Genomic DNA, 115,343 nt, shown 5'->3' with positions numbered 1-115,343 from the left:
TCTGCTCGATAATCGCGGTTTAAAAGTTGAATATCCGTAAACAGTCATACTTTAAAATTTAGACCCTGAACTGGTTTCAGGGTCTAAATTGAATGGTAGGTACTATTCGTGTTAGATGCTGAAACAAGTTCCTGCATGACGATTTTTTCATAAATTCACTTCTATGAGGGAAACCGGATATACATTTGAAAAGTATTATTTCTTTAGCAAACGTCTGTATAATCGAATTTTCCCCTTTTGATATAACTTCCGGGTTTACCCAAAGTTTATTGTTGATTGGGAATAAATTCTCCCTTATATTTAGCCCAAATTTAGTTCACATTGCTCACAGCTCTATCTATAAAAAATTACGCCTTAATTGAAGATATAAATATTAAACTTCAGGAAGGTTTTACGATAATTACCGGGGAAACCGGTGCCGGTAAATCTATTATGCTGGGCGCACTTGGCCTTCTTTTAGGTAACCGTGCCGATTATGGCAGTATTCGCGATACCGAAAAAAAATGCGTGATAGAAGGTTCCTTTAATATAGCTAATTATAAGCTAAAGGATTTTTTTCTTGCTGAAGATCTGGATTATGAAGAAAATACCATTATTAGGCGTGAAATTCTGGCTTCCGGGAAATCCCGGGCTTTTGTAAATGATACGCCGGTAAAACTGACTTCCCTTAATAGGTTGGGAGAGTATTTAATTGATATTCACAGTCAGCATGAAACTTTAAGTTTAGGAAATAACGATTATCAATTCCAGGTAATTGATACTATTGCGAATAGCGATGCTTTATTGTTGGAATATAAATCTGAACTTAAATCTTACAAAAATCTTCAAAAAAAGCTGTTAGCTTTAAAAGAGCAGCAGGCGCTGGCAACCAAGGAATACGATTATAACCTCTTTTTATTGAATGAGCTCGAAGAAGCGCGTCTAGAAAATGGGATGCAGGAAGAGTTGGAAAGCCGGTACGAAGAATTGAGTAATGTAGAAGAACTCACAGAAAATTTGAGTTCAGCGTTAAATTTACTGGAACAGGAAGAAATAGGAAGTTTAGACAGTTTAAAACAGGCTCGTGCTTCTCTGTCTAAAATAGCTGGTTTATCTTCAAATTATGAAAATTTTCATCAGCGTATTGAAAGTGTAATTATAGAACTGGACGACCTTTCTGCCGAAGTAACTGATGCTTTAGACAGGGTAGAGGCTAATCCGGAAGAACTTGAAGCAACCAACCAAAAGCTTCAGTTAATCTACAACTTACAGAAAAAACATTCCGCAGAAACTATCGCCGAATTATTGCAAATAAAAAAGGAGCTGCAGGAAAAAGTTTCGGTAAGTGAAAATGCCGAAAATACACTTTCAGAATTAGAAAATGCCATTGTAAAACAGGAAGCTAAATTAGGTACAGTTTCAAAAAAGCTGCACGAAAAACGAAAAGCAATTATCCCGACTTTTATAAAAGAGGCAGAGCTTTTATTAACCGATTTAGGAATGCCGAATGCTCGTTTAAAAATAGCGCTGAAAAAAGCTGCAAATTTTCTCGCTAACGGTCAGGATGAATTATTCTGGTTTTTGACGGCGAATAAAGGCGGAGATTTTAAAGAAATAAAAAAGGCTGCTTCCGGTGGGGAACTTTCAAGAATTATGCTGGCAGTAAAAAGTATTTTGGCGGCGCAAAGTAAACTTCCTACTATTATTTTTGATGAAATTGATACGGGTGTTTCCGGAGATATTGCACAAAAAATGGCTGGTATTTTACAGCGCATGGGGAATTCTATGCAGGTAATTGCTATTACCCATCTGCCGCAAATTGCCGGTAAAGGAAATAGTCATTTCAAAATATTTAAAGAAGATTCAGCCAATGCCACGACCACGAAAATCGAGGAGTTAAAAGAAGACCAAAGAATTGAAGAACTTGCCATGATGCTTGGTGGTAAAACTATTGGAGAATCGGCATTAGCCCATGCACGTGCACTTTTGGATTAAAACTATGGTCTGAATGTAATTTTGCTATCTTTACCGCAAAATTGAGATTTAAATACACGGGGCTTGCCTCAAAATTAAAATATTTTTCTTTATGAATACCTTGTGAGCTTGCTCTAGGGTAGTTTATACTAACAATCACAAAAAATAGATCACTATGTCATACAACCTGTTAAAAGGAAAAAAAGGAATTATTTTTGGCGCTTTAGATGAGAATTCGATTGCCTGGAAAACCGCCGAACGCGTTAAGGAAGAAGGTGGGGAGTTTGTGCTTACCAATGCTCCTATCGCTTTAAGAATGGGAACTATAGATAAACTGGCTGAAAAGACCGGTTCTAAAGTTATTCCTGCCGATGCTACCAGCATTGAAGACCTGGAAAACCTGGTTGAAAAATCTATGGAGATCCTTGGCGGAAAAATAGATTTCGTACTTCACGCTATCGGGATGTCTGTAAACGTAAGAAAAGGAAATCATTATACAGAGCAGAATTACGAATTCACCCAAAAAGGCTGGGATATTTCTGCGGTTTCTTTTCATAAAACCATGCAGGTGCTTTATAAAAAGGAAGCGATGAACGAGTGGGGAAGTATTGTAGCGCTTAGCTATATGGCCGCACAACGCGTATTCCCAGATTATAATGATATGGCCGATAATAAAGCTTTTTTAGAGTCTATTGCCCGTAGTTTTGGTTATTTTTTCGGAAAAGATCATAAGGTAAGGGTGAACACTATTTCACAATCGCCAACTCCAACTACTGCAGGACAGGGAGTAAAAGGATTTGACGGTTTTATAGCTTATGCCGATAAAATGTCGCCACTTGGTAATGCAACTGCATTGGAATGTGCCGATTATACGGTGAGTTTATTCTCTGATCTTACTAAAAAAGTTACGCTTCAAAACCTTTTCCACGATGGTGGTTTCGCCAATATGGGCGTTAGCCAGGAAGTTATGGAGTCTTTTGTAAAGGGGCAGGAAGAGAAATAAAAAATTAAGTTCAGTGTGACGTTTTGGTTTCACGTCATGCTGAATTTATTTCAGCATCTAAGTTGTTTTTATAACGGTGTTTTAGGGCGAATTGAATTTCATTCAACCTAGATTCTGAAACGAGTTCAGAATGACGAAAACGGCATCAAGGTTAAGCTATCCCGAAGAATCTGGGTATTTTCATTTAGATTCTGAAACAAATTCAGGGTGTCGTTGTTTTCACGTCATGCTGAATTTATTTCAGCATCTAACGTGATTTTAAATTTTACCGACCTTAACCCCAGAAACAAGTTCCTTTAGACTTGCAAAAGTAAAATCTTCAAATTCTAATAAAAGCATGGCCCTGGATTATTCTTTTGTGATTCCTGTGTATAACCGCCCCGGTGAGGTTAGGGAATTGTTGGAAAGTATGCTTCAGCTAAAATTTTCCCGCAATTTTGAGATCGTGATCATAGAAGATGGTTCTACTGATACTTCGCAGCAGATCGTGGAGAAATTTCAGGATAGACTTGATATTAGCTATTATTTTAAATCGAATTCAGGCCCCGGTGATTCCCGGAATTTCGGAATGAAAAAAGCAAAAGGTGACTATTGCCTTATTCTGGACTCTGATGTTTTATTGCCTCAAAACTATCTACAGGAAGTAGATAATTTTCTGCAGGAAAATTACTGCGATTGCTTTGGTGGGCCAGATGCTTCACATCCTTCATTTAGCAACACACAAAAGGCCATAGATTATAGCATGACGTCTTTTCTTACTACCGGCGGGATTCGGGGAAGGAAATCTTCGGTTAACGATTTTCAGCCCAGGAGCTTTAATATGGGAATTTCCCAAAAAGCTTTTGAAGCCTCAGGCGGATTCGGACAAATTCATCCAGGTGAAGATCCCGATCTTTCCCTTCGACTTAAAAAACTAGGTTTTAAACTTTGTTTGATTCCAAATGCAGTGGTTTTTCATAAACGTCGTATAGACTGGTCTAAATTTTATATACAAGTGAAAAAATTTGGATTGGTACGGCCTATTCTAAATAAGTGGCATCGGGGTTCTGCTAAGATCACTTATTGGTTTCCCACGGTTTTTACATTTGGACTTTTATTTGCTATTTTACTTTTAAAATTGGGATTCTGGTGGCTATTTCTAATATATGTCTTATATTTTATGCTTATTGCCACCCATGCCGCAGTTAAAAATAGAAGTTTAAGAATTGGTTTTATGGCTGTTTATGCTACACTGGTACAATTTCTTGGTTATGGTTACGGTTTTATAAAGTCGGTTTGGTATATTCAAATATTAAAACAAGACCCGAAACTTAAATTCCCGAATTTATTCTTTAAAAATGTTTGAAAACATAAAATTTAAACGCATTTCCATAAAAAGATCCAGTTTAAAGACCTTTGGGTTCTTTTTGTTGTTCTCTTCCTTTGTCTGGTTTTCTGTACAGATTTCTAAAGAATATACCCAAATTATAGATATTCCTGTGTCTTACATAAACACCCCCTTAGATAAAAGTATCTCTAAAGAAAGGCCAGAACATTTAAAGTTAAGAATACAGGATAGGGGCTTTACTATTTGGTATTATCAACTTTTTAAGCCCGAGATAGAGTTAGATCTTGGTAAAGCATTTGATCAAAATGGAGCGTTGGTTTATAATTTTGAAGCCAACCGTGAGGGACTGGAAGACCAGGTAAATATCAATTTTGAAAATGCCCGGTTTATTCAAGAAAATCTCGCCATAGAATATCAGCCAAAAAAGATAAAAAAGGTAAAGATTAATCCCCGGATAAATTTAAGTTATGCGGTTGGTTATTCAGCTAGTAATGAGGTGAAACTAAATCCAGATTCCATAAAGATAAGTGGTCCCGAAAATATTATTGATACCCTACAAAGCCTAAACACGGTTTATTTAAAAGTAAATAATATTAAATCTAATATTTCTGGGAGCGTTAAAGTAGATACTTCTAAGCTTGGAATGCTTAGTTTTTATACTACCCAGGTAAATTACAGCCAGGAAGTGGAAAAGTTTACCGAAGGTAGTGTAAAAGTACCGGTAGAGATTTTAAACCTTCCAGAGAATACTAATATTTCTATATTCCCCAAGCAGGTTTTAGTGTATTTCCAGGTGAATTTAAGGCAATATGAAATGGTAAAGGCCGAAGATTTTAACGTGGTTTGTGATTTTAATGATATAGATGAAGGTGATGATTTTATAATTGCCAGTATTGTGAAATCTCCTTCTTTTGTAAGAAACCTTAGACTTAATGAGCGTAAAATTCAATTCGTAATAAAACGATGATGGTAGTGGGTCTAACAGGTGGAATTGGCAGCGGAAAAACCACCGTAGCTGGCTTTTTTAAAGAAAAAGATGTGCCTGTGTATATTGCCGATGATGCAGGAAAACGCCTCCTGGAAACTTCAGCAGAAATAAGGGAAAAGGTAATAGCATTAATTGGAGAAGAAGCCTATACAGGAAAATCACCTAATCGCAAGCATATCGCTTCCGTAGTATTTAAAGAATCAGAAAAGCTGGAGGCTTTAAATAAGATAATTCACCCCGCCGTAGCAAAAGATTTTGAAAATTGGCAGCATAAACAAAATTCGGCTTATGTAATTTATGAAGCTGCTATTCTCTTTGAAGCAGGAGGCTATAAAAAATGCGATTTAAATATTCTTGTGAGTGCGAACAAAGAAGAAAAGCTAAAAAGATTACAAGCACGCGATCAAAGTACAATAGAAGAGATTGAAGCCAGAATGAACAAACAATGGAGTGATGAGCGCAAGAGAAAACTGGCCGATTTTGAAATTGAAAACCACGATTTATCCCTTACCAGAACCCGGGTTGACGAATTACATGACATTATCTTAAAACGAGGTAAAAATTAGCAGAAGTTTTGTTAACATTTGGTTAAACGATTGACGCCCTAAATGTTAAAATATTACTTTTGGGCACATGAATAAAAAGCTTTTTTTACTGCTTGTAATCTTAATGAGCCTGTCCCTTATTGGCATTATTTTCGTGCAGGGATACTGGATTAAGAGTACTGTAGATGATAAAGAAGAGCAGTTTACCTACGATGTTAAACAAGTGCTTTTACGCGTAGCGAATCAAATTCAAAACCAGGAAATTGAAGATTACTGGATGAAATTCAAGGATGCCGATAGTACTAATAGTCGGTTGGAATCTTCTACAGTTACCGAATATTCTTACGTAAATCAAAATAAATTAAGGAATCAGACCCTTTTTCATTCCGATGCCATTTTAGAAGAAGATTATAAGGTTTCTTCCGGCTTTATAGAATCGGCGAGGGATAGCATTCCTTTTACCAAGCTCATTAATAAAAAAGTGACCAGTATTGTAAACAGTCGCAATAATATAGATGGAAGCAAGCTTAGCTCACAACAGCAAATAGAACGTATTATTCGTATGGACGAATATGAGAAAAATTTGTTGAAAGAATATATTGCTGATCATACCAGCAGGTTGCCCTTACACCAAAGAGTAAGTGAAGAAACTATAAAAAGGCTTTTAACCCAGGAACTTAGCAACCGCGAAATTGCATCAGAATTTGAATATGGCGTGTATAGCAGTAGTATTTCTACCAATTTACATAGTGATAACTTTTCGCTAAGTCATCCTGCTACTTATGGGGTGCCACTTTTCGCAGACGATCTTGGAAATAGTAATTATCAGTTGTTGGTTAATTTCACCGAAAAGAAAAAAGTAGTGCTGTCTTCGGTAACCTTAATGGCCTCACTTTCTATAATCTTTACCCTTATTATTGTAATCGCCTATTCCAGTGCCTTATCCCAATTGATAAAGCAACGGCAAATCTCACAGATAAAAACCGACTTTATCAATAATATGACCCACGAATTTAAAACACCTATCGCTACCATAAACCTGGCTTTAGATGCGATAAAAAACCCTAAGATTAGTAGTGATGAAGAAAAGAAGAAGCGCTATCTTAAAATGATTCGTGACGAGAATAAAAGAATGCACGCCCAGGTAGAAAACGTTTTGCGTATTTCTAAGCTGGAAAAGAACGAGTTGGACCTTAAAAAGGAAAGGCTGCAGTTGCACGAAATTGTAGAAGACGCTATTACTCACATAGAACTTATTGTAGAAGATCGTGGCGGGTATTTGCAAACCCATTTTGGAGCGCTACGCTCTTCAATTTTGGCTAATCAGGATCATTTTACCAATGTAATTGTGAATATGCTGGACAATGCCGTAAAATACTCTGAGGACGAACCTAAAATTGATGTTTATACAGAAAATGTAAAGAACTACATCATTCTAAAAATTCGCGATCAGGGAACGGGAATGTCTAAGTTGGTTCAAAAGAAAATATTTGAAAAATTTTATCGCGAACATACCGGCGATATCCATAACGTAAAAGGTCACGGATTAGGTTTGGCTTATGCTAAGCGAATTATAGAAGACCACCACGGGCAGGTTTCGGTAGAAAGCGAAAAAGGAAAAGGAAGCACATTTATAATTAAATTACCTCTAATATCTTAAATATATGGAAACTGAAAACAAGAAAATTTTATTAGTAGAAGACGATCCCAACTTTGGAACGGTCTTAAAAGATTATTTGGCGATGAACGATTACGAAGTAACGCACGCCAAGAATGGAATGGAAGGATTTGAAAAGTTTAAAAAAGACGATTTTGATCTTTGTATCCTGGATGTAATGATGCCTTACAAAGACGGTTTTACCCTGGCTAAGGAGATAAGGGAAAAGAACGAGGATGTTCCAATTATTTTCCTAACCGCTAAAGCGATGAAGGAAGATGTACTTAAAGGCTATAAAGTTGGGGCAGACGATTACCTAAACAAGCCTTTTGATAGTGAAGTATTGCTAATGAAAATCAAAGCCATTATGCAGCGTAAAGCTACAGATAGCGTGGCAGATTCTAAACAATTTGAATTCGAAATTGGTTCGTTTCACTTAAATTCTAAGTTAAGGTTCTTAACTTTTAAAGACGAGGAAGCACAAAAACTGTCTCCAAAAGAAAACGAATTACTGCGTTTACTTGCCCTGCACGAAAACGATTTGATGCCAAGGGAACTGGCGCTTACCAAGATTTGGAGAGACGACAATTACTTTACTTCCAGAAGTATGGATGTATATATTGCCAAACTACGTAAATACCTTAAGAAAGACGAGAATGTAGAGATTCTAAACATTCACGGTGAAGGATTTAGATTGGTAGTTAAAAATCAGGAAAACGCTGACGCATAAAGCGAGGTGATTTTCAGTTTCCGGAAATAATGAGAGTGGCTTAAATGTTTATTTCATTTCATGTACCGTCATGCTGCCCCGATAATTCGGGGTTGTTTCACGAGCCGTCATGCTGAATTTATTTCAGTATCAGACGCATCATTTTAACGTCATCCTGAACTTTTTTCAATGGCTCGTCATGCTGAATTATTTCAGCATCTAAGTTGATGGGAGTTCTAACATGTTAGATCCCCGAAAAAATGCGGGGCAGGCTCTGAAACTAGTTCAGGATGACCTTGAAAAGAGACTTTAACAAAAAGGTCATTCTCATTGTTTTCTTACCGGAAATTCCACAAAACTTACCAGGCCGCTATCGGCCAGGGCTTTCTTATGCCTATTTCTAATTACGGAAAACCGTAAATTAACGTTATTTTTTAAGCTTTCCCACCACAAGTTTTATCTTTACTGCCGGAGGCACTAATACCCGGCTATGAAGCAAAGTTACTTTACATCACCCGGATTTACTTTTCGGCTACTGCCGTTTAGTCTTCCTACAGCGCTTTTTCTCCTCTTTTTTTTACTGAATTTTAGTTTTGGATTTGGGCAGGGAGTTACTATTTCTAGTGGTGAACCTAACCCTACTCAAAATAACCCTATTGGAATTTCTATTGAATTTAATGAGCGGATTAATGGTTTTGAAGAATCAGATATTAATGTAGATGATGGAAGCTTATCTAATTTTAATGTAGAATGGCCTAATTTTGAAAATACTGATGAGGAGCCTATAAGATTAAAAACTTATGAAGTTGATATAGTTTCTCCTCTTGAAGATATTGATTTTTCTCCCTCCAGTAACTCGGTAATCGCCATTGATATAGATGAGTCAGGATTTATATATGCGCTAACTTTGGATGAAGGTGTTTTTAAATATAATCCTAACGGAAATTTAACATCAAATAATCCACTAATTTCAGCTGATAAACTTACAGAACCAAGAGATTTAGCGATTGACAATAACGGGAATATTTTTATTGCTAATTCAGGAGCCGATCAAGTTTTAAAATTTGATAATAATGGTGGGAATATGAAAATTATAAATTCTAATCCTTCACTTTCATCTCCTTCCGGATTGGCAATAAGTTCTGATCAAAGAGTATACGTTGCCGATACAGAAAATAATAGGGTAGCCATTTTTAATAATGATGGAACAGAGGCCGGCAAGATTGATAACGGTACTGGGCCTGTAGGTCTTATTAATCCGATTAGATTAGCTGTAGATAATTTATTTAACGTGTATGTCACTGATGCGGGTAACAATAGAATTCAAGTTTATGATTCCAATGGAAATCATACAGCTTCCATAAATGGTAATACCGGAGATTTAAATAATCCTGGAAGTTTAGTTGTTGATGATTATGGATTTTTATATGTAGCAGATTTCGTTGGAGTTAACTTAAACACTTTCCTGAATTTTGAAAATATTGATGAATCTCAAATATTAGAACTTGTTGCAAATTTAGAAAATCTGAGAATTCAAGTTTTTAGAGTAGATGATTTAAATGAAAGCCCTAAGACAATAAAGAATGCCATAAATATTCCTATAGATTTGGCATTAAAACCTTGCGGATATCTTTCAGTAAATAATGGAGATGCAACAATAGAATTTGAACTAAATTTCCCTCCTCGAACTTATATAGAATTTATTTTTGATCTTAAGACTTATGAAATTCTGCCCACAAAATTTACTGCGGCGTTAGAAATAAATGAGGAATGTATTCCTGCTGAAGTGGGCATTGACGGAGAAGTTGGAGTTGATGCAGATTGTGATTTAATATCTGCCAGTGATGAGTTCTCTAGAATTTGGGACCAAACCAAACCGGAAATTCAAACCTGTTATCAAGAAGATCAAGCTGTGGCAATGGGAGATGAAATCCCAAATTATGTGGAAGAAGGTTTGGTTATTTTTGATGATAATTGTGAGGGAGATTTAGAAATTGAGCAAACTCCAGCGCCTGGAACAGAAATTTCACAACAAACAACTACAGTAAGATTAACCGCTACCGATGAAGCCGGGAATGTATCTGAAGCTTGTTCATTTGAGTTAATAGTTGAAGATAATACACCTGATACACCGCCGGTGTTTACAAATTGCCCACAAAATACTATAGAAATAGCCAACGATCCCGGTGAATGTGGAGCAATTTTAAATTTTGAAACTCCTGAAGCCACAGATGATAATGGCAGTCCAACGATTACACAAATTAGTGGTCCTAAAAACGGTGAATTTGTAAGCGTTGAAGATGGTATTGTTAATTTAGTGTTTCAGGCTGATGATGGCGTAAATGCCCCTGTAACCTGTACTGTCCAGATTCATGTAGTTGATGATGAAAAACCGGTAATTACTTGTCCCCAAAATATCACTCGGGTAATTCCGGAAGGAGATACTTCAATAACTATAAATTACAATTTACCTGAAGTTTCAGATAATTGTAGTGAAAACCTTGTTCCTGAATTGATTGTTGAGCCGGCACCTGGAAGTGAATTTGAAGAAGGTGTTTATACTATAGAATTTGAAGTGACTGATGATGCAAATAATACGGAAATCTGTGATTTTACTATTACGGTAATTCAGGCTGAGGCTCAGCCCGAAGTAACCTGTCCTTCTAATTCTGAACTTGATCCCCTTTCCTTAGACCAAAATTGCGATTATCAATTACCGGAGTTTGAAGCAATTATTGAAACTAAAAATTTTGATGATTTGAACTTTCAAAAGACAGAAAATCGAGTTGATAATATTTTAAATGTTGAAGTTAAGGTTTTAGAGGGAAGTCAACTTATTGAAACTTGTGATCTGGAGTTTGATTTAGTTGATGAAATCGTTCCGGTGATTGCCTGCCCTCAAAATATCACTCGGGAAATTCCGGAAGGGGATACTTCAATAACTATAAATTACGATTTACCTGAAGTTTCAGATAACTGTAGTGAAAACCTAATTCCTGAATTGATTGTTGGACCGGCATCTGGAAGTGAATTTGAAGAAGGGGTTTATACCATAGAATTTGAAGTGACTGATGACGCAAATAATATGGAAACCTGTGATTTTACTATTACGGTAAAACGGGAAAACGATCCCAACGCGCCCAAAATAGAATGTGTTCCTCACGAGCTTTTCCTTGATGAAAACGGACAGGCAATTTTAAATCCCGAGGAGCTTTTTGTTGGTGAGCCCGGTAACTTGACAATAACTGCAGATATAGAAAATTTTGATTGTTCTAATTTAGGTTCAAACAACGTGATTTTAACGGCAACCGATCCTGAAACCGGTTTAAGTAGTACTTGTAATACTACAGTTGAAATATTAGATGATATTGCTCCCACAGCAAATTGTGTGTCAGGTTATGTGGTGTATCTAGACTCCAACGGCAACGGCACATTAGCTCCCGAAGACCTAAATAACAACTCTACCGATAACTGCGGTATTGATTCTATGGCTTTAAGTCAAATTAATTTTACCCGCGCCGATCTTGGAGATGTTTCTATTACGCTAACAGTTAGGGATGAAGCCGGAAAAATGGATTCTTGTGAGACTACAATAGAAGTGGTAGATGAAGCTTCAGGAGATTTTGAATGCCGGGAAAATATAGTCCTCAATCTTGATGAAAACGGAGAGGCCGGCCTAAGCCTGGAGGAGCTTTACACCGGCAATGCCAGCGGAATTAACTTGACTGCAAGTCGGTTAAACTTCAATTGCAGCGATCTTGGTGTGGTGCCAATTCAACTGGATTATTCCGGCTCAGAAAGCGGGAGTTGCACCATTAATATAGAAGTTAGGGATGAAAATCCACCGATGATCATTACAGATATTGTGGAACTTACTTTAGATACTGAAGGTTTTGCTTATTTGAGAGAAAGCGATGTTTTAGTGCAGGATAATTGTAGCCAAATACTTATTTACCGATTTGGTAAATCTGTTTTTTCTTGTGAAGATGTGGGTTCAAATTCAATAAATGTTGAGGTGGAAGATGCTAACGGAAATATAACTGAAAAAAATATTGAAGTGAGGATAAATGGGGAAGCTTGTGAAATCCCCGATGATCTTAAATTCCTATTTATTTACCCAAATCCCAATAACGGAATTTTCACCATAGCCACCCCAAAGGGAATGCTTATCGAACAGGTACGTGTTTTTGATTCCAGGGGACGTTATATTCTTCAGCAAGACTACAACACCAGCGCCCGATTTTACAGAATGACTATTGAGGGCGTAGCGGCATCGGTCTACACCTTACAGATTTTCACCAATGAAGGAGTGGTCGTAAAAAGAGTGATTATTAGTCGGTAGTCGGTAGCCGTTAGTCTGTAGTTTACGAGCGAATGTAAGGAGCGCGGCAATCATTTATGGTGAATGGTGAATGGTTAATGGTGAAGAGTGAAGGGTGAATAGTTAAGAGTGAATAGTTAAGAGTGAAGAGAAAGGATGAAGAGGCAGAAATCAGGAAATTTTTTAAAACCCCAAACCCCGAACCTCAAACTAAAAACACAAAAATTTGAAAATCCATAACCGATAACAGACAACTGAAAACCGGCACTCGCCTTCTCACAATGATGCTAAAGTTATTTCCGTCATTACGAGCGAGGAACGAGCGAAGTAATCTTTTGTGATGAAAAGTGAAAAGTGAAGGGTAAAGGGTGAAGAGTGAAGAAAAAAGACTATAGAGAAAAGATAAAAGAGCACAGAAATAAATCTTGAAAATTAGTTCTAAACAACAAATAGCCATTTAACAGATAACAGACAACTGAGAACTCATAACCGAAAACCGGCACTCGCCTTCTCACAATGATGCTAAAGTTATTTCCGTCATTACGAGCGAGGAACGAGCGAAGTAATCTTTTGTGGTGAAAAGTGAAAAGTGAAAAGTGAAAAGTGAAAAGTGAAAAGTGAAAAGTGAAAAGTGAAAAGTGGAGGGTGAAGAGTGAAAAGTGAAAAGTGAAAAGTGAAGGGTAAAGGGTAAAGGGTGAATAGTGAAGAAAAAAGATTATAGAGAAAAGATAAAAGAGCACAGAAATAAATCTTGAAAATTAGTTCTAAACAACAAACAACCATTTACCGATAACAGACAACTGAGAACTCATAACCGAAAACCGGAAACAATCATTAGGCATTTTGTATTTTAGTAAGAAATTAGATTTATGAAACTTAGATTAAGCTTTTTTAGTTTATTATTCAGTCTTCTATTTAGCTTCGGAAGCTTGACAGCACAGGAAACCACAGTGATGGTAAGAGCTTTGGCAAAAGATGCAAAGTTTATAGGAAGCTCTATTGGCGGCGCTAAAATTATTGTTAGCAATGCTGAAACAGGAGAAATTCTGGACCAGGGCTTTACCTCGGGAAGTACTGGAGATACCAAGCTAATTCTCAAAACGCCCCAAAAGCGTTATGATAACTTAACCGATGAAAAAACAGCTGGTTTTCAGGCAACATTAAATATTGAAGAACCTACCTTTATAAAGGTTGAAGCCCAGGCTCCTTTTAATAAAAAGCAAGCCAGGGTTGTTTCCAGCACCCAACTTTGGGTAATTCCCGGTAAAAATATTACGGGTGATGGCGTGGTACTTGAAGTTCCCGGTTTTGTGGTAGATATTCTTTCTCCTCAAACTCACGAGCGTATAAAATCATCAAGCGAAGTAAGCCTAAAAGCTAATATAGTAATGATGTGCGGTTGCCCTGTAACCGAAGGCGGTATCTGGGATGCTAATCAATATGAAGTAAAAGCAATTCTAGATGCCGAAGGAAAAGAAAGTATGGAGATAGCGCTTAAGCCTACAGAAAAGGCCAGTACCTTTCAGGCAGAGGCGAATTTAGATAAAGGTTATTATACAATTACCGTGTATGCTTTTGATCCCATTACCGGCAATACCGGAGTAGATAAAACCAATATTATTATCAATTAACTCACTAAGTGAGATTTGATAATAGAGGTTAGGCATTACCGTCATCGCGAGCGAGAAACGAGCGTGGCAATCTTTTGTAAAAAATGGTGAATAGTGAAGGGTGAAGAATAAAGAGTGAATACGTTCCGTCACTTCGAGTGTTCCGACGAGAGTCGGGATGTATCGAGAAGTGCTTTGAAGTTCCAACTTCAAAAGGTTCTCGATACTTCGCTATTTTCGTTTTCACTCAAATATCACCACTCGATCTGACGGCTGAACTAATCAAGAACAGATTGCCACGTCGCCACTGGCCTCCTCAATGACGTTGTTGCTTTTCGTCATTGCGAGGGAATGCAATGAGCGTGGCAATCTTTTGTGGTGAAAAGTGAAGAGTAAAGAGTAAATACGTTCCGTCACTTCGAGTGTCCCGACGAGAGGCGGGATGTATCGAGAAGTGCTTTGAAGTTCCAACTTCAAAAGGTTCTCGATACGTCGCTATTTTTGTTTTCACTCAAATATCGCCACTCGAACTGACGGCTTCCATTAGCAACAAACCTGGAATTATAAAAGCACAGATTGCCACGTCGGCTATCGCCTCCTCAATGACGTTGTTGCTTTTCGTCATTGCGAGCGAATGCAATGAGCGTGGCAATCTTTTGTGGAGAATAGTGAAGAGTAAAGAGTGAATACGTTCCGTCACTTCGAGTGTCCCGACGATAGTCGGGATGTATCGAGAAGTGCTTTGAAGTTCCAACTTCAAAAGGTTCTCGATACGTCGCTATTTTCGTTTCCACTCAAATATCACCACTCGAACTGACGGCTGAACTAATCAAGAACAGATTGCCACGTTGGCTATCGCCGCCTCGCAATGACATTGCTCTTCTTTCCGTCATTGCGAGCGAGGAACGAGCGCGGCAATCTTTTGTGGTGAAGAGTGAAAAGTAAATACGCTGCGTCACTTCGAGCGTTCCGACGAGAGTCGGGATGTATCGAGAAGTGCTTTGAAGTTCCAACTTCAAAAGGTTCTCGATACTTCGCTATTTTCGTTTCCAATCAAATATCGCCACTCGAACTGACGGCTGAACTAATCAAGAACAGATTGCCACGTCGGCACTGGCCTCCTCAATGACGTTGTTGCTTTTCGTCATTGCGAGCGAATGCAATGAGCGCGGCAATCTTTTGTGGAAAATAGTGAAAAGTTAATAGTGAAGGGTGAAGAGTTAGAAATCAGGAAATTTTTTAAAACCCGCAACCAGAAACAATAAATCCTTAACCCCAAACTAAAAACACAAAACTCCAAAAACCCATAACCGATAACTCACAACCGAGAACCGGTAATCGCCTTCTCCAATGACGTTGCTAATTGGTACACTCAAAGCATTTCGTTAATTCCGGGCTTATTTTAATGTCTTCAGAGCCTTTAAGAGGTTTGTTGAGTAAATCTTTTTCGCTAATAATACGATGAAACTCCTCTGCATACTTCACTAAATTATCCCGTCGGGATTTTATTTTTTCAGTGATCTCTTTTCTGTTATGTTCTGTAATATTTTTAGGCCAAACTTTAAAAGCATCGGCAATGGCATCATCAGTCAATACATTCTGTAGCTTTTTTGCTTCCGCAGTAAAGATTTCAACCGGAGTATTGGTAAGGAAATAAACATCATTAGGATAGACCAATCCGGGCATATAATTGATCTCTTTTTCAAAAGGTCTTACTTTTGGCTCAATATTTTTATTTGAAATTATCCGGGGAATTACACCGCCCAAATTAAAAAAGGCATTATCGCGATCTCCAGCTACGGGAATGGCGGTAAAAGTATCACCTTCCTTTTGAACTACCCAACCCCATTGTTTGGCGTGCCTGTCCCAATCGCCAATGAGCATATCGAATAAGCGCGCTCTTACAAATGCATTTTTATCTATGGAAACCTGTCCAGGATTTTCTTCTTTTAATTCTTGCAGGTTTTTGGTGTCTAAAATTTTATATACATTTTTATAGTTTGTCCAGTTCTCTTCGCCTTCGGTTTCATACTCTAGCAGAAATAAACGGTTTCCATATTTTTCATTGTATTGCTTTCCTAGAAACTCCTGATTCGGTACAAAAACTACTTTAGGATGTGTATGCAAAACCCCTGCTTTTTCAGAAAGAGAAGCTGCTAGAATTGCGCCATAAGGGTGTGAAGCCGAAATGGCGTCTATTACTATATTTTCAAGCCCCAGGCTTCGAGCGAATTCGGGAACGTGGGTGGAGGGGTTTTTGTTTACACTACGCAGGGAATATAAAAACCCATTTTTATCTTTTAAGCGAAGCGAGTGGGTTTGTGTGCCGCCACCTTCTTTTACAATCTCCATTCCTCCATACAGGCTATCCAGAAAAAGCACCGGAACTTTTACCGGGGTAGTCCAGGCTTCGCGATAATTCTCTCCCTGCATTATATCCTTAAGTTTATTCGCTTTGTATAGGCTACTGGCGGCTAACTCTACTGAATCGTGTCTTCGGAAATCTATGCTTTCCAAGTCATCAAATTCCTGAATAGTGACCGTTTCAAATTCTTTATCTGTGCTGGAAACTGAAAAATATACCAGTCCTATAAAACCGATAAGGAGTATAAAAACTAACCAAAGCAGCTTTTTCATTTTCTGTGATTTTAGATAGGTTTAAAAATACAGATTTATGAATTATTCTGATGAAAAAAAGGATTATACCTGTTGAGGTTTTGCTCGATAATCGAAATCAAATGTTCGTGGGGTTGCCTTAAGATCAAATTATATTTTCTAATAATAATATTTCAAGAGCTTGCTTCGGAATTATTTACTTGAATTTCGTTAAGTAGATCGGTGAGCTGATAAAGGGAATCGGTAGAGATGACGTCTTTGTAAATTTTAATGTTTTGCTTTTTAGATTCTATACGAAAGCTGTTCCTGTATTTTCGTAGCGCTGTAATTTTGGATAGCTCAATACTTTTTGGGAAAAGCGAATTTTTAGTAAGAACGTTATTTTCTATTTGTAAATACTGAAATTTATTTTGATAATACCAGGTGCCAATTTGTAAAATGCCAAGAATAAGCCAGGCATACACAAAGAAAAACTGAAAATCAGATAATATTGATAGAAGGCCCATTATTATAGAAGCTATACCATTAAATAGTCGGGAATTTAGTCGTTTCTTTTTGAAGTAAATGATCACACTTAATTTTTAATCTAAAATAAATAAAAACCTTATTGCTATAGTAATTCCTGAATTTTTTTCTCCAATTCATCTCCGCTAAGATTACGTGCTACGACCTGGCCTTCAGAATTTATAAGATAATTAGAAGGAGTTTTTTTTATCCCGTAATTAGTAAAAATAGGGCCTTCCCAGCCCTGTAGACTGCTAAGTTGTGGCCACTTTAAATTATCTTTTTCAATGGCCTTAATCCATTCTTGCTTTTCTCTATCACGGGAAATAGCTACTATTTCAAGACCCTCAGACTTATATTTTCGGTATAATTTTTTTAGTTCCTGGTTTTGCATTTTGCTGGGATTACAGGTAGATGCCCAAAATTGTAAAAGCGTTACTTTCCCGGTTAATTCAGAAAAATTAAGTATTTCTCCATTTGGTGTGGGTAGTTTAAAATTGGTGTACTTTTCTCCAATTTGTGGAATATTATCGTTATTTAAATAGTCTAGAATTCGCTGCCCAAGGGAACCCTGTTTAATTTCCTCAGGGAATATTTCGAAATATTGTCTGGTAGTTTCCTGCCCCCACTTTCCGGAAACTTCATAAAGCATACGAAGACTTATTAAGGCGTTAGGATTATTTTCAATGAAAGTTTCCTGGCGTTTTCTAAGTTCAGCGTCACTAACTTTATCAAAATCCTTGTAAATAGCTTTTTCTTCCTCAATTAATTGCTGGGAAACAGAGCCGGTAACTTCTGCATCCTTGAAATTTGTATTGCTTGCATCAAAAAGCATAGGTTTGTCCTGCAGCCATAAATCTTTGAATTTAGAACGATCTTTAGTGTGAAGCATCACCCAAAGTCTGGCTTCAGGAAGTTTGGTTTCAAATTTAAAGCTGTTGTTTATTACTTCGGCGGAATCTAAGGTTCCACCATTAACCATGTCGCGAAAATACAACCAGCTACCATCTTTTATATCCTTAGTTTTCCCTGTTAATGAAAAGGTATATTCTTGCGCCTGAAGCGAGGTGAGCATAAATAGAAAATTGAAAAGGATAAAAATTGACCGCATAAACCAACCGATTTTAAGATGAATATCTCCAAGTTAGCGATTATAAGTTTACTCGATAATTGAGTAATTAAATACTTAACCTTTAGGAGATCACTGGAAGATTTACAGGTTCTTCTATTCAAATAAATTATTATTGTTTGGCCTCCGGAAATTCCCATTTCCAAAAGCGAAATTTTCCAGTGAGTAGAAATGGAAATCCTGCACCAACTAACATGCCGGCAAATAAATTTAAATTAAGAGCTTCATAATTAGAGCTCCAAATGAGTCCGGCGGTAATAAGAAAAAGACCAAATAATCTCGCTTTATTCACGGTTAAAAAAGATAAAGGGTGAAACTAACCTAATACAATAGCTTTTAAAGCGAAATCTAAGAAGATAACAAGCATAAGCGCGGTAAAAATAATTCCAACTAATTTTAAGATATTAATTCGATCTTTCATATTTAAATTTTAGGTTACACAAAAAAATGATAAAGGCTTCCGTAGCGAAAATCGGTTTGATTTTGGAAACATCAATCTCTGTTAAAATCAGTTTTTAATAACTAATTTTAACAAAAACAACAGTAAATATAAGGAATTTTATATGTTTTATCCAAATTTAATCTTAAAAACGCGGTTTTTGTTGGTGATTTGGTTAAAAAACAATCAAGTTTTTAAAACGATAAATTAAGCTTATGGTGATAATTTATTAAAGTCAAAATTTGTACAATGATGCCAAACTTTACCATCGTGCTTTAGGAGACTGAAGCTTTCTACCGTAAAAGAAGCAGCAAAGGTACGCGATTTAAAATCTGCCCAGGCTTTAGGGAATTGTTTATGATGAAGATCTCGAGAAGCCAGCGTGATATGTGGATGGATCTTAGAAAAAGTCTCGTGCTTTTTTAAGATGAAATTTTTATGAAGTATTATTTGTAAATCGGCGTGCAGGCTAATTAGTTCTTTGTGATCTTCAATATTTATAAAGATCACTTTCTGACCGAATCTTCCAAAATCTTCTAAATTAAGCTGGAAGCTTTTTTGATTTTCAGCAAAACTCTTTAAACTATCGATTAGTTTTCCTTCTTCGGTTTCTGAAATTTTAAATGGAATTTGCAGTGTAATATGCGCCGGAAGTTTCAAAGCGTGTTTGGCCTCGTATTTTTCGGCAATCTCCAGTTTCAGCGATTTTATTCGCTTACCTATTTCTTCCGGAGGAATTATTGCGAGAAAATATAAGGGCATTTCAGTTTAAATTTGAATAGATACTGCTTTAATTTCCGAAGAAAATTTTACAATCTCCTGGAAAAATGCTTTTAACCACCCGTAAAAACTACCAGGAATCTAAAACTGACTTCTTTCTGCAATAAAAACAGTTTTCTTATTAAAATAGTAGATGATCAAACCAAAGGTGAACAACAGTAAATTTTGCACCAGGCTGTCTACCATAAAATTTAGATCGTCTCCAGTTGCCACTTTTATAAGTTTTCCAAGTATGGAAAGTCCGGGGCCAATCATCATGATAATCGCCCAAAAGTGAATTGCCGTTTTTGCCAGTCTGTGCTTATTAAATAGTAAATATAACAGGGCTAATTCTATAACTACTGCAATTAATCCCAGGAAGTTGCCGATAACCACCATATAGGTGTTCCAGATTAGTAATAGAAAAATATAAACAATAAGCAGTCGGTAAAACCACTTGTTTTTAAAAACCGTTTCCATAAGGAGTTATTTTGCAGCTTTTTTGGCTGGCACCTCTAAATCTACAATTTTTTGATGTCTTAGCAAATCTTCAAAGGTTTCGCGCTCTCTAATTAAATGTGCTTTATTGTTATACCATAAAATTTCAGCGGGACGGTAGCGGGAATTAAAATTACTGGCCATAGAAAAAGAATAAGCACCGGCATTGCTAAACGCCAAAATATCGCCTTCGGTAATTTCGGCAATCCTACGATTGTTTGCAAAAGTATCGGTTTCACAAATATAGCCTACAACAGAGTAGAACCTGAATTTCCCTTCGGGATTAGAAATATTTTTTATATCGTGATGTGAACCGTAAAACATTGGCCGAATTAAATGATTAAAACCTGAATCTACCCCTGCAAAAACGGTAGAAGTGGTTTGTTTTATCACGTTTACTTTAGCAAGGAATTTACCTGCTTCGCTCACCAAAAATTTTCCTGGTTCAAATACAAGGGTAAGTTCGCGACCGTATTCTTTACAGAAATTTTCAAAACGCTCGGTTAACTTTTCTCCCAGTTCCTCTATATCTGTTTCAATATCATTTTCGCGATAAGGCACTTTAAATCCGCTACCAAAATCAAGGAATTCAAGATTTTTAAAGTTTTTAGCCGAATCAAAAAGAATTTCAGAAGCACGAAGAAAAACTTCAATATCCAGGATATCGCTTCCGGTGTGCATATGGATTCCATTTATGGTCATTCCGGTATTTTCAACAATACGCAACAATAGCGGCATTTGATGAATAGAGATCCCGAACTTAGAATCTACGTGACCTACCGAAATTTTAGAATTTCCACCCGCTAAAATATGCGGATTTATACGAATACAAACCGGCACCTCTGGATGTTTTGCCCCAAACTGTTCTAAAATAGAAAGGTTGTCTATATTAATCTGTACCCCTAACCTCACTACCTGCTCAATTTCCTCTAAGGAAACTCCATTGGGGGTATAAATAATATTTTTTGGAGCAACCCCGGCTTCCAGCGCAAGTTTCACCTCTTGTATAGAAACGGTATCCATCCCGCTCCCCAGCGAGTTTAGAAATTTTAGGACAGAAATATTAGAAAGGGCTTTTACCGCATAGTGAATGCGTAAATCTTTAATTCCTGAAAATGCATTTTTTAGACGATTGTACTGAAAAGCAATCTTTTCGGCATCATATACATATATAGGGCTTTCAAATTCCCGGGCAACAGCAAGTAAATCTTGATTGGTCATAACAGCTAAAAAATTAGTTGGCAAAAAAGAGGAGAAATTTCAACTTCCGCAAACACAAGTTCCAAAAATAACGAATTCTCCGAAATTGTTAAGATTAAAGAAAAACACTTTATTGGCATCGCCAAAGGGTGTAATACCCCGAGGCTTGCCTCGAAATTAGAAATTTGTTTACAACGAATGCCTCGTGGGCTTGCCCCGAGGTAGTTTACTTAATTCCTAGCTCGCTGCAGCTATCGCAACTTCTCTTTTTTTTCTAATAAGAATAATGGCCAAAGCAATAAAAACTCCGGTACCTGCCATAACTGCACCTACTAAAGAAGCTGAGGTAAAGCTATAACCAAAAGCAATAGGTAGACCGGCAAAATAGGCTCCAGAAGCATTTCCCATATTAAAAGCACTTTGGTTCATAGAAGATCCCAAACTTTCAGAACCTTTGGCAGAGTTGATCATAACCATTTGTATTGGTGTAGAAAGGCAAAAAGCGATCGTTGCAATTAGAAAGGTCATTATTAAAATTGCGATTTGGTTTTCTGCTACGTAAGCATTAGTGATTAATGCAATAACCATTAAAATCATACTCATAATCACCGCGTAAATGGGCGAAAATCGTTCTGCGAGTTTCGCACCAATAAGATTTCCTATAACCATTCCCAATCCCGCTAAAATCATTACGTAACTTACAATACCTTCAGGATGTCCGGCTACTTTAGTAATTAAGGGAGCAATATAACTATACCAGGCAAAAAAGCCTCCCGTGCCAATTGTAGTAAGTAAAATCACCATCCATAGTTCGCCACGCTTTAAAACCTTTAAGTCTTTTCTTATTCCTTCGGAAGAAGATTTCGGTAATTCTGGCATCCAAAATTTAACACTGGCAATAGCCATTAACCCTACCACACCAACTAGCATAAACGAAAGATTCCAACTGAAATTTTGGCCTAAATAAGTGCCTAATGGCACGCCAATAACATTCGCCAGGGTTAAACCCGTAAACATTGTAGCAATTGCCTGGGCAGCTTTACCGGGTTTTGCTAATTGTCCTGCTACCACTGCACCAATTCCAAAGAATGCTCCATGAGGTAAGCCTGATAAAAAGCGGGAAACCAATAAAAGCTCATAAGAATTCGCAAAAGCCGAGAGTGAATTAAAGACCGTAAACCAAACCATAAGAAGGAGCAGGGTTTTGTGGGCCGGCCACTTGCTGCCAAAAGCAGTTAAGGTAGGCGCGCCAATCACCACACCTAAGGCATAGGCAGAAATAAAATGTCCCGCTTGCGGAATGCTAATATTCAAAGCCGAAGCTACATCTGGTAGGATTCCCATAATTACAAATTCGGTCATTCCAATTCCAAAGCCTCCAATAGCAAGGGCGATAAGTGCTTTATTCATTTTTTAGTTCAGATTTAGACAATCGGCAAAATTAATAGGGATAGTGCTAATAATATAAAAATTCCCTTAAAATCTACTATAAGCTTATAGTGGCGAAATTGCAGTAATGGCGCGCATTATTAAAATTTAGAATCCTTAATAAAAAGCTAAATTTTTCTGCGGAAATAGATTATAACAGGGCTGGCGCTATCCTAAAAAAGATTGGTACAATAGCTATACATTTGTTACTTTTGCTATCCATAAATGAAGAACCTCTATGGAAGCAAATGAGGTTTGAATTGGAAAATGATTTAAAATACGAGGCAAGCCTCGGGGAACTAAACCCTCATAGAGGGATTAATACTGAAGAAATAGCTGATTATGAACATACACGAATATCAAGGAAAAGAGATTTTAAGCAGTTTTGGCGTACGCATTCAGCGTGGTTTAGTTGCACATAATGCAAAAGAGGCTGTAGACGCTGCCAAAGAACTAACCGAACAAACCGGTACTGGATGGCATGTTATAAAAGCCCAGGTACACGCCGGTGGTCGTGGAAAAGGTGGTGGTGTAAAACTTGCCAAGAATTTAAAAGAAGTAGAAGAAGTTGCCGGAAACATTATTGGAATGGACCTGGTGACGCCACAAACTTCTGCTGAAGGTAAAAAAGTACACCAGGTGTTGATTGCCGAGGATGTTTACTATCCTGGAGATAACGAGCCTGAAGAATACTATATGTCTGTATTACTTAACCGTGCAACCGGCCGTAATATGATTATGTATTCTACTGAAGGTGGTGTAGATATTGAAACTGTTGCCGAGGAAACTCCGCATTTAATTTTTACTGAAGAGATAGATCCTGCAACCGGACTTATGCCTTTCCAGGCTAGAAGAATAGCTTTTAACCTTAAGCTTAGTGGTGGTGCTTTTAAGGAGATGACCAAATTTGTGATGTCACTTTATAAAGCTTTTGAGAAATCTGATTCTTCTCTTTTTGAAATTAACCCGGTTTTAAAAACAAGTGATGATAAAATTCTTGCCGTAGATGCAAAGGTAACACTTGACGATAACGCGCTTTTCCGTCATAAAGACTATGCTGAAATGCGTGATATTCGTGAAGAAAATCAAACCGAGGTTGAAGCTAGAGAAGTAGGACTTAACTATGTAGACCTTGACGGAAATGTTGGTTGTATGGTAAATGGTGCCGGACTTGCAATGGCAACAATGGACCTTATTAAGCAAGCTGGTGGGGAGCCTGCAAACTTCCTTGACGTTGGTGGTACTGCTGATGCTAAGCGAGTAGAAGAAGCTTTCCGTTTGATCTTAAAAGATGATAAAGTTGAAGCTATCCTGGTAAATATCTTTGGAGGTATTGTTCGTTGTGACCGTGTGGCACAGGGAATTGTAGATGCCTACAAGAATATGGGAGATGCGGTTAATGTACCAATTATTGTGCGTTTACAGGGAACCAATGCAGATATCGCCAAGAAATTAATTGACGATAGCGGATTTAAAATTCACTCTGCTGTACAATTTCAGGAAGCTGCAGATAAAGTACAGGAAGTACTTAAATAATCCCGAAGTTTCGGGACAGGAATTTATTTCCTGTTGAATTTAAGACTGTCTAAAGTTTGAATTAGACTGTCGGGAAAGTTTTACAATTCGTCATTCTGAATTTATTTCAGAATCTAAGTTGATAAGAATTTTAGAAGCTGAAACAAGTTCAGCTTGACGCAAGAAGGATTTTCCGGATAGTTATAACATACCAACCTTTAGGCAGTTTTTTTATGCCCTAATTTTAAAAAGTTAAAATCTGTTAAAAAAATATAAGTCTGTAACATTTAGAGTTTTAAGTCGGTCTTTAAAGTATATAACCTTTAAATTTTATATTATGAAAACTTTAAAACTCGTATTATTTGCGTTAGCTCTTAGCGCCGGAACTCTACTTCATGCAGCACCTAAAAAATCAACTGAAACTTCTGTAGCCTTTAATAAGGAGATTCAACAATTATTGAAAAATATTGATATTGAGGTTAAAGAAGATGTGACGGCCTACTTAATAGTTAGGTTTAATTGCAAAAACGAAATGGAAGTACTCTACGTGGGCTCAAAAAATGTTGAAGCCGGGGAAAAGATTAAAAAATGTTTAAACAATAAGCAGATTAAAACTGTTTTAGATTCCTCTGAAGAGAGCTATAAACTTCCAATAAGATTAAAAGCTTAATCATTGCTTCAATCAAAAAATGGAAAGAACAAAAAACCCGGCTCATCACCGGGTTCTATTTTTATAAGAGATCCAAATTTATTCTGCTCTATCGGGATACCATTCTAGCATTTCCACTTCAATATCCTGGTTTCCTTCGTTCACCAACGTCTTAAATTTTTCCACATCGGCAAAACCATCTTTACCTCTAAAGTGGTAGGGAATTACCTTCTTTGGAGCAAAAGCTAACACTCCATCAGCTGCATCTTCTACGGTCATGGTATAAGGTAAATTCATAGGGATTAATGCAATATCTATTTCTTCCAGGTTTCTCATTTCAGGAATATCTTCCGTATCACCGGCGATATAAAGTCTTTGGCCGTTTCTCTCAACTACATAGCCATTACCACGGCCTTTGATATGGAAAGCATCAGGGTTTTCCGGCAGATTATACATAGGGATAGCTTCAATATAGAAATCTATTACTTTGGTAGTAGCTCCATTTTCTAAAGTTCTAAGAACGCTGTTTAATTCTTCAGGCAATTGATCTTTTACGGCCTGCGGTACAATTACATGCACGCCTTCAAGATCCATAGCTTGTAAAGTCTCAGCACTCATATGGTCTCCGTGAATATCGGTAATAAGAATAAAATCTGGTTTTTCCATTCCTTCAAATGCCTCCGCACCTCCAACGGGATCCAGGTAAAAAGTTGCCTCTCCCCAATTTATTACTGCGGTAGCATGTGAAATGGGTTGAATGTCTATAGTCGTTGTGCCAGACTCTGTTTCCTTTTGTGCTATTTCAGAAGTATTCTCTGTTTTCGCTTCTTTGTCTTCGTCTATCTTACTTTCATTTTTGCAGCCTGTAAATAGAATTCCGGCTGCTATTAAAGTCAATAAATATTTCATATTTGGTTGTTTTGTATTAAAAATAGGCAACCAAAGCTAAACTAACTTAGGATTTTTAAAATTTTAAGAAAGATTCAACCGCATTTTGATATCTCCACGCGAATAAGGATTATTTTCTCCAATAGGAATTTCCCTAAACCCATATTTTTTATAGATATAGATCGCATTTTCAAGCTTTCGGTTAGAAAAAATAATAAGATGATCCCAAGCTTGCTTTTTAGCGAAATTTATACTGTGCTCCATTAATTTCTGCCCTAGTTTTTTTCCCTGGTGTTCCGGGCTAATCGCCATTTTGGTAAGTTCAAAGACACTTTCTTCCATTTTCATTAGAGCTACACAGCCAATGATCTTTTTGTCATTTCTTACGAAAAAAATATTCCCGCCGGGTTCAATAATGTACTTATTAAGGTTGCCAAGCACTTCTTCATCGTGGGGTTCTACCCAAAAATACTTTTCTAACCAGGCAATGTTTAAGTCTTTAAAATCATCAGCATAAACTGATTCGTATGAAATTATTTCCATTTTCAATTTGATTGAATTTTTTAGAAAGGAAAAGTTTAGTTATTTGTTTTTCCCATAAAATCGGTAACAAAATATGATAAAGCTTTGCCGACTTGTACCGAATTCGTAGAATTAGGGGCAGCTTCACAGATATGTAAATATTTACAATTTTTTTCTTCAGAAGTAAGTTGAAGAAAGTTTCTTACCATATTTAAGGCAAATCCCGAAGGAGATTGTGCGCTACTAGAGAAATTTATTATTGCGTCACAGTCCAATTCCAAACCAAAAGTCTGTTTATTTATAAATTCTAACTGGGAATTAAAAGCAGCCATTTTACCCTGGTGTGTTTGTAAAATAAGATCTTCAAAAAGATGAAATTTAATATTGGAAACCGATTTTATTTCATTAAAGATATATTGTGGGGTATAATTCTTATGCAAACCAAAAATTGCATATTTTCCAAGAAATCCGTCACGCTGGGCAAAGCTGAATCCATTGCCACTATGCCGGTGCTCTAGTTTCCTAAGATCTGTATGCGCATCTATATTTAAAATATTCAGCGGCTTTTTTATTGCTTTTGAAGTACCTTTTATATTGCCAAAAGCATTGTTGTGCCCCCCGCCAATTATTATAGGAGTTTTTCCTGCTGAAACTATTCTCTCCACCAGAAGACTCACTTTTTCATCAACCTTCTCAACCAGGTCGCCGAGTTTTGCATAATAATTAGGATCTTCAACATCTATATTAGCCGCTTTTTGCATTTCGGTTTTACAGTCGATTTCACCGAGTAGCAAAATATTTTCAGCATTGGTAAATTCATTTTCCTGGATATTCAACAAAGAATTTAAACAGGCTTCCCAGGCTGTTGAAGCACCAGCTTTCCCATGATTAGCTCTAATCCCAATATCTTCCGGAATTCCAAAAAGCACAAATTTGGCCTTGTTAGTTGTGATTTCTTCTAAATTTTCAACAAAAGTGATCTTTTCTCCCAGGCGTGTTTCGCCTTCTCTTTTAGAAACCAGCTTTTCTATGGTTTTATGGCTGTATAATCTTAACCCTTTCATTATTCTACCGTTTTTCCGTTTATAAAAACCGACTCAATAGAATTTGTTCCGAAGGCATAGGGCAAAAAGGTGTAAGAAGGAATTTCCCTGGTTACTATAAAATTAGCTTGTTTTCCCCTGGTAATACTACCGTGTGTTTCGCTAAGTTCCATCGCATAAGCGCCATTTATTGTGGCGGCGTTTATGGCTTCTTCGGGGGTCATTTTCATTTTTATACAAGCTAAAGAGACTACCAGGTTCATATTTCCACTAGGTGTACTTCCGGGATTAAAATCTGTAGCTAAGGCCAATGGTAATCCGGCGTCCAGTATTTCCCGTGCCGGGGTATAAGGAATACTTAAAAATAGGGAGCAGGAGGGAAGTGCAACCGGCATTGTGGCTGTTCCCTTTAAGCTTTCAATATCTTCCGGGCGCATCACTTCCAGGTGGTCTACGCTTAAAGCTTCGTGTGCTATTCCCGCCTGAATACCGCCAATAGCGTTAAATTGATTGACGTGTATTTTAGGTTTTAAACCGAATTTTTTTGCTGCGGAAAGCAGTTTATGCGTATCAGCCACGCTGAAATATCCTTTTTCACAAAAAATATCTATGTATTCTGCCAGGTTTTCCTCTGCAACTTTGGGTAAGATTTTTTCAATTACCAAATCCATATAAGCATTTGGTTTTTCTTTGTATTCCTTTGGAATAGCGTGTGCACCCAAAAAGGTTGCCTTAATGGGAATATTATAATTTTGCTGAAGTCTCTTTATAACCCGAAGCATTTTTAGTTCGCCTTCTTCAGTTAAACCGTATCCCGATTTAATCTCAACCGCACCGGTACCAAGCTTCATTACTTCTTCCAGCCTTTTAGCCGATTGTTGGTAGACTACTTCCTCTGGAGTGTCCTGTAGGGTTTTAGCAGAGTTTAAAATTCCACCACCGCGATTGGCAATTTCTTCGTATGAAAGTCCGTTAATGCGGTCGGCAAATTCTAATTCCCTGTTCCCAGCATAAACAATATGCGTATGAGAATCGCACCAGCTAGGCAGGATTATTTTTCCTTCGGCATTAATGGTTTTATCAATATTAATTTTAGGTAAAGAATCCATTTCGCCATAATCGGTAATCTTATCATCTTCAATCAGTAACCAGGCGTTTTTAATAGTTGGTAACTCCTTCATTTCAGCTCCAGATAGCTTGTTAACCGCATTTTCCCTTACCTGAAGAAGTTCTTTTATGTTGGTGAATAGTTGTTTCATTCTGCTTAATTTTTTGTGCTTGTTTTCTGCTGAAAACTTCAGTTAAACAAAGATAAAAACTAAGCCGTGAAAACCTGCTTTTTAGGTGGAAACAAAAAAGGTTGACTTCAAAAGAAATTATAAACGTGATCGCGAGCGGAGGACAAGGAAGCGCGGCGATCTTTTGTTTGACGTGCCGTCACTTCGAGTATCCAGATAGAATCGGGATATATCGAGGAGTGTTTTGAAATTAGAACTTCTATTGGTTCTCGATACGCCGTTATTTTCGCCCCTGGCTCAAGTAACGCTACTCGAACTGACGCGCCGTTTTGAACAAAAACCTACATCTCACAACCGAAAACTGAAGCAGAACAGATCGTCACGTAGATTATCGCCTCCTCGCAATAACGCATTCTTTCTACCTTAACCTTTAGTATATGGCATCAAAAAAATCGTCAACCTAAAATAAGTTCAGGCTGACGATTTATAAAAAGAATTTAATGCTTGATTCACACGTCATCCTGATTGTTTCAGGATCTAACTTAATTAGAATTGATATCATATTAGAAGCTGAAACCAGTTCAGCTTGTCGATACCAAGCTCTTTAGTCGGCTTTTTATGAATTCTAATTCTTCAGCGATTTCATATCGATTACAAAGCGATATTTTACATCAGACTTTACAATACGATCAAAAGCTTCGTTGATATTTTGCATATCGATCATTTCAATATCTGAAACAATATTATGTTCGCCACAAAAATCCAGCATTTCCTGGGTTTCTTTAATACCGCCAATCACCGAACCGGCAATGCGTTTACGGCCGCCAATTAAGCCACCACCGTGAACAGGATCCAGCGGTTCAATTGCGCCAACCAGAACCATCGTTGCATCTCTTTTAAGCAAAGCTATATAGGGATTCATATCGTGACCAACAGGAACCGTATTCAGAAGAAAATCGAAAGAACCGGCTTGTTTTTTCATATCCTCTTCGTTTTTAGAGATCAGTACTTCATCGGCACCAAGTTTTTTTGCGTCTTCAGATTTTGAAGGGGAAGTAGTAATCATCACCACGTGCGCTCCTAGAGCGTGGGCAAATTTAACTCCCATATGCCCAAGTCCGCCAAGCCCAATTACGCCAACTTTATCTCCTTTTTTAACATTCCAATGTCGTAATGGAGAATAAGTGGTTATACCTGCGCAAAGTAATGGGGCAGTTGCTTTAGCATCAATATTTTCTGGAATTTTAAGCACAAATTCTTTATCTACTACAATTTGTTCGGCATAACCTCCAAAAGTATGGCCGCCTAAGTGCTTATCCTTACTATTGTAGGTTAGTGTAGCTCCATTTTCACAAAATTGCTCCAGGTCTTCCTTACAGGAGTCGCACTCCTGGCAGGAATCTACCATACAACCAACACCTACAAGGTCACCTTCTTTAAAGTTGCTTACGTTTTTGCCTACCTGGGTTACACGTCCTATAATTTCGTGGCCAGGGACAACCGGATACTTAGAATTTTTCCAATCGTTTCTAACCTGGTGGATATCGCTATGGCAAACACCGCAGTAATCTATTTCAATCTTTACATCTTCTGCGGTAATTTCCCTACGTTCAATATTTAATTCTTCTAAATTGGCGTCGCTGGATTGCGCGCCAAATGCTTTTACTTTACTCATATCAATTCAATTTTCTTAAAGATAAAGAATTGATAGCGCAATTTTTAATCCAGATATTGCTTTAACTTTATTTAACTATTGTTTGGAATAATAATTTATAGCATATAGGAAACAGCTTGAAAACGCAGGACATTTAGAATATTTCTTTTTACATTAGGGCGAATTTTACAAGCATTAGAAATGACAAAAAAACATCCTGGAATAAATACGATATGCACCCATAGCGGAGAACTGGAAGACAAACAATTTAAAGGCGCGGTTTCGCCATTGTATATGGCTACTTCCTATGCTTTTGAAGATGTAGAGGTAAAGCGTTATCCACGTTATTTTAATACGCCAAACCAGGTCGCTCTGGCTCAAAAAATGGCAGCACTGGAACACGGGGAAGCTGCTTTGATCTTTGGAAGTGGTATGGCAGCGGTAAGCACTGCGCTTATGGCTTTCGCTCAAAAAGGAGATCACGTGGTTTTTCAAAATACCCTTTACGGTGGTACCAGCAATTTGATTACCGAGGAATTTGAGAAATTCGGACTGGAATATTCATTTACTAAAGATTCGAAACCAGAATCTTTTGAAGCTGAAATAAAAGATAATACGAAGGTGATCTATATTGAAACCCCTTCAAACCCATTGCTTACTATAACCGATATAAAAGCGATTGCTGAAATTGCTAAAAAGTATAAGCTGGTAAGCATGATAGATAATACTTTTGCTTCGCCGGTGAACCAGAATCCTATAGATTTTGGAATTGATATTGTCTTGCATTCTGCTACAAAATATATGGGCGGACATAGCGATATTCTTGCCGGAACCGCTATAGCTTCTGAAGAGCATATAGATAAAATCTTTCAACTTGCTAAAAATTTTGGTGGAAGTTTAAGTGATTTTACGGTTTGGATGTTGGAACGAAGCTTAAAAACCATGGGGCTGCGCGTGAGAGCACAAAATGAAAATGCATTAGAATTAGCGAAATTCCTTGAAAAACACGAGGATATTTCCCGGGTTTATTATCCGGGTTTAGCTTCTCACCCAGATCACGACCTGGCCAAATCTCAAATGAAAGGTTTTGGAGGCATGATGTCTTTTGAACTGCGTGAAGGATTGGATTTTGACCTTTTTCAGAAGAAATTAAAATTGATTAAGTCTTCTATGAGCCTGGCAGGTGTAGAATCAACTATACTTTCTCCCTCAAAAACCTCTCATGGTTTACTTTCTCCTGAAGAACGGGAAGCCCAGGGAATTAAAGACGGATTAATGCGATTCTCTGTAGGAATAGAAGAGAAAGAAGATTTAATGGAAGATCTGGATCAGGCCTTAAAAGAAATTAAAGGATAAGAAATACGAGGTGTGAAGTTTGACGGAATAACTTAAAATTAGATTTCCGTCGCAGTTTATCCCGATTTTATATCGGGACGGAAATGACAAAGTAAATATTATGAAACTAGATATATTGGCTATAGGCGCGCATCCAGATGATGTGGAACTAAGTTGCTCTGGCACTATAGCGAAAGAAGTAGACCGGGGTAAAAAGGTAGGGATCTTAGATCTTACCCGTGGAGAATTAGGAACCAGGGGTACCGCAGAAACCAGGGATGAAGAGGCGAAAAATGCAGCTAAAATTTTAGGAGTTTCCGTACGGGAAAACCTTGAATTTAGCGACGCATTTTTTGTGAATAACACTGCGCATCAGTTGGAAATTATAAAGATGCTGCGAAAATATCGTCCGGAAATTGTGTTGTGTAATGCTATAGATGATAGGCATATAGATCACGGAAAAGGAGCGAAATTAACAAGTGATGCCTGCTTTTTAAGCGGACTTCGGAAAATTGAAACTATTTATGATGGCGAAAGCCAGGAATCCTGGCGGCCAAAACACGTATATCATTATATTCAGTGGAAAAATTTAAAACCAGATGTAGTAGTTGATATTTCCGGATATATGGATAAAAAAATGGAATCAGTAAAAGCATATAGAACTCAGTTCTACGATCAGGATTCTAAAGAACCACAAACCCCAATTTCCAGTAGTAACTTTTTAGAAAGTATCACTTATAGAGCACGAGATTTGGGAAGACTAATTGATACCGAACACGCCGAAGGCTATACAGTAGAACGTTATCCCGCGGTAGATTCTATTTTTGATTTAATTTAGGTAGAATTTAGACTTTTCTAATTGTTTAATTTGGAGCTTTTTAGCTTCGTTGACAAAAAATAACACTAAAAATCAATATTAAATTGATTTTTTTTCTTTGGGAAATTGGTAAAATAAACTACATTTGCAACCGCAATTAAAATGGTGGTTGTAGCTCAGCTGGTTAGAGCGCCGGATTGTGGTTCCGGAGGTCGCCGGTTCGAAACCGGTCTTCCACCCTTTATTCAAGCCTTCAGTTTTCTGAAGGCTTTTTTTATGGGGTGATTTTATGAGTAGCTCTAAAGAAAAATGGGGATCAATCGCAATTGTTATGTTTAAGCAAAAATTGTGGTTAATCTGTATAGGAAGAATTCTATATTTTTGACTCCCTAAACTCACTTCTAGAAATCCACGTCATGCTGGAACTTGTTTTAGCATCTAATCTGTTTTATATTCGATAATCTTTGATTCTGAAATGAATTAGAATTAGGCTTTCAAGTATTTATTTTTCTGTCTTAGTTTCTAAAATCCTTACAGCAATCCTTATTTTTGCCAAAATCAAAATTTTTATAAATGAACTCCAGAGAAGCACAGTTAAAAGCATTTGATCGTTTATTGACTATTATGGATGAGCTAAGGGAACAATGTCCCTGGGATAGAAAGCAAACAATGGAATCGCTGCGACATCTTACTATAGAAGAGACCTACGAACTTGGAGATGCTATCCTGGATAAAGACCTTGAGGAAGTAAGAAAAGAATTAGGAGACCTATTACTCCACCTGGTTTTTTATGCTAAAATTGGTAGCGAAAGCAATGATTTTGATATTGCAGATGTGGCCAATGGAATTTGTGATAAACTAATAGATAGGCATCCACATATTTATGGTGATGTTGAGGTTGCCGATGAAGAAGAAGTAAAAAGAAATTGGGAAAATCTTAAACTGAAAGAAGGTAAAAAGAGTGTATTGGAAGGAGTGCCACGCTCATTGCCGGCAGTTGTGAAGGCAAGTAGAATTCAGGAGAAAGTTGCAGGAGTAGGATTTGATTGGGAAAAACCGGAACAGGTATTTGAAAAACTTCAGGAAGAATTGGGTGAATTGCAGCATGAAATAAATACTGGTGATAAGGATAAAATGGAAGCGGAATTTGGCGATGTCATGTTCTCTATGATCAATTATGCCCGTTTCCTTGGTATAAACCCTGAAAACGCCCTGGAGCGCACCAATAAGAAGTTTATTACTCGCTTTCAGTATTTAGAAGCTAAAGCCGCAGAGAAAAATAAAGCTTTAAAAGATATGACTTTAGCTGAAATGGATGTCTTTTGGAATGAAGCGAAGTTATTGTAAAACTACTCGAAAAGCGAGGTGTGAATATTCTGAATTTTTTTGAAATTCAAAAAAATCCATTAATAACATAGTTTAAATTTAGTCTACTTACTAAAAATAATCCTGTTTGGATGTATTTCTAGAGCTGAAAAATCCAGATTGTCTTTTATCCAAATCAGGCTTTTCTCCGTATAAAAAAAGACGTGTGTAACGTCGTTTTTATAATACCAGTTATCGAAGTCAATTTTTTCTGAATAAAGGGAAGTTTTGCAATAGAGTTTTCCTCCTGGTTTTAAAAGTGATGCAAGTGTTCTAAACTCTTGTTGTGGCTTATAGAAATGTTCCATGACCTCGCAGCATATTATAAAATTGTATTTATTTGTTAATACGCTGGTTTGTGGATGAAAATAGGGGTCATATAAGACTGTTTTATAGCCTTCTTTTTCTAATTGAATACTAATTACAGGACCCGTTCCACAACCGTAATCCAGGCCACTGTGTTCAGTAGAGAAATCTTTTAAGATTCGCGAAGTTATCGGCTTAACAAAATCCTGATATTTGGGATCATCTACATCATTATTATGGGTAAGGTAACGCGCCTCTTCTGCTTTTTTAGAAATATAAAATTGAGATAAAAGTTGAATGCCCCCGCAATTGGTGCATTCAACAAACTCCCTGTTTTTACTTTTCCAAAATTTCTTAGTTGCGCCTTTGCAAAGAATGCAGTTCATAGCCGCTCTGCTTAGTAAAGCGACTGGATTTTAAGCAATTTTTCTTTCCAAACTTCAAGCTGCTCTTTATGGTTGGCGATATTTTTGTGAACGTCTTGTACCAAAGGATTATCTTCATCTACGTTAGAGAAGAATTGCAAATTGTTTTCTAACTGTCTAATTTCCGCTTTTGTTTCTTCTATTTTTTTAGTTAAGAAATAATGTTCGTTGCGAAGTTTTTTATCGTCGTCGTCATCATTTAAGGCCTGTACCTTATTTTCGTACTTAAGCATTTCGGCCTTAGTATGATCTACATCCAACTTATTAAAAAGTTGATCAAGAGCTTTATTGAATTTCCCTTCAATAAAACGCTTATTATATGGTACACGACCTAAATTCTTCCAGTCTTCAATAAACTGTTTTATTTTAGGTAGGTCTTCTTTCTTATCGCCACTAAGTTCTACAGATTTTACCTGCTCTAATAATTCTTTTTTCTTGTCAAAAGCCTCAAATTCCTCTTTGTTCTCGTCTTTACGTGTTTCTTGTAGACGTTCAAAATAATGATTACAGGCGGCTTTAAATTTTTTCCAAACCTTGTCACTATCTTTTCTTGGAACGTGGCCAATTTTTTTCCAGTCTGCCTGGATTTTCTTCATTAAAGGGGTAACCGTTTTGAAGTCTTCGCTATCCTTATTGTCTTCCGCAATTTGAATAAGCTCTTTTTTCTTTTCGAGATTATCGTATTGCTGCTTTTTTAGATTCTTATAGAATGCATTTTTATTACGATTGAATCGGCGAACATTTTGTTTGAAATCGGTCCAGGTTTCTTCATTTTTACTACGTGGAACCTTCCCTGCATTAAAGAATGCTTCCCTTAGCGCTTCAATTTCTTTAATTTTCTGTTGCCATTTATTATGGCTTTTATACTCTTCTTCTGCAATTGCTTTTATTTTTTCAATGATAACCTGCTTGGCTTTCCAGTTTTCTTCAAAACGTTCATCTAGCGTATTGAAATACTCCTGGCGTTTATCATGAATTTGTTTGGTAGCACTGCTAAATCGTTTCCAAATATCTTCACGAAATTCCTTGGCAACCGGTCCAAGTTCTTCTTTCCACATTTTGTGAAGCATTTGCAGCTCTCTAAACGCACGGTTTATATCGCTTTCCTGTGCTAATTCTTCAGCACGGTCAATGACTTTTAATTTTTGATCAAGATTATGTTTAAAATCCAGGTCTCTGAATTCACGATTTAAATGCAGAAAATCATAAAAGTTCTCTACGTGATGATGATAGGTATTCCAAACATCATTATATTTTTCTCTGGGAATTGGCCCAGCCACTCGCCAGCGATCCTGAAGTTCTTTAAAATGTTTGTATGTGGTATTTATGTTCTCTTCAACATCAATTAAACCTTTTAATTCTTCAATTATTTCCAGGCGTTTAGATAGGTTCTTATTAAGGTCCTGTTTAAGTTGCTTGTAGTAATTGTTGCGTTTTTCTCTATAATCAAAATAAAGTGAGTTAAAACGCTTTTTAAGTGGAGTAGAGTAGTGGAAGTCTATAATGTTCCCGCCATCGGCAAGAAATTCTTCTTTTTTTTCCTCTTCTTCTTCATTGAATTTGGCATTAAACTCTGCACGAATTTCAATAACATGATCTTTAATGGCCTGTACTTTTTCCTTCTTAAGCAAAGATTCAAATTCATCTACCAATTGCTCTTTGCTCATCGCATGGTAATCTTTTTTCGGAATATCGTGTCGCTCAGCCTTGGTTTCATCTTCGCTGTCTTCAGCAACCGAGTCGTCTATATGTTCCTGGTGATCCTTAGAGGTGCGCCCTTCTTCTTCAGAAGTTTCTTCCTCATCATCATCCTCTGCAGTAGCTTTGTCTTCTGTTTCAGCTTTAATTTCTGCCTTTGCTTTTTCTTCTTCCGGCCGGGTTTGTTTTCGGCTTTCCTCAAGAATAGCATCATTTTCATCGTCTTCCTCGCTGCTGGCTTTATTTTCTTCTGAAGTATTCTTCTTATCGCCAGCTTCTGCAATCATGGCATCTTCTAGCTTATCATCTTCAGTTTTAATTTCAGAAGCAGTTTCTGCCGGTTCAACCGGGGTTTGCTCCTGGGCCGGGGCTATTTTAGTTTCAGGCTTTTCAGAAAATGATTTTTCTTCTACATTTTCGTCGTGGTTTTCTTCGGTTAGCTTTTTTTCATTCTGAGTTTTTTCAGAATTTTTTGTGGCTTCGTTAGAAAACTCTTCTTTACTTTTATCATTTTCTTGCTGAGACATATCTTTCAATGTTAAGGTTCTTGTAAATTAATTAGGCTGAAAGATAGTAACTCCAGCAAAATTGGGCAAACAATTCGCTTTTTTTGTACTATTAAAAAAGAAAAATTAGGCGTTATTTATTCCAAATGTTCCAGGCACTTTCTGCTTGTAATTCAAGCATTTTTAAACCGTTTTTAACTGTGGCTCCCTGTTCTTTTGCCAATGCTAAGAGTTGGGTTGTTTCCGGGTTGTAAATTAGGTCGTAAACCAGGTGTTTGTTGGTTAAATACTGAATGGGGAACTTTGGATATTTTTCTATATCGGGGAAAGTACCTACCGGGGTAGTATTAATAATAACTTTATGGTCTCTAATAATTTCTTCGGAAAGATCCTCGTATTTTAATCTATCATTTCCTGAAGATCTTGAAACAAATTTATATTCAATTTCTAATTTTTTAAGGGCATATGCTATAGCTTTTGAGGCTCCTCCAGTTCCCAGAATAAGTGCTTTATTATGCTGGGTTTTTAGCAATGGCTTGATGGATTCTGAAAATCCTATATAATCTGTATTGTAGCCAATAAGTTTGTTCCCGTTTACTTTCACGGTATTTACAGCGCCAATTTCTTTAGCTTCAGGAGCTAAATCGTCTAAAAAATCAAGAATCTCTTGTTTATAAGGAATCGTGACATTTAGGCCTTGCAGCTCTGGCATCTCTTTAATTACGTCCCGAAATTGATTTATATTTTGCAGGTCGAAATTATAATATTTAGCGTCAATATTTTCTTTCTTAAATTTTTCGGTAAAATAAGTTCGGGAAAATGAGTAACTGATGTTTTTTCCAAGTAAGCCAAAAGTTTTCATCGCTTTGCGGGTTTTTGGTTTTTCTTTTCGTACCAGGCGAGTCCTAATACAATGAGTATGCCTACAAATATAAAGAAAATTGCAAGCCAGGTTTCAGCCGTAGTAAAAGTTGGGAAATAACGATCGTAATAATCTATTACTCCATTGCCCTGGCTATCTAGAATAACTTCTCCGCTTTTATCTAACTTGAAAATTTTTTCTTTCCAGGGCCAAACCACGCCTAACGAACCTGTAATAAAACCAATTATTGAGGCAAAAGTATCTTTTTTATAATGCTTTAATACATAGCCCAAAAAGTGGGAGAGGGTAACTAAGCCGGCCAGAGATCCTGCGCCGAATACTAGTAGTACCTCTAATAAACGGGTTCTGTCAGCATCATTTATAAAGCTAAAATCAAGAACTATCAAATCTGCCATAGTATCGTAAAGCGCATTTACCGAGTCTACGAGCAGGAGTACATAATTTCCGAATAAAATAAGTATAAAAGATCCTGAGAGCCCTGGTAATGTCATCCCGGATACGCCTACTATTCCACAAAAAAACACGAACCAGAGATTGTCATTCTCTTTTGCCGGTTCCAGGAAGCTAATTGCTACCCCCACAATTATTCCCAGGAAAACAAATAAAAGGGAGCGTTTGCTCCATTCATCAAAATCTTTACTAATATAATAGATAGAACCTATAATCATTCCGAAGAAAGAAGCCCAAACATAGAGTTCGTAATGGAGTATTAGGTAATCAAGTATTTTGGAAACACTAAAATAACTTATAAGCATTCCAAGAATAAGTAGGCTTAGGAATCTTCCATTAGTATAATGATACAAACTTCTAAATCGGCCGTTTATAAGTAATATAAAAGCCTTATAATTTATTTTTTGAAGGGAATAAATGAATTCTTCATAAAAGCCTGCTACAAAAGCTACGACACCACCAGACACACCGGGTACTTTGTTAGCTGCACCCATAGCTAAACCTTTAAGTACCAAAAGTACTTTATCTGTAAAGGTTCTAGTTTGTTGCATTGGCTTTATCTGAGCTTTTTGCGGCAAAAATTTCCAGGCTTAGAATTAAGAAAAATCCTGCGAGCATTAAAATAATAGCATATAGTGTATGTGGTTCACCATCAAAATTCCAGGGTAGAACCGAAGCTTCTTTTAGTACTACTTCTTTGTCTCCATACATTTCTGTTTGCAGTACATGTTTCCAGGGCCATATTTTATTTAGGGAACCGGCTATAAATCCGGTTAAGACGGCCAGGGTAAGGCTACTGTAATGTACAAAAAGCCATTTGAGTATCTTAGAAAAACTAAGTAAACCAATTACGGCTCCTATAGCAAAGATGCCCAGGGTTTGAAAATCGAAATCGTGTACGGCATCGGTAAGTCTTTTATATGCTCCTAAAAGCACTAAAATAAATGCTCCGGAAATACCGGGTAGTATCATTGCGCAAATTGCTATAGCTCCAGAGAAAAAGATGTATAAATTACTTTGTTTAGCGGCCATTGGCGGCAGTGAAACGATATAAAAAGCGATCCCTGCACCAATAACTAAAGCCAGGATGATTTTAAAATTCCATTTAGGAATTTGTTTTCCCACATACCAGATACTGGCAAATACAAGACCGAAGAAAAAAGACCATATCATGATTGGATGATTTTCCAATAGGTATTTTGCGGCCCTCATAAGCGAAAAAAAACTGATAAGAATACCGGTGAAAAGTGCTAAAATAAAAGGGCCATTAAGTTGTTGCCACATGGCTTTAAACCCTTTTTCTTTCCAGGTGGTAATCAATGAAAAATTCACACCACTAATGGTAGAAATCAATTCTTCATAGATTCCTGTAATAAAAGCGATGGTGCCTCCAGATACTCCGGGAACAACATCTGCCGCGCCCATCGCCATACCTTTTAGAGTTACAGGAAGATAGTCTTTAAAACTTTTTCGCATGTGAATAAATTAAAATTCCGGCTCAAAGTTAGTAAAATAACTAAGAGAGGTTTATAAAGGAATTTATAATTTGCTTCACGCTCTTTCGGTTAAAGATTTGAGGAAATAATTCTTCGATAACTATATAATATTCAGCGTCTAATTTTAATCCTTTATTTAGGTGAAAATAAGCTTTTTCCCCTTCATTTTGGCTAAAATAAAGTCCGGCCAAACGAAATTCAATCTCGGCGGTATCTGGATAAAACTCCAGTGCCTGGTTTAAATTTTTAATAGCAGTATCAAATTCACCAAGGTCTATTAATATGTCGCAGCGTCTAACCCAGGTTTCCAATTCGTAGTTTCCAAGATCTAAACTCTTCTTGTAACCACGCTCGGCTTCTTCATAAAATTTTAGGCGGTTATTTATCTTAGCGTAGCGCTTCCAGTATAGCACATTCTCTTCATCAATATTAATCGCTTTGTTAATATAGTAAAGTGCTTTTTGGTAATTCTTCTTTTTTATATAAAAATCGGTGATTGCAATCCAGCCTTTATCTAAAAGTGGATCTTCGTGTACGCAATCTTTATAGTGTTTAAGCGCAAGCTCATTTAAACCGAGCTTTTCAAAACATTTTCCAATTCGTAAATAAGTAAAAGAGGTAGGGTCGTCTAACTCTAAAGTTAAACGATAGTTTTCTATGGCTTCATGGTAACGACCAAGTTTCTCAAGTACTTTTCCTTTTTCAAGGTAAGCCCCAATAAAGTAATCATCACTAATTATAGCAAAATCAAAAGCCGATAATGCCTTTTCGTAATCTTTTAAATCAAAATATTGCTTTCCTACCTGGTGCCATGCAACCTCGCAGTATGGGTTTTTATCCAGGTACATATTAAGATATTCTATCGCTTCTGTTTTTTGATCCAGAAAATCGAAACAATACATAATATTATATAGCGCCGAATAATCTTCTTCATCTGCCTCCAGGCATTTCATAAAGCTAAACTTCGCATTCTCAAAATCTTCCAGAAACAGATGTTCCATTCCAATTAGGGCGTAAACTTCTGCAGGATCTAAAGTAATATCCAGCGCCATCTCTAAAACCTGGATAGCTTTGGCGTGACAATCACGTTTAGAAAGAATTTGCGCTTTTTGTATATAGATTTCTTCGTTAGAAGATTCTAGTTGTTGTAATTCGGTAAGCATTGATTCGGCCACATCCAGTTTATCTTCAAAAACCAGGATCTCAATTTTAAAGAGCTTTAGGTTTGTAGAAGTTGGATGTTGCGCCAGGCCTAATTTAACGGCCTTTTTTGCCAATGCAAATTTCCCGTTCTCTAGATAATAATTAATAATGTCTTCAAATTCTACCGAATCAAAGAATAAAACATCATTTGTTTTAAGCATAGATTCAAATCGGGAAAGTGAGAAATTATTTTCGTCGTTATGGCTTAATTGCATACGTAGGTAATTACGGGATTTCTACTTACTCACAAAGTGAGATTTAAAATACTTCAACACTTAGTTGAAATTGCTTGATCTTTTTGAACTTAATGCCTTTCAGGTAAGCCTTAAGGCATTTCTTAAAATTAAAAATGAATATGCTTTAAAAGCTCAAAGATCAATATTGTTGTTAACAAATTAATGAACAGTTTGTTGTTGCTCCATTAATTCATCCAATACGTCAATAATGATGCCACAGCCTTCTTTTATTTCTTCTTCTGAAATGGTAAGTGGAGGAGTAATTCTCACCGCCTTTTTCTCGAATAAAAGCCAAAAAAGTATGAGATTTTTTTCTTTACATTTTAGGATTAACTGATTTGCTATTTCTTCGGAATTGGCAATAATGGCAAGCATTAGGCCTATTCCTCTGATTTCTGAAATTAGCGGATGCATCAGTAATTTTCTAAATAATTTTTCTTTTTCCAGACTTCCTGTCATTAAGTCTGTTTCGGTTATTTCTTTTAAAGTAGCTAGAGCCGAAGCAGCAATTACAGGATTTCCTCCAAAAGTAGTAATATGCCCCATTTTTGGATTGTCTGAAAGGCTATCCATCATTTTAGCTGAAGCAGAAAAAGCGCCAATAGGCATACCGCCACCCATTCCTTTGCCTAAAGCAACGATATCTGGAACCATGTCAAAATTCTGAAATCCAAAGAGTTTTCCTGTTCGCCCAAAACCCGGTTGAATTTCATCTAAAATCAATAAAGCACCCACTTCCTCACAGCGTTGCTTGATCTTTTTTAAATAATTATGCTTCGGGAGAATAAATCCCGCTCCTCCCTGGATACTCTCCAGAATTACAGCTGCGGTTCTTTCGGTAATTTTTTCTAAATCTTTCTCCTCGTTAAACTGTATAAAAGAAATATCTCCCAAAAGTGGCCTAAAGGGTTTTTGGCGTTCTTCATAATCCATTAAGCTAAGCGAGCCCATAGTGTTGCCGTGGTAGGCCTGGTGAGCAGCTATTATTTCAGATCTTCCGGTATAACGTCTGGCAAGTTTTAAAGCGCCTTCTATGGCCTCTGTGCCAGAATTTGTGAGATACGTTTTTTCTAGTGGTTGGGGGAAATATTTTGCCAGCAACTTGGTTAATTCAACGGCCGGTTGTTGAGCGTATTCTCCATAAACCATTACATGCAGGTACTTTTCTGCCTGTTCTTTAATTGCGTTTACAACCTTAGGATGGCAATGACCCAAACTACAGGCTGATACACCCGCTACAAAATCCAGGTGCTTTTTTCCATCGGTAGTGAAAATATAAGAACCTTTTGCAGATTCTACTTCCAGGCCCAGGGGGTGGGGAGTGGTTTGTGCCTGGTATTTTAGAAAATCCTTATTCATTGGGTTGGTCATCTTCATCTTCCTTCTTTTTCACTTCCTGTGTATCTCTTCTGCCTATTAATGGTGGCGGTTCTTTTAGTCCTGGGATACTATCTTTCATCCTGTTCCTCAGTTTTTCAACTTCAGTTTTTGTCTCTTTGTTTTCAGCTTTAATAAGTTGTTGCACTTCTTCTAACTGCGGAATGCTATCTTTTGCCCGGTTTTGCAGATCTTCAGGTTTTAGCCTGGACTTGTCATTTAGGAGCAGGTCATCTCCTTCGTCACGTTCATCAAAGAACTCTTCTTCTTCCTCTGGTAAAGATATTCCTTGAATTTTCACCAAATCAGGTTCAGGTTTTCCTTTAAATAAATCTTCTTTAGTGAGTAATCTTTCTTCGCCACGCCAATTAAAACCTATTAGTTTACGAACATTAACAGGAAAATCTTCTTCCGGAGTTAAATTTCCGTCTACATTTTGGTAATAATAGATATCTTGAATTTGCTGTTCTTCAAACAGGATTTTTATAGAACTGGACAGGGTTTTATTTATTCCTATAAGTTCCTGCTCGCTATTTCGGCTGTAATATAGTGTTTCGGTATTTTTATTAATATCTACCTGGTACAATTCATTATCTTCAAACAAGCCTACCAGGTCCATTCCTTTTACCTGGTTATAGCCTTCTATGGTATCTTTCTGAATTAAAAACGCATTATTAAATACCCGCATAGAATCCAGTTGTTCTGTTTTGCTATTACTCTGTAAATGAATGGTGTCTCCCGTCATTTGGCTAAGTCCACTCCAAAGTACAGGACTACGGCGTTTAGTTACAGAAGTTACAGGCCCGCTGGTAAGATTGATCATTTTGGTTAAGCCTGTTTGTTGGTTAATATGAACCGAATCACTTTTTCCACTCATATCACTTTTAAATAATCTTACATCGTAAAATCCGCGAATAATTCGTTTATCTGGTTTCCCGGTAATCATTATAGTGTCACCGTGAATAAAAAGTGAATCATTATCCTGAACACTGGCAGCAACGGCTCTTTTGGTAATAAAAACAGAATCTCTATCCCGGAACACTTCGGCATAGTGGCCGGTAACAACACTCTTATTGGTGGTATCAATAACCCTGATATTATTTGTTGCGGAAGCAAAATTAGTGTTTCGGTTAAAGTAAAGGCTATCTCCTTTCACCGTTCTATTATCATAATCTATCCTGGAATTCTTTACAAAATAGCCTGTGTCACCACGAGTATCATAAAATCCGCGTTCACAATAAACGGTGCTGGCTTCACTTTCTATAGTAGAGGGGCCATAGAGATACGCGTGCCCGGTGTCTCCGTAGAAATCAAGCTGCTCAGAATTAATGATATATTCGGGATTGGTGAGTACCACATCTGAAACAAAGGAATATTTATCCTGTTCCATATAATATCTGCCAATATTACTGGTAATAACTCCGCCGGTATCTATAACCTTTCCGCCACTGCGGTAGTAAGCCTGTTGTTTTAATCTATCAAAGAAAAGACTATCTGATTCCAGGATAGTTTGCGGACGTTTCATTACAACTTCACCACTGGCAAAAGCAAACTGAGAGTTGCCGTTATATTCGGCATAATTACTATTTAGTTTTACGGTATCGCCTTGTTGCATTCTCACGTTCCCAAAAGCCCTAAAGAAATTTTCATCTTTATAATGTATCGCAAGATCGCACCAAACCTCTATGCCTTCGTGTTTAAAATAGACCTGGTTCTCTACTTTGCTCAAAACAAAGGCACCAGGATATTTTTCGTCCTGAATATTTCTATCGGCACTATAATCAATCTCCTTGGCTTCCTGAGCCTGTATTAAAACCGGGAAAGAGAAAATTGCGAATACTAAAAAAAGAATGATTTTTTTCAAGCCTAAAATTTTTTCAAAAGTAATTAAAAATTAGGGGATTTGGGTTTTAAAGGTATATGACTGTTTTTTGAAAAATATTCTGTTTATGTTGATTTATGTTGATGAATAAGTAGTTTTTTCATAAAAAATTTAGAAAGTATGTTAATATTAATAGAATTTAATATTTTAAAGTTTTTCTTTTGAAAACTTTAACGCTAATAATAAAACCGTCTTATACATCACCTCGTAAGTTTACTAAATAACTAAAAACTTAAATTATGGAAAAACCACGTATTAGGGTGAGTGCAGTTAATGCAAAACCTTTAAAAAACAGTAACTCCAGAAGAAAATTCCTAAAAATGGGAGGGCTTGCCATGGCAGGTTCAGGATTATTGCTTTATGGATGTAGTGATGATGACGATATGCCTGATCCTAACCCTCCCGGGGAAGTGTTTGATCTGGGAAGTGGCGATGTAGGAATATTGAATTACGCGTATGCATTAGAACAGCTTGAGGCTGCTTTTTATACCAAAGTATTAGATGGCTCTTACTGGGCCGGAGCGAATCCTGAAGAAAAAATGATTTTAGAAGATCTATATGATCATGAGGTTATTCATCGCGAATTCTTTAAGGCCGCAATTAATGCTAATGCGGAAGCCAGCCAGGTATTGCCCGAGTTGGAATTTGATTTTAGCGGAGTAAATTTTGCAGATAGAGATTCTGTTTTAACAACAGCTAGAGTGTTGGAAGATACCGGTGTAGCTGCCTATAATGGAGCAGGTAGATTACTGCAAACCCCAGATTTTCTGGTGATTGCCGGGAAAATTGTTTCGGTAGAAGCAAGACACGCTGCGGCTATTCGTTCTATTTATTTAGATGATGATACTGCTTTTGCCGGGGATGATGTTATTGATAGCAATGGACTTGATCTTGCAAAAGACCCGCAAACAATTCTTGGAGAAGTTGGAGCAACAGGTTTTGTAGTGACGCCATTTACAGCCGATAATTTGCCTCAATAATTAACTAATCAACTTAAAAACAATATTATGGATATTATAAAATTTTTAGACGAATTTACTTCGGAAAGCCTTACTAGAAAAGCCTCTTCCAGACGAGAAATGCTTGGTAGCCTGGGTAATTTAGGTAAGAAGGCAGCTATGGTAGCTGTTCCTTTTGGTCTTGCTTCTACCTCTGGAAAGGCATTTGCACAGAGTAGTGGGAATGATGCCATAGGAGCATTGCAACTTGCGCTTACCCTGGAATATCTTGAAGCAGAGTTCTATATAAAAGCTCTAGATTCTGGTGTATTACCTAGTGGAGGAAGAGCTGAAGCGGTTTATAACCAAATTTCTAAACACGAATCGGCACATGTTACATTCTTGCAAACCGGTTTAGGAGATAATTCGGTAGACTCACCACAATTCGATTTTACAGCGGGAGGAGCTTTTGATCCCTTTAACCCGAATAATGATATGGCTTACGCTCAATTATTAGCTTTAGCCCAGGCATTTGAAGATACAGGGGTAAGAGCTTATAAAGGACAGGCGACAAACCTTATGGGAACCGATTTTCTTACTCCGGCATTGCAGATACACTCTGTGGAAGCAAGGCACGCCTCAGAAATACGAAGGCTAAGAGCCGATGTTCTAAACGAAAACACCAATGAAAATGCATTGGGTTGGATAAACTTGAACAACCGAGGACCGGGAATGCCGGAAGCGACTCAAGCCGTTTATGATGGCGAAGAAAATGTAGTACAGGGTGGAGTAAACCTGGTAGATGCTACAGGATTTAGTGCTGAAGCGGTTTCACAATCTTACGATGAACCAATTAGTGGAGAAGTAGCTCAGCAAATTGCCGGGTTATTCATCGTTAATAATGATGGATAGATAACTCAATTCTAAGTTTTTGTTATAAAGAATTTTGTTATAAAAAAAGCCGTTTCAAGTTGAAACGGCTTTTTAATATTATAAGAATTAAAAGATTCTTAACGTGTTATAGTTTGAGTTCTATCTGGACCTACTGAAACAACTTTAATTGGGATTTCCAGTTCTTTTTCCAAAAACGCTACATAGTCATTAAACTCCTTAGGAAGTTCATCTACTTTTGTCATTCCTGTAAGATCGGCTGCCCAACCTTTAATTTCGGTATAGATTGGGGTTATGTTTTCTGCTTCAATATTATATGGTAGGTGTTTGATTTCCTCTCCTTTATAGTTGTAAGCGGTACATACTTTTAGCGTTTTAAATCCGCTAAGTACGTCACCTTTCATCATAATTAGTTGGGTAATTCCATTTACCTGCACGGCATATTTTAGAGCTACTAAGTCTAGCCAGCCACATCTACGTGCACGGCCGGTGGTAGCACCAAATTCGTTACCTACACGTCCCATAGTTTCTCCATCTTCATCAAAAAGCTCGGTAGGGAAGGGGCCACTTCCAACTCTGGTGGTATATGCCTTAAAAATTCCGTAAGCTTCACCAATTTTATTTGGTGCAACACCAAGTCCTGTGCAAGCTCCAGCTGCCGTAGTGGTAGAGGAAGTCACAAATGGATAGGTTCCAAAATCTATATCTAGCAGAGATCCCTGAGCGCCTTCGGCTAAAATAGTTTTACCTTCTTTTTGTGCCTGGTGTAAATAAGCTTCACTATCTATAAAAGTTAGTGATTTAAGAGTTTCTACCGCATTAAAGAATTCCTTCTCCAATTCAGCAAGATCATATTGTACGTCTACATCGTAGAATTTGATCATTTTCTCATGCTTATCGGCAAGCGTTCTATATTTTTCTTTCCAGTTCTCTAACTCCAGGTCACCTACACGAATTCCGTTTCTTCCGGTCTTGTCCATATAAGTTGGTCCAATTCCTTTAAGAGTAGAACCAATTTTCGCTTTTCCTTTTGAAGCCTCAGAAGCTGCATCCAGAAGTCGGTGAGTTGGTAGAATTAAATGTGCTTTTCTGGAAATAAGCAATTTAGATTTATAATCTATATTGTTTTTTCTAAGATTGTCCAGTTCCTTTTTAAAAATCACAGGATCTATCACTACACCATTACCTACAAGGTTAATGGTTTCGTCGTGAAAAATTCCTGAAGGAATTGTATGAAGTACGTGTTTTTGCCCATCGAATTCGAGGGTGTGTCCTGCGTTAGGTCCTCCCTGAAACCTTGCGATAATATCGTATTTAGAGGTGAGTACATCAACAATTTTTCCTTTGCCTTCGTCACCCCACTGGAGACCTAGTAGTAAATCTACCGCCATTGAAATCTTAAGTTAATTGGTTGTTTTTTTGTTGCCGTAAAAATATAAAGAATGTTTGGTAATTTCTATATCAAACACTTCTTCAATTGTTTTTTTTATGGACTGAATGCGTGGATCGCAAAATTCTATAACCTCACCGGTATCTGTTAAAATAACGTGATCGTGCTGCCTGTCAAAATATGACTTTTCATACTGTGCCTGGTTTTGCCCAAACTGATGCTTTCTAACAAGACCGCATTCCAGTAATAGTTCTATAGTATTATAGAGGGTTGCACGACTTACCCGGTACTTTTTATTTTTCATTTTAATATAAAGTGACTCTATATCAAAATGATCGTCGTTATTATATATTTCCTGAAGTATTGCAAAACGTTCGGGGGTTTTTCTATGCCCTTTTTCCTCCAAATACTTGGTGAAAACGTTTTTAACTACTGCTTGATCGTTCTTATTTACAACTTTTTTGCTCATAGCTTTTTGTAGCTTACAAAGGTATAGGATTATTCACGGCTAACCTTATCGATGCCGTTAATTTTTTTGAGTCGGTTAATGATTTTAGTGAGTATGGCATTGTTCTTTACTTTAAGCGTTATTTGCCCGCTAAACACCCCGTCTACACTTTCAAAACTTACCTTCTGCATATTCACGTTAAGATTGCTGGAAATTTCTTTAGTAACTTCACTCACCAAACCTAAATTGTCAATCCCTGTTAAATTTACTATTGCTTTAAAGTCTTGCTGTGAAGAATCTATCCATTTTGCTGGAATAATCCTGTAGGCATAATTGCTTTGGAGTTGAAGCGCATTGGGACAGTTCTTTTTATGAACTTTTATTCCATCGTTTACTGTAACAAATCCAAAAACCTGATCTCCTGGAATAGGGTTACAACAATTGGCCAGTTTATAGGCTAAGGTTTCATCTTCATCTCTACCAAAAACAAGCTGATCGTATTTAGAAGTAATTTCATCTTTATTGAGATCTTCTGCAATAACCGGTTTGGTGATTTTTCGCTTAATATAACTTACCAATGCATTGCTCCTGGAGGACGAAAATTCCTTTAGTTTCTGGTTATCTATTTTGCCAATGCCAACGCGGTAAAATAGATCCAGACTGGTTTTTAAGTTAAAATGAACAACTAACTCGTTAATCACTTTTTCATTAAAAGGTATTTTTTGTGCACGCAGTTTCCTGGTAAGTATAGCCTTACCTTCTTCAGCTATTTCACGTTTTTCATCTTTTAATGAAGATTTTATCTTGGCGCGTGCTCTTGCCGTGGTTGCATAATCTAACCAGTTTACATTTGGCTGGGCGTTTTCTGATGTTATTATTTCAACCTGATCTCCGCTTTTTAATTTATGACTTAATGGAACCAGCTTGTTGTTAACCCGGGCACCACGGGTTTTTAAACCAATTTCGGTATGAATGCTAAAAGCAAAATCTAAAGGCGTAGAACCTTTTGGTAAAGATTTAAGATCACCCTGCGGTGTAAAAATAAAAATCTCTTTAGAGTAGAGATTCAGTTTAAATTGTTCTACAAAATCTACTGCATTTACATCAGGATTCTCAAGAGCTTCCTGTAGCCTGTTTAACCATTCCTCAATTCCACGGTCTTCCTGGGTGTCTCCCTGTTTATATTTATAGTGTGCCGCATAACCTTTTTCGGCAATTTCATTCATTCTATGACTCCTAATTTGCACTTCTACCCAACGGCCTTTTGGTCCCATCACGGTAATATGCAGGGCTTCGTAACCCGTAGATTTAGGCGAAGAGATCCAATCTCTAAGTCGGGTGGGATTAGGCCTAAAGTGATCGGTAACTATGGAGTAAATTTTCCAGGCAAGAAATTTTTCATTAGCCTGGTCGCTTTTGTAAATAATTCGAATAGCAAATTTATCATAAACCTCGTCAAAGCTTACATTTTGAGCTTGCATTTTACGATTTATGGAATAGATGGATTTTGGCCTTCCCTTTATATCATAATGAAGCTCCTCCTGGTTTAGCGAGTCTTCAATAATTCGGGAGAATTCTTTTATATAGGCATCCTGCTCCTCTTTACTTTCTTTTATCTTGGTATGAATATCGTGATAAACTTCGGGCTCGGTATATTTTAGGGCCAGGTCTTCAAGTTCGGTTTTAATATTATAGAGCCCAATTCTGTGAGCCAGTGGGGCATAAATATAAAGTGTTTCTGATGAGATCTTTTCCTGCTTATCACGGCGCATTGCATCCATAGTTTGCATATTGTGCAATCTATCGGCAATTTTGATGATAATTACCCGAATATCATCGTTTAAAGTAAGGAGCATTTTCCGGAAATTCTCGGCTTGCAACGATACATCTTTATCTTTCTTTAAACTGGATATTTTTGTAAGTCCGTCAACGATTGTTGCTACGGTTTTTCCAAACATCTTTTCGATATCCTCAAGCGTATAAATCGTATCTTCAACTACATCGTGCAGAAGCGCTGCAACAATAGAAGTGGCATCCAAACCAATTTCTGAAGCTACAATTTTAGCAACGGCAATTGGATGGAAAATATAAGCTTCGCCAGATTTTCTGCGTTGGTCTTTATGTGCCTCCACAGAGGTATCAAAAGCCTTTCTAATTTGCTTTTTATCATCATCACTCAGGCTACGATAACTTATGCGCAGTAGTTCTTTATACTGTCTGGCAATCTCCTTATTTTCTTTCTCTATAGCGGCGTCTGTCATAAATTAAAAGTACGATTAAGATTATAAAGAAACAACTACAAATTGCGCTTTAAGTTTCTGAATCTTTGTAGAAGTGTAGGATGTGAAAAATGCATAAAAACATAAGCTTTATGCGGTGTAAGGTTGCTTAAACTGTTTTTACTAAGTTTTTTTAGACTTGAAATTAAAGGACTGGCAGCATAGGTTTCTTTTGCGTAGTTATCTGCCTGGTATTCAAATTTTCGGGATAAATAATTCATTATCAGGCCTGTGATTTCAGAAACTGGACTGTAAAGTATCCCGAAAGCAATCAAGCCTATATGAAAACTTGGTTCTTCTACTCCCAGGGCTTGCGATAAGGCAGGGCTGCCTACAAATAAAGAAAGAAGCCATAAAGTAAAACCTGTGGTCAAGATAGAAGCGGCTAAATTCACAATAATATGATTCTTTTTATAATGCCCTACTTCATGAGCCAATACTGCTACAATTTCCTCTTCTTCCAGGTCTTTTACCAAAGTATCAAAAAGTGTAATACGTTTTTCCTTACCAAATCCTGAAAAATAAGCATTGGCTTTGGTACTTCTTTTAGAACCGTCTATAATAAAAATATTATCTAGCGTAAACCCTACACTTTCAGCATAAGTTTCAATTTTAGTGCGCAGGGAACCTTCTTCCAACGGACTTTGCTTATTGAATAATGGAACAATGAGTTTGGCGTAGAACATGTTAAGAAATACAGAGAAAACAGCTACCAGAATCCATGCATACCACCAAAAATCGTTACCGGCAAACTGATAAAACCAAACGATAAGTGCCAGGATTCCGCCGCCAAGGATTGCCATCATTAACCAGCCTTTTATTTTATCCAGAAAGAAAGTTTTTTTTGTGGTTTTATTAAAACCATATTTTTCTTCGATCACAAAGGTACTGTACCAGGAAAATGGCGTAGTAAGAATATCACTGCCAATCATTATAATTCCGAAGAAAATAAGTGCTACCAGGATATCATTATCGGTAAAATTTCTGGCAATCTCATCTACCCAGGCGAAGCCATCAAAAACAATAAAACCTAAAGTGAGTAAGACGGAAAAAGTGGAAGTAAGAATCCCAAACCGGTACCGTTCTTTTTTGTATAGTTGTGATTTTTCGTACTCTTTCTTATCATAAACATTTTCAAGCTCCTTTGGAATAGGATCATCAAAATGTTTTGCGTTTAAAGTTTCCAGAATTTTATCGATGATAAAATCGATAATAATAATGGCTATAATGATATAAAATAGGGTTTGGGGATCCAAAAGCTTTTATTTTTTATGTTGAATTAGATTGACCAACTGCGGTGTTTCTTTTTTAAAAACCGCGTTGTCTTTTGGCTTCAAAAATAAGTATTCCTGCAGCAACAGAAACATTCATGGAATCAATTTCACCACTCATTGGAATAATAATATTTTGAGTTGAATTTTCGCGCCATTCTTCACTTAACCCGGTGGCTTCAGTTCCCACTACAATGGCTGCCGATTGGGTAAAATCTATTTGGTGATAAGGTTTTGAGGCTTGCAATGCTGCTGCATAAATTGAAATATTATTTTTTTTTAGAAAATCAATGATTTCTGAAGTATTTCCAGTAGCGATTTGATTTGTGAATACACAGCCCACACTGGAACGAATAATATTGGGGTTATACAAATCGGTTTTTGGGTTTGCGATAAAAACAGCATCTACTTTTGCGGCATCGGCAGTTCTTAATATAGCCCCTATATTTCCCGGTTTTTCAGGAGCTTCAGCGATAAGAATTAAAGGGTTTTCCGTTTCAAATTTAATGCTTTGCAGGTTGTTTTCTTTTGTTTTAAAAATTGCTAAAACACCTTCGGTACTACTTCTGTAAGCAATTTTCTCATAAACTTCAGCGGAGATTTCAGTAATTAAAACATCATTTGAAATAAGTTTTTCAATTTCTTGAAAATCAATTAAATCGCTGCAAAAATAAACAGCTTGCAACTCAAACGTTCCCTTTACAGCCAATTCAATTTCCCTTTGTCCTTCTACTAAAAAAAGACCTTCTTTCCGTCGTAGCCTGGATTTTTCCTGTAATTGGAGTAGGTGCTTAACTTCCTTGTTTTGTGTGCTGCTTATTTGCTTAATCATAGGTGTAAAAATAGGGAGATTAAAACTTTTGAATAGAAAAAGAGGTTAACAAAATACCTGTCTTGGTAAAATTGCTAACCTCTTAGTAAATTTAAAGAATAAAGACTACTTGCTTGCGCTTTCGTATTTTTTCATATAACGTTGGTGAAGTTCTGTTTGGTGAGTATCTAAACTTACCTGGCGGCCTTGTATAAAAGCGTGGGTAAGTATATTTCCCCGCATATCTAAAGCATCTCCTTCACTGATAAATAAGGTTGCCGTTTTTCCTTTTTCTAAGGTTCCAACCATATTGTCTATTCCAAGTATTTTTGCCGTATTCGAAGTGATTAGTTTAAGGGCTTCTTCTTTTCCTAAACCGTAAGCGCCTGCAGTTCCAGCATAAAACGGAAGGTTTCTTGTGTTCATTCTTTCCATACTACCGCTACTTTCCAGAGCAACCAAAATACCTTTGTTATGCAAAATTCCGGCTAATTTATAGGGGAAATCATAATCATGATCTTCGCTGTTTGGTGTACCATGTGGGCGTTGAACCAAAACCGGAACATTATGCTCTTTTAATTCTTTAATAGCCTTATGTGCTTCATAGCCGCCAACTATAACAAGATGTTCCAGTTCCTGATCTTTTTTAAAGTCCAGGATATCCAGGATTTCTTTTTTTGCGTTTACATGTATGTACACCCTTTTATCTCCTGTAAAAACGTTTTTCATGGCTTCGTAAGCCAGGTTGGTTTTTTCTTTGCTTCCGGCTAAATAAGCTTTTGCAGCAGCGAAAAATTCTTCCAGTTTTAAAATTTCGTTCTGGTAATCGTCACTCACTTTTATTCCCGGATCTTCACCAGCCCACCAGCGACCTCTGGTAAAGCTACTTGGCCAGTTAATGTGCAACCCATCGTCTTCTTTAATTACGGCGTCTTCCCAGTTCCAGGCATCAAACTGTACCATAGAAGAAGTTCCCGAAATTCTGCCACCACGAGGAACAATTTGTCCCATTAGCACTCCGTTTGGGCGCATACTCTCAACGATCTTACTTTCGGCATTGTAAGCAATTATACTTCTAATGTGCGGAAGCATAGAACCTATTTCGTCTTCATCGTCTGTAGCGCGAACAGCATCAATTTCAACCAGGCCTAAAGTGGCGTTTGGTGCAATAAAGCCCGGGTAAACGTGTTTCCCTTCGGCTTCAATAATTCGGCCGCGGTATTGCATTTTTGTAGCGGTGGCATCCATCACCTGGGTGATTTTTCCGTCTTCAAAAATTATTAAACTATTCTCGATTATCTCTCCGTTCCCTAAGTGGGCGGTAGCGCCAACAATAGTTACTGCTTCCGTTTGTTTTGAAGCCGGGGTTTGTTGGGCAAAAGAATTTCCTATGCAGCTAAATAGTGCAAGTATTACTAAATATTTCATCTTCATTCGTTCTTTTAATGTATTTCCTCTAATAGGTCACAGTGGATATGTTGTTCTTCTTTTTTAGTCACCGGCTGCGTTTTTAAACCTTTGTTTTTTGCTTGCAGCATTTGAGTGATAAGTGTACTTCTTTGTTGCTGAATCTCTTCCCGTAGTTTTTTGTCTTTTTCAATATCAAAGAAAACTTTTCCCTGAATCAGCGTTTTTTCGGCTTTAGCGTAAATAGATAATGGATTATCTGACCACAGTACAAGATCGGCATCTTTTCCTGTTTTTACACTTCCAACACGATCATCTATATGCAATAACTTTGCCGGATTCAATGTTACGAATTTCCAGGCATCTTCTTCAGAAACACCTCCGTATTTTACAGATTTTGCAGCTTCCTGATTTAACCTTCTACTCATTTCGGCATCATCACTATTAATAGCAGTTACAATTCCCTGGCTATGCATAATTGGTGCATTAAATGGAATGGCATCATTTACTTCATACTTATAAGCCCACCAGTCAGAAAAAGTAGATCCACCGGCACCGTGTTCTTTCATTTTGTCGGCTACTTTATATCCTTCTAAAATATGCGTGAAAGTATTAATTCTGAAATCAAAATTTTCAGCAACTTTCATCAACATATTAATCTCACTCTGAATATAAGAGTGTGCTGAAACAAAACGTTCGCTGTTAAGAATTTCAACAAGCGTTTCCATTTCAAGGTCTTTTCTAAAATCCTTATCGTTTTTCCTGGCTTCTTCATATTCTCTCGCCCTGGTAAAATAATCGGTAAAAACCTGTTCTACGCCCATACGGGTTTGTGGGAACCTGGAGCGGCTTCCCCAGTTAGATTGCTTTACATTTTCACCTAGTGCGAATTTTATAAATTTAGGGGAATTTTCAAAAATTAAGTCATCAGCGTTTTCCCCCCATTTTAACCTCAAAATCGCGGAACGTCCACCAATAGGATTCGCCGATCCATGCAAAAGCTGAACGGTAGTTACTCCTCCGGCAAGATTTCGGTAAATATTTATATCTGTAGGGTCTACAACATCTTCCATACTTACTTCGGCGGTAGAATTATGCCCTGCCTCGTTGATTGCAGAAGCTGCGATATGTGAATGTTCGTCTATAATTCCGGAAGTAAGATGTTTTCCGGTTGCATCGATTACCCGGGCATTTCCGGCATTAAGATTCTCTCCAATCCTGGAGATTTTTCCGTTTTTCACCAATACATCGGTATTCTCTACAATTCCTTGTTCTTCATTGGTCCAAACCGTCGCATTTTTAAAAAGAATGTTTTCTTCTTTAGGCATTTCTGAAAATCCGTAAGCTTTATTTGGAAAACTTATCGGCATAATTTCACGAATGTCTTCCTCTTCATTTTCTTCATCTTCTTTCTCGGTATTTTCTTCGTCCTCTTCAGTTGTTTCGGCAATTTCGGAAGATTTTTTAAGCGCGCTGAAAGATGTTTCTGAACCATCACTTAAATAAGCCGTTCCTGAAATTTCATCAGTATTTTCATCGGTTTTAGCGACTAAACGTGTAAAACCTATTTTTGTAGTATCTGCTGAAGAAAGTAACAAATTCATCCAATTATTAGAAAAACTAAGCTTGGCGCCTAGTTTTGTATTGTCAGATTTTACACTCGCTTTTGGCGATTCCGGTTTACCGGTTATATTAAGTTCGTATTCTTTTCCATCTACCTTAAGATTATAAGTCCCGGTAATATCGGTAGTTTTCATTTTTTTGATCACCGATCTTTTTCCCTGAGTCCAGTTTTCGTAAATACTGGTTTCCTTATCAAAATAATCACCCGATGTGATGATGAAATTAGCCCAGGCGCCTTGTTTTAAAGTTCCCAAACGATTTTCCTCTCCTAAAATCTTTGCGGGAGTGGTGGTTAAGGCGGCAAGCGCATCTTCTTTATTTAAGCCGTATTTAACCGCTTTCAATAAGTTATTTCTAAAATCTTTTTCAGCATCCAGATCGTGCGTGGTTATGGTAAACGGAATGTTATTTTCTGCAAGCATTTTAAGGTTTGCAGGTGCCTGATTCCAGGTTTTCATTTCTTCTAATGTCACGTGTTGTGCTAAAAACGGGTCTTCAACATCATAAGCATCGGGGAAATTAAGAGGGACAATAAATGTGGTTCCGGTTTCTTTAATTTCCTCAAGACGTTGATATTCTTTTCCGTCACCTAATATCACGTAATTTACGTTGAATTCGTTGCCTATTTCCCCAGCTCTTAAAGCATCCAAAAGATTATCAGTAGCAAAGATTTGAGTTAGATTTTTATTTCGGTTAAGGGCTTCCAGCGCTAAATCTTTATTTTTAGATTTTCCTTTTCCATACCATTCTGCATCTAAATAAGCCTGGCGAATTAGAGCCATAGCACCCATCGTTGAGGTAGGGTAAGATTGCCTGGAGAGTTTGCTTTTGTCTAAAGAAAGATATTGAGCCGAACGATCTTTAAGAATTCTGTCTCCCTCGGTGCCTGTAGGGTTTAAAGCTACCAGCATACCTGTGCCACGAATAATACCATCGGGAACGTGGGTGTTTACCACTCCAAACCCGGCTTTATGCAGCGAAGACGCGGCTTTTTCATCATAATTAAAACTTTCTACAGCTTTAGTTTCTGGCCTAATATGGTCATTCCAATAATAGCCTTCCCGGCTAGCCTCGTATTGTGGCTGGCCATTACCTCTTTCGGTTCCTTTAGGTTCTTTTATTCCAAAGCTGCTATAAAGATCAATAAAAGAAGGATATACTTCTTTTCCTTCTAAATCTATCACTATACTGTTTGCAGGTTCGTTAACCGATTTGCCGATGGCGGTAATCTTGCCATTTTTTACCACGAAACTTCCGTTTTCAATAATTTCCTGCGGACTTACGTGAATTTTAGCATTTTTAAAAACTGTGTGGTTGGTTTGGGGATTTTTTACCCCATCATTTTTGGGGAAGTATTCCTGCGCCTTACTTTGTAGATTGACGAGAAATACCAGACATAGTAAAAGTCTTAATTTCATAAATTTTTGTTGAATTAAATGTGGTTTTGCACTTAAGGGCGGTAAATTAAGAAAATTATCACTAAGCTGAAATTTGTTTTAAACCTAAGTGAGATTTTATTTAAAGTTTGTTCTTTTCTTTTGAGAAATAATTAACTAAAAGTGCCACCACGTAACTATAGCTTTTCATTCCATCGGCCTGATTGTTCACTATTAGAAAACGATTATAAAAAGCCTGAAAAATGGGTTCAAAAGGATTTTGATGAGCCAACCAAAAGTCTTCTACTTCGCGGTAGTTTTCTAATATTCCCGGATTGATCTTAGCTTTTAAACTTTCAAATTTTTCTGGATCTCTGCGGTACAATTCACTTAGGCAGTAACGCAAGGCAAAGGTGTAGCCCGAATACCTGAAATATGAATCGGGGTGGTTCATTGTGCTTAGACAGGCTATAAAATTCGCTTCGTTTTCCTTTGCAAATCCCAATTGATGGCCAATTTCGTGGCTGGCGGTAGTGGGTATTTTATAGGAAACAATTTGTGTGTTTACTTGTGCCTCGCCGGTAAATGGATTAAGGTATCCGTTAAAACCCATATAAGAAAGTGGAATGCTATATAATGAACGTTTTAGCGATTCACCTTTATAAGTTAATTCAGGATAATCTTTGCTAATATTAGCGTATCCGGCGATAGTCTTTTTAAATATTTCATCTTTAGAATAGGGAATCACTACGCTTACCGAATCATTATCGGTAAGTTGCTTATGGAGTTTGTTAGATTCGGTGATTAAAATTTCAGAAAGTGAATAAAGTTCTTCGGTAGTGTAATCTTTTTCAATTTCTAAAGTTTCGTGAAGGGGTAGGCGGTAATAGTTAAATCCCCAGAAAATATGAAAACAGGCATAAACTACAGATAAAACTGCCAGGGTATCTATCAACCAAAATCTTGGATTTCTAAATTTCTGTTGAAAACGTTTAATTATCCAGAGTATAATTAAAATTCCGAAGAAGGTATATAATAGATCGCCAAGCGAAAAAGGCAAAAAACCGTGCCCATAACGCATTAATTTTGAAATTTGAGGATATAGAAGTCGGCTATACCAATTTTCAACTAGCTCGGGATAACCGGCCAGGAAAATAATAAAGACGATCTGCACCGGCAGCAGAAAAGCTAGAAAATAAAGTCCTTTTTTCTTCACGATCTAAAAATACAATTATTAGCAAAACACAGCTTAAAATCTTAATCAACTCATTCTGTATTGGTTAAATTAGTTTTAAAAAGCCCTTAAATTTTCCTTCTTTGTTAATAACCAATACCTTTGCGAAAGACCAAAATATAAAACAATGAACGAAGAAATAAGAGAATTAGAACCAAAAATCTTATGGAATAAATTTGCCGATCTAAACGAAGTACCTCGCCCTTCAAAAAAGGAAGAACGGGTAATCGAGTTTATGAAAAAATTTGGTAATAGTCTTAATCTGGAAACCCTGGTTGATGAAACCGGAAACGTGGTGATTAAAAAACCAGCCACCGCCGGGATGGAAGATAGAAAACCAATTGTACTACAGTCGCATTTAGATATGGTGCACCAAAAAAACAATGATACCGATTTTGATTTTGAAACCAGCGGGATCAATATGTATGTAGATGGTGATTGGGTGAAAGCTAAGGGAACCACTCTTGGAGCCGATAATGGTTTGGGGGTAGCAAGCATGATGGCAATTTTAGAAAGTAAAGAGATTGAGCATCCTGCGCTTGAAGCTTTGTTTACTATAGACGAAGAAACCGGGATGACGGGTGCTAAAGGTTTAGATTCTAATTTACTTGAGGGTGATATTCTTTTAAACCTGGATACCGAAGAAGATGATGAGATAGGTATTGGTTGTGCCGGTGGTGTAGATATTACCGCGGTTAGGGATTATGAAGAAGAGCATACACCAGATAACTCTGTAGGATATTTTATTAAGGTTAAAGGTTTGAATGGCGGACACTCCGGGATGGATATTATAAAAGGTCTTGCCAACGCCAATAAGATAATGGCTCGTGTACTTTTTGATGCCAATCGCGATTTTGGCTTACGAGTTTCTAATATTAACGGTGGCGGATTGAGGAATGCTATTCCTCGTGAAAGTGAAGCTATTGTAGTGGTAGACAAATCCAATACCGAAACTTTTTTAACTGAAATTATTCAGCAGGTTCGGGAGATAAAAGCTGAATTTGCTTCTCTGGAGCCCAAAATGGACATAGAAATTTCTGAAACCGAAGTGCCTAATAAGGTAATGAAGGTAGAAGACCAGCAGGAAGTGGTTAAAGCAATTTCTGCAGCGCATAACGGAGTTTATAGAATGAGCCCTGATATTGATGGTTTAGTGGAAGCTTCTAACAATATTGCCAGCGTAAAAGTAGGGGAAGGGAAGGTGAAGATTAATTGCCTAACAAGATCATCGGTAGAATCTTCTAAAGACGATTTGGCAAATAGTTTAGAAGCTACTTTTGAACTTGCAAAATTTAAAGTGAAGTTATCGGGTGAGTATCCAGGATGGGCGCCAAACCCTAATTCGGCTATTTTAAAAGTTGTGGATGAATTGTACCAAAACTTACATAATGAGAAAGCTGATGTTGCAGCCTGCCACGCAGGATTAGAATGTGGTATTATTGGCAACCATTATCCTGAAATGGATATGATCTCTTTTGGTCCAACAATTAGAGGAGCGCATTCACCAGATGAAAGAGCCGGAATTTCTTCAGCGCAGAAATACTGGAAATTCTTATTAGAAGTTCTAAAGAATATTCCGAAGAAATAATTTGGAGATATTGTAAAAATAAAAAGGCTGTTTGATTATTAATCTTTCGTCATCCTGAACTGGTTTCAGGATCTAGTTTCAATGAAACTTAGAAGCTGAAATAAATTCAGCTTGACGTTAAGAAATATAATCAAACAGCCTTTCTTGTTATATACAGGAAATTTACTCTTGTATTCCTACTAGTTCAACTCTAAAAACCAGGTTGGCGTTTGGAGGGATTACGCCACCGGCGCCGCGTTCACCGTAACCTAAATGACTTGGAATATAAAGTAAGGCCTGGTCACCAACACTCATTTGTTGAATACCTTCTTTAAATCCTGGGATCATAGGAGCATCTGGACCATAAACGATAGTCATTGGACCATAACCGCCCTGAGCTTCACGCGTTGGATTAAAAAGTCCCATTTCATCTGATAGCTCTTTTTTGTTAGTGTCAAAAATATCACCGTCTTCAAAATAGCCTTCATACAAAACTTCTACCATTTGCCCGGTTTTAGGTTTTTCGCCATCTCCTTCTTTTTCAAAATAAATTTGAAGTCCGCTATCTAAAGTTTCGGCTTCGTCTTTATGGCTTTCAAATGTTTTGGCCATTTCTTCTTTTGCTTCCTGGCGTTTTTTGGCTTCAGCGTCTTCTTTTTCTTTTATGGCTTGCAACTCATCTTCAAAAACTTTAGGTGCTTCAAAATCTTTAGCATCTTTACCTTTTCTAATGATATTAACCTCTTCCATAGTTACCTTTTTTAAAGGTTTGTCTTGTGGGCCGGTTTCAACCTTACCAATAGAATCTACCACTTCCTGACCTTCCAGGACTTTACCAAAAACGGTATGTCTGCCATCAAGGTTTTGGGTAGGAGCAAGGGTTACAAAAAACTGGCTTCCATTGGTTCCTGGACCGGCATTTGCCATAGAAAGAATGCCTTTAGAATCGTGACTTAAACTGTCTACAATTTCGTCTGGGAATTTGTAACCCGGGCCACCGCTACCGGTTCCGGTAGGATCACCACCCTGAATTACAAATCCATCTATGATTCTGTGAAAGTTAAGTCCGTTGTAATAATTTTTTCCTTTGTGTATGCTGTCTACCATTTTGTTAGTGCCCTCTGCAAGGGAAACAAAACTGGATACGGTAATTGGAGTTTCCTCATAATAGAGTTCGGCTACAAAAGTTCCATAATTGGTTTTAAATTCAGCATACATCCCATCTTCTAGATCGGGATATTCGTCGTTACACGCAAACATGGTAAATACCATGGCAAAAAGTAGTAAAAATTTACTGGTTCTCATTTAGTATAAAAATTAAAAGGCCTTTTTTGGCCCTGGGTTTAACTTATTTTTGATCTTGAATTTCTTCCTTTTTTATAATCTTATTTAAGGTTACTTTTGTTTTTAAAGGCCAATTAGTGCCTATTTTATTCTTATCGCCATAATAACCAAAGGCTTTATATGATGGAAAAAGAAAAGTTACTGTTTCTCCTTCTTGCATCAGTTTAAGTCCCTGCCTTAAACCACTAAATAATTTTTCCTGGTCTATTGCATAGGTTCTGGTAGCTTTTTCACCTTCGGCATAAATTACCTGCCCATCTAATGTTTTTATACTATAATCAAAGCTTACAACATCCCCAAATACAGGTTTAACTGTATTAGCAGTATCTTTATTTTTTTGATTGTAAGTATACCAAAATCCGTCAGGGGAAGATTGGTAGACACTCTTAGAATCTGCGCCAATTACGGCCTCAATTTGTGCTACTTCTTTTTCCAGGAGTTCCTGGTTTTTAGCTATAGACTCACTAATATGAGAGCCCGATTTTTGGGTAACGGGATACCTCGCTTCCGGAGACTTACAGGCTGCCAGAGCTATAATAGTTATAAGGATTAAAGCTCTTTTCATCCTTTTAATTCTTTATAATCGGGCAGGATACTGCTTAATTTGGCGATGGTATCTTCCATAGAAAGTTCACTTTTTCCACCTGCGGCATTGTTATGACCTCCACCTTCAAAATGTGCCCGGGCAAATTCATTTACATTAAAATCGCCTTTAGATCTAAAGGAAATTTTAATAATTCCTTCTTGTTTATTTTCAATGAAAATAAGGGCAAAAATAACATCTTCTATAGCCAGCCCATAATTAACAAAACCTTCTGTATCTCCTTTTTGAAAATTATGCTTATCCAGTTCTTCTTGCGATAACGTAATGTAAGCCGTTTTATATTGGTGTTTTACGCGAAGGTTCTGCAAAGCGGTTCCCAAAAGCTGAAGCCGGTTCTCATTAAATGTATCAAAAATGTTATTGTGTATTTCGTGGTTTACTGCACCTTTATCTATAAGTTTTGCAATTACACGATGTGTCTCTGAACTGGTGGCACTAAACCTAAACGAACCCGTATCGGTCATAATCCCTGCATAGAGACAGGTAGCAATTTCGGGGGTAATTTTTTCTACAGCGCGTAGTTTATCTATAAAATGGTACACCATCTCGCAGGTAGAACTCATTTCGGCATCACTATAGGTATAGTTAGCGAAATCTGATGGCTCACGGTGGTGGTCTATCATAATAAAAACCGCTTGAGAAGCAGTTAATATTTCCTGCATATCACCAGAACGGTTTAAGTGATTAAAATCTAAGGCAAAGACAATATCAGCGTCGTTTATTAGCTTATCGGCCTTAGTTTTATCCTTTTCATAGATCATCACCTCATTATTTCCGGGTAACCATTTTAGAAATTTCGGATATTCATTGGGAGCAATAACATCTACGTTATGTCCTTTATTCTTTAAAAAATGCATAAGACCTAAAGATGAACCTATGGCGTCACCATCGGGACCTTTATGAGGCACAATTACTATATTTCTAGCTTCTGAAAGTTCTGCGGTGATCTCTAAAATCGCTTGTTCTATCATAATTGTAAAATAAAACACCCTGAAGCAATTCTACAAGGTATTAGGTATAAAAAATTAAACTTTACTCGATAATCGAGATTTAAATGCTTCGAGCTTTCCCTCAAAACCAAAAAAATATTTCTAAAAAATGCCTCGTTGAGTTATCTCAAGATAGTTTAGGATTTAAAACTAAACTTTTTAAAGATATCCTTATAACTCCCGGGGATTTAATTTTTGAATATTCGGAATGTTTATGTACAAAAGTTGCTGCTTTTTAAGCTTTGTTCCGCTTAATAGCGGGTAAATATACAATTTATTAATACCGGCTTAATAAAGCAATCTGTATTTTTGTATTCCACAAATCAACAAAAATGAAAGTAATATTTTCACTCTTTATCAGCTTATTTCTATTTGTTTCCTGCGGAAGTAATTCTAAAGCTCCCCAAAAAGAAATTGAAAACTCCTCTGAAACTTACGATTATGTAATTGCTTTTGGTAGTTGTAACCGGCAGGATAAAGCGCAGCCATTATGGAATGCGATACTGCAAGAAAAGCCAGATCTATTTCTTTGGGGTGGTGATAATATTTATGCTGATACCGAGGATATGGATAAATTGGAAGCCGATTATAAAATCCAGAAAAATAATGCAGGTTATCAAAAGTTAATGGAAACAACTCCAATTTTGGGCACCTGGGACGATCACGACTATGGTAAAAACGATGGTGGTCGCGAATGGGATTATAAAAAGGAAAGTCAGCAGTTGTTCCTTGATTTTTTTGATGTTGAAAAAGATGATCCTCGCAGGGAAAGAGAAGGGGTGTATCACGCTAAAGATTTTGAGGAGGGCGGCAAGACTATAAAGGTAATTGTTTTAGACACTCGGTATTTTAGATCGCCATTAGAAGCCAGTAATGAACCTGGGCAACGCTATAAAATTAATTCTAAGGGAACTGTTTTAGGTGAAAAGCAATGGAATTGGTTGCAGCAGGAATTAAATAATAGCACCGCTAATTATAATTTGATCTTAGGTTCTATTCAAGTACTTTCAGCGGAACACGGCTTTGAAACCTGGGGTAATTTCCCATCAGAAGTAGAAAAATTGGAAAAGCTTTTACAAACTTCTAAAGCTAAAAATGTGCTACTTCTTAGTGGCGATAGGCATATTTCAGAATTTTCAGAAAAGAAAATAAAAGGATTGGATTATCCGCTGGTAGATTTTACCTCTAGTGGGTTGACGCATTCTTATACTGATTTTACCGGAGAGCCCAATCAATATAGGGTAGGAGAGGTGGTAAGCGATTTGAGTTATGGTTTGCTGAAATTTAATTTCAATTCAGGTGAAATAAAGATGGAAATGCGCGGGGTTGGAAATAAACTTCAACAGGAATATTTAGTAAAGTATAAAGATTAATTAAATATAAGCTTTAATAATGCAGCTGCCTGAAAGCTAAATTCATATAAAACCAAAAGGAACTTGTAAATGCAGCTTATTTAATTATTTTTGCCAAAATTTTAAAAACCAAATAATGGCAGGAAAAAGAACATTCACCATGATAAAGCCCGATGCAGTTGAAGCCGGGAATGTAGGTGCAATATTAGAACAAATTACTACTTCAGGATTTAGAATTGTAGCTTTGAAAATGACTCAAATGACTACTGCTGATGCTGAAGAATTTTATGCAGTACACAACGAGCGTCCTTTCTTTGGGGAGTTGGTAGAGTTTATGACTCGTGGGCCAATCGTATCGGCTGTGTTAGAAAAGGAAAATGCCGTAGAGGATTTTAGAGCTTTAATAGGAGCAACAAATCCAGAAGATGCTGCTGAAGGAACTATAAGAAAAAAATACGCAAAGTCTGTTGGTGAAAACGCTGTTCACGGAAGTGATAGCGACGAAAACGCACAGATAGAAGCTGCTTTCCATTTTTCAGGTAGAGAGATGTTCTAAGCAGAACTTTTTAAGTTATATAAAAGAGGCTGTCTGAAAAGTCTGATCTCGTCAAGCTGAACTCGTTTCAGCTTCAAACATCTTAGATTCTGAAATAAATTCAGGATGACGATTTTCAAAACTTTTCATATTGCCTCTTTTTATTTATAATGATAAGGCTAATATATTATCCTACAAATACTTATAATTCCGTTTTTTATCTAAATAATAAGAACACTATCGAATAAATAAGGTTTTTAGCCGGCTATTTTTTAAATTATTGTTCAACCTAAAAAGTAGAATTATGAAATTTATTGATAGCTATTTTGTCTTTTTTATTTTGCTATTAAGCGCCTCAATTACCGCGCAGGAATTAGAGGGGAAATGGGTTATTTCAGGAAATAAGAGTTTTGGTGGTTTTCCCGGATTACATTTAATGGAAGTAAGTGAAGACTCCTTATCTCATTATAATTTTAATCAGTTTGTAACTAAAACTTCCTATGAAACTGAAGATAACAAGTTGAAAATTGGTACGCTTGCCTTTGCTGAATTCAGCTTTAAAAATCCCAACAGGCTAAGTATTGCTTCCCCGAGATTAGAGAAGCCAGTAGATTATATACGTTTGATTCCTACCGAAACCAACCTGAGCCCTGAAGAAATTAGAAAAATAAAATATGATTTAGTTCGAGGAGGGGAAAACTTTATCATCGACTTTCAGGATCACGCTGATGGCAAAATAATGGAGTCTTACTTGAAGAAAGTTGATGACACCTTCTTTTTGGTAATTCATCGGCACGGTAATCCAATTACCGCTGTACCTATTGAAAAAATCACTCAGGAAAAAATGCATTTATATGGTTTTATGGCTGGTCCTAATAAATTGGTTGCTTCGGCAATGGAGTAATTTAAATTTGAGCCATAAAAAAACTGTCTGAAAAGTTGACTTCTCAGACAGTTTCTGTTTAATTATTAAATATAAAAGATTTACTCTTCTGCATCTTCAGGAACAGGGAAACCACGATCACGCATCAAGGCATCAATCTTAGCATCTCTACCTCTAAATTTCCGGTAAGCTTCAGCTGGATCCATAGCGTTTCTTGGTGCAAAAAGATATTTCACCAACTTTTCTGCAAGGTTTGCATCATAAAATCCGCCAGGGGATTTAGTAAAAGCTTCAGAAGCATCTGAAGTTAAAACATCTGCCCATAAATAGCCATAGTATCCGGTAGCATAACCTTCACCCGAAAAAACATGTCCAAAATGAGGAGAACGGTGACGCATTACAATTTCATCTGGCATACCTAATGCGTCCAGTGTTTCTTTTTCAAACTTTCTGGGTTCAATTTTATCGGGATTTGTAGTATGGTATTTCATATCCATTAACGCCGAGGCTAAAAACTCGGTAGTTGCAAAACCCTGGTTAAATGTGGCCGCTTTTTTAATTTTGGCTACCAGTTCATCAGGAATTACCTCTCCTGTTTCGTGATGTTTTAAATAACGATTTATCACTTTATCTGTAGACAACCAACGCTCTAATAACTGTGATTGGAATTCGGTATAATCACGAACACCGCTGTTTAGGGTTGGATATTTAATGTCTGCCGCTAAAAAGTGTAGTGCGTGGCCAAATTCGTGGAAAAAAGTTTCGGCATCATCCCAGGAAACTAAAACAGGTTCTCCGGGAGCTGGTTTTATAAAGTTAGAATTGTTGGAAGCCAAAACGGGTTTAGCGCCTTTTAATTCAGAATAACTTCTATAGGTAGTTGCCCAGGCACCTGAACGTTTTCCCTGGCGGGCAAAAGGATCTAAATACCAAAGCCCAATAAGTTCACCTGAATCTTTATCGTTCACTTCCCAAACTTTCACGTCTTCATGAAAAACAGGAACGCTGCCTTCTACTACCGGTTTAAAATCGAAATTAAAAAGTTCACCTGCGGTAAAGAATAATGCCTGGGTTAGGTTACCTAATTCCAGGTATTGTTTTACTTCTTCACTATCAAGATCATATTTCTCTTTTCTCACTTTTTCGGCATAGTACCGATAATCCCACGGCTCAATACTGATATCTGTACCTTCACTATCTGCAACGGCCTGCATATCTTTTACCTCTTCTTCAACTCGGGCAAGTGCAGCCGGCCAAACAGCTTCCATAAGTTCCATAGCGTTTTCCGGATTCTTGGCCATTCGGTTTTGTAAACGCCACTGTGCAAAATTATCGTAGCCTAGCAATTCTACACGCTCGTCCCGAAGTTTTAGGATTTTTTTAATCACCTCATTATTATCAAACTCATCATCATTATCACCACGAGAATAATAATTACGCCATACTTTTTCACGTAATTCCCTTTCGTCTGAATACGTTAAAAAAGGATCCATAGATGAACGCGTGTTGGTTACTGCGTATTTACCGGTTTCACCATTAGCTTCAGCCGTGCTGGCTGCAGCTTTCACATAGGATTCCGGAAGTCCGCTAAGTTGGTCTTCGGTTAAATAAACTATGTAGTTTTCTTCTTCTGCTAGAACATTATTAGAGAATTTGGTATAAAGTTCAGACAGCTCTTTATTTATTTCAGCATAACGCTCTTTGTCCTCCTTGTTTAAATTGGCACCTTCCATCGCAAATTCCTCGTAAATAAGATCAATTACGCGTTGCTCGGGAGCGGGCAGCGGATTTTCCTGTGAATTTTCATATACAGTTTTAATCCTTTCAAATAATGCCTTGTTCTGAGAAATCTTAGAGCTGTATTCAGAAATTTCCGGAGAAAGTTCCCGTTGAACATCTCTAAATTCGGGGCTGGAAATATTGCTGCTAAAAATTCCGTAATACGTAAACACACGGCCTAAAAGGTCGCCAGAATCTTCAAATGGCACAATAGTATTTTTAAAAGTAGCCGGTTCTGTATTCTGGGTAATTTTATCGATCTCAGCAAGATGCGCGTCCATCGCTTTAAGCATTGCCGGTTTTACGAGCTTTACTTTCATTTCATCAAAAGCGGGAACTCCTGCGTAAGGCCCACTCCATTCAGCAAGTAAAATATTATCCATAGTTTTCGTCTCTTCGTTTTGTTCCTGAGAATTGGCTTGAAATCCTACGACCAGCGCAAATATCCCCAGACTTTTTATCATTCTTTTTTTCATTAAATGTGGTTTTGTTTTCAATCTATGAAGATAAGGGATTTTAGCAAAACAAGCACCTGGAATAGCCTGTATATCTAATTGATTTCACAAAAAATCTTAATGTTTCTATTAGCAATTAAAATTAATTTATATTTGAGAAAGCATAAAAACTAAATACAAACATTAAAAAATTAACAATGAAATTTTTAACTAAATCTGTTTTAATTTTGGGAGCCGTAGCGATGATTGCCTGCGGAGATAAGAAAGAAGAAAAAGAAGATAAAATAACTATTGGAGATGGTGCCAGCCCTCAATCACAAACTACTACAGAAAAATCTTCTACAAGCAGTGATTCTGCCGATGAAGATGTGGTAGAAGTGACTATAGAAGGGAATGACCAAATGCGCTATAACAAAGACGAAATTAAAGTAAAAGCCGGGCAAACCGTTAGACTTACTTTAAAACACGTTGGAGAAATGGAAAAAAGCGTTATGGGTCACAATTGGGTTTTATTAACTCAAGGGACTGTGATCAACGAATTTGGTCAGAAAGCAGTTCAGGCTAAGGATAATGATTACATACCTGAAGGAACTGATGCCGTTATTGCACATACCAGAATGATTGGTGGTGGAGAAGAAGTAACTATTGAGTTTGAAGCTCCTGCAGCAGGTGAGTATGATTTTATTTGTAGCTTTCCTGGTCATTATTCTGTTATGAAAGGTAAGTTTATTGTAGAATAACAACGTTTTATATTATTCTTAAAGTGCCTTTACTACAGCAAATTTGCTGAGTAAAGGCATTTTTTTTGACTCTTTGGGTATTTCTTTGTAATTCACGTTTTATTAGAAAAGACTTTTTATTTTTAAAATCCCGAAAACTTCATTTTTATAACCTAAATTTCTATAGATCTTAGCAGCTTTTTAATTTAAGCTATAACATATTAAGAAATATTGAAATCTATAAATAACCAGCTTTTTCACCTCGTATTTTTCTTGAAATTAGTGTAATAAGATTGCTAAAAATAGTAGTTTTAGGGTTCATTTTACAGCCCTTAAATATGAGTGAAAACAAGCACTTTGTAATAGATTTTGATAGTACGTTTACCCAGGTTGAAGCCCTTGATGTTTTAGGCGAAATTTCCCTGGCAAACGATCCCGATAGAAATAAGAACCTTGCCGAGGTTGAAGCCTTAACAGATAAGGGGATGAAAGGGGAAATGTCTTTTAGGGAATCCCTTGTTGAACGTCTAAGACTTTTAAAGGCCAATAAAAGTCATTTGCCCGATTTGGTGACCAATTTAAGTGAAAGAGTGTCTTTCTCTTTTGTTAGAAACCGGGAGTTCTTTAATGATAACCACGAAAATATCTATATTGTATCTAATGGTTTTAAGGAATTTATAGTTCCTATTGTAGAACCTTATGGAATTAAGCCTGAAAATGTTTTTGCCAATACTTTTCAGTTTAATGAAAATGGAGATATTGTTGGTTTTGATAAAAACAATGTGCTTTCTTCCAATAACGGAAAAGTAGAACAACTCAAACAATTAAAATTAAAAGGTGATGTATACGTAATTGGTGATGGTTATACCGATTATGAAATTAAAGCTGCAGGTCTTGCTAATAAGTTTTATGCTTTTACCGAAAATGTGGAAAGAGCAAATATTCTTGAAAAAGCAGACCACATCACTCCAAGTTTAGATGAATTTTTATTTGTACACAATATGAACAAAGCGATCTCTTACCCTAAAAACAGAATTAATGTTTTACTTCTTGAAAACGTACATCAAGACGCTGTAGACATTATGAAGAAAGAAGGTTATAATGTAACGGTACATCCCGGTGCCATGGATGAAGATGAACTTTGTGAAAAGATAAAAGATGTTTCGGTAATTGGAATTAGATCTAAGACCCATCTAACTGAAAAAGTACTTTCAAATGCTAACCGCTTAATAGCGGTTGGAGCGTTTTGTATAGGAACCAACCAAATAGACCTTCAGGCGTGTTTAAAGAAAGGAGTTGCGGTATTTAATGCGCCATATAGTAATACAAGATCTGTTGTAGAGCTGGCCATAGGGGAGATTATTTTGCTAATGCGTAACCTTCCAGACAAGATGAGGTTAATGCACGAAGGTAAATGGGATAAATCTGCTAATAACAGTTTTGAAACCCGTGGAAAGAAACTTGGAATTATAGGTTATGGTAATATTGGAGCTCAACTTTCTGTAATGGCAGAATCTGTTGGTTTTGATGTTTATTATTACGATGTAGAAGAAAAGTTGCCCATGGGTAATGTTACCAAGTGTAATTCCCTAAAAGAACTTTTAGAGACTGTAGATATTGTTACGCTGCATGTAGATGGAAGACAAGAAAATAAAAATTTAATAGCCGAAAAAGAATTTGGCTATATGAAGAATAACGTAATCTTTATTAACTTAAGTAGGGGGCACGTAGTAGATATAAAAGCGCTTAAAAAGAATATAGAGTCAGGAAAAATTATGGGTGCTGGAATAGATGTTTATCCGCAAGAACCCAAAACCAATAACGAAGAGTTTATTTCTGAATTAAGGAATTTACCCAACGTAATTTTAACTCCGCATATTGGGGGTAGTACGCTAGAAGCTCAGGAAAATATAGGGAATTTTGTTCCGGGAAAAATCATTGAATATATAAATACCGGAAGTACCACCAACTCGGTTAACTTCCCTAATTTACAATTGCCGGTACTTTATAACGCGCATAGGCTTATTCATATTCACGAAAACAGGCCGGGAATTTTAGCGGAAATCAACAGGATTCTTGCCGGGCATGATATTAATATTGAAGGGCAATATTTAAAAACCAATGAAACCATTGGTTATGTAATTACAGATATTGATAAAAAGTACGATAAAAAGGTAATTAAAGATCTAAAAGGTCTAAAAGGAACTATACGTTTTAGGGTTTTATATTAGGTTATTTTTTTAGAATATATCCCGGGGGTTATTTCTCAAAGATAAAAGAAATATGTCTCGGGATTTCTTTTTGGTCTTCATCAAAACTTTCGTTTATTTTTTTGATACGGAATCCCGATTTTTGAGCAGCGGCAATATAATCTGAAATGTGGTGCATATTTACTTCTAACTCTATTGTGCCATTTCCGTTTTCAAAGCGGGCTTTGCTGCCCAGGTATTGTTTAAAAGGATGAAGTTCACAAATAAAAAAAGAACTGTTTTTCTTAAGCGTTCTATAAGCTTCAACAAAAATAAAATCCAGGTTTTCTATATGCTCTAATACTAAACTACAGCTAATAAGATCAAAATGTTCTGTAGGTACCGGCCAGACCAGATTAAGATCAGCTTGCTGAAAATTAATTTTGTTTTCCCTGTCAAGTTGCTTTGCTTTTTCCAGCATCTTTTCCGAAAAATCTAATGCAGTAAGTTTTTTAGATCGCTCTGCCAGCCAATAAGTATTTTTCCCAGTGCCACAGCCTAATTCTAAGGTATTATTCAAGTTTTTACCTTCTAAAGATTCCCGAATTACCCTGGCTTCTAAATCTCTGGTTTTATTAGGCACATCGTTGTAGGTCTCTGCCCAGCAATTGTATGCTTCAGCGATACTCATTTTATTTGTGATTTTAATATTTCTGAAAATAAGCTCTTTTTTAAAATAAATCAGCTGCGGTATAATTTATTTTTCTTTGTACAATTGTTCCACTTTTTTAAGATCAATTGTATTGTTTATTTCATAAAAATAATCTAATTGCCATTTTTGTGTTCTTTCGGCTTGTTTACTTTTTACATGATCCCATTTTGGATAAACTCTAAAAGCTCTTTTTCCTTCCTTTTTTTCTGTTGAAATGATGCCTTTTTTGATCAACATAGATTTCGGAAATACAAATTGTCCAAATTCTTTTTCTGTTCGAACATTTACTACATAAAAATCAATTTTGTCTTTCTGGTTAAATGGCTCAATTGGTTCATCCCCAATTCTTTTCCAGAATGTTACGAACTGCCCGGCTTTTTTAGGGGTGACTTTCGCATTTCTGCTTACAATATTTAAACCATTTAATTCAAATTGACAAGCGTCATATTCTTTACTCTCTAATTCAATTTTAAACCTGGAAATTTTAAGAGCGCATTTGTCATAAATTTCTTTTTTTATTTGTTTTAGATGTAGATCCATTTAATAGGTTGACTTTGTTAACGACATATTTTAAAACTCTTTTTTTGAGAAAACAATGTAAGCAGATTTTATTGGCACCGCCAAAGGGTGTAATACCCCGAGGCTTGCCTCGAAATTAAAAAATTGTTTCCAACTAATGCCTCGTGGGCTTGCCCCGAGGTAGTTTACAACAAAAAAAGGAAATATACCCTTATTGGGGTATTGTAGCCAGTTTCTATTCTTGATATATTTGGTTAGATATTTTGTTTGGGGTAAAAAGGTTGCGACCTGGTTTAAGTAGGGATAAACCAGGTTGTGGCCTTTTTTATTGGCACCGCCAAAGGGTGTAATACCCCGAGGCTTGCTTCGAAATTAAAAATTTGTTTCCAACGAATACTTCGTGGGCTTGCCCCGAGGTAGTTTACTGTATAAGCTTCACGCTTAAAAGCTTTTAATCTTTCAGAATAAATTCGGCAGCCATTTCCGCATGAAGTTTTGTGGTATCTAAAAGTGGAATTTCAGTATCTTTTTCCTTGATAAGCATAGGAAGTTCGGTGCAGCCTAAAATAATAGCTTCAGCACCCCGCTCTTTTAACAACTGCATTTGTTCTAAATAGAAGTCTTTTGCCGCATTTGTAAATTTCCCCTGTGTAAGTTCTTCTGAAATAATCCGATGGGTTTCATCAATATACTCATCAGTAGGGATCAAGGTTTCTATTTGGTGTTTATCTCGTAATCTTCCCGATAAAAAACTACCCCGCATTGTTGGTTTTGTGCCTAGAAGGCCTAGTTTTTTAAAGTCTTTTTGCTTTGCCTTTTTAGCAATAGCATCTGCAATATGAAGTACGGGAATATTGATTTTTGGTTGTACATAATCAAAAACTAAATGTGGCGTATTGGCACAAATTATTATTGCCTTTGCACCGGCATTTTCCAGCTTTTGAGCAATTTCTAAATATGAATTTTTAATCTTTTCAGCATCGTTTTTACGCATTAACTTTACGTTTAAACTATACAAAAGTAAGGGCGGATTTTGTTGCGTTCCAATTTCCTCACCTACAAGTTCATTTAAAAGTCTATAATATTCTATAGTAGAGTGCCAGGAGGTGCCTCCAATCATTCCCAGTAAATTCATAATCCATTACTTTTTTTGAATTTAGGCAATTTTAAGGTTCTGTTCACAGTTACCCCTATTTTCTAGTTTACGAATAGAATTAAAAATCCCTACAGCCTCCAATGCGGCAACTTCAGATTTGTATATAAAGGAAACCCTGGCCGCTTTTTCGTCAGCCGAAATATCGTAGATATCTTTAATCTTAGAGAGTTGCTGGGTAAGGTATGTTATACAATTTCCGCAATTAAGTTCTTCTAATGAGATAGTAGCTTTCATGATTATTATTTTTTTTGCTGTTCCGTATTACTGTAAACTTAATAAGAATGCTCTAGGTTTTGTATGAGGAAAGTCAGTTTAATGTTTATTTGAAGTAGATAATAGCTCTTGTTTGTTACTTTTATGAAATATTTTTAAGAAATGGTTAAAACCAAGCTGAAAGACTAAGTTGGGAGATATTTTTCTTTACTTGCAAGGCTTAAATTTTGAAGAGATTGCGAAAGAGAAAACAACCCATAAAATATACTGAAGGTAAGATCTTTAGTTCTCTGGCTAATTTGGCCTGGCCTATTATTCTGGCAAATATTTTACAAACAGCTTATCAATTAATAGATACTTTTTGGTTGGGTAGGCTAGGGGCAAATGCTGTTGCAGCGGTTAGTATAAGTTTCCCTATTCTTTTTTTAATTCTTTCCCTGGGCGCCGGCTTAACCCTTGCGGGTACGGTAATTGTCTCGCAATATAAAGGCGCAGAGAATCAGGATCAGGTAAATTATAGCTCTTCACAAACCGTTGTGGTGATCTTTTTTATTTCTGTTTTACTGGCTGTTGTAGGGTACTTTTCTTCAGCACCGTTAATGAAACTCATTGGAGCGGGTCCCGAAATTTTAAGTGATTCGGTAAGCTATTTTCAGGTTTCTTCACTGGGTTTTATTTTCCTGTTTATGTTTTATGTGTTTCAGTCTTTAATGCGGGGCATTGGAAACGTACTGCTGCCAATGTATGTGGTTTTGGCTACTGTATTTTTAAATTTAGTTTTAGATCCGCTTTTTATTTTTGGATTTGGACCTATCCCAGGATTTGGTGTAGCCGGAGCTGCGGTAGCCAGTGTTATTACCCAGGGATTATCTGCACTAACCGGTTTAATAATTCTTTTTAGGGGGAATAGAGGAATTAAAATAAATTTTAGCAAAATGAAATTTGACTTCTCCTGGACACGAAAAATGTTCAATATTGGGATTCCTTCCAGTATGGAGATGTCTACCAGGGCAGCGGGAATGACGGTTATGGTAATGCTCGTAACCAGTTTTGGAAGCGAAGTTGTTGCTGCTTACGGAATTGGAAGTAGGATTTTAAGTCTTATAGTAGTGCCTGCGCTTGGTTTTGCAATGGCTACCACCACCTTAATTGGTCAAAATATTGGAGCAGGAAAAATAAAGCGAGCTGAAAGAATAGGGAATTTGAGTGCTAAAATCGCTTTTTTTGGACTTACAGCTGTTGGTTTAATGCTGTTCTTTTTAGCGGAACCCATTACTGCATTTTTTGTCCCCAACGATCCCAGCGTGATTAGAGACGGATCTTTATTTATTAAAATTATGGCACCCAGTTTTGGCGTACTTGGAGTACAGCAGGTTTTAAATGGGGTGTTTAATGGCGCCGGATTCACAAAGGCTTCTTTGCTAATTTCAGTTTTTGCGCTTTGGATTATTCGTTTTCCTATGGCTTTTTTGTTGTCTAATAATACCAACCTTTCTTTTGAAGGTATTTGGTGGGCTTTTCCTATCTCTAATCTTATTGCTGCTATTGTGGCGTTTTCTTATTATAAGATGGGGTATTGGAAGCTAAGAACTATTCGCTACCGCCACCGTCAACTTTAATCTATTGTAAGCTAATACAAGTTTTATTTGTTTTTTTGCTGAAAAATAAAAAGCAATTTTACTCGATAATCGAGATTCAAATACTCCGAGGCTTGTTTCGGAATCTAAAAGAAATCCATTTAATACTTCGTGGGCTTACCTCGAGATAATTTACTGATGTGAAAGTTTTAAAAATGAAAGTCCAAATCCAACAACGAATTGCTTTAAGCACCTATTTCTTCTTATCAGGATTTTGTTTTTCTACCTGGGCCTCGCGAATTCCTAACATTAAAATGACTTTTGATTTAAACGAAGCAGAATTAGGGAATTTGCTTATGGTAATGCCAATAAGCTCTCTTGTTGGACTTCCGGTTTCAGGATGGCTTGTGTCACGTTTTGAAAGTAGATATCCTTTAATCGTTTCGTTTATTCTTTTAGCCGCATCACTCGCCATTATTGGATTAGCTGATAATCTTGTTTTTCTTATTTTAGGTATATTTTGTTTCGCTTTTTCTATGCGGATTTTTAATATCGCCATAAATACGCAATCCATAACCTTGCAGAAAGCTTTTAAGCGAAAAATTATAGGTTCTTTCCACGGTCTTTGGAGTACTGGCGGTCTTTTAGGTGTTGTAATTTCTACCTTAATGGTAAAATTACAGGTTCCTATTTATAAGCATTTACCCGCGGTAGCTATTTTTACGCTAGTTTTAGCTTTCGTAGCTTTTTCATTTTTATTGAAAAAAGATCGATCTACCCAGGGAAATAAACTTCGATTAGGAAAACCAGATAAACCTACTATGTATCTTGGTTTTATTGTTTTTCTTGCCGCGATTACTGAAGGCGGAATGTTTGATTGGAGCGGTGTCTATTTTAAAGAAGTGGTAAAGGAAGACGTATTTACCCTTGGATACTTGATCTTTATGGTTTTTATGGCTCTGTCCCGTTTCTTCTCAGATAAGATTGTGGAAAAAATAGGAATGGAAAAGAATTATATTATAAGTGCCTCATTGGTATGCCTGGGTGTCTTACTTATGATTGTGTTTCCTTATTTCTGGCCGGCAATAATAGGATTTTGTTTGGTAGGTATTGGCGTCGCAGCAGTAATACCCATGACCTTTCTCCTGGCCGGCACCTCTAAAAAATATTCCCCGGGAATGGCTATTTCCATTATTAGTACGTATGCTATTGTGGGAATGCTTTTAGGCCCACCACTTGTTGGATACCTGGCACATATTTTTAACTTAAAAATATCTTTTATCCTCTTTTTTACTTCAGCATTAATGCTAATTCCTATTTCCCAGCTTTTCTTTAAACAGAAAAAAGAGAATATTCAGGAATAACTTTTTTCAGTAAACTATCTCGGGGCAAGCCCACAAGGCATTCGTTGGAAACAAATTTTTAATTTCGAGGCAAGCCCCGGGGTATTATACCCTTTGGCGGTGCCAATAAAATGTCTAATTCTTATCTGCCGGGGTAATCATAATATGTGCGCGGTGTGTGCCTGGATCCATAAGCCATGGCATTCCTGGAGTGTGTGGCTTGTCGGGAAGTCCTGTTTCTTCTGTGGTAGCATAGGGCATATAAATTACATAGCGCAATTTTGCATCTTTAAGCTCCCCGGTTTCACGATTTAAATTTTCTTCTTTTCCAGAAAGAATATAGGTCATACTGGGTGCATCGGGCATTTTGAGTTTTCCGCTTTCTACTTCCTGTTTGCGAACTTCGCGTGCTTCCATCATATCTTTACCTTCAGCCTTCAATTGACGGCCACGAGACATAAAAGGCTCAAGTTTTTTGTTATAACAACTTACCGAAATACCATTCATATCAGGGTTGTCAGCAATGCAAACCAGGTTATTGGTGCCTTCTTTCAGTAGGACTACTTTTCCATCTTTATCATAGCCATAAACAGTCACGGCATCCCTATCTTCTTCGGGCGCAGCCAAGCTTGCCATTTTTATCTGAGTTTCTTCTGAAATAAATTCTTCCTGTGCTATTCCGCTAAAACTAAAAGCCAGAATCATTAAGCTATAAATTGCATTTTTCATTTTGATAGATTTTGAATATTTTTCATTTTTTAATTTAATCCTTTTTCGCAGAATATGTGGACAAAACTCCGAGATTCAGGAGAATCGATTTTTTCAATCGATCCTCCGCGGGGTTTTGTTCACGGTTTTTGGCATTTTCGCCAAAAAATTCCTTGAAAAAGGCGTCTTTTTCTTTGCTTCGTTTCTTTTGGACGAGCAAAAGAAATGAAGGGCAGGAAGGCGAACAACATAGGTTTTTAGCAAATGGATATCATAATTAAAACGGTTCCTAAACCAAATTTTTTTCTATTTAACTCAGAGTTTATTCAACTAAAGTTACATATTTTATTTAACTTCTTTTCTTAGAACTTCTAATGGTGGTTTTCTTATTACACTCAAACTATTACTCAAGCCAATAATTAGCACCAACAATACGATTCCCGGGAATAGAACTAAAAATGGAATTAGTGAGGGAGTAAATGGCGATTCAAAAACCAACCAGGCCAGTAATTGACTGCTAATTAATGATAATAAAACGCCGGAAAGACCTCCAAGTACTCCTAAATAAATGTATTCTAAGGCATTAATATTCAAGATTTGTTTGCCTTTTGCACCTAGTGTGCGCAGCAGAACGCTTTCCCTAATTCGCTGATATTTACTGGTTCTTATGGCTCCTAAAAGCACAATAATTCCTGTGAAAATGCTAAAAAATGCCATGAAATTAATTATCCAGGAGATTCTTGCTAGAATATCTTCTATAACACTTAGAACCTGCCGAAGATCTATGATAGATACATTGGGAAATTCTTTAACCAGTTCCTGCTGTAATTGAGCCGACTTTTCTTGCCCAGGAACTTTGGTTGTCAAGACGTGAAACTGTGGGGCGTCCTCTAATACACCTTTGGGAAATACCAGGGAGAAATTCAATTGCATTCGTGACCAGTCAACCGTTCTAACACTGCCTACAACTGTATTTAGCAAAACACCCTGTACATTGAAGATCAACTCATCTCCGACGCTAACTTTAGCATCTTCAGCAAAATTATTACTTATAGAAATTGGCACTGGATTAATATCACCTGCCTCAGCCGTCCATTCTCCACTTTCAATACTTTCAGAAGCAATTAAAGAATCACGGTAAGTAACGCGGAATTCGTGGTTTAAAATCCACCCGTTAATTTGGGAAGTCGTGTCTTTTCTTATCTCATTAACCGGTTTCCCTGCTATGTTCTGTACGCGCATGGTCACAATAGGAATATTGTCCAGAACCGGTAAATCGTTAGTTTTTATAGTTCTGGCAACAGCTTCTTGTTGGTCACTTTGCACATCTAAAAGAATCATATTAGGGCTATTAGCCTGGGATTCTATAGAGGCCTGGGCCAGTAAAAGATCTTTACTAAAATATAAGGTACTTATTAAAAAAGTACCCACGCCAATTGCAAGTACAAGCGTTAGCGTTTGATTTTGTGGCCTAAAGAGATTTAGCAAACTTTGCCTGGCTACAAATCCCCAATTATGTGGGAAGTATTTCCGAAGGGCTTGCATAAACAAGTAAGCTACTCCCGCCAGGATAGAGAAAGTGATTATAATTCCACCTACAAAAGCCAGGGAATATCTCCAGTCTTCTAATAACCATAGCGAAAACAAAAAGATGAATAGAAAGATGCCTACAGAAACTAAAATAATTGCCTTTCGCGATTTTTTAGTTTCTTCTTTTATTACTCGTAATGCTTGTAGGGGAGAGATATAAAGCGTCCCGATTAAAGGGTAAAGCGCAAATAAAACCGACATTAAAATACCCAGTAAAATTCCCATAAAAATTACCGGTAAGGAAAAATTGATCTCTACATCTACCGGGAGTAAGCCTTCCAAAAGCCACGGAAATAATTGCTGAAGTACCAACCCGAGAGCGGTTCCTATAATGCCTCCAATTAAACCCATAAATGCTACCTGGATAAGATAGATTAGAAAAGTTTGTTTTTTACTGGCGCCCAAACATTTTAAAACTGCTACGGCCCGTAATTTCTCTTTAATATAAATATGAATGGCACTTGCAATCCCTACACAACCAAGAAGCAACGCAATAAAAGCAACGAGATTAAGAAATTTACCGAAATTTTCGTATCGTCTTCCCAGCCTGTCGCTGGTAGAGGTATGTGTATCTAAATCGGCGTCTTCAGCATCAAGAATGGGATCCAGAGTTTCATCCAGTTTTTCCATATCTGTATTGGGAGGCGCAGTAAAATAAAATTCATAATCTATGCGGCTTCCGGTTTGTACAAGACCAGATTCTTCAATAAATCTATACGGAATAAGTACAGGTGGTGCTACCGAACTAAACATAGCCGTGCTACCGGGTACTTCATTCAACGCGCCGGCAATTGGTAAAGTGACTTTCCCGATCTTGATGCTATCCCCCGGTTTTATTCCTAACTGAAGCATTACGGTGGCATCAACCAAAGCAGCTCCTTCTTCCTGATACCTATTCGAAGCATTTTTAGGCTGGGTTTCTAATTCCCCGTAAAAAGGAAATCTGCCTTCAATTCCTCTTACCTGCATTAATTTTGTGGCTTCGCTTTGCGGAAAAGCAGCCATGGAGGCAAATTTAATTTCACGAGCTTCAGCGCCGCCCAGTGAATCCATAATTTGCATTACCCGTTCATTGGGTAGTTTGTCGCTGTCTATCTTATAATCGGCGCCCATTAGTGCTTTGGACTGCAGCGAGATATTGTCTTTTAAATTTTCTCCAAAAGATTGTATAGAAACTACCGCGGCGATTCCCAGCACGATAGAAGCCATAAAAAGCGTTAACTTTTTGCCACTGGCTTTTCCATCACGCCACGCCATTTTAAAGAGCCAGGAAAAGCCCGGTTTAAAAGTTTTGTTGTTGCTCATTATACGTGCTTTTCCTGATTTTCAACAATTCGACCGCCTTTGAGTCTAAGAATATGCTGAGTTTTTTCGGCTAGTTCAAGATCGTGGGTAACGATAATTAGGGTAGTTCCTGCTTCTTTATTTAGATCAAAAAGTAATTGTTCTACTTTCTGCCCGGTTTCAGTGTCAAGGTTTCCGGTAGGTTCATCTGCAAATAAAATAGAAGGCCGGGTAGAAAAAGCACGGGCTAAAGCTACTCTTTGCTGTTCTCCGCCAGAAAGTTGAGAAGGATAATGATGAATACGATCTCCCAATCCTACTTTTGTCAATAATTCTTTTCCAATTTTAGAGGCATCTTTATTGCCCTGCAGTTCTAGTGGCACGGCCACATTTTCTAAAGCCGTAAGCGTGGGAAGTAATTGAAAATCCTGGAATACAAATCCAATATGTTTATTACGAAGAAGCGCTCTTTTATCTTCGCCCAGAGTGCTAAGTTCACTTCCGCATAAATTAATAGAACCGGAATCGGGGCTGTCTAAGCCCGCACAAAGTCCAAGAAGAGTTGTTTTTCCACTTCCCGAAGGTCCTACAATAGCAAAGGTTTTTTGTTCCTCAACTTCAAAGTTGATATCCTGTAATACTTTTAGATTTTTGGATCCGCTGGAATAGCTTTTCTCCAGGTTACGAACGTTTAATATCTTTGCCATCTTAGAACTTAATTATTGTCTTTTTTGAATTAAGGCAAAATAAGCAAATCATTTGATTATAAAGACCGTTGCTATGAGAAACTTAGTCCGTTACTGCTTGATTTTATCAGTATTTATAATGTTTTCCTGCGGAGAAAATACCGATAAAAAATCAGGGGAAAATACTGTTGAAGAAGTTCAAACTGAAACTGAGATTCAGAAGAGTGAAAAAAATGTGATTCTTTTCTTCGGAAATAGTCTAACAGCAGGAATGGGTTTAGAAACTTCTGAAGCTTTTCCGGCACTTATTCAAAATAGGTTAGATTCCCTGAATTATAATTATGAGGTGATAAACGCCGGGTTAAGCGGGGAAACTACCGCCAGCGGGAAAAACAGGATCAACTGGGTTTTAAATCAGGATGTAGATGTTTTTGTTTTAGAACTTGGAGCAAATGATGGTTTACGGGGGATTCCTTTAGAAGAAACCAGAAAGAACCTTCAGGATATCATTAATAGCGTAAAGGAGAAAAATCCCGATACTAAAATAGTGCTTGCGGGAATGCAAATTCCCCCAAATATGGGAGAAGCATATACCACCGAATTCAAAAATATTTTTCCTGAACTTGCCGAAAAAAACAATATAGCACTCATTCCTTTTCTTCTTGAGGGCGTTGCAGGAGACCCAAAGCTAAATCAACAAGACGGCATTCATCCAACCGCCGAAGGGTACGAAATTGTAGCCGACAATGTTTGGAGTGTATTAGGAGATGTAGTAGAGAAAGAATAAAACAAGCTTAGGGTTTTCTAATCTTTTTTATTCTTGCGCCTGGATAGTTTTTTTTTAGAAACTACAGCCAGACTTAAAGAAACCAATACAGAAATAGATGCAGTAGTTCCCAAAGCGCCGCCATAACCTTTAAAAAACGGACTCGCATTTAGGTAGATAATAGAAAAGATAAAACCAGAAAAACCTACCAATAAATAGCTGGGTAGTATTTTGGAAGAAACCATTCCTATAAAAGTAGCGCCAATAAAAACGATGGGGATATTTTTAGTTAAATATGGATTGAAAATTTCGGGAAAGAAATAGAAAAATAAACCAACAAGGAATGACAATCCTGCTGAACCGCGTACTGCGCCCTGCCTGTATTTGTTATTCACGACATACGTGATGAGGGCAGAAATAATACCGGTGAGGAAGAGAATGATTATTTCCATCTAAAACAAGATATATAAAATTACTGAAGTAGTGGTAATACTACCAAAAGCAATGGTTCCCAGTTTACCGCCCAAACCGTTAAAAATGTTTTTAGAAAGAATAAGAATACTACCCGCGATAATACCGGCTAGTAAAATAAATTTTAAATTAGGAGCTACACTGGCGGAAGTCATTCCCACAAAAGCACCACAGTAAACAGCCTGGGGCGCTTCTTTTAATAGATTTGATTTACGGTTTATTGAAGGAATAAAAGAAGCCAGAGTTCCTATAAATCCGGCCGCGATCACCGGCCCAAATTTAAGCCCGGTGTTTATAAAAAATGTACTGACTGCACCAGATATCGCTAAAATAATAAGGTAAAGATCTCTTGTTAAATACCTTTCTTCTTCCCGTGGTGCTTTAAAATAAGCAAGACTTATTAATACTGAAATAATCCCCAGAAATAGGAGTATCAATGGTGCATTCATCTTATCAAAAAATATAGCAGACAGAAATGCAAATTGCATCAGGATTAGAATGAAAAAAGATAATCTTCGGAATATTCTCGTCATACCTCGGCCTTGGGCTTAATTTTAAGTTGCCAAACTTAGTAAATATGTGAGATTTAGCCTGTTAGATTTTAATAATAAAACAGCTTTTATTTTGATTTTTTCAGAATTATTTGGGCTGAAAATTCTTTTTTAAAATTTAACGCAACAGAATTATTTTGAGTTCAGATATTTTATAATTTTGGAAAATATCCTATAAAAGGGAAATAGTCCAAATATGAAAAATAAGTCTATCTTACATCTGGATCTGGATACATTTTTTGTTTCGGTAGAACGCAAGGAACATTCCGAATTAAATAATAAACCGGTTATTGTTGGCGGAATGGGCGATCGTGGGGTAGTTGCCGCGTGCAGCTATGAGACACGAAAATTTGGAGTACACTCTGGGATGGCAATGAAAGTAGCCCGGCAATTATGTCCGCAGGCTACGGTAATTAAGGGTAATGCAAGTACCTATACCAAATATTCTAAAGAGGTTACAGAAATTATTAAAAGTCAGGTACCAAGTTTTGAAAAAGCCAGTGTAGATGAGTTTTATGCCGATTTGAGTGGGATGGATAAGTTTTTTGGGATCAATCAATTTGCCAGCGAGTTAAGGCAAACTATTATAAAGGAAAGCGGCTTGCCGATTTCTTTTGGCTTATCACAAAACAAAGTGGTTTCCAAGATCGCTACGGGAGAAGCAAAACCCAATGCAGAGATTGTTATTCCGCAGGGAGAAGAAAAGATTTTTCTAGCTCCTTTAAGCGTGAATAAAATCCCGATGGTGGGGAATAAGACGTTTCAGAAACTGCTAAATTTAGGGGTTAGGGAGATAAAAACCATACAGGAAATGCCGGTAGAAATGTTGGAAAGCGTTTTAGGAAAAGCCGGAAGAACTATTTGGAAACGTGCTAATGGTCTTGACGATACACCAATTATCCCTTATCATGAAAGGAAATCTATATCTACCGAACGCACTTTTGGGCGAGACACTATAGATATGGTGCGCCTGCACGCCACTTTGGTGGCAATGGCAGAGAGTTTGGCGTACCAGCTACGACGTGGTAATAAGCTTACCAGCGTGGTAAGTGTAAAGATCAGGTATTCAGATTATCAAACGCATTCTAAACAGGCTAAGATCTCTTACACCAGCGCCGATCATATTCTAATTCCTAAAGTCGAAATGCTCTTTAAGCAACTCTATTCGCGTAGGTTATTGATTCGGTTAATCGGTGTGAAATTTAGCGGACTTGTAGGTGGAAATTATCAGATTAACCTGTTTGATGATTCTGAAGAAATGCTGAATTTATACAATTCTATAGATAAAATTCGTGATCGTTTTGGGGAACACAGTGTAATGCGCGCGGTGACAATGGGAACAAAAACCATTGGCCGAATGGGAAATCCGTTTAATGGTGAACCGCCAATTGTGTTGGCCCACAGAAAACAATAATGATCTATTTAAACTGCCATACCTGGTATTCGTTACGCTACGGAACTTTCTCAGTAGAAAAACTTTGTGAACTCGCTCGAGAATTTAAAGTTGAATCTTTGGCGCTTACCGATATCAACAATACTTCAGCTTGCTTAAACTTTATAAAAATCGCTTCTGAATATGGTGTAAAACCAATAGTGGGAATTGATTTTAGAAATGGAGCCGAACAACAATATGTGGGACTTGCGAAAAACAACGAAGGTTTTAGGCAGTTGAATGAGCACTTGTCACAGCAACTTCATTCAAAAAAAGATTTTAAACCTGAAGCTCCCGAATTACCGGATTGTTTTATTATTTATTCTTTTGAAAAAGTAGTAGCGAGTAAAAAGATCAATTTCAGAAAGAATGAATTCATTGGAATTTCTATAGAAAGCCTGCGGAAGCTTAAATTCTCAAAATACCTGGAATTTAAAGATAAGCTGGTGTTACAGCAAAGCGTGAGTTTCAGAAATAAGCGAGATTATAACGCTCACCGGTTGCTGCGGGCCATAGACAATAATATTTTGCTTAGTCAGCTTCCCGAAAGTGAGCAGGGCTCTTTTACCCATCAAATGATGTCTTCAGAAATTATCGCTACAGAATTTGAAGACTTTCTGTATATTTTAGATAATACCCGGCAGTTGGTAAAAGCCTGCCGGGTAGATTTCAAATTTGGAAAAACCCAAAACCGAAATTTACTGGTATCAGGAAAAAGTCCTGAAGCTGATGTGGAACGGTTAAAGAAATTATGTAATGAAAACTTACCAAAACGCTATCCCGACTCGGGTGAAAAAGTATTGCTGCGAGTAGAGAAGGAGCTTAACGCTATTATTAAACTTGGTTTTGTCTCTTATTTTTTGATCAATTATGATATTGTAAGTTATGCGCGCACTAAGAATTTCCCGTTTATAGGGCGGGGGAGTGGCGCCAATTCTATTATTGCCTACATTATTGGAATCACCAATGTAGATCCCATTGAGCTGGATTTATATTTTGAACGCTTTATCAATGAAAGTCGAAGTTCACCACCCGATTTTGATATAGATTTCTCCTGGAAAGATCGCAACGAAGTAACCGATTTTATTTTTAGAAATTATGAGTTTACCGCTTTAATGGGAACTTATGTAACTTTTAAACGACGCGCGGTAATGCGGGAACTGGGGAAGGTTTTTGGTTTGCCTAAAGAAAATATCGACAAACTTTCGGCAGGATTTTTTAGTGTAAATGAACTAGATCAATTGGAGAGATTGGTGCTGCGCTACAGTGCTTTAATTGAAGGTTTTCCAAATTATTTGAGCGTACATTCCGGCGGAATCTTAATTCTGAATGACAGCGTATATAATTATGCCGCTACCTTTTTACCACCCAAAGGCTTTGAAACGATCCAGATAGATATGAATATCGCGGAAGAAGTTGGAATTCATAAATTCGATATTCTTGCCCAGCGTGGACTCTCGAAGATCACTGATGCTATTGAAATTATAAAGGAAAATCAGACAGATGCTGAAATTGAGGATATAGAAAACATTGCTGCTTTTAAGGAAGACCCCGAAATCAATAACCTGTTAAAAACCGGGGATTGTATGGGTGTTTTTTACGTAGAGTCTCCTGCAATGCGTGGCCTGCTTATTAAACTTCAAACCGATAATTATTTAAATCTAGTGGCTGCGAGTTCTATTATTAGGCCTGGAATTTCCAGCGGCGGGATGAAAGAAGAATATATAAAACGGCATCGCGATCCTAAACGAAGAAAACAGGGACATCCCGTGATGCTGGAAATTATGGATGATACATACGGGATTATGGTCTACCAGGAAGATGTGATGAAGGTGGCCCATAAATTCGCCGGACTTAGTTTTGAAGATGCTGATGTGTTGCGCAGGGGAATGAGTGGTAAAAAAACCTCTAAAGGCCAGATGCAACGAATTGAAGCGAAATTCAGGGAAAACTGCAGGCAAAAAGGCTATAATGAAAAGATTATTGATGAGGTTTGGGAGCAAATTTCTTCTTTTGCCGGGTATGCATTTCCCAAGGGACATTCGGCCTCTTACGCGGTAGAAAGTTACCAAAGTTTGTATCTAAAGAAATATTTCCCGCTGGAATTTATGGTAGCTGCGCTTAATAATGGTGGCGGATTTTATGATGTGGAAACCTATATCCAGGAAATTAGAAAATGCGGTGGAAAAGTGCACCCGCCCTGTATCAATAAAAGCGATCATCCCAACAGTATTTTTGGAAAAGATATTTATCTGGGATTTGGCTATATCAAGGAATTGGAAACTAAAACCGTACAGCAAATCCTGGAAAATCGTCAGTTTTTTGGAGCTTTTAAGTCGTTTGATGATTTTATAGATCGCGTTTCTATTTCTATAGAACAATTAAGTATTTTGCTAAAAATCGATGCTTTTAGATTCACACAAACAGATAAACATCATTTGCTGTGGAAAGCCCATTTTAAGCTGAATGCATCTAAACCAATAGCTAAACAGGAAAAATTATTTAATACTGTTCACCGGGATTTTGAACTTCCGCAGTTTGAATATTCAGCATTAATAGAAGCTTTTGACCAGATGGAATTATTGGGATTTCCGCTTTGTTCTCATTTTAAATTGCTTAAAAACCCTATAGAGAAATCTGTAAAGGCAAAAGATTTAAAACATAATATAGGAAAAGATATATTGATCTATGGTGCGCTAATTACCGCTAAAAAAACCGGAACTTCCAACGGAAAATATATGTATTTCGGGACTTTTTTTGATGTTGAGGGCGATGTTTTTGATACGGTTCAATTCCCTGCTACCGCAGAAAAATATCCGTTGCGTAGCAAAGGAATTTATAAATGCTACGGCAGGGTAAATAATGAGCTGGATTATATTTCTATTAGCATACAATGGCTGCAACGCCAAGACACGCTAACAGATCCCCGGTTGGTTGGCTATCAGTTTTCTTAGGGTTTTAAAAACGCTTGTTTTCGTCACCCTGAATTTATTTCAGGGTCTAACATGATTTGATTATCATTTAATTAGATCCTGAAACGAGTTCAGGATGACGAGAGTTAGGACATGCTGAATTTATTTCAGCATCTAGTGTGAGTTTAACAATTCTCTGTTCGTTTAGACCCCGAAATATCCTGAGCCTTCGGGACGGGAACTATTTCACCAAACTTTCCTGCCGAAGCCTTATTTCAAATACTCCAGCACGTTATTTTCAATACGGGTTTCAATATTACTGATATCACTTTTTACAAAAGCTTCCCCGGTAATTTTTTCGTATAATTCTATATAACGTTCAGAAACCGATGTGATATAGTCATCGCTCATTTCCGGAAGAATTTGACCTTCTTTTCCCTGGAAGTTGTTTTCTATAAGCCACTGTCTCACAAATTCTTTAGATAATTGTTTTTGTGGCTCGTTCTTGTCCTGTCTTTTACTATAGCCATCGGCATAAAAATACCTGGAAGAATCTGGCGTGTGAATTTCATCTATTAGAACAATTTCTCCGTTGGCATTTTTTCCAAATTCATACTTAGTATCTACCAGGATCAAGCCTCTCTTTGCGGCAATTTCGCTTCCTCGTTTAAAAAGATTCAAGGTGTATTCTTCCAAAATTTTATAATCTTCTTTAGAAACAATTCCCTGTTTTAATATCTCTTCTTTTGAAATATCTTCATCGTGATCGCCCTGTTCGGCTTTAGTAGCTGGAGTGATAATTGGCTCCGGGAATTTATCGTTCTCTTTCATTCCGTTTGGCATTTCTACCCCACAAAGCATACGTTTCCCGGCTTTATATTCTCTTGCAGCATGACCCGCGAGATAGCCACGAATTACCATTTCAATTTTAAAAGGTTCACAAGCCTGCCCAACCGCAACGTTGGGATCTGGAGTCTTTTCCAGCCAGTTGGGTACAAGATCTCTTGTTGCTTCCATCATTTTTGTAGCAATTTGATTAAGGATTTGACCTTTGTAAGGTATCCCTTTTGGCATCACAACATCAAAAGCCGAAAGTCTATCTGTTGCTACAATTACAAGTTTATTGTTTTTTAATGTATAAACATCCCTCACTTTACCTTTGTAAACATCGGTTTGGCCCGGGAAATTAAAATCGGTTTTTATAATGGTATTGTTCATTAGAATCTATTCTGAGTTTTTGGAACTGAATTATATATAAGTTGAAAACTAGCTTTAATCAGCGTGTTCAATTTCTTTGTAAGCAGAAATAATCTTTTTTACCAATCTATGGCGAATCACATCTTTATCATCAAGATAAATCATTCCTACACCTTTTACTTCTTTAAGCACAAGTAAAGCTTCTTTTAAACCTGAAATCACCCTACGCGGCAAATCTATTTGCCCTGGATCTCCCGTAATCATAAACTTGGCGCTTTTTCCCATACGGGTAAGGAACATTTTCATTTGTGCGTGGGTAGTATTTTGGGCTTCATCTAAAATTACAAAAGCATTATCTAAGGTTCGGCCACGCATAAAAGCGAGGGGCGCTATTTGAATAACTCCTTTCTCTATAAATGAATCCAGTCTTTCTTGTGGGATCATATCCCGAAGTGCATCGTATAATGGCTGCATATAAGGATCTAACTTTTCTTTAAGATCACCAGGGAGAAAACCCAGGTTTTCACCAGCCTCAACAGCGGGACGGGTAAGGATAATTCTTTTAACCTGTTTCTCTTTTAAAGCTTTAACGGCCAGCGCAACTCCTGTGTAAGTTTTCCCGGTTCCTGCTGGGCCAATGGCAAAAACCATATCGTTTTTACGCATTAGTTCAACCAGTTTTCTCTGGTTGGCAGTTTGGGGTTTTACCAAACGACCGCCAACTCCATGAACCAAAACTTCCCCACTTTCGGCTGAAGTTTGATAATCTGAACTTTTCTCGCTGGTAAGCACTCTTTCAATCACATTCTCATCCAGTTTGTTATACTTTCCAAAGTGATCCATAAGCATCGTAATGCGTTCATCAAACTCTTCCAGCATTTCTTCGTCTCCAAAAACCTTAATTTTATTTCCCCGAGCTACAATTTTTAGCTTCGGAAAATACTTTTTTAAAAGTTCTATATGTTCATTTCCCTGCCCAAAAAATTCGCGAGGGTTAATCTCTGAAAGTTCAATAACAATTTCGTTCAATAGCTTATAGTTTTAGTTGAAAAAAGATGTTCAAAACATTTTTATTTATAGTGGTTCTTTATTTGTTGCTGCTAAGTTTTAATGCTAATTTTGGATGGCTAATTTTAAGTTTATAATCATTGATTTTTGAATGAAAATTTAAATAAAATTATCTTTGCTTACTATACAAACTTACATAAAATAAGCGCTTACACATTAAAAAAATATTAACAATTACCTATGGCAATTATTACTTTAACTACCGATTTTGGAGAGAAAGATTACTTTGTAGGTGCGGTTAAAGGAGCTATTTATAATGAGTTGCCCGATGTGAGAATTGTTGATATTTCGCATTCGGTTTCGCCTTTTCATATTAGCGAGGCAGCCTACATTATAAAAAATGCATATAATAGTTTTCCAAAAGGCAGTATTCATATCATTGGGATCGACTCAGAATTTACTCCAGAAAATAAACATCTGGCCGTTTTGTTGGACGATCATTATTTTATTTGTGCAAACAATGGAATTTTATCTTTACTCGCTTCAGAAATTAAACCTACGAAAATTGTAGAAATCAATATTCACGGGGCTATTGAAACAAATTTTCCGGTTTTAGATGTTTTTGTAAAAGTGGCCTGCCATTTAGCCCGTGGCGGAACCCTGGAAGTGATTGGTAAGAATATTAGCGAAATAAAGTATCTGAAGCAGTTTGAACCTATTATTAATTCAGAAAAAAACCAAATTGTTGGTCACGTTCTATATATTGATAATTATGGAAATGTAGTTACTAATATTAGCCGTAAACTTTTTGAAAATATAGGAAAAGGAAGAAATTATCTAATAAGTGCGAGAATGGTTACTTTTCCACAAATATATGAAGCCTATTCTGACTGGATAAATTTTGAGGTTGAAAAGGAAAACAGGGGAGAAGAAGATGGTAAAAAACTCGCGCTCTTTAATTCGGCCGGTTATATAGAACTGGCTATTTATAAAAGTAATCCTTCTACGGTAGGTAGTGCCTCAACGCTTTTTGGCCTGCATCACCGGGATACGGTCACTATTAACTTTGAAGAAAAATGATACACAGAATTGTGAAAATGGAGTTTGATCCTTCAAAATTAGATGAATTTCTGGCTAATTTTGAAGAAAACAAATCTAAAATAAGAGCTTTTGAAGGTTGTGAAAAACTTGAATTATTACAAGATAAGCACAATACAAATATCTTTTTTACGTATAGTAACTGGGTAGATGAGCCTTCTTTAGAGCGTTACCGAAATTCAGAATTATTTAAAGGCGTATGGGCAAAAACAAAGCTGCTTTTTAATGCTAAACCGGTAGCCTGGAGCACTACAGTAGTGAAGAGTGAAGAGTGAAGAGTGAAGAGTGAAGAGAGAGGGGAGAAGGGTGAAGAGTTAGGAGTGAAGTGGGAAGGAGATATTATTAGAATTTCGATTAAAAAAGTTTCAGCAAAAAAAAACATCAAACCAAATACCGACAACCGATAACTCACAACCGATAACCGAAATTAATGCTAGCCATTTTAAACAAAGAAATAAACTCATTTTTTTCGTCACCAATAGGTTACCTGGTGATTGGAATTTTTCTGGTGGTTTGCGGCTTATTTTTATTTGTTTTTACAGGAAATTACAATATTCTGGATAGTGGTTTTGCCAATGTAAAACCCTTCTTTGATCTTGCTCCCTGGATCTTTATTTTTCTTATTCCGGCCATAACCATGAAAAGTTTTTCTGAAGAGAAACGCCAGGGAACTATAGAATTGCTGCTTACACGCCCCATTGGTTTTACACAACTTGTTTTAGGGAAATATTTTGGAGCCTTAATTTTAGTGGTTCTAGCAATATTACCGAGTATTTTATATGTAATTACCATTCATCAATTAGGAAGTCCGGTAGGGAATTTTGATCTCGGTGCTACCCTTGGCTCTTACCTGGGCTTAATTTTTCTTGGGGCTTGTTACACCGCAATAGGTATTTTTGCTTCCTCACTTTCCCAGAATCAAATTATCGCATTTATTATTGCTGTCTTTCTATGTTTTTTAAGCTATTTCGCTTTTGAAGGGCTAGGGAGTTTAGACCTTTTTGGAAGTACTAATTATGGTGCAGAATACCTGGGCATTAGTTTTCATTACCAAAGTATAAGCAGGGGAGTGATAGATACCCGCGATATTATTTATTTTCTAAGTTTTATAATTTTCTTTTTAAAACTTACAGAGTTAAGGCTAATATCAATTCAGAAAAATTCTTAGGCTGTGAAACTTCAAAACACATATAAAGCTGTTTTTGGATTAATCCTTGTCCTGGTTGCCGTAAACCTATTGGCTGCCAATTTTTTTGAGCGCATAGATCTTACCCGAGATCAACGTTATACCCTTTCTCCCGCGGCAATGGAAATCGTTTCAGATGCTGATTCTCCCATCGTTATTGAAGTTTTTTTAGAAGGAAATTTCCCATCAGAATTTAGAAGACTTCGGAATGAAACAAGGCAAATGCTGGAAGAGTTTTCAGCTTATAACAGCAATATAAAATTCATTTTTACCAATCCGTTAGACAATAGTAATGATGCTGAAGCTACTGCCCAGGAATTTTACCGGCAGGGAATGCCACCTGCCAGGGTAAGCGTTCAGGAAAACGGGAAAAGTTCTGAAGCCCTGGTTTTTCCCTGGGCTATTGCTAAAATGGGTGATAAAGAAGTACAAATTCCTTTATTAAAAAATAAACTGGGCGCAACTGATGAGGAACGTGTTTCCAGTTCTGTTCAACAATTGGAATATGCTATTGCGAATGCATTAAACAAATTTATTTATCCGCGTGAGAAGAAAATAGCGGTAATGCGGGGCAATGGGGAATTGCCAAATGCACAAATAGCCAGTTTTATAAAAACCTTGCAGGAATATTATTTTATGGCACCTTTTACTTTAGATTCAGCTGCTGTAAATCCTCAAAAAACACTTAAGCAGTTAAAAGAATACGATTTAATTATCGAGGCAAAACCTACAGAAGCTTTTACCGAGAATGAAAAGTATGTGTTAGATCAATATACGATGGCGGGTGGTAAGTCGGTTTGGTTAACCGAAGCCGTTGCCATGGAAACCGATAGTTTACTAAACCCTTCTGGTAGAGCTTTTGCTTTACCACGAGATCTCAACCTGGGCGATTTTTTCTTTTCCTACGGAATTAGAATAAACCCGGTTTTGATTAACGATATCTATTCGGCCCCAATTATTCTTGCTTCAGGGCAGGGAAACAATACCCGGTTTAATCCGTACCCCTGGTTTTACAGTCCGTTAACCACTTCGCCCAACGATCACCCGATAATCAATAATATTGAAGCGGTAAGGTTTGAATATGCAAATCAAATTGATACGCTTCAGAATAAGCTTGAAAAAACAATTTTACTCAGCAGTTCGCCCCAAACCAGGGTAGAAGGTACACCGCGTGAAATTAGCCTTGAGATGGTAAGCCAGGAACCCGATTTGGCGTCTTACAGAGATGGAGAGCAACCGCTGGCGGTTTTGCTGGAAGGAGAATTTACTTCGGTTTATAAAAACAGGGTCAAGCCATTTGAAATTCAAAATTCTTTGGACCAAAGTAAAGAAACTAAAATGCTGGTAATTTCAGATGGGGACGTTATAAAAAACGACGTACAGCGTGGGGACCCCCTGGAATTGGGCTTTGAGCGTTACACGGGTAATACCTATGGGAATAAAGAATTTTTACTGAATGCTGTTAATTATATGCTTGATGATAACGGACTTATAAATATACGAAGCAAAGAAATAAGCATAGCATTTCTTGACGATCAAAAAACTGCAGAGGAACGCGAAAAATGGCAGGTGGTTAATATTATTCTTCCTTTAATAGTTCTGGGGCTATTTGCTTTCGGATTTAATTATTTCCGAAAAAGGAAATATCTGAAATAGCATTCCCAGACTTTATATTTAGGGAAATAAAATCAACATATTAACAATTTTAAAAAGATTATTCGTTTCAAGTGTCTGTATTGTAGATTTTTGCAAAATATTTTATTGTTTTTGATGTTAATAAAAACTCTTCGTCACAAGCTTAATCTTTAACAGATTAAAATATATTTGTAATGATTTCTAATTAATCACAAAGCCGATGAAATTTATTGTATCCAGCAGTTATTTGCTGAAACAGCTTCAGATATTGGGTGGGGTTATAAATAACACCAACACCCTTCCAATTTTAGACAATTTTTTATTCGATCTTAAGCAGGACGAGCTTACAGTTTCTGCCTCAGATCTTGAAACTACAATGTCTGCAAAACTTAAGGTTGAATCAGATTCCGAAGGAAAAATAGCGGTTCCTGCTAAATTGCTTTTAGATACGCTAAAAACTTTCCCGGAACAGCCATTAACATTTGTTGCCGAAGATAATAACACTATAGAATTAAGTTCCAATCACGGTAAATACGCGCTTGCTTATGCTGATGGTGAAGAATTTCCAAATCCTGTGGAATTGGAAGATCCGAGTAGTACCGTTTTAGAAGGTGATATTTTGTCTACAGCGATTAGTAAAACCATTTTCGCTTCAGGAAACGACGATCTTCGTCCGGTAATGAGTGGGGTTTTCTTTCAATTTACAACAGAAGGATTAACTTTTGTAGCTACAGATGCTCATAAGTTAGTAAAATACCAGCGAGAAGATGTTACTGCTTCGCAGGCTTCAGACTTTATTATGCCGAAAAAACCACTAAACCTTTTAAAAGGAATTTTAGCGGGTAGCGAAAGTGAAGTGCTTATAGAATACAACGATTCTAATGCAAAATTCACTTTTGATGATACGCAATTGGTTTGTAGACTTATAGACGGAAAGTATCCAAATTACGAAGCGGTAATTCCGAAGGAAAATCCGAATAAATTAACTATACAGCGCAACCAGTTTTTGAGCTCAGTTCGTAGGGTTTCTATTTTCTCTAATAAAACTACACACCAGGTGAGATTAAAAATTGCCGGTGCCGAATTAAATATTTCTGCAGAAGATGTAGATTACAGCAATAAAGCCGAAGAGCGTTTAACTTGTTCTTACCAGGGAGACGATATGCAAATTGGTTTCAACTCTCGTTTTCTTACCGAAATGTTGAATAATTTAACTTCAGATGAAGTTCAGCTGGAGATGAGTTTACCTAACCGTGCAGGGATTTTAACTCCTGTAGATGGCTTAGACCCGGGAGAAAAAATCACAATGCTGGTTATGCCGGTAATGCTTAATAATTAGAAGCCCCCTAGCCCCCGAAGGGGGGATTTAAATATCAAAAATTAAGGAGTTTTAAAAATTCAAACCTCACAGGTTTTCAAAACCTGTGAGGTTTTTTTTTGAATGTTAAAAATGAAATTATAAAACTTTTCAAGTTTATTTTATGATCTCTATTGTTAAAGGATAATTTGGAACTTCCCCGTTGCTTACTTTAATGGCATTTATTATTGGTAGGATAAGCATAATAAGGGCAATCCCAATAAGAGCGATTATTCCAAGTCCGAATAAAAAGATTAGCGGAATACATAATAAGCTGTATATAAACATACTTATTTGGAAATTGATGATCATTTTTCCGTGAAAATCCATTCCGGCAACTTTATCTTTTTGGGTAAGCCAAAGGATTAACGGAACTATAAAACCGCCAATTCCTGTAACTAAATCCAGTAACTGACTTAAATGGGTAATAACGAGCATTTGGTTGTCTTCTCTCATTTATTTAGTATCGAGTAATTAGTTTTAAGTAAAGAGAAGTTGAAATACAACTCCTATAAATAGGACGACAAACCTGGCAAATTGTTACAAATTTTAAAAATCGTAATTTTTCTCCCCCTCTTTTGGAGGGGGGGGGGGGGAGGCTTATCTTTGCGATATGAAATTAAACGACACTATTGTAGCGCTTGCCACACCTTCTGGTGCTGGTGCTATTGCCATTATTAGAGTTTCCGGCCCCGAAGCATTTAATATTGTTTCCCCGCTTTTTAAAGCAAAGAGTAAAAAAAAGCTGAACCAGCAGCCAAGCCATACTTTGCATTTAGGAAATCTAATGGACGATGATCGTACCTTAGATGAGGTTTTAATTTCAATATTTAGAGCGCCTAAATCTTATACCGGAGAAGAAACGGTAGAAATTTCCTGTCACGGAAGTCCGTATATTCAACAGGAGATTATCCAGTTGATGATTAGAAAAGGTTGTCGTTCAGCTGAGGCTGGTGAATTTACAATGCGTGCTTTTCTAAACGGAAAAATGGACTTGAGCCAGGCAGAAGCCGTAGCCGATCTAATTTCTTCTGAAAACAAGGCCTCTCACCAAATGGCGATGCAACAAATGCGAGGCGGATTTTCTAATGAAATTCATAGGTTACGCCAGGAGTTATTAGATTTTGCTTCTTTAATTGAATTGGAATTAGACTTCTCTGAAGAAGATGTGGAGTTTGCCAATCGCGATCAATTTAAAGAGTTAGTAGCCCGGATTCAGCAGGTATTAAAACGTTTAATTGATTCTTTTGCAACAGGGAATGTGCTTAAAAATGGAATTCCGGTAGCGATTGTGGGCGAACCAAACGTAGGAAAATCTACTTTATTAAACTCACTTTTAAATGAAGAACGCGCCATTGTTTCTGAAATAGCCGGGACTACGCGGGATTCTATTGAAGACGAAATGAGTATTGGTGGTGTTGGTTTCAGATTTATTGATACCGCAGGAATACGAGAGACTGAGGATGTGGTGGAAAGCATCGGAATAAAGCGAACTTTTGAAAAGATAGGTCAGGCACAGGTAGTTGTTTATCTTCTAAATGCAGAAAAATTTAAAGCTCAAAGTTCTAAGTTTAAGGTTGAAATTAAAAAAATCCACAATCAATTTCCTCAAAAACCCCTTGTTGTTATTGCGAATAAAGTAGATCAACTTACGGAAAAAGAGAAAGAGAATTTATTTGAAAATTTAAACGAACTTGAAGGCGCAAGTTTGCAGTTAATTTCTGCCAAAACAGGCGAAGGTGTAGAGGAACTAAAAAGTAAATTACTTGAATTTGTAAATACCGGCGCGCTTAGAAATAATAATACGATCGTAACCAACAGCCGTCACTATAATGCCCTTTTAAAAGCTCTGGAAGAAATAAATAAGGTTGAAGAAGGCTTGAACACCGACCTTTCGGGCGACTTGTTAGCCATAGATATTCGGGAAGCTTTAGAATACTTTGGCGAAATCACCGGACAGGTTACGAATGATGAATTATTGGGGAATATATTTTCTAATTTCTGTATTGGCAAATAAACAGCAAATATTAAATGATATCAAATGACATCAAAACCTAATAAATATAGTATATCACAGCATTTTTAATATTCATCTAATTTTCTCTTATTATACCTTTGTGCACCCCGTTTTGTACCTCAAGTGCACCCCGTTGTTAAATTTTGCTTCCTGGGTGCACAGAGTGCACCTCGTATTCTTTTTTCTCTATCTTTATGAAAAGCTGGAGTTATGAAAATTAATCTTAGAAAAAAGAAGCTGACAACTGGGAGGTATAGTCTTTATATTGATTACTATAAAGGAAAGGTTATTGATGAAACCGGAAAATCGGTAAATAATAGGGAGTTTGAATATCTCAAAGAGTATTTATACATACAGCTAAAGAATGCTGCTGAAAAAAAGGAAAATGAGGAGACTCTACTAAGAGCTGAGCAAATTTTATCTATACGTAGAGCCGAATATGCGCAGGGGAAATATGGCATTAAAGATAGGTCAAAAGATAAATTACTGTTCCTTACTTATTACGACAAACTAAAAGAAGAACGTTACGAGAGTAAGGGAAACTATGATAATTGGGATGCCGCTCAGAATCACATTGAAGACTACTGCAAAAAAAGAAAAATCACCTTTGAAGATATAGACGAAGATTTTGTAATTGGTTTTAAAAAATATTTAAACAAGACTACCAGTATTAACACCAATACCCCCCTTTCCCAAAATTCTAAATATACATACTACAATAAGTTTAAAGCAGCTTTGAGGCAAGCTTTTGAAGATGGATATACTCGTAGAAACTTTGCTACCACAGTTAAAGGTTTTGCCCAGGGAGAAACATCCAGGGAGCATCTTACCTATGAGGAGCTTCAGGCGGTGACAAAAGCACATTGCAAACACCCAGTTTTGAAATCGGCTTTTTTATTTAGTTGCCTGACAGGATTAAGATGGAGCGACATTAACAAGCTTGTCTGGTCTGAAGTACGGGATGAAAAAGACGAAGCCCGGTTAATTTTTAAGCAGAAAAAAACTGCGGGACAGGAGTATCAATTCATTTCTAACCAGGCAAGAAAGCTTTTAGGTAAGAGAAAGAGAGAAAATGATAAAGTATTTCAGGGTCTCAAATATGGTGCTCATTTTAATGCTGAAATCCTGAGGTGGTGTATGCGTGCAGGTATTACCAAACATATTACCTTTCATAGCGCCCGCCATACTCATGCTGTTCTCCTACTTGAAAATGGTGCTGATATATATACTGTTTCCAAGATCCTGGGGCATAAAGAAATAAGAACTACCCAGGTGTATGCTAAATAGTAGATAAGAAGAAAAAGGAAGCTGCTTATCTAATTCCCGAACTGGACACGGATTATGACTTTTAATTTATTCAAATACCTGACCACCCTTGGCTTCATCTATATTTATGGAAGGCTAATTTTACATTATGGTGAAATGCTTTGGGCTTATATGATGAATGAACGAATATTATGGAATACAAAAATTGAAAGACCAAGAATTCTTTTTATGGGGTTGGGTCTGGGAGTTATGCATCTTGCGGTTTATTCCTGGTATACTATTGAATCAGAGACGCTTCTAGTCGTGGCAATTAGTTTTCTTGTTTTTTTAGCCGGCTTTTTTCTTTCCATTCTTCCCTGGACGGACAAATTTAAAAGTAGTATGCAGGGCCAAAAGCCTGTTAGTTCTCTAAAAAAGGACAAAAATTTTAATCTGAATATATCAGAAGATCAAGCTCAAAAGTTATATCATAATTTAATGAGGTATGATCTTTTAAATTCTGAGAAAACAAGCCTGCAGGATTTCAGGAATATATTTACTAAAGATTGGGACACTCATAATTCAAAAATCCATTTTAATATGGATGGTCCTAGCTCTCATGAATTTTATGAATATCTTTCCAAAGAATTTCCCAAGAATACTATGACAATAAAAAACCTATTTATCACTTCGGAACTGGTGTTGAGGGCAGATGGAAAAAAGTATAAATATAACACCCTAAAAAATGCACCAACCAGAAGTAGTTTTTCAAAAAAACATTCAGAATTGAATGAAATTTTTCGGAAGATTGATCTATAATGAATTTTATAATTAAACTTTCTCAAAAAAGAAGGTCTTCAGATTTTCTGAAAATATCCAAAATCTGGCTTTTAGTAATTTCAGGCTAAAGCCCGTCCTCTTTGTATTAAAATCCCATTAATAAGAAACTGTTTTTTGGACATTTTTATTTAGTCAGTTTTTTTGACATCAACAATCCTGTCAAAAGCCAAGCCACTATGGCCCTGTCCTCTTCCGGTTTGTTTCCCGGAGCCAAACCAGTTAATTACTTTCCCGTTATACCATCTTGCCCTCTGAAAGTTTTGATGAACTTGAAGTCCGGCGCGGGGCACTTCTTCTTCATAAAGCATATAAGCCTCTACCGGATGCTGGTCTAAGCCTTCCCGCAATAATTGCGTTCTAGGTTTCACTTTTTCAGCTTGACCTGGATCCGCATTTTTGAGAATACGGGGCATAGAAGCTCTTTGCAACTGGATTTCCCGGTTATTGCCCGATAAATGCACCGGTATGAATGGAATCCAATTTTCTGGTACGCTGTTCATGATTTCATAACGTATTTTTGCCTGATATTCAGGGTTAAATTCCTGAACACTGCTGCTTATTATCGATCGGTCCAGGATTTTTTGATAATAATCGTGTAGTTCATCTGCAGCCTCAGCGCCCTGTTTGGTTGAGCCTGTGGGCAGTGGTATTTTCTTTTCTATTGCCCATACCATATTAGCAACTTCATCCCGTAAAAAGAAAACTTCTTCCAGCGGTTTGCCTTGTTGGATCTTTTCTACAGTAGGTAGGATGAGTAAGCTGTTGTCTGCCGGTTCCTGCTGTTCTCCTTTTTGGCTCAGGGCAAACATATTCCAGCGCTTCCAATCGTCGTCCAGGCCTTTTCCAGCGGCCTCTATCCATAGTTTTTCGCCAAAGACGTTCGTTACTGAAAGTCCTTTTATCTCGGCAATACTGCCTGCGGGAAGGGTTAATGGAACCACAAACCAATCGTTAGCGTAAATAAGGCCAAATTCCAAAAAGAGTAGCTTATTTACATCCGTAGTGTCAGGTTTGATATCGCCAAAGTTAACATTGCCATCTTCAAATTTCCACCAGCGAGTATCCGGCATTCCGTCAAAGGAAACAGGTACAGGAAAAAAGGAAAGGGTTTCCCGGTTTTGGACTTCCTGTGTGGGATTTTCTGTTTCATTTATTTCCAGTTTACGGCTTTGGGAAGCTATATTTAGATTATACCAGTCTAAGTGTCCATGATAATATTCTTCGGCAGCCATAATTTTTTCCGTGCTTCCTGCTGGAGCCGAGACCGCAAAAGAATACTCCATACGGGGAGGAATCCAGGCATTGTTCTTTTCTGCTTCTGGCTGAAGAAAAAGTCTTTCATACCAGTCGATAAATTTTTCGCCCAGCTTGTCTAAATTTGCATTCCCTGCGTCGGGAGTGTTATCTGAAGCTTTATTATTGGCGTTTTTCTTTAGATACTCATAAAGGGCATACCCATCCACACTTCGTCCGGCAATCGCCAGGCTTAACTGCCAGGCCTCAGGATGAGCCACGGTGGTCGCCTGGGTTTTATCTTCCGGATCGGGAATTTCAAATGAATAGAGTTCTATATATTTCTGCCGTAAATTTTCAAAACCCTGTTTGGTGAGTTTAAGCCATTCCCGCCCCATCAGTAGACGGATATCCATGGCGGTTTTTCTGCCTGCCTGCTCAAAACTCAGCTTTTTTTGCTCTACCTTGGCCTCAAGTGGTACTTCATCATCATAATTTTGTACAGCGTTTTTTCCCGCCTGGTATTTTGTAATGCTCGTAGTGGCTACCTGTACTTTTGCAAATGCAGGGGATCCCGCGTCATCTCCCCTGAATTCGCCCATCTGCCATTGTTTAGTGAGCATCCATAGAGGGTCACGAATCTCAGCTTTTATGGCACTATCAAAGTCATCTGCCCGGGGCCTTGCTTCCAAGCGGTTCCAAAGGGTAATACCCGGAAATAGATTTTCTTCAAAAACTTGTTTGATATCTTTTATAGCTATAAAATCATTCATTATTATCGGAATTTAAGGTCATGTAAACTAGATTATTGAAAGAATAATTTAAAGAAGCGCTTACGGGATGCACATTGACCGGCGAAACGGTGGCCGGTAAAAACCTTGAATAACTGGTCCTATCAATATCTCCAGGTTCTACCGCTCGTTTTTTCGCCTGGTCCAGGGTATCATTTACCGTATTTAGCAAATCTTCCCATTTCCAGCTTCCGGTAAATTCTGTGGGCAGGGCGAGCAGCATCACCTGAGGGGGTTCGCTGTTGGGGCGGTCATAGTGAAAGGTGGCTCCCACATCTTCAGTTTTTGAAGGAATAAGCTCGGTCCACTCGTCCAGAAGCAATCCACATTGTTTTTTGTCCTTATCAAAGGCTGTAGCATAATGGGCCGTGTAAAGAAGTTTATCCTCACTTAGGTTTTGATCTTCAGGAAAAGGCAGGGCCATCCAGGAATCTTCCGCGTGAAAAGGTAATTGCACAGGATGAAGATCGGGGCTCTTATTCGTAAAAGCTTCGCTGATCATACACAAGCTTTCCCAGGCTTTGGCTTTTTCTCGCACCCGTGCCAGACCGTATAACCATTGATCTACCGGAAAGCTTATTTCTTCTGAATTTTCTAGGTGTTGCAATAGTTTACTTCTGTTATTAAACGAATTAGCCCATTCTGCTGCGTTTTCCCGAGGCATTTCAAACTCTGGAAGCATTTTGAAATCATCACCAAAAAATTGCCTTCCTGCTTCCTGTAGCATTTCCACGCGTTTTTTTCCTGCTGAAAGCGGGATGGCTTTATTTAAAATAGCCTGTGCTTTATTAACCCGTTTTACCAAATCATTTTTCAGACTTTGGGCGTGGGAAGTTATTTCCTCTAAAAAGAATATTACCTGATCTTCCTGCGCGGTTATTTTAAATTCTTCTAAATCGAATTGGGTTATGGGCAAAGCTGCTTCCATCGCTTCTAGCAGCTTGCTGAGTAACAAATAGTTTGCATCCTTAATACCTTTAAAATCCTTCAGTTTGTTTTCAAAAGTCAGATTTTTATTGTTTAGTTCCAGCCTGAAAGCTGCGGGATCCATCTCGGTAGATGTACCTGAATAAATTTTTCGTTCTGCCGAAAACAATAATCGTAATCGATCTTCAGCCGGAGCTGTGGGGGGTAGGTTATCATGTTTGACAAGCAGATCATTGAATTCAACCAACTTCTCTTCCCAGCGCTGCACCAACTCGTCTATTTTTTGCACAATAGCGGCATAAAGAACCTTTTTCCGTTCGTAAATAAATCCTGTTCCGGTTTGAGGTAGGCCATACGCTGCTAATTCTCTTAAAAGTGGAATATAATCTTCGATAGTCTTATCGATCTCTTTTAATATCTGTGTCCGGTTGGTTTCTGGATCAGACAGAAGGAATTCCGTTGCACCAATAAAAGTTTCCAGATCAGTTACTTTCTTCTCAACCTCGATTTTAGCCTTCACTACCCGGTTTTCATCCAGAAACAAAGAATCATTTTTCGAGGTTTGTGCTTCGTTTGAAAGGACAATATCCATCGCTTCCAGGGGCCGGGATTGCATGATAAGAGTTCGAAGCGGCTGAATTAATGCATTCAGCTCAAAAAAGTTTATTTTATTTGTTATGCGGCTGGTATACTCTATTTTTATTTCTGTGTCCGGTCGCAGCGGGTATTTTTCCCATACATAGGTTTCAATTGTATCATCCATGGCGGTCATTGCTTGCCCATCATCCTGATTAATCAGGAAAATCAGGTCTAACGGCTGGAGCTGCAGATTCTTCTGTGTGATTACTTCGGTTTTGTCCGAGCCGCTAACATGGTCGTAAAAGCTCACTTTTACACCTACTTCTCCAATAGAGGGCAGGATACCGGCCAACCATTTATTAATGGCTGGTTCTGCTTTAGAACGTGCTGACATGGGAATGTCAGTAAAAGGCGAATCTAGGGGATCCAGTCCGGTTTCAAACTGGAGTCCTAATCTTTGAGTGATGTTCGTACCGCTGCGGGGTGTCTGTACCACCTCAGGCTGCGGAGGGAAATTTCCCTTGCTATAGGCGTCCATTGTAGCTGCAGCTCGGTCGTAATTCCCAAGTACGACCTGATGCACACTTTCGGCCATAGCAACATCTGCAATGGCATCGTTTAGATTGATGATATTATCCACTTCTTTGTCAATCGCATCCCTGATCGCTTCTGAAGGTGCTTCTTCTCCTTCGATTGGCAGAATGTTCTCTTTTCCGAAGGGATAATTTTTCTTTTTACTGTCTTTTATCTGGTTGATAAGTGCCAATCCATCCAAAACATTCCTGGCCTCAATGGCCTCGATAGGATCAGAATCTTCGGTTTGGGTTTCCTTATTTTTATCAGCTCTCAGCGGGAAGGCTTTCCGCAGCTTGTATATATAAAAATCAATTTGCTCCAGTGACTGGTTTTGATCGTGCAATTCTCTTTCCATGTAATAACCCAGCAGAGCAGATAAGCTTTGTCCTGCTCTAATACCTTCCACCAGGGATAAAGCCTTGCGCACTCTTTCTGAAGAGAGGTTGATCTCGTATGTCTCTGGATTATCATCACTCATATAGGCGTTCCGCAAAATCGCAGCGGTAACAGCGTGATTTAAGGATGGAGCAAGAATAAAACCACCATTTTGATCATCGGTCTTCAGCTGTGGTTCATCATTCCTGTTAAAATGTTTGGCCAGTTCTTCATCCTCCAGATTTTTGGGCTTTAGCTTTTTATTTTTCGGCCGCACGTCTTCCAGCCAGCCATATGAACCCAAGTATATACCGGGCTTGGCGGAAACTTCATTTTCAGTCCCTTGTTCGAACCGCATAGCAGCCAGTTCATAATTTGTAAAAGCGTTTTTCCAGGCATCAAGTCTGTAGGTACATAAGTCAATATGTTCGGTCAATAATCTCTCAAGTCTGGCGGTGGGAGTTTTTTCCAGCGTTTTTAGTGAATCCAGTTGTTTTTTCAGATAAGAAGATTTCAACTCGGTTTCTATCACCTGTGGAATATAATCTCCAAGCGACTGCCGGTCGTTCCCTGTTATCCCAGGTGTGGCCTCGTATAATCCCTTCCAGCGACTTTCATCTTTTTTCTTATTCTCCTGAATATGAATAAATTTAGGTTCCGCTTTAGAATTTCTATATGCTGAAGGAGAAAGAAGACCTGCTTTTAACCTTAAAAACAAGCTGGTATTTATATAACCCAGATCCAGGGAATGTTTCAGCATTAAATATAACAGTGCAGATGGTGGGTTGTCATTTATAAATCCCTCCTGCCTTCTAAGGCTATCGTGGGAGGTGGTAGCGGCCTCCCGCATCCACTGCAGGTAATTTTTATCATCGGTCGTAGTGGGCTTTATTGGCTCCGTCTCCGAAGATTTGGCTTCATCTACCAGGTGGCGTAAAAGTTTATTTGATTTTTTTAGGAAGAATTGTTTCAGAATATCGGGAGTTTCTTCTGTTTCCGCACCAAATTTTTTCAGCAATTCCTTTCCGCTCTTTTCATAGTTTCCTGCCAGGATAATAGCTATTAGAACTCCAAGCCCCCCGGCCAGCTTAAAGCGGTTGATTAAAGCATCCTTGCTTTCCGCGTAGCGTTGATAAAACTCGACGGAGGTTGGACTTAATCCAACAATATCGAGTAAGAGTTGATGGGCATCGCCCTCTTTGCCCACATAGGCAGCTTTTCTGAACAACGGTGACCAATCTTTATCCATTTGTCCAAGGATACTGTAAAGCTTTGGTAGAAAGAACTCGTTTCCTTTAATCCAGGGGATTCCCTGTACACGGGGAAAATTTCGTTGCTCCAGCCACTTTATTTCTGAAAAAGCTGTGGTGGGCAAGATCCCATAAGGCTGCCTGCCGATCTTAATCGCTGGTATGGGACCGCGGCCGCTCACAAAGTGGTTGAAAAACCATCGAGTTTGTTCTACATCATCTTCAGAAAAGACTTCCTGCATCATACTCTCCATCATATAACCCAGAGTTGCGGGAAATAGACAGATATTCATTGCCTTCGCTTCGGCCTGATCCGGTAGGCCAGCGTTATAAGTATTTTTAAAAATTTCAGGGTTCAGACCCAGCCACTCAGCCAGCCACTGCCCATCTTTTTTATCTTTCCAGTCGGTGGTTTCAGTGAATTGATTCCCGGCTTTCCGCTGATCAAAACTTACATCGGAATCCTCGAAATAAGCATAGGCAGCTTCCCCTGTTTCAGTATTGTTTGTAGGGGTGCCCTGGGGAAGAATACTCAATCCTTTTTTGCTTCGCTGATGGTTATTAAAAAGACTCTCTAACCGATTTGTAGATTCTTCCTTTCCAGCACTGAGTTTCAGTCCCAGTACCACAATGCGGTCAAAACCATTTTTCGCCTGTTCTTCCGAAATGGATATTCGGAAACCCATTCCTTTTTTAACAGCTTCCTCAAAATCTACCATCCATTTCAGCTCTTCGTTCACCTTAAGCGCACCGTTTTCCTGCTGAAGCTGTTCTTCTTTTTCCAGTGAAGGATCGGGACCCATTGCCAAGGGAGAAGGTATCAGGTTTCCGATCTCCTGAAAAGCAATATTTTCGGAAGCCTGCTCACTGCCATTATAAGCTGTTACCACAAATCTGTCGGGCAAGACATTTGTACGTGCAGCCTGTGACCAGCTTTGTTCCTTTAGTTCAAGCTCTTCTTCTTTTGGGAAGATAATAAAAACCACCTTTACCTCAGAAGTATTTTCAGGAGGAGGAGAGTTGAAGTTGGAAGGAACGATATTTTCAATAATTTCGGATGCTCTTTCCTGACCTACTTCTGCAATAAGATCTTCTTTTGCTTCTCTCCGGTTTTCTTCGGTAGATGCCTTCCACGCTTCTGTCCAGTAAGTTTTAATTGGTTCTGCCTCTGGCGGAACTTCGGTAACGGGAATAGTTAATATTAGTTGATTATCTCCCGAAACCTGAGGTTCATTACCTGTTTCTATGGGTTTGAAATTATCCAGAATATAACCTGCCCTGCCTGATCCGTATGTGGAAACCAGGTCCCGCCAGGCAGCTCTTTCCATAGGCTCACGTTCATTTGCTTGTCGCATTCCCTGGTAGTACAATTTAGCGCTTGCTACTTCGGCCCGTGAAAGGGTTTCTTCAAAGGAATCTATCGCGCAATCGTCGGGATAAACCCGCAGCCACAGCTGGTAGTAACTTGCATTGCCATCCTTTAATTCTTTAAAACGCGTTTCCATGCGTACAGGCATCAGCAGGAACGGAGTGTCATCCTTAAAGTTGGAGATGTGTTCCCGGGGATCAGATAAAGGCTGAAAATCCCGAAGCAAGCTATCCGCAAGGCCGGATCTTTCCTCAAGGATATTTCTTTCTCTTAAAATGGATGCTTTTAATTCGTGTTCCTGACGATCCAGTATTTGTTTTTGCCGTAACAAACCTGAACTCTGTTCATCAAATTTTCGCCCAAGCTTTTCTTTTTTCTTCTGCAGGACTAACAATTGCTCCCTTTTCAATGTCAGGTTCTGCTTCGCTTTTTCCTTTTCTCGAATGGCACGGGATAGATTTTTTTGTATGTCGTTGAATTCTGGCATGATTTTAAACTTTAAGGTTTTGGTAGCATTTCAGCAGCGTGTACGGCCACCATTACCGGCACCTGGTACAGTACATAAGCAAGCTCGGCAGCATTCATATCTTTATTCCATACTATGTTTTTATCTTCTCTATTTTGTTCCTTTTTTTCTTCTTCTGAATCTGGATCAAATTCCCCTATTATTATCTCCTCCATACTAGTATTGATTTCAAGAAAATTTCCGTTAGGTGACACGCGTTTCCAGGAAAGACCATTCCATACATCTATGTTCTCTTCATCCGCTTCGATATCCAGACCAAATGTAGGTTCCCCAGGACGTTCCTTTATAACAAAGAACCAACCTGGCTTATTTCCATCTCCTTCCTCATCTCCTGTACCTCCACGGGCTTCTTCTGCTGTAAGATCAAAACCAAAAAAGGTGATGTCGGGATCTACTTTGGCTTCATACAGTGGAGTTTTTACTACTGTTTTTGGAGGATTTTCGGCTTCCGCCTGCGTAAGTTCTTTTAGCACCCGTTCCTTTCGGGAATCAATGCTGCCATTATCTTTTGTTTGCCAGGCAGCTCTATGTGCATAGATCACGGCATTAGGATATTTTTTCAGTAGTTCACCTCTTATAACAAGAACTACCTCATTTTCTTTTTCCCCGGCTTCTTCACGGTGATCATGATCACCCAGTTTTGAAAATTTACTCCATCGGTGCAACGGCGGAATATCCCGCATTTTCTCTTTCCATTCTTCTTCGGTAAATCCTTTCTCGGGCAAATGGGAAGATACATCCCAAAACTGTCGAAAATAGCTTCCCCGCTGATCGGTAGAATATTCCCTCCAAAGCAATTCACGTGCAAATTCGTGATTAAGCCCTACCATATAGGCTTCGATGAATTTTTGATTGGTTTCAAGCAGCGAAATACTGTTCTGGCCGATAAAATTGATATTCGGTAAAAACAATTCTGCTGATATATTTTTTAGCGGTTTGTACATCGGAATATCAAATTCGGGGTAAGCCATGGCCTCAACGAATTGTTCTTTCATTTTTTCTTTTATACGTGGAGGAAGGAAAACTATACTATCCACCAATTTGGGAATAGTGAATTGTGGATTTATAGCGGTAAAGGTAGCCTGCACCAGTTCCGGAAGTTCTATTTTTGGCTTCTCAGGTTGTTCGCCTAAAACCCGGCTTTGTTCTATCAAATTGAAATTGTCTCGCAATGCATTTTTAAATTTAACCGCTTCAGAACTGTCATTATCGCCAAATTTTGGTGTAAATCCAGAATCAGCAAGAGTAATATTGAAATCGGAGCTTTTAGGCATCTTGTCCACATATTCGGGGCTGATATACTCTTCTTTGAGCTCTTGTGTAGCTTCTATTTGCTTTTTCCATTTATTGTAACGGGTTAGAGCTACGACCGATCCTATAAATAAAAGCGTATAAAAAGCGGTAAGTATTACACCCCCAGGGGCGAACATCATCACAAAAAATAAAATGATCATCAGGATGATTAACAAAGTTTTAAGCCAGGAATACTTTTTGATCCAGGCAACGACGAATTCTGGAATGGTGTTGTTGCCTTCTGTCCTTACATCTTCCACAGTGGGCAGGTCTTCCGGCACTATTTTTGGCGGAGCAGGATAAACTTCAGCCTTATTGATTCGCTCGATTAAATTTGATCTTTTTACATTCTGATCAAAAGGCAGGTTTTTCATCAAACGGCTGCCTGGCCGCAATATTCGCCGCATCGCCGTAGAAGTTACCACAAGTGGGATACGGCTTTTTTTTACCGTATAGTAAACTGTTTGCATGGAACTTTCTTCGCCATTGTTCGATTTTACCATTGCACGTGCTTGAACCGGACGAGTGATAAAAAATGCTTTTTCGGGATTTGCCTCTACAGTAGGTCGCAGGTGTTTGTCATACCAAACCCAGGAAGCTTCCCTGGCCATCTGAGCCTGACGAATCTTGCGATTTGCCTCAAGGATATCACCTACTTGTTTCCATGCGGCCTCCATATATTCTTCCTGATTTTTCTGGATCACTCCAGTTCCAAACCCAGCTGGTACCCGGTAACGGGGATCAAGATTAAGTTCATGTATCCAGTTTTGTTTATTGGGAACTTCGCTACCTTCCCGTGATTGAAGCAAGCGTTGCTGCAGCGCGTGCCATCGGCCATAGAGAGGTGCAGTGATAAGAGGATCTTTGTCCTCTTCGTTAATTTGCGGATCAAGACCAATTTCCGCATCTTTATTAGCTCTGGCCGCCGTTTTAACGGAATATTCATCGGCCAGATTAATAAATGCCGCCAGATCTTTTTGAAAATAATGGGGGTAAGGATCCTGATCCCAGTTATCATATTTGTTCACTTCTTCCTTGTCAGTTTCGCTCAAAGTATCAAAAGGGATCTTTAAAGCTCCACCGAGTTTGAGTATACCCCCCAGTTCAGGATCAGTTATTCCACGAACATTTGAACCTGGGTGCTGTACGTCTATTGGCCTGCGGCCTACACGGCTGTCAATTTGTTTCGGCTCAAGTAAGCGTACTAGATATTCAAAATCGCCAAGGGTACCGGTTTTAAAATTCCATCGATGATAAACAGGAAATAGATTGTTATCCTGCTTATTGTTATAATCTTCCCAGGCACCGGTTCCTGTATCGGGACTTTTGGAAGGATCCAGTCCCAGGCCGGAAAGTCTACCGGTTTCGAATGACGGGATTAAAAAAGCATGGTAGGAAACATTAGGTTCCAGTTTTCGTGGACACATCAATCTGGAATAAGCCAGATCGGGATTTTTTGCCAGTAGATCCTGTAATTCAGAAAGTACATTTTTGATATCAGAGGCACTTTTAGCCATAATTTTCTCCTCCTCATCAATAATAGCTTCATTTACATGTACATGTGCCCAGGCCCATAGTTGATCAGCGGGTTGAAAAGAAGCCGAAGTATCGGTGACTTTAATATATGCCAAAGGCTTATCCTGCATGTTTTTAGACTCCTCAAATTCATCTTCTTTTAAAACTACTAAAGCCACCCAGGGCTTTAATCTGTCTTTTTGATCTACCGCTACGGGTGAATATCGCCAGGGAAAATCCTCATCGTAAAATTCGATGTAAGGCATGTAGTTGGGTTCAAAATTGGTGATCCAATTACGGGGCTCGTTTTTTACAATTGCTTTTTTATCTATCCCGATAATATCACCGGGGCCGTAAAGTGCGATCTGCCGGTTAATGGTATGCTCCAGGTCCGCTCCTTGCAGGGCCTTACCTTTCAATTTCAAAGAAATTGGGATAGTGGCACGTCCAGAAGCGCTGCCAGTGGTACCTATCTTATTGGCAATTCCCTGTCTAAGCCAGGGTAAAAAAGTATATGTGGAAATTGTATCACTCATGCCGCTGGATTGATTTCGTTATTGGGCAGGACGTGTAGTTCATCTTCCAGTTCAGGGTGTACCAGAAGTTGCGCCTGCATATATTCTTTTGCCTGTGCCTGACTGCTAAAATGTGCCTCAGCATCAAAAACAGTATTGTTCGAGATCTTAGCCACAGAAAAACCGGGCTCTTGTATGTTTATTTTTGAATCGAAAGGTTGCAGGTTTCTATTTGTTTGATAAGAGATATCTGCGCGAGAAACAGTATTACCCCGAAGAAAAACACCAAATAGACTTTTTAAGAATTTAAAGAAAGCTTTTCTGCCGCGTTTATAGTTTGTATCTACCGTGATCAGTTCATATCGGACATGTCTCTTTACCGTTTTCCCGGTTTTTAGCTGTTCTCCGCTAATAGAAAGTTCCATCCCTCCCTGAATTGGCTGGAAAGAAGGACTGCTAAGCTTTTCAGCATCTTTTAATTCCTTGAACTGAGCAATGGCGAAATCTTCATCAAGAGTTTTAATTTTTGACAATTCGCTGCCCTCGGGATCCACGCTGAAAAAATTAGCGTCATCGGGTTTTTGACTTCCCATCTTATCCAAAGTAAGTTCAAGTGGGATAGCCCGTTGTATTACCTGTAGGGTACCTACCGGATGCAGGACCAGTTCGGCTACGGAATCTATCTTCCGCAAGCTCACTAGTAAATTATTGTTCACAGGTACTAGTGCTTTCCAGTTTTCCTGTTTTTCAAATTCCTCGATGAGAAGGGGCATAATTGATATTGGGGGTAGCCTGGTATCTTTTTCTTCTCCCCAGGTAAAGTCGAAGTCGACATCGATATCAAAGAATAGCAGCGAAATTGATCCGGTGCCGTGAGCATACCAGGGGGCAGGGCCTTCAAGTGACATTTTTACGCGCACGCTGAAAAGTCCAATACCAAAAACCTTGACCGAAAGAGAAGCCGAAAGCTGGATAATCATATAGAAAGGTGAAAACTGGAATAATGCATCAAAACCTATATGACCTTCGATCTTGAGTTCGCTGAATCCAAAGTACAGCTCAGCTTTAGCACCAAATTGAGCAGTATTAGAGGTTACTGCAAAATAGGCCATCACGCGTATTTTTCCCCAGGATTCGTTTAAAATACTCAGAGAAATACGTACAGGATTAGGAAAGGGAAGGGTAGGGGGCTTAAATGCTGGATGGAAGCCGCCTACACTTGAAACAAAATTAGCTTTTGCTCCCCAGCCAACCAGCATACCCATTTCACCTTCAAGGGTATAAAATAAAACCCGGGAGTCGTACATACTGGCAAAAAACCAAAGACGTTCCTTGTCGAATTCAATGGCACCTATAAAGTTTACTTGCAGTTTTATAAGCGAGGCTTCCTCAGTGGGTAAAACGATTTTCAAAATTCCCAGAATAGCGATATTTCCCGGGATCTCAATAATAATCCCTAGAGAAATACTTATTAGGGTAGGAGTGCCCCAGCCGAGTTTGGCCATTGGACCTATAAGAAACCTATCCTGCTGCACGGGAAAAAAATCCTGAAGATCACTAATGATGCGTGGAGCGTTCTCTATAATGTTCGTAGGGAACATAATACCATTCACTGCCCCAGTACGAACCCCGGTGGCCAGTGCATCCAATTTCATGGTACGATTTAGCCCTAAAAGTCCGCCTACACCAAGCAGTGTAAAGCCGAAGCCGAGCTGAATACCGGAACCAAATTCCGCAGAAATGATCACCAGAAGGGAAAATCCCTCGGAACCATCTGGCATTTTGGTGTTGATTATACCAATTGCTTTTAATGAAATGATCTCACTAAACGTAAGTTCAAGAAATCCTGAGTATTCGCCTTTTTCAGGATAAAACTTTACAAAACCACCTCCTTTTACTACGCCGGCATCTATAGACAGGCCCACGCCTTTGGGAGGTTGAAAATCGAACTGAAAGTCGTTTTTGCCCAATACTCCATTATCGCTTTTTATAATATTGATGCGACTACCAATAGAATCTATAGAAGCTTTGATGACCCCCAGATTTAGATTTCCCGAAAGGGTAGTAATGAGGCTGGTGTTATCTTCAAGACCAAGCTCTATACCAAAGGCATTAATTTCCATTACACTTAAGTCGATATGAAGAGGTACCTGAATTGCCAGGTTATTCCCGCCCTCGAAACTTATACCTTTCCCATACTGCCACTTCACCCCCATATCACCTATAAACAGTATGATAGGATCTGAAAGGAAATTACCTAACAAGCCGTCTTCGGAAAGGTCTATTGAAAACTCCAAATCCTTTACTCCGGCAGAAAGATGTGCGTTGCCCTTCAAATCGCCGCCCACGCCGGCAGTAAGCTTTTTGGCCATTAATTTGGCCAGACCCTGAATGTCGAAAATCTCCAGATTTTCATCAGATGGCTTCGCATAGGTCAACAGCATTTGAAAGCCGCCGCTAACGTCTGCTGTTCCCCCTTTACTTGAAATTCCATCGGGCGTGATGGCAAGATAGACTTCAGCATCTGCATCTGCATCTCCCGAAATATCTACCTTTAAACCCAGGTTTTCAGATATTTCTATATTCTCGTTTAAGTTCCCTTTGGCATATGGGGTTATGGCAATTCCCAGACTAGAAGGACTGGATATATCACCAAAGGGTAATAATTTTATTCCCGCCTCAACCGCAAACACCGGTTCCCCGTTTTCATCCACACTGCTAACCTCCTCCTGTATCAGAGGCAAGGAAGCTCCGAAAAACTTTTCGCCTCCCGGAATATTCTTCAGAAAACCCTGCAGTTGCGCAGCGGTAAGTTCTTTCACATAAACAAGCGATAACCCGTAAGATTCGAGAACAAGCTCAAGCACATTAAGTATCTGCTCATAATCCAGCCGTTTTTCTTTGGGGAGGCTGGGATTGCCTTTCCAGCCATAGACTTCTTTGAGCCACTTCTTATTATCAGTAACAAAGGTGGAAACTTTTTCAAAATCGAGAACTATTTTTTTGTAGTCAATATCTCTGTTTTCAATTTGAATATCAAGTACTCCCAGAGCTTCCATCACAGAAACCACTTCAGGTTTGTGAACTGAAAGGTACTGCAGTACTAGGTAATCGAACACTTCAGGAAAGAAACTCGAGACAAAGTAATTTTTAACTGCGGTATTATCAGCAAGTGCCTGGATACTTAAGAAAAACCGGGTGATTTCCGTCAGGACTTCCGCAACTTCAATTTCCCCGTTTTCAGCTTGCTCTATCAGGTTGTCAATTGCAGTCCCCAGAACTTCAAATTCAGGAAACATAGCGCCCAAATCAGGCTGGCTCACCTGATGGCCAAAATGCTTCAGGAAATCCTCTAGATTTTCTTTGCTGCTAGCCGCGCGTGCTAATGGCTGCAACAGCCAGCTAAATTCCTTTATGAGTTGTTCTTTTTCCATCGTTATTCTCTTCCCCAATCTGAGGGGTCACCCCAGTTTTCTTCTTTCCATTGATTGTATTCTGCAACTTCTTTGGCTTTCTCAAAAGTTGGCAGGGAGTATTTTAGTAACTCTTCAGCATTCAAGACACCATTGCCCCGGTTGTCATATTCAAACTGTGCATTTCCCACAACACCTCCCGTTTTGTTAAATCCCGTTTGCCCATCTGGAATTTCGCTACTATTGGCCAGACATATTCTGAAAACATCCAAAAGCAGAGGTCTTCCATATTTTTTTATGAGCTGCGAACGCCCATGATATGCCTGCCATAACGCACAGGCACCCGCGATTAAGGCTGTGGAGTAGGAGGTTCCATCACTATTGTCATCAATTCGAAAATTTGGTGATAAAATATGACTTCGTGAAACTGTTAACCCCCAACCCGGAGCAGTTACTTCGATTTCAGGGCCGTAAAATGCCTCACTAGGTGCATTAAAATTTTTATCGCAACCTGCAGTTGCTATAGTATGTATACTAGTACCTGGAAAGATAGGATCTTTAAGTACCATATTCCCTGCAAATTGCCCGCCCGCGGCTACGGAAATAAACCCTTTTTGTCTGGCTGTTTTCAATGCCATCTCAAGATTGCGGGGAGACCGAATTCCACCTACACTCATAGAAATGACTCCATACTGTAGATTATTTAATCCCAGAGCGAAATAAATACTGTCTGCAAGTGTGCTATATGTGTTTTTGGAAACAACAGGTGTTGAATAAGATTGCGATGTACTTAGTAGTACCGAGTTTATAACCCTTAAAGGAAGAACATAGGATTTTGGCGCAATTCCGGTTACAAATTTATTTAAGGGAACGGTATAATCGGGAAAATTAACATTGGAAGGATTATTCTTAGGGTGACCCTCATCACTGAACATTAGACTTGCAGTAGTGGTTCCGTGACTGGGATGTCTGATACCTAAAAATTCTAATTTGTCTTCAGCGGAAGGATTAGGGTTTAAAAAATTACTGTCCAAAAAATTTTTAGAATGAATTCCTGTAAGATATCTGCCGTTAAGTAATTCGGGATGATTGGTCCAACCAGTATCGGGATGGACAATAGCGATACTTTCACCCTTATTTTTTCCCTCCCCATGAGGAGGTAGGGTAAGTTCCCAGGCTTCTTTAACCTTGCACATTTCTAATGGCCATTCGTTTCCGTTTGGGTCGTAGTTAGGCATACCGGTTACTTAAAATTATACATTGATATTAAAATTTTTCAAGCTCGCTAGTTTTGGAGTTGAACTATGAGGCGATGACCGGCTTAATAAAAAATTAATGTAGGGAAGGTTATTCTAGTCCATTTGTCATATTCAAAAGCTTGATTTGCATAAAGTTATAAAAAAATAAATTGGATTTTTAAAAAAATATGAAAAGTTTATTAAATTGAATGTTATTCATAATTTTTTGTTTTAAACATCTTAATTCTATATACTCTATATAATTTTTTTTGACACTTTATACATTATATACATTTTCAAATTTCCCGTTCTCAGCTGGCTCAGGATTCAAAAAGCAAAGGTTTCGTTGATCTCAACTTTTTAATTTTTTTAATGAGAAGGAATTAAAGTTTGGCAGGTGTTATATGCTTTCCCATATAAAAATGATGTTTCCCAGAAATTTATATGTGATCACATATAATTCAAATCTTTTTCTTTGAATTGTATACTTAACAAACGATATTACATCCCTGGTATGCAATGCATACACACTCCATTCCTTCCTTTATTAGTTTTGGTTCCAGAATTCGAATTACAAAAGCGCTTTTATTCATTTTCTAACTTAAATATTTCAAAAATGAACGAACTAAAAATGTTAGAGCAACTGGACCGTATAGAGAAATTAGTCCGCGCTCAGAAAGCCGTATTGACTTTTGATCAGGCTTGTGATTATACAGGGTTATCAAGGAGTTACATGTATAAACTTACCGCCAGGGGAGAAATTCCGTTCTCTAAACCCAGAGGTAAATTGATCTTCCTCTCTCGTGAGAAACTGGATAACTGGTTATTGAATAATAGTCATTCCTCTAAAGATGAAATTAAACGGGGAGCAGTAGAATATACTTTTAGAAATAAAAGGTTTTAAAGATGGGAGCTATGAAGAAAGCTGAATCCAAACTCTATCATGTTTCCGAGCAGAAGAAAAAAACCATCTATGACTTTGTGGATGAGTATGTTTCTGAGAAATATGATATCCGGTTTAATGAAATATCCCACGAGTTTCAGATCTCCATTAGGGAAGCAAACACCTGGGAAGATTTTGAAGTGAACTCTTTGCTTATAGAATTAGCGAAATCAAACATTTAGATCAATCCGGGGAAATTGGATATCTATTTACGGTCTAACCTGATTTCAAGATTTAACCCAATCGCGGAATACTTTGATAAGCTTCCAAAATGGTTGGGTGGAGATCATATAAGAACACTCGCTTCCTATCTTCTCACCAAAGAACCTGAACAATTCCTTTACCATTTCAGGAAATGGCTGGTGAGTACAGTTAGGGGTGCATTGGATGAAAACTATTTCAATAAGCAATGTTTGGTGCTGGTGCATTCAGAACAAAATTCAGGGAAGTCGACCTGGTGCAGGTTTCTTTGTCCACCTGCCCTAAACAGGTATTTTGCTGAAGATATGACCACAGATAAAGATGCCAGGATTCAGCTTACCAGAAACTTCATCATCAATTTAGACGAATTATCTGTGCTGGCTAAAAGAGAAATAAATGCCCTTAAAGCTTATTTCTCTAAAACAATGATCAATGAAAGACTGCCTTATGATCGTAAAAACTCAATCCTGAGAAGAACCTGCAGTTTTATTGATTCTACAAACAGGGCAACATTTCTAAATGATGAAACCGGTTCTGTGCGTTGGCTATGCTTTGAGCTTATTGGTAAAATTGACTTCGCTTATTCCCGGGAAATAGATATCGATAAAGTATGGGCTCAGGCTTATTACCTGGCTTATGTGGATGAACAATTCTGCCCTGAATTGACCCTGGAGGATATTGTTGCAAATGATGAAAGGAACAAGACCTATCGGGAAGCCAGTATGGAGGAAGAATTGCTCGCTAAATATTATCTCAGAAGTTCAGATCCTGCCGATTTTAAAACGGCATCAGATATCGTCCTACAACTCAATTGTATCAATCCGCGATTGAACATGTA

88 protein-coding genes and 1 tRNA gene (1 of these 89 cut by a window edge) are annotated in these 115,343 nt (G+C 37.7%); 39 read left to right on the top strand and 50 right to left on the bottom strand.

Features of this window, described 5'->3' with window-relative positions:
* The first annotated feature begins 321 nt into the window (after positions 1-321).
* The 9 genes from recN to B5X51_RS04150 all read left to right on the top strand — a co-directional run bounded on the left by recN (position 322) and on the right by B5X51_RS04150 (position 14,134).
* A complete protein-coding gene (gene recN, locus B5X51_RS04190; protein WP_079719609.1) occupies positions 322-1,974 on the top strand; it encodes a DNA repair protein RecN in 1,653 nt (550 codons plus the stop codon).
* 154 nt (positions 1,975-2,128) lie between these two features.
* Positions 2,129-2,956 carry an enoyl-ACP reductase FabI gene (locus B5X51_RS04185; RefSeq protein ID WP_079719608.1) on the top strand — a complete coding sequence of 276 codons (828 nt, stop codon included), beginning with the start codon at positions 2,129-2,131 and terminating at the stop codon, positions 2,954-2,956.
* A 337-nt stretch (positions 2,957-3,293) separates the two neighbouring features.
* Positions 3,294-4,301, top strand: coding sequence for a glycosyltransferase family 2 protein (locus tag B5X51_RS04180; protein WP_079719607.1), 1,008 nt, complete (start codon positions 3,294-3,296; stop codon positions 4,299-4,301).
* The gene (locus B5X51_RS04175) at positions 4,294-5,250 is read left to right on the top strand and encodes a YbbR-like domain-containing protein (RefSeq protein WP_079719606.1); all 957 of its coding nucleotides are present in this window, start codon (positions 4,294-4,296) and stop codon (positions 5,248-5,250) included. The genes B5X51_RS04180 and B5X51_RS04175 overlap by 8 nt, the downstream gene beginning before the upstream one ends.
* Positions 5,247-5,837 (top strand): dephospho-CoA kinase, encoded by a 591-nt coding sequence (gene coaE, locus B5X51_RS04170; protein ID WP_079719605.1) that lies wholly within the window; start codon positions 5,247-5,249, stop codon positions 5,835-5,837. The genes B5X51_RS04175 and coaE overlap by 4 nt, the downstream gene beginning before the upstream one ends.
* A gap of 67 nt (positions 5,838-5,904) precedes the next feature.
* A complete protein-coding gene (locus B5X51_RS04165; protein ID WP_079719604.1) occupies positions 5,905-7,476 on the top strand; it encodes a sensor histidine kinase in 1,572 nt (523 codons plus the stop codon).
* Between the two features lie 4 nt (positions 7,477-7,480).
* Entirely contained in the window at positions 7,481-8,203 is a 723-nt protein-coding gene (locus tag B5X51_RS04160; RefSeq protein ID WP_079719603.1) for a response regulator transcription factor, read from the top strand.
* 469 nt (positions 8,204-8,672) lie between these two features.
* Positions 8,673-12,524 carry an HYR domain-containing protein gene (locus B5X51_RS04155; protein WP_079719602.1) on the top strand — a complete coding sequence of 1,284 codons (3,852 nt, stop codon included), beginning with the start codon at positions 8,673-8,675 and terminating at the stop codon, positions 12,522-12,524.
* Between the two features lie 848 nt (positions 12,525-13,372).
* A complete protein-coding gene (locus tag B5X51_RS04150; protein ID WP_079719601.1) occupies positions 13,373-14,134 on the top strand; it encodes a hypothetical protein in 762 nt (253 codons plus the stop codon).
* A gap of 1,338 nt (positions 14,135-15,472) precedes the next feature.
* On the opposite strand, the gene B5X51_RS04145 is transcribed toward B5X51_RS04150, so the two are convergent.
* The 8 genes from B5X51_RS04145 to B5X51_RS04110 all read right to left on the bottom strand — a co-directional run bounded on the left by B5X51_RS04145 (position 15,473) and on the right by B5X51_RS04110 (position 22,668).
* On the bottom strand, positions 15,473-16,750 hold the full coding sequence (locus B5X51_RS04145; RefSeq protein ID WP_079719600.1) for a HipA domain-containing protein: 1,278 nt from the start codon (positions 16,748-16,750) through the stop codon (positions 15,473-15,475).
* Between the two features lie 152 nt (positions 16,751-16,902).
* Positions 16,903-17,235 (bottom strand): hypothetical protein, encoded by a 333-nt coding sequence (locus B5X51_RS04140; protein WP_079719599.1) that lies wholly within the window; start codon positions 17,233-17,235, stop codon positions 16,903-16,905.
* Between the two features lie 104 nt (positions 17,236-17,339).
* On the bottom strand, positions 17,340-18,344 hold the full coding sequence (locus B5X51_RS04135; protein ID WP_079719598.1) for a TlpA disulfide reductase family protein: 1,005 nt from the start codon (positions 18,342-18,344) through the stop codon (positions 17,340-17,342).
* Between the two features lie 130 nt (positions 18,345-18,474).
* Positions 18,475-18,654: a hypothetical protein gene (locus tag B5X51_RS04130; protein WP_079719597.1), complete on the bottom strand. Its 180-nt coding sequence runs from the start codon at positions 18,652-18,654 to the stop codon at positions 18,475-18,477.
* Between the two features lie 360 nt (positions 18,655-19,014).
* On the bottom strand, positions 19,015-19,563 hold the full coding sequence (locus tag B5X51_RS04125; protein ID WP_079719596.1) for a 2'-5' RNA ligase family protein: 549 nt from the start codon (positions 19,561-19,563) through the stop codon (positions 19,015-19,017).
* Between the two features lie 99 nt (positions 19,564-19,662).
* Positions 19,663-20,040 (bottom strand): hypothetical protein, encoded by a 378-nt coding sequence (locus tag B5X51_RS04120; protein ID WP_079719595.1) that lies wholly within the window; start codon positions 20,038-20,040, stop codon positions 19,663-19,665.
* Positions 20,041-20,046: 6 nt separating this feature from the next.
* Entirely contained in the window at positions 20,047-21,279 is a 1,233-nt protein-coding gene (lysA, locus tag B5X51_RS04115) for a diaminopimelate decarboxylase (RefSeq protein WP_079719678.1), read from the bottom strand.
* A 216-nt stretch (positions 21,280-21,495) separates the two neighbouring features.
* Complete coding sequence (locus B5X51_RS04110; protein ID WP_079719594.1) at positions 21,496-22,668, bottom strand: MFS transporter; 1,173 nt, start codon at positions 22,666-22,668, stop codon at positions 21,496-21,498.
* 360 nt (positions 22,669-23,028) lie between these two features.
* Between B5X51_RS04110 and sucC the strand changes: the two genes are divergently transcribed.
* Entirely contained in the window at positions 23,029-24,222 is a 1,194-nt protein-coding gene (gene sucC / locus B5X51_RS04105) for an ADP-forming succinate--CoA ligase subunit beta (RefSeq protein ID WP_079719593.1), read from the top strand.
* A 316-nt stretch (positions 24,223-24,538) separates the two neighbouring features.
* The gene (locus B5X51_RS04100) at positions 24,539-24,871 is read left to right on the top strand and encodes a hypothetical protein (RefSeq protein WP_079719592.1); all 333 of its coding nucleotides are present in this window, start codon (positions 24,539-24,541) and stop codon (positions 24,869-24,871) included.
* A 78-nt stretch (positions 24,872-24,949) separates the two neighbouring features.
* Here B5X51_RS04100 and B5X51_RS04095 read toward each other — a convergent pair whose 3' ends face one another.
* The 5 genes from B5X51_RS04095 to B5X51_RS04075 all read right to left on the bottom strand — a co-directional run bounded on the left by B5X51_RS04095 (position 24,950) and on the right by B5X51_RS04075 (position 30,216).
* Positions 24,950-25,759 carry an MBL fold metallo-hydrolase gene (locus tag B5X51_RS04095; RefSeq protein WP_079719677.1) on the bottom strand — a complete coding sequence of 270 codons (810 nt, stop codon included), beginning with the start codon at positions 25,757-25,759 and terminating at the stop codon, positions 24,950-24,952.
* Positions 25,760-25,822: 63 nt separating this feature from the next.
* Complete coding sequence (locus tag B5X51_RS04090; RefSeq protein WP_079719591.1) at positions 25,823-26,281, bottom strand: GNAT family N-acetyltransferase; 459 nt, start codon at positions 26,279-26,281, stop codon at positions 25,823-25,825.
* 35 nt (positions 26,282-26,316) lie between these two features.
* The gene (locus tag B5X51_RS04085) at positions 26,317-27,324 is read right to left on the bottom strand and encodes a formimidoylglutamase (RefSeq protein ID WP_079719590.1); all 1,008 of its coding nucleotides are present in this window, start codon (positions 27,322-27,324) and stop codon (positions 26,317-26,319) included.
* On the bottom strand, positions 27,324-28,562 hold the full coding sequence (gene hutI / locus B5X51_RS04080) for an imidazolonepropionase (RefSeq protein ID WP_079719589.1): 1,239 nt from the start codon (positions 28,560-28,562) through the stop codon (positions 27,324-27,326). The genes B5X51_RS04085 and hutI overlap by 1 nt, the downstream gene beginning before the upstream one ends.
* 604 nt (positions 28,563-29,166) lie before the next feature.
* Entirely contained in the window at positions 29,167-30,216 is a 1,050-nt protein-coding gene (locus tag B5X51_RS04075) for an NAD(P)-dependent alcohol dehydrogenase (RefSeq protein ID WP_079719588.1), read from the bottom strand.
* A gap of 180 nt (positions 30,217-30,396) precedes the next feature.
* On the opposite strand from B5X51_RS04075, the gene B5X51_RS04070 reads away from it, so the two are divergent.
* From B5X51_RS04070 to mazG, 4 genes are all read left to right on the top strand, one after another.
* A complete protein-coding gene (locus B5X51_RS04070) occupies positions 30,397-31,551 on the top strand; it encodes a trans-sulfuration enzyme family protein (protein WP_079719587.1) in 1,155 nt (384 codons plus the stop codon).
* Positions 31,552-31,651: 100 nt separating this feature from the next.
* Positions 31,652-32,368: a bacillithiol biosynthesis deacetylase BshB1 gene (bshB1, locus tag B5X51_RS04065; protein WP_079719586.1), complete on the top strand. Its 717-nt coding sequence runs from the start codon at positions 31,652-31,654 to the stop codon at positions 32,366-32,368.
* Between the two features lie 143 nt (positions 32,369-32,511).
* Positions 32,512-32,587, top strand: a tRNA-His gene (locus B5X51_RS04060).
* 333 nt (positions 32,588-32,920) lie between these two features.
* A complete protein-coding gene (gene mazG, locus B5X51_RS04055; RefSeq protein WP_079719585.1) occupies positions 32,921-33,694 on the top strand; it encodes a nucleoside triphosphate pyrophosphohydrolase in 774 nt (257 codons plus the stop codon).
* A gap of 83 nt (positions 33,695-33,777) precedes the next feature.
* On the opposite strand, the gene B5X51_RS04050 is transcribed toward mazG, so the two are convergent.
* The 8 genes from B5X51_RS04050 to B5X51_RS04015 form a co-directional block, all read right to left on the bottom strand.
* The gene (locus B5X51_RS04050; RefSeq protein ID WP_079719584.1) at positions 33,778-34,404 is read right to left on the bottom strand and encodes a class I SAM-dependent methyltransferase; all 627 of its coding nucleotides are present in this window, start codon (positions 34,402-34,404) and stop codon (positions 33,778-33,780) included.
* Between the two features lie 11 nt (positions 34,405-34,415).
* Positions 34,416-36,668: a DUF349 domain-containing protein gene (locus tag B5X51_RS04045; protein WP_079719583.1), complete on the bottom strand. Its 2,253-nt coding sequence runs from the start codon at positions 36,666-36,668 to the stop codon at positions 34,416-34,418.
* Between the two features lie 112 nt (positions 36,669-36,780).
* Positions 36,781-37,509, bottom strand: coding sequence for a shikimate dehydrogenase family protein (locus tag B5X51_RS04040; protein WP_079719582.1), 729 nt, complete (start codon positions 37,507-37,509; stop codon positions 36,781-36,783).
* Complete coding sequence (locus B5X51_RS04035; RefSeq protein ID WP_079719581.1) at positions 37,506-38,531, bottom strand: DUF368 domain-containing protein; 1,026 nt, start codon at positions 38,529-38,531, stop codon at positions 37,506-37,508. The genes B5X51_RS04040 and B5X51_RS04035 overlap by 4 nt, the downstream gene beginning before the upstream one ends.
* Positions 38,518-39,456, bottom strand: coding sequence for a DUF368 domain-containing protein (locus tag B5X51_RS04030; RefSeq protein ID WP_079719580.1), 939 nt, complete (start codon positions 39,454-39,456; stop codon positions 38,518-38,520). The genes B5X51_RS04035 and B5X51_RS04030 overlap by 14 nt, the downstream gene beginning before the upstream one ends.
* A 40-nt stretch (positions 39,457-39,496) precedes the next feature.
* Positions 39,497-40,894, bottom strand: coding sequence for a tetratricopeptide repeat protein (locus tag B5X51_RS04025; protein WP_079719579.1), 1,398 nt, complete (start codon positions 40,892-40,894; stop codon positions 39,497-39,499).
* A 180-nt stretch (positions 40,895-41,074) separates the two neighbouring features.
* Positions 41,075-42,274: an aspartate aminotransferase family protein gene (locus B5X51_RS04020; protein ID WP_079719578.1), complete on the bottom strand. Its 1,200-nt coding sequence runs from the start codon at positions 42,272-42,274 to the stop codon at positions 41,075-41,077.
* Positions 42,267-44,156 carry an OstA-like protein gene (locus tag B5X51_RS04015; RefSeq protein ID WP_079719577.1) on the bottom strand — a complete coding sequence of 630 codons (1,890 nt, stop codon included), beginning with the start codon at positions 44,154-44,156 and terminating at the stop codon, positions 42,267-42,269. The genes B5X51_RS04020 and B5X51_RS04015 overlap by 8 nt, the downstream gene beginning before the upstream one ends.
* A gap of 257 nt (positions 44,157-44,413) precedes the next feature.
* On the opposite strand from B5X51_RS04015, the gene B5X51_RS04010 reads away from it, so the two are divergent.
* Positions 44,414-45,154, top strand: coding sequence for a ferritin-like domain-containing protein (locus B5X51_RS04010; protein WP_079719576.1), 741 nt, complete (start codon positions 44,414-44,416; stop codon positions 45,152-45,154).
* A 27-nt stretch (positions 45,155-45,181) separates the two neighbouring features.
* Entirely contained in the window at positions 45,182-46,024 is an 843-nt protein-coding gene (locus tag B5X51_RS04005) for a ferritin-like domain-containing protein (RefSeq protein WP_079719575.1), read from the top strand.
* A gap of 98 nt (positions 46,025-46,122) precedes the next feature.
* Here the strand turns inward: B5X51_RS04005 and B5X51_RS04000 are convergent, their stop codons facing one another.
* The 8 genes from B5X51_RS04000 to B5X51_RS03965 all read right to left on the bottom strand — a co-directional run bounded on the left by B5X51_RS04000 (position 46,123) and on the right by B5X51_RS03965 (position 57,824).
* A complete protein-coding gene (locus B5X51_RS04000; RefSeq protein WP_079719574.1) occupies positions 46,123-47,394 on the bottom strand; it encodes an adenylosuccinate synthase in 1,272 nt (423 codons plus the stop codon).
* A 12-nt stretch (positions 47,395-47,406) separates the two neighbouring features.
* Positions 47,407-47,862, bottom strand: a complete 456-nt coding sequence (locus tag B5X51_RS03995) for a Fur family transcriptional regulator (RefSeq protein ID WP_057481434.1) — start codon at positions 47,860-47,862, stop codon at positions 47,407-47,409.
* A 29-nt stretch (positions 47,863-47,891) separates the two neighbouring features.
* Positions 47,892-50,102 carry a RelA/SpoT family protein gene (locus tag B5X51_RS03990; protein WP_079719573.1) on the bottom strand — a complete coding sequence of 737 codons (2,211 nt, stop codon included), beginning with the start codon at positions 50,100-50,102 and terminating at the stop codon, positions 47,892-47,894.
* Between the two features lie 35 nt (positions 50,103-50,137).
* Positions 50,138-51,376, bottom strand: coding sequence for a M48 family metallopeptidase (locus tag B5X51_RS03985; protein WP_079719572.1), 1,239 nt, complete (start codon positions 51,374-51,376; stop codon positions 50,138-50,140).
* Positions 51,377-51,428: 52 nt separating this feature from the next.
* Positions 51,429-52,223: a TrmH family RNA methyltransferase gene (locus B5X51_RS03980; RefSeq protein WP_079719571.1), complete on the bottom strand. Its 795-nt coding sequence runs from the start codon at positions 52,221-52,223 to the stop codon at positions 51,429-51,431.
* Positions 52,224-52,328: 105 nt separating this feature from the next.
* Entirely contained in the window at positions 52,329-53,630 is a 1,302-nt protein-coding gene (locus tag B5X51_RS03975) for an amidohydrolase family protein (RefSeq protein ID WP_139374829.1), read from the bottom strand.
* A 14-nt stretch (positions 53,631-53,644) separates the two neighbouring features.
* Complete coding sequence (locus tag B5X51_RS03970) at positions 53,645-56,650, bottom strand: amidohydrolase family protein (protein WP_079719569.1); 3,006 nt, start codon at positions 56,648-56,650, stop codon at positions 53,645-53,647.
* A 100-nt stretch (positions 56,651-56,750) separates the two neighbouring features.
* Positions 56,751-57,824, bottom strand: a complete 1,074-nt coding sequence (locus B5X51_RS03965) for a DUF3810 domain-containing protein (protein ID WP_079719568.1) — start codon at positions 57,822-57,824, stop codon at positions 56,751-56,753.
* Positions 57,825-57,969: 145 nt separating this feature from the next.
* On the opposite strand from B5X51_RS03965, the gene B5X51_RS03960 reads away from it, so the two are divergent.
* Positions 57,970-59,430: an aminoacyl-histidine dipeptidase gene (locus B5X51_RS03960; RefSeq protein ID WP_079719567.1), complete on the top strand. Its 1,461-nt coding sequence runs from the start codon at positions 57,970-57,972 to the stop codon at positions 59,428-59,430.
* 162 nt (positions 59,431-59,592) lie between these two features.
* Here the strand turns inward: B5X51_RS03960 and B5X51_RS03955 are convergent, their stop codons facing one another.
* Genes B5X51_RS03955 through B5X51_RS03945 form a run of 3 tightly spaced genes read right to left on the bottom strand, consistent with a single transcriptional unit; the run spans position 59,593 to position 62,328 of the window.
* On the bottom strand, positions 59,593-60,714 hold the full coding sequence (locus B5X51_RS03955) for a peptidylprolyl isomerase (protein WP_079719566.1): 1,122 nt from the start codon (positions 60,712-60,714) through the stop codon (positions 59,593-59,595).
* A gap of 43 nt (positions 60,715-60,757) precedes the next feature.
* Positions 60,758-61,318, bottom strand: coding sequence for a gliding motility-associated peptidyl-prolyl isomerase GldI (gene gldI, locus B5X51_RS03950; RefSeq protein ID WP_079719565.1), 561 nt, complete (start codon positions 61,316-61,318; stop codon positions 60,758-60,760).
* Positions 61,315-62,328: a DHH family phosphoesterase gene (locus B5X51_RS03945; protein WP_079719564.1), complete on the bottom strand. Its 1,014-nt coding sequence runs from the start codon at positions 62,326-62,328 to the stop codon at positions 61,315-61,317. The genes gldI and B5X51_RS03945 overlap by 4 nt, the downstream gene beginning before the upstream one ends.
* Before the next feature lie 350 nt (positions 62,329-62,678).
* Here B5X51_RS03945 and B5X51_RS03940 point away from each other — a divergent pair, with 350 nt between their 5' ends.
* From B5X51_RS03940 to B5X51_RS03930, 3 genes are all read left to right on the top strand, one after another.
* A complete protein-coding gene (locus B5X51_RS03940) occupies positions 62,679-63,719 on the top strand; it encodes an alkaline phosphatase D family protein (protein WP_079719563.1) in 1,041 nt (346 codons plus the stop codon).
* Between the two features lie 115 nt (positions 63,720-63,834).
* Positions 63,835-64,254 carry a nucleoside-diphosphate kinase gene (locus B5X51_RS03935; RefSeq protein ID WP_070054403.1) on the top strand — a complete coding sequence of 140 codons (420 nt, stop codon included), beginning with the start codon at positions 63,835-63,837 and terminating at the stop codon, positions 64,252-64,254.
* A 283-nt stretch (positions 64,255-64,537) separates the two neighbouring features.
* On the top strand, positions 64,538-65,137 hold the full coding sequence (locus tag B5X51_RS03930; protein ID WP_079719562.1) for a hypothetical protein: 600 nt from the start codon (positions 64,538-64,540) through the stop codon (positions 65,135-65,137).
* A gap of 80 nt (positions 65,138-65,217) precedes the next feature.
* Here B5X51_RS03930 and B5X51_RS03925 read toward each other — a convergent pair whose 3' ends face one another.
* On the bottom strand, positions 65,218-67,371 hold the full coding sequence (locus B5X51_RS03925) for a M3 family metallopeptidase (RefSeq protein WP_079719561.1): 2,154 nt from the start codon (positions 67,369-67,371) through the stop codon (positions 65,218-65,220).
* A gap of 176 nt (positions 67,372-67,547) precedes the next feature.
* On the opposite strand from B5X51_RS03925, the gene azu reads away from it, so the two are divergent.
* Both azu and serA read left to right on the top strand, forming a co-directional pair.
* Positions 67,548-68,090 (top strand): azurin, encoded by a 543-nt coding sequence (azu, locus tag B5X51_RS03920; RefSeq protein ID WP_079719560.1) that lies wholly within the window; start codon positions 67,548-67,550, stop codon positions 68,088-68,090.
* Positions 68,091-68,407: 317 nt separating this feature from the next.
* Positions 68,408-70,300, top strand: a complete 1,893-nt coding sequence (serA, locus tag B5X51_RS03915; protein WP_079719559.1) for a phosphoglycerate dehydrogenase — start codon at positions 68,408-68,410, stop codon at positions 70,298-70,300.
* A 28-nt stretch (positions 70,301-70,328) separates the two neighbouring features.
* On the opposite strand, the gene B5X51_RS03910 is transcribed toward serA, so the two are convergent.
* The 4 genes from B5X51_RS03910 to B5X51_RS03895 all read right to left on the bottom strand — a co-directional run bounded on the left by B5X51_RS03910 (position 70,329) and on the right by B5X51_RS03895 (position 72,879).
* Positions 70,329-70,949 (bottom strand): class I SAM-dependent methyltransferase, encoded by a 621-nt coding sequence (locus B5X51_RS03910; protein WP_079719558.1) that lies wholly within the window; start codon positions 70,947-70,949, stop codon positions 70,329-70,331.
* Positions 70,950-71,015: 66 nt separating this feature from the next.
* Complete coding sequence (locus B5X51_RS03905; RefSeq protein WP_079719557.1) at positions 71,016-71,510, bottom strand: MepB family protein; 495 nt, start codon at positions 71,508-71,510, stop codon at positions 71,016-71,018.
* Positions 71,511-71,940: 430 nt separating this feature from the next.
* Positions 71,941-72,624 (bottom strand): aspartate/glutamate racemase family protein, encoded by a 684-nt coding sequence (locus tag B5X51_RS03900; protein WP_079719556.1) that lies wholly within the window; start codon positions 72,622-72,624, stop codon positions 71,941-71,943.
* A 21-nt stretch (positions 72,625-72,645) separates the two neighbouring features.
* Positions 72,646-72,879, bottom strand: coding sequence for a heavy-metal-associated domain-containing protein (locus B5X51_RS03895; protein WP_079719555.1), 234 nt, complete (start codon positions 72,877-72,879; stop codon positions 72,646-72,648).
* Between the two features lie 206 nt (positions 72,880-73,085).
* Between B5X51_RS03895 and B5X51_RS03890 the strand changes: the two genes are divergently transcribed.
* The gene (locus B5X51_RS03890; RefSeq protein WP_245828698.1) at positions 73,086-74,477 is read left to right on the top strand and encodes an MATE family efflux transporter; all 1,392 of its coding nucleotides are present in this window, start codon (positions 73,086-73,088) and stop codon (positions 74,475-74,477) included.
* 173 nt (positions 74,478-74,650) lie between these two features.
* Positions 74,651-75,799 carry an MFS transporter gene (locus B5X51_RS03885; RefSeq protein WP_079719553.1) on the top strand — a complete coding sequence of 383 codons (1,149 nt, stop codon included), beginning with the start codon at positions 74,651-74,653 and terminating at the stop codon, positions 75,797-75,799.
* Positions 75,800-75,913: 114 nt separating this feature from the next.
* Here B5X51_RS03885 and B5X51_RS03880 read toward each other — a convergent pair whose 3' ends face one another.
* From B5X51_RS03880 to B5X51_RS03870, 3 genes are all read right to left on the bottom strand, one after another.
* Positions 75,914-76,507 (bottom strand): hypothetical protein, encoded by a 594-nt coding sequence (locus tag B5X51_RS03880; protein WP_079719552.1) that lies wholly within the window; start codon positions 76,505-76,507, stop codon positions 75,914-75,916.
* A 324-nt stretch (positions 76,508-76,831) separates the two neighbouring features.
* A complete protein-coding gene (locus tag B5X51_RS03875; protein WP_245828697.1) occupies positions 76,832-79,381 on the bottom strand; it encodes an ABC transporter permease in 2,550 nt (849 codons plus the stop codon).
* Entirely contained in the window at positions 79,381-80,067 is a 687-nt protein-coding gene (locus tag B5X51_RS03870; protein WP_079719551.1) for an ABC transporter ATP-binding protein, read from the bottom strand. Before B5X51_RS03870 ends, B5X51_RS03875 begins: the two co-directional genes overlap by 1 nt.
* 73 nt (positions 80,068-80,140) lie before the next feature.
* On the opposite strand from B5X51_RS03870, the gene B5X51_RS03865 reads away from it, so the two are divergent.
* The gene (locus tag B5X51_RS03865; RefSeq protein WP_079719550.1) at positions 80,141-80,833 is read left to right on the top strand and encodes an arylesterase; all 693 of its coding nucleotides are present in this window, start codon (positions 80,141-80,143) and stop codon (positions 80,831-80,833) included.
* Between the two features lie 17 nt (positions 80,834-80,850).
* On the opposite strand, the gene B5X51_RS03860 is transcribed toward B5X51_RS03865, so the two are convergent.
* Both B5X51_RS03860 and B5X51_RS03855 read right to left on the bottom strand, forming a co-directional pair.
* Positions 80,851-81,264 carry a hypothetical protein gene (locus B5X51_RS03860; RefSeq protein ID WP_079719549.1) on the bottom strand — a complete coding sequence of 138 codons (414 nt, stop codon included), beginning with the start codon at positions 81,262-81,264 and terminating at the stop codon, positions 80,851-80,853.
* Entirely contained in the window at positions 81,265-81,771 is a 507-nt protein-coding gene (locus B5X51_RS03855; protein ID WP_079719548.1) for a hypothetical protein, read from the bottom strand.
* Positions 81,772-82,030: 259 nt separating this feature from the next.
* Between B5X51_RS03855 and dinB the strand changes: the two genes are divergently transcribed.
* Together dinB and B5X51_RS03845 are read left to right on the top strand one after the other, a co-directional pair.
* The gene (gene dinB / locus B5X51_RS03850; RefSeq protein ID WP_079719547.1) at positions 82,031-83,248 is read left to right on the top strand and encodes a DNA polymerase IV; all 1,218 of its coding nucleotides are present in this window, start codon (positions 82,031-82,033) and stop codon (positions 83,246-83,248) included.
* Positions 83,248-86,220: a DNA polymerase III subunit alpha gene (locus tag B5X51_RS03845; RefSeq protein WP_079719546.1), complete on the top strand. Its 2,973-nt coding sequence runs from the start codon at positions 83,248-83,250 to the stop codon at positions 86,218-86,220. The genes dinB and B5X51_RS03845 overlap by 1 nt, the downstream gene beginning before the upstream one ends.
* A 228-nt stretch (positions 86,221-86,448) precedes the next feature.
* On the opposite strand, the gene B5X51_RS03840 is transcribed toward B5X51_RS03845, so the two are convergent.
* Both B5X51_RS03840 and B5X51_RS03835 read right to left on the bottom strand, forming a co-directional pair.
* On the bottom strand, positions 86,449-87,396 hold the full coding sequence (locus B5X51_RS03840; protein WP_079719545.1) for a phosphoribosylaminoimidazolesuccinocarboxamide synthase: 948 nt from the start codon (positions 87,394-87,396) through the stop codon (positions 86,449-86,451).
* 54 nt (positions 87,397-87,450) lie between these two features.
* Positions 87,451-88,404 carry a PhoH family protein gene (locus B5X51_RS03835; RefSeq protein WP_079719544.1) on the bottom strand — a complete coding sequence of 318 codons (954 nt, stop codon included), beginning with the start codon at positions 88,402-88,404 and terminating at the stop codon, positions 87,451-87,453.
* Between the two features lie 219 nt (positions 88,405-88,623).
* Here B5X51_RS03835 and B5X51_RS03830 point away from each other — a divergent pair, with 219 nt between their 5' ends.
* The 5 genes from B5X51_RS03830 (at position 88,624) to dnaN (ending at position 93,641) form a co-directional block, all read left to right on the top strand.
* Complete coding sequence (locus tag B5X51_RS03830; protein WP_079719543.1) at positions 88,624-89,463, top strand: SAM hydrolase/SAM-dependent halogenase family protein; 840 nt, start codon at positions 88,624-88,626, stop codon at positions 89,461-89,463.
* On the top strand, positions 89,460-89,756 hold the full coding sequence (locus B5X51_RS03825; protein ID WP_079719542.1) for a putative quinol monooxygenase: 297 nt from the start codon (positions 89,460-89,462) through the stop codon (positions 89,754-89,756). Before B5X51_RS03830 ends, B5X51_RS03825 begins: the two co-directional genes overlap by 4 nt.
* Positions 89,757-89,911: 155 nt before the next feature.
* Positions 89,912-90,649 carry a gliding motility-associated ABC transporter permease subunit GldF gene (gldF, locus tag B5X51_RS16015; RefSeq protein ID WP_079719541.1) on the top strand — a complete coding sequence of 246 codons (738 nt, stop codon included), beginning with the start codon at positions 89,912-89,914 and terminating at the stop codon, positions 90,647-90,649.
* A 3-nt stretch (positions 90,650-90,652) separates the two neighbouring features.
* Complete coding sequence (gene gldG, locus B5X51_RS03815; RefSeq protein ID WP_079719540.1) at positions 90,653-92,323, top strand: gliding motility-associated ABC transporter substrate-binding protein GldG; 1,671 nt, start codon at positions 90,653-90,655, stop codon at positions 92,321-92,323.
* 199 nt (positions 92,324-92,522) lie between these two features.
* Entirely contained in the window at positions 92,523-93,641 is a 1,119-nt protein-coding gene (dnaN, locus tag B5X51_RS03810) for a DNA polymerase III subunit beta (protein WP_079719539.1), read from the top strand.
* Between the two features lie 135 nt (positions 93,642-93,776).
* Here the strand turns inward: dnaN and B5X51_RS03805 are convergent, their stop codons facing one another.
* Complete coding sequence (locus B5X51_RS03805; RefSeq protein WP_079719538.1) at positions 93,777-94,115, bottom strand: DUF4870 domain-containing protein; 339 nt, start codon at positions 94,113-94,115, stop codon at positions 93,777-93,779.
* A 157-nt stretch (positions 94,116-94,272) separates the two neighbouring features.
* On the opposite strand from B5X51_RS03805, the gene mnmE reads away from it, so the two are divergent.
* The 3 genes from mnmE to B5X51_RS03790 all read left to right on the top strand — a co-directional run bounded on the left by mnmE (position 94,273) and on the right by B5X51_RS03790 (position 97,740).
* A complete protein-coding gene (gene mnmE / locus B5X51_RS03800) occupies positions 94,273-95,676 on the top strand; it encodes a tRNA uridine-5-carboxymethylaminomethyl(34) synthesis GTPase MnmE (protein ID WP_079719537.1) in 1,404 nt (467 codons plus the stop codon).
* Positions 95,677-95,886: 210 nt separating this feature from the next.
* On the top strand, positions 95,887-96,963 hold the full coding sequence (locus B5X51_RS03795) for a site-specific integrase (RefSeq protein WP_317042095.1): 1,077 nt from the start codon (positions 95,887-95,889) through the stop codon (positions 96,961-96,963).
* A gap of 54 nt (positions 96,964-97,017) precedes the next feature.
* Positions 97,018-97,740: a hypothetical protein gene (locus B5X51_RS03790; protein ID WP_079719536.1), complete on the top strand. Its 723-nt coding sequence runs from the start codon at positions 97,018-97,020 to the stop codon at positions 97,738-97,740.
* A gap of 149 nt (positions 97,741-97,889) precedes the next feature.
* On the opposite strand, the gene B5X51_RS03785 is transcribed toward B5X51_RS03790, so the two are convergent.
* Genes B5X51_RS03785 through B5X51_RS03765 form a run of 5 tightly spaced genes read right to left on the bottom strand, consistent with a single transcriptional unit; the run spans position 97,890 to position 113,361 of the window.
* A complete protein-coding gene (locus B5X51_RS03785; RefSeq protein WP_079719535.1) occupies positions 97,890-99,767 on the bottom strand; it encodes a hypothetical protein in 1,878 nt (625 codons plus the stop codon).
* A complete protein-coding gene (locus B5X51_RS03780; RefSeq protein ID WP_079719534.1) occupies positions 99,760-105,348 on the bottom strand; it encodes a hypothetical protein in 5,589 nt (1,862 codons plus the stop codon). The genes B5X51_RS03785 and B5X51_RS03780 overlap by 8 nt, the downstream gene beginning before the upstream one ends.
* Before the next feature lie 11 nt (positions 105,349-105,359).
* Positions 105,360-108,731 carry a hypothetical protein gene (locus tag B5X51_RS03775; RefSeq protein ID WP_079719533.1) on the bottom strand — a complete coding sequence of 1,124 codons (3,372 nt, stop codon included), beginning with the start codon at positions 108,729-108,731 and terminating at the stop codon, positions 105,360-105,362.
* Positions 108,728-112,144: a DUF6603 domain-containing protein gene (locus tag B5X51_RS03770; RefSeq protein ID WP_079719532.1), complete on the bottom strand. Its 3,417-nt coding sequence runs from the start codon at positions 112,142-112,144 to the stop codon at positions 108,728-108,730. The genes B5X51_RS03775 and B5X51_RS03770 overlap by 4 nt, the downstream gene beginning before the upstream one ends.
* A 2-nt stretch (positions 112,145-112,146) precedes the next feature.
* Positions 112,147-113,361 carry a S8 family peptidase gene (locus tag B5X51_RS03765; protein ID WP_079719531.1) on the bottom strand — a complete coding sequence of 405 codons (1,215 nt, stop codon included), beginning with the start codon at positions 113,359-113,361 and terminating at the stop codon, positions 112,147-112,149.
* Positions 113,362-113,977: 616 nt separating this feature from the next.
* Between B5X51_RS03765 and B5X51_RS03760 the strand changes: the two genes are divergently transcribed.
* The 3 genes in view from B5X51_RS03760 to B5X51_RS03755 are tightly spaced (at most 15 nt apart) and all read left to right on the top strand, a layout consistent with a single transcriptional unit that may run on beyond the window.
* Positions 113,978-114,265: an excisionase family DNA-binding protein gene (locus B5X51_RS03760; protein ID WP_079719530.1), complete on the top strand. Its 288-nt coding sequence runs from the start codon at positions 113,978-113,980 to the stop codon at positions 114,263-114,265.
* Between the two features lie 11 nt (positions 114,266-114,276).
* Positions 114,277-114,486 (top strand): hypothetical protein, encoded by a 210-nt coding sequence (locus tag B5X51_RS16010; protein WP_245828696.1) that lies wholly within the window; start codon positions 114,277-114,279, stop codon positions 114,484-114,486.
* A gap of 15 nt (positions 114,487-114,501) precedes the next feature.
* A protein-coding gene (locus tag B5X51_RS03755) for a VapE domain-containing protein (RefSeq protein WP_245828695.1) crosses the window boundary here: on the top strand, positions 114,502-115,343 show its 5' portion. Its footprint extends 106 nt past the window's final position; the window shows 842 of its 948 coding nt (coding positions 1-842); the start codon lies at positions 114,502-114,504; its stop codon lies off the right edge, out of view.

This window comes from Salegentibacter holothuriorum (assembly GCF_900168045.1).
GTDB classification, from domain to species: Bacteria; Bacteroidota; Bacteroidia; order Flavobacteriales; family Flavobacteriaceae; genus Salegentibacter; species Salegentibacter holothuriorum.
The sequence above is the reverse complement of the archived record's forward strand: the minus strand, read 5'-3'. Positions and strand labels throughout refer to the sequence as shown.

Bases quoted from the DNA above. Each gene is read 5' to 3' on its own strand.
- B5X51_RS03795 (WP_317042095.1), top strand. From the start codon at position 95,887: ATGAAAATTAATCTTAGAAAAAAGAAGCTGACAACTGGGAGGTATAGT.
- B5X51_RS04040 (WP_079719582.1), bottom strand. From the start codon at position 37,509: ATGAAAACTTTTGGCTTACTTGGAAAAAACATCAGTTACTCATTTTCC.
- B5X51_RS03960 (WP_079719567.1), top strand. From the start codon at position 57,970: ATGAACGAAGAAATAAGAGAATTAGAACCAAAAATCTTATGGAATAAA.
- mnmE (WP_079719537.1), top strand. From the start codon at position 94,273: ATGAAATTAAACGACACTATTGTAGCGCTTGCCACACCTTCTGGTGCT.
- B5X51_RS04010 (WP_079719576.1), top strand. From the start codon at position 44,414: ATGGAAAAACCACGTATTAGGGTGAGTGCAGTTAATGCAAAACCTTTA.
- B5X51_RS04110 (WP_079719594.1), bottom strand. From the start codon at position 22,668: ATGAATAAAGCACTTATCGCCCTTGCTATTGGAGGCTTTGGAATTGGA.
- B5X51_RS04145 (WP_079719600.1), bottom strand. From the start codon at position 16,750: ATGAAAAAGCTGCTTTGGTTAGTTTTTATACTCCTTATCGGTTTTATA.
- B5X51_RS04160 (WP_079719603.1), top strand. From the start codon at position 7,481: ATGGAAACTGAAAACAAGAAAATTTTATTAGTAGAAGACGATCCCAAC.
- B5X51_RS03895 (WP_079719555.1), bottom strand. From the start codon at position 72,879: ATGAAAGCTACTATCTCATTAGAAGAACTTAATTGCGGAAATTGTATA.
- B5X51_RS04125 (WP_079719596.1), bottom strand. From the start codon at position 19,563: ATGCCCTTATATTTTCTCGCAATAATTCCTCCGGAAGAAATAGGTAAG.
- B5X51_RS04005 (WP_079719575.1), top strand. From the start codon at position 45,182: ATGGATATTATAAAATTTTTAGACGAATTTACTTCGGAAAGCCTTACT.
- B5X51_RS03955 (WP_079719566.1), bottom strand. From the start codon at position 60,714: ATGAGAACCAGTAAATTTTTACTACTTTTTGCCATGGTATTTACCATG.
- B5X51_RS04035 (WP_079719581.1), bottom strand. From the start codon at position 38,531: ATGCAACAAACTAGAACCTTTACAGATAAAGTACTTTTGGTACTTAAA.
- B5X51_RS04165 (WP_079719604.1), top strand. From the start codon at position 5,905: ATGAATAAAAAGCTTTTTTTACTGCTTGTAATCTTAATGAGCCTGTCC.
- mazG (WP_079719585.1), top strand. From the start codon at position 32,921: ATGAACTCCAGAGAAGCACAGTTAAAAGCATTTGATCGTTTATTGACT.
- B5X51_RS03760 (WP_079719530.1), top strand. From the start codon at position 113,978: ATGAACGAACTAAAAATGTTAGAGCAACTGGACCGTATAGAGAAATTA.
- B5X51_RS03970 (WP_079719569.1), bottom strand. From the start codon at position 56,650: ATGAAATTAAGACTTTTACTATGTCTGGTATTTCTCGTCAATCTACAA.
- B5X51_RS04070 (WP_079719587.1), top strand. From the start codon at position 30,397: ATGACAAAAAAACATCCTGGAATAAATACGATATGCACCCATAGCGGA.
- B5X51_RS03825 (WP_079719542.1), top strand. From the start codon at position 89,460: ATGATACACAGAATTGTGAAAATGGAGTTTGATCCTTCAAAATTAGAT.
- B5X51_RS04155 (WP_079719602.1), top strand. From the start codon at position 8,673: ATGAAGCAAAGTTACTTTACATCACCCGGATTTACTTTTCGGCTACTG.
- B5X51_RS03905 (WP_079719557.1), bottom strand. From the start codon at position 71,510: ATGGATCTACATCTAAAACAAATAAAAAAAGAAATTTATGACAAATGC.
- B5X51_RS03845 (WP_079719546.1), top strand. From the start codon at position 83,248: ATGATCTATTTAAACTGCCATACCTGGTATTCGTTACGCTACGGAACT.
- B5X51_RS03940 (WP_079719563.1), top strand. From the start codon at position 62,679: ATGAAAGTAATATTTTCACTCTTTATCAGCTTATTTCTATTTGTTTCC.
- B5X51_RS04090 (WP_079719591.1), bottom strand. From the start codon at position 26,281: ATGGAAATAATTTCATACGAATCAGTTTATGCTGATGATTTTAAAGAC.
- B5X51_RS04175 (WP_079719606.1), top strand. From the start codon at position 4,294: ATGTTTGAAAACATAAAATTTAAACGCATTTCCATAAAAAGATCCAGT.
- B5X51_RS04185 (WP_079719608.1), top strand. From the start codon at position 2,129: ATGTCATACAACCTGTTAAAAGGAAAAAAAGGAATTATTTTTGGCGCT.
- B5X51_RS04045 (WP_079719583.1), bottom strand. From the start codon at position 36,668: ATGTCTCAGCAAGAAAATGATAAAAGTAAAGAAGAGTTTTCTAACGAA.
- B5X51_RS03975 (WP_139374829.1), bottom strand. From the start codon at position 53,630: ATGAAATATTTAGTAATACTTGCACTATTTAGCTGCATAGGAAATTCT.
- B5X51_RS03885 (WP_079719553.1), top strand. From the start codon at position 74,651: ATGAAAGTCCAAATCCAACAACGAATTGCTTTAAGCACCTATTTCTTC.
- serA (WP_079719559.1), top strand. From the start codon at position 68,408: ATGAGTGAAAACAAGCACTTTGTAATAGATTTTGATAGTACGTTTACC.
- B5X51_RS04120 (WP_079719595.1), bottom strand. From the start codon at position 20,040: ATGGAAACGGTTTTTAAAAACAAGTGGTTTTACCGACTGCTTATTGTT.
- B5X51_RS03925 (WP_079719561.1), bottom strand. From the start codon at position 67,371: ATGAAAAAAAGAATGATAAAAAGTCTGGGGATATTTGCGCTGGTCGTA.
- B5X51_RS04020 (WP_079719578.1), bottom strand. From the start codon at position 42,274: ATGAATAAGGATTTTCTAAAATACCAGGCACAAACCACTCCCCACCCC.
- B5X51_RS03870 (WP_079719551.1), bottom strand. From the start codon at position 80,067: ATGGCAAAGATATTAAACGTTCGTAACCTGGAGAAAAGCTATTCCAGC.
- B5X51_RS03990 (WP_079719573.1), bottom strand. From the start codon at position 50,102: ATGACAGACGCCGCTATAGAGAAAGAAAATAAGGAGATTGCCAGACAG.
- B5X51_RS04050 (WP_079719584.1), bottom strand. From the start codon at position 34,404: ATGAACTGCATTCTTTGCAAAGGCGCAACTAAGAAATTTTGGAAAAGT.
- bshB1 (WP_079719586.1), top strand. From the start codon at position 31,652: ATGAAACTAGATATATTGGCTATAGGCGCGCATCCAGATGATGTGGAA.
- B5X51_RS04100 (WP_079719592.1), top strand. From the start codon at position 24,539: ATGAAAACTTTAAAACTCGTATTATTTGCGTTAGCTCTTAGCGCCGGA.
- gldF (WP_079719541.1), top strand. From the start codon at position 89,912: ATGCTAGCCATTTTAAACAAAGAAATAAACTCATTTTTTTCGTCACCA.
- B5X51_RS04180 (WP_079719607.1), top strand. From the start codon at position 3,294: ATGGCCCTGGATTATTCTTTTGTGATTCCTGTGTATAACCGCCCCGGT.
- B5X51_RS03860 (WP_079719549.1), bottom strand. From the start codon at position 81,264: ATGGAAATAATCATTCTCTTCCTCACCGGTATTATTTCTGCCCTCATC.
- B5X51_RS03785 (WP_079719535.1), bottom strand. From the start codon at position 99,767: ATGAATGATTTTATAGCTATAAAAGATATCAAACAAGTTTTTGAAGAA.
- B5X51_RS03865 (WP_079719550.1), top strand. From the start codon at position 80,141: ATGAGAAACTTAGTCCGTTACTGCTTGATTTTATCAGTATTTATAATG.
- gldI (WP_079719565.1), bottom strand. From the start codon at position 61,318: ATGAAAAGAGCTTTAATCCTTATAACTATTATAGCTCTGGCAGCCTGT.
- B5X51_RS04075 (WP_079719588.1), bottom strand. From the start codon at position 30,216: ATGAGTAAAGTAAAAGCATTTGGCGCGCAATCCAGCGACGCCAATTTA.
- B5X51_RS03980 (WP_079719571.1), bottom strand. From the start codon at position 52,223: ATGATTAAGCAAATAAGCAGCACACAAAACAAGGAAGTTAAGCACCTA.
- B5X51_RS03780 (WP_079719534.1), bottom strand. From the start codon at position 105,348: ATGCCAGAATTCAACGACATACAAAAAAATCTATCCCGTGCCATTCGA.
- dnaN (WP_079719539.1), top strand. From the start codon at position 92,523: ATGAAATTTATTGTATCCAGCAGTTATTTGCTGAAACAGCTTCAGATA.
- B5X51_RS03945 (WP_079719564.1), bottom strand. From the start codon at position 62,328: ATGATAGAACAAGCGATTTTAGAGATCACCGCAGAACTTTCAGAAGCT.
- B5X51_RS03855 (WP_079719548.1), bottom strand. From the start codon at position 81,771: ATGCAATTTGCATTTCTGTCTGCTATATTTTTTGATAAGATGAATGCA.
- B5X51_RS04150 (WP_079719601.1), top strand. From the start codon at position 13,373: ATGAAACTTAGATTAAGCTTTTTTAGTTTATTATTCAGTCTTCTATTT.
- B5X51_RS03770 (WP_079719532.1), bottom strand. From the start codon at position 112,144: ATGGAAAAAGAACAACTCATAAAGGAATTTAGCTGGCTGTTGCAGCCA.
- coaE (WP_079719605.1), top strand. From the start codon at position 5,247: ATGATGGTAGTGGGTCTAACAGGTGGAATTGGCAGCGGAAAAACCACC.
- B5X51_RS03995 (WP_057481434.1), bottom strand. From the start codon at position 47,862: ATGAGCAAAAAAGTTGTAAATAAGAACGATCAAGCAGTAGTTAAAAAC.
- B5X51_RS03875 (WP_245828697.1), bottom strand. From the start codon at position 79,381: ATGAGCAACAACAAAACTTTTAAACCGGGCTTTTCCTGGCTCTTTAAA.
- hutI (WP_079719589.1), bottom strand. From the start codon at position 28,562: ATGAAACAACTATTCACCAACATAAAAGAACTTCTTCAGGTAAGGGAA.
- azu (WP_079719560.1), top strand. From the start codon at position 67,548: ATGAAATTTTTAACTAAATCTGTTTTAATTTTGGGAGCCGTAGCGATG.
- B5X51_RS03805 (WP_079719538.1), bottom strand. From the start codon at position 94,115: ATGAGAGAAGACAACCAAATGCTCGTTATTACCCATTTAAGTCAGTTA.
- B5X51_RS03830 (WP_079719543.1), top strand. From the start codon at position 88,624: ATGGCAATTATTACTTTAACTACCGATTTTGGAGAGAAAGATTACTTT.
- B5X51_RS03840 (WP_079719545.1), bottom strand. From the start codon at position 87,396: ATGAACAATACCATTATAAAAACCGATTTTAATTTCCCGGGCCAAACC.
- B5X51_RS04030 (WP_079719580.1), bottom strand. From the start codon at position 39,456: ATGCGAAAAAGTTTTAAAGACTATCTTCCTGTAACTCTAAAAGGTATG.
- dinB (WP_079719547.1), top strand. From the start codon at position 82,031: ATGAAAAATAAGTCTATCTTACATCTGGATCTGGATACATTTTTTGTT.
- B5X51_RS16010 (WP_245828696.1), top strand. From the start codon at position 114,277: ATGAAGAAAGCTGAATCCAAACTCTATCATGTTTCCGAGCAGAAGAAA.
- B5X51_RS04135 (WP_079719598.1), bottom strand. From the start codon at position 18,344: ATGCGGTCAATTTTTATCCTTTTCAATTTTCTATTTATGCTCACCTCG.
- B5X51_RS04095 (WP_079719677.1), bottom strand. From the start codon at position 25,759: ATGAAATATTTATTGACTTTAATAGCAGCCGGAATTCTATTTACAGGC.
- B5X51_RS03900 (WP_079719556.1), bottom strand. From the start codon at position 72,624: ATGAATTTACTGGGAATGATTGGAGGCACCTCCTGGCACTCTACTATA.
- B5X51_RS03775 (WP_079719533.1), bottom strand. From the start codon at position 108,731: ATGAGTGATACAATTTCCACATATACTTTTTTACCCTGGCTTAGACAG.
- B5X51_RS03910 (WP_079719558.1), bottom strand. From the start codon at position 70,949: ATGAGTATCGCTGAAGCATACAATTGCTGGGCAGAGACCTACAACGAT.
- B5X51_RS03790 (WP_079719536.1), top strand. From the start codon at position 97,018: ATGACTTTTAATTTATTCAAATACCTGACCACCCTTGGCTTCATCTAT.
- sucC (WP_079719593.1), top strand. From the start codon at position 23,029: ATGAACATACACGAATATCAAGGAAAAGAGATTTTAAGCAGTTTTGGC.
- B5X51_RS04025 (WP_079719579.1), bottom strand. From the start codon at position 40,894: ATGCAATTAAGCCATAACGACGAAAATAATTTCTCACTTTCCCGATTT.
- B5X51_RS03930 (WP_079719562.1), top strand. From the start codon at position 64,538: ATGAAATTTATTGATAGCTATTTTGTCTTTTTTATTTTGCTATTAAGC.
- B5X51_RS04000 (WP_079719574.1), bottom strand. From the start codon at position 47,394: ATGGCGGTAGATTTACTACTAGGTCTCCAGTGGGGTGACGAAGGCAAA.
- B5X51_RS03935 (WP_070054403.1), top strand. From the start codon at position 63,835: ATGGCAGGAAAAAGAACATTCACCATGATAAAGCCCGATGCAGTTGAA.
- lysA (WP_079719678.1), bottom strand. From the start codon at position 21,279: ATGACCAATCAAGATTTACTTGCTGTTGCCCGGGAATTTGAAAGCCCT.
- B5X51_RS03765 (WP_079719531.1), bottom strand. From the start codon at position 113,361: ATGCCTAACTACGACCCAAACGGAAACGAATGGCCATTAGAAATGTGC.
- B5X51_RS04140 (WP_079719599.1), bottom strand. From the start codon at position 17,235: ATGGGCCTTCTATCAATATTATCTGATTTTCAGTTTTTCTTTGTGTAT.
- B5X51_RS04085 (WP_079719590.1), bottom strand. From the start codon at position 27,324: ATGAAAGGGTTAAGATTATACAGCCATAAAACCATAGAAAAGCTGGTT.
- B5X51_RS03880 (WP_079719552.1), bottom strand. From the start codon at position 76,507: ATGAAAAATGCAATTTATAGCTTAATGATTCTGGCTTTTAGTTTTAGC.